Raw genomic sequence first — 115,343 nt, forward strand, 5'->3', positions numbered from 1 at the left:
GCATAACATGACCTGTAGTAAGCGTTAGGTAAGAACGTTGGTCAAGCACTATATTAGAAGATTAAAGTAATATCTGAAGCCTTTAAGTAATCTCTATTTGATAGCAAAACGTCTCTGCAGAACCATGTGAAATTCGATATTCCAAGGGCGTTTTATCATAGCCATAAGCCACTCGTTCAATCACGGCAACAGGGCTGTTTTCTGCAGTTTTTAAGGCTCCAGCAATATGTGCATTCGCGGATTTGATGGTTAAGGTTTCTTTCGCAGACGCAACAAGCTGCCCACATTGTTGTTCATAAAACGGGTACAGCAAATTACCGAATTCAGATAATTCTAAATCGATAAGGCTGCTAAAAAGTGATGCTGGCAGCCAAATTTCTTCCGTTAATACCACACGCTCTTCTAATAGTCGCAAACGCTCAAGACAAATGGCCTTGTCATTCACATCGATTTCTAACGCATCAGCGGCTTGCTGTGGTGGTTTTTTAAACGTTCTGGATAGCAATTGGCTTTCGGGCATAACAAAACGCCCATCGGAAGACATTTGACGGAAAAAGCGAAATAAAGAGGCATTAAAATCGGGACGACGCACAAAGGTTCCACGACCTTGACTACGGTAAAGCAAACCATCGTTGACTAAGGTGTCAACCGCTTTACGAATAGTGCCTATCGCCACCTTATAATTTTTTGTTAGTTCACTTTCTGTCGGAATCGGCACATCAGGCACCCAAACACCCGAACTAATATTGTCCAGCAATTCATCACGTACCTGTTGATAAAGCGGTAAACGATGATCCCGCCCCTGCTTAAACAGCGTCATTTCGATCCCTCATTGGTAAATATCCTCATTCTAATACTCAGGTAGATAGGCGTCTATGATTGTTGACTTTTTAATCATACAAACATATATTCATATGTATGAATTACAAAAGTATACACTTCCCTTACAGTAAATTGATTTAAACGCATGGACATAAAGGTCTTTTGATGATTTCTGACACTGATATGCCAATAAAAGGCATAGACACGCATGCGCATATTTTTCGTACTGATTTGCCAATGGCTGCAGAACGTCGCTACGCCCCAGACTATAATGCACTAGCGGAAGACTTTTTGACCCAGTTAGCCAACCACAACATATCTTACGGTGTTTTGGTGCAACCCAGTTTTTTAGGTACTGACAACGGCTTTATGGTGCAAGCCTTACGTCAACATCCTGAGAAACTTAAAGGCATTGCAGTCGTCGATCCTAGTATTAGTGATAGTGAATTAGATGAGTTAGATGCATCTGGCGTGGTGGGTATTCGCCTAAACTTGATAAATAAACCACTCGAAAATTACACGTCTCCTGTATGGCAAACATTTTTAAGTAAATTGGCAAAACGCAAATGGGTTGTTGAAATCCAGCGCGAATTAGATGATCTAGCGAGCTTTTTACCTGCTATTTTAGAATCTGGTGTTGAGGTCATTGTCGATCATTTCGGTCGCACATTGATGGGTATCCAACCAACTAATCCTGCACACCAAGATTTTTTAGATTTATTAAGCAGTGGCGCGCCAGTGTGGACAAAAATTTCAGCCGCTTATCGCTGTAATGCCAATATCGAGCAAGCACAAGAAATGCTAGCAATACTGCGCCAAGCCTATGGACACTCAGAGCTTTTCCTATGGGGAAGTGATTGGCCAAACACGCAATTTGAAACACAGACGGATTACACAGAACAATACAATTTTATGGAAGCCCTACTACCCAGCACGGATGAGCGGAATAAAGTACTGATTACTAACCCAAGCAAATTGTTTAGGTTTTAACCGCCAACCAAATAAGAAATGTAAAAGAGAACCATAAAATGAGTCTACTTGTTGTTGGAGCAATCCTGCTATCTATCGTCCTTGGTTATAAAACCCGTATTAATATCGGGTTTTTTGCCATCGCCTTTGCCTATTTAATTGGTAGTTTTGCGCTTGGACTAAGTCCTAACGACATTATTAAAATGTGGCCACTGAAGATCTTCTTCATCATCTTTTCGGTGTCGTTATTTTACAGTTTTGCCATTATCAATGGGACGTTAGAAAAACTTGCCGAACATCTTATGTATCGTTGCCGTCGCTTTCCTCACTTGTTGCCATACGCGATTTACATCACTACGACCATCATTTCAGCATTAGGCGCAGGTTATTACACCGTTCTGGCCTTTATGGCACCGATTACTTTATTGCTTTGCCAACGCACTGGCATGAGCATGGTGATTGGCTCTATGTCGGTAGGTTACGGCGCATTAACTGGCGCGAACTTCATGTCTAGTCAAAGCGGCATTATTTTCCGCAGCATCATGACAAACGCTGGCGTGACGGAAAACCAAGCCTTTATCAACTCCATCGGCATTTTCCTAAGCACTGCCATTATTCCTTTCCTAGTAATTACTGGATTGGTTTTCTTTACTAAGCACCGTGCTAATGTGGCAAAAAATGATTTTAAAATAGAACGCCCAACGCCATTCAACAAAGAGCAATCTCAAACGTTAGCCTTAACGCTAATCATGATGGGATTAGTACTGCTTGCTCCGATTTCTCATCTTATTTTCCCAGACAATGAGACCATTACCTTTATTAATTCCAAAATGAACATAGGTCTAATCGCCAGCGTGTTCTCTGTTATCGCATTATTATTGAAACTTGGAGACGAGCGTAAAGCCATTGCGTCTGTGCCTTGGTCAACACTTATTATGATCTGTGGTGTGGGTATGTTGATTTCTGTGGCAATTAAAGCCGGCACAATCAACGACCTTGCCTCTTGGATCGGCACCTCAATTCCCGCTGTGTTAGTACCTGTTGCGTTCGGTATTGTCGCTGCCTTTATGTCCCTTTTTGCCAGTACATTGGGCGTGGTTACACCAGCGCTTTTCCCAATCGTACCGTCAATTGCTCAAAGCTTGTCACTGGATCCGATGATGTTATTCATCTGTATCGTTGTCGGTGCGCAGGCCACGGCTATCTCACCTTTCTCCTCTGGAGGAAGTTTGATTCTTGGCGCCTGCCCAACAGAAGAAAGTCGGACAAAACTGTTCCCTCAGCTTCTGTTTCGTGCGGCACCACTGGGCTTTGCCGCCGCCCTATTATTTAATTTGCTAATCACTTTCGTGCTTTAGTACTCAAAAACCTCTTTGGGCGTATGCACCGTTTGGTGCTACGCCCTTTTTTTATTGGAGATACCAATGGCTCTTTCACTGCGCGCTCGCCTTCTGAGTGTTAGCATTCTCGCTGTCGTGATCACGACAACGTACTTAGTCACAGAAACAACGCTTTCCCTAACTCAGCAAATGCGCGATTCACTATTAAAAGATGTTCGCCATTTTGCAAAAGCCTATGGCGACAACACAAGCGAATGGCTAAATAGCCGTAAAGTGATTGCTGCATCGCTTGCTAACACCTTAGAGCGAGCACCAGAACAATCGCCTTACATAGCGATCAAACAAGCCTACGACAGTGGTAAATTTGCCTTAACCTATTACGGCAACAACGACGGAAAAATGTATCGCCAAGATCCAGCACTAGATGCAAAACGTCCGGGCTACGACCCGCGTCAAAAAAGCTGGTATCAAGAAGCCATGAACATGGGTAAAGCCGGTATGCTCGGTCCAAATCTAAGCTCTACCACAAAAGAGTTGGTTATTATCCTGACCAGTCCGGTGACAAAAAATGGTCGCAGTTTCGGCACCGTGGGCGCTAACCTAAGCCTTGACCAACTCTCCGAGCAAGTATCTGAGCTTGATATTCCAGGTTCCGGCTCTGCCATGATGGTTGCCTCTAACAACGATATTATTGCCCACGCCGACAAGAATATGGTAATGAAAAAGGCCGAATCTATCGCCTCTATTTTCGCGCCTAAATTACTGTCGAAACTAGCGAAAGAAGATAAATTGATAGAAGAAACCCTCAACGGAAAAGAAGTATTTGCCTACGCGCAAGAAATTCCTAATACGGACTGGACCTTGGTGTTCACCATGGACAAAAGTGAACTGATGGCACCAGTTTATAAAGTCTTAGTTCGCCAGATCATCACGGCACTGCTTATGCTGGCAGCCTTTAGTGGCTTCTTATATTGGTTATTTAAAGTGCTCTTTAGTGACTTAAATCGCGTATCTAAAGCCTTACAAGATATCTCCAAAGGCAAAGGCGATTTGCGCGCCCGCATTGAAGTAAAACGTGATGACGAAATTGGCGTATTAGCACAAGGCTTTAACGACTTTGTGAGTCACATGCACGGCGTTGTTGAACGTCTAAAAGTCCTGTCTAAAGACGTTGCTGAAGAAGCACATCAAGTATCAAATTCTTCTACACAGAGCGCTTCTCGTGTTGCCACGCAGCAACAAGAAATCGACATGGTTGCCTCTGCGGTTACCGAAATGGCAGCCGCAACTCATGAAATTGCCGGCAATGCAGAGCAAACCGCGAAAGCCGCGAGTCACTCCGTTGAACTCGGTCATAAAGGCAGCGAACAAGTGCAGAAGAGCCGCAACTCAACCTATGAACTTGCTAATGAGGTCAGCTCGGCTACTCAACAAATCGCCGATTTAGACAAACATGCCCAGCAAATCAGTGGCATTCTATCGACCATTACAGGCATCGCAGAACAAACTAATTTGCTAGCGCTTAACGCCGCTATCGAAGCGGCTCGTGCCGGTGAACATGGTCGTGGCTTTGCCGTGGTTGCCGATGAAGTGCGCACTTTGTCACAACGTACTCACTCTTCTACCGAAGAAATTCAAAAGATGATTGAGTTACTACAAGAGCAGACATCAAAAGCCGTTACCTCGATGCAAAGCAGCAGTGCCAAAGCGCAAACCAGCGTGGTCGATGCTGATGCTGCGACGGAAAGCCTAGAAGAAATCGCCAATGCCATCATCAGCATTTCAGACATGGCAACACAAATCGCAACGGCCGCAGAAGAACAAACCGCGGTCACTAATGAAATCAGCCAAAACAGCGAAATCATTCGCCAAGTGGCGGCCGATTTAGCCGCTGAAAGCAAAACCGGTGTGGAACAATCAAAACGACTCAGCCAACTTGCTAAGCAAGTGGACACAGAAGTCGATCAATTCCAGATCTAAATCTGCCAATCATACAAAAAGGGTCACTGTGAAGTGGCCCTTTTTGTATTTACGTTAAGTCATCAACATTCGTCAAAACCCACGCACTATTGTGTTGGGTAAAGCCAATTTTAGGGTAACAATCGACCGCTTGCGGCGCAGACAACAGAATCAAAGAACACTTGGGATGCAAGGCTTCTTTGGTCATTCGTACCAAGGTTTTACCGATCCCCGAAGCTTGCACTGCTTCATCCACCGCCAAGTCTGATAAATAGCAGCAGAAGGCAAAATCCGTCACCGAACGAGACACGCCCACCAAAGCTTCACCTTGCCATGCGGTAATCAACAAATTGGCGTTTTCCAGCATCGCGTTTACTGTCTCTAGATTATCAATAGGACGACGCGCACCGAGTGTGGTTTTCGACAGCAGCTCAATAAACTGAGCGGCTGTAATTGCCTGATTCACTTTATACTGAATAGGCAGTTCTGTGGATTGTTCAACGGACATAATTCGGACTCCTTTAAAGTTAGCTAGGGCTAAGACAAACGTATTATTTAGCATTTTTTCGTATAAACAATCCATTTTAAATTGGTTTTGTTCATGCAAGTGTTTACTTAACCTTTCCTTGTCTTTAACGCCTCAGGCAAAAAACCATTTCACCAAGGAAACAGAAAATGACCTTTAAAAAACGACTCAGTTTATTACCCTTAATTATTAGTGCCGCCGTGGCTAGCCAACAGCTTATTGCAAAAGACATTACCTTGCTCAATGTCTCTTATGACCCCACTCGCGAACTTTATCAAGCGTTTAACCCGCTGTTTATCGACTATTGGAAGCAGCGTACTGGTGACGACGTAACGATCAAACAATCCCACGGTGGTGCAGGCAAACAAGCACGCGCTGTGATTGATGGTTTGCAAGCCGATGTAGTGACGTTAGCCTTGGCCTACGACATCGACGCGATTGCCGAAAAAACTGGCAACATAGATTCAAATTGGGAGAAAAAACTCCCCAACAACAGCTCGCCTTATACATCGACCATTGTTTTCTTGGTTCGAAAAGGCAATCCTAAAAACATCAAAGACTGGGACGATCTAGTCAAACCTGACATCCAAGTCATCACACCGAATCCAAAATCCTCTGGTGGTGCCCGTTGGAATTATTTGGCGGCTTGGGGTTACGCAGAAGAAAAGTACGGTAGTGAGGAAAAAGCCAAAGACTATATTAAACAGCTGTTTAAAAATGTCCCTGTGTTGGACAGCGGTGCTCGTGGTGCAACCAATACCTTTGTTCAACGTGGCATAGGCGATGTATTACTTGCATGGGAAAATGAAGCCTTTCTTGCCATTAATGAACTAGGCCCAGACCAATTTGAAATTGTCGTACCCTCTGTGTCTATTTTGGCGGAGCCGCCCGTTACCGTGGTGGATAAAATTGCTGAAAAACACGGCACAAAAGAAGTGGCAGAAGCCTACTTAGCCTATTTATATTCACCTGAGGCACAGCGTTTAGCGGCAAAACATTACTACCGTCCAGTCTTACCAGCATTGGCAGATCCTAAGGACATCGCGCGTTTTCCAAACGTTAGAACGTTTACTATCAAAGAAAAATTCGGCAACTGGCAGCAAGCACAGAAAACTCATTTTAGTGATGGTGGGCAGTTTGACCAGATCTATACCGTTAAATAAAAGCCAATCGCCTTCTAACCTCTTAATCTCGTAACCATAAACGCAAAACGGACGCTCCATCAGCGTCCGTTTTGCATTTAACGTTTTACTTTTACGAGACCGTTGAACAAGAAAAGCCAAATCACTTTTCTTCATAAGCTTCCCATTTATTCTTAGTTCTGCTGCATAAGCCATCTCCATAAACTACAGACTTTAGACATTCTGGAGTCAGTAATGAACACGCTTCGTCAATTTTCGGTGTTACCCGGATTTGGTTTATCTCTGGGTTACACCTTGGTGTATTTATCCCTCATTGTACTGGTTCCCATCAGCGCGATTTTTATCTTCACTAGTCAGTTAAGCCTGTCTGAATATTGGCAAGTAGTCACCTCACCTCGTGTTATGGCGTCTTATCAATTGTCATTTGGCACATCATTTTTAGCAGCTGCTATTAATGCCGTCTTCGGCGTGTTGCTGGCTTGGTGTTTAGTACGTTATTCCTTTCCCGGTAAACGCATCGTCGACGCCTTAATCGACTTGCCTTTTGCTTTGCCTACAGCGGTTGCTGGTATCGCCTTAACCGCTTTATACGCACAAAACGGTTGGCTTGGACAAATCATTGAAGGCTATTTTGGCATTAAAGTGGCTTTTACGCCTATTGGTATTTTGATTGCGTTGGTGTTTATCGGCCTGCCTTTTGTGGTGAGAACGGTACAACCTGTATTGGAAGAAATTGATACCGAATTGGAAGAAGCCGCGTCAAGCCTAGGCGCGAATCGTTGGCAAGCTTGTCGCTATGTGGTTTTACCAGTCTTGCTACCCGCCATCATGACGGGCTTTGCCCTAGCATTTGCCCGTGCGGTGGGCGAATACGGCTCGGTTATTTTCATTGCCGGTAACATTCCTATGGTGTCCGAAATCACGCCCTTAATGATCATCAGCAAGCTAGAACAATACGACTACACAGGCGCGACAGCTATCGCTTCCGTCATGTTAATTGTGTCATTCATCTTATTGCTACTGATTAACCTATTGCAGTCATGGACAGCCAAACAAACAGGAAGGAACGCTTAAATGAGCACACTTGCTATACAAACGCACGCTTCACAAACAACACGTTTTGAAAAGAACGCCGCAACACGAGAGCCCAACTGGGTAAAATATTTACTGCTAGGAATCTCATTAAGTTTCTTTGCGCTGTTTTTGTTATTGCCATTAATCGCTGTCTTCACCGAAGCCTTACGCAAAGGATTAGAAACCTATTGGCTAGCATTTACGGATGCCGATGCCCTGTCTGCCATTGCTCTTACACTAACCGCCGCACTGATATCTGTGCCGCTAAACCTGTTTTTTGGGGTGGCAGCCGCGTGGGCCATCACAAAATTTGAATTTAGAGGTAAACAGATTTTAATCACCTTTATCGATCTGCCTTTTTCCATCTCGCCGGTCATAGTTGGCTTAAGTTTGGTACTGGTATTTGGTGTTCATGGCTGGTTTGGCGAATGGTTAGTCGCCAATGACGTCAAGGTTATTTTCGCCTTACCCGGCATTGTGCTGGCCACCATATTTGTGACCTTTCCATTTGTCGCGCGCGAACTGATTCCACTCATGCAAGCACAAGGCAAAGAGGAAGAAGAAGCTGCCATTGTGCTGGGTGCGAAAGGCTGGCAAACCTTTTGGTACGTGACCTTACCGAATATCAAATGGGGTCTGTTGTATGGCGTGATTCTCTGTAACGCCAGAGCAATGGGGGAGTTTGGTGCTGTATCCGTTGTGTCCGGTCATATTCGTGGCGAAACCAACACCCTGCCCTTGCATGTGGAAATTCTTTACAACGAATACAACTTCTCGGCAGCCTTTGCAGTGGCGTCTTTATTGGCTTTATTAGCTCTGCTGACCTTGGTCATCAAAAGCTATGTCGAGCATAAAATCAGCAAAAGAACGAATGGATAATAGGTGATATATGAGCATCAACGTAAAAAACATACACAAGCAATTTGGCGAGTTTACTGCCCTCAACGATATATCACTGGACTTTCCTTCTGGCGAACTAGTGGCGCTACTTGGCCCATCTGGCTGCGGCAAAACCACTTTATTACGAATAATTGCCGGATTAGAACAGGCCGATCATGGTGACATTATTTTAGATGGCGAAAACGCCTCAAACACGCACGTTAGGGATCGTCAGGTCGGCTTTGTTTTCCAGCATTATGCTTTATTCAAGCACATGACGATTTTCGATAATGTTGCTTTTGGTTTGAGAATGAAAACCAAAGCACAACGTCCGTCTGAGTCAAAAATCAGAGAAAAAGTATTCAGCTTATTGCAGCTTGTGCAATTGGATTGGTTGGCAGATCGCTTTCCTGCACAACTCTCTGGCGGCCAGCGTCAGCGTATCGCCTTGGCGAGAGCCTTAGCGGTCGAACCACGCGTTTTGTTACTGGATGAACCCTTTGGCGCCTTAGATGCAAAAGTACGAAAAGAGCTACGTCGTTGGTTGCGAAAACTCCATGACGAGCTGCATATCACCTCTATTTTTGTCACCCATGACCAAGAAGAAGCACTAGAAGTCGCCGACCGAGTGGTCTTAATGGATCACGGCAAAGTAGAACAAGTCGGCACACCAGAAGCGGTTTACAATCACCCTCAAACGCCGTTCGTGTACAGTTTCTTAGGTTCGGTTAACGTGTTTCATGGCCGCGTGGAACAAGAGCATTTACAGGTTGGTAATGAACAATTGCGTCACCATAATGATTCTTATGGCCATGCCCAAGACGTGTTTGCCTTTGCCAGACCCCATGAATTAAAAATCGTCGATAATAATCATCACGAAGGCGTGTCCGCACGAATAAGCCGTGTATTATCCTTTGGTATCGAAACCAAGGTGGAACTGGACGGTCTTAACGGCACACATTACGAAGTACACTTGTCCCAACAACAGCGACAAGCTCAGTCATTGCACATTGGGCAAGAGGTCAAATTAGTCCCCTCAGCTTTAGCGCTCTTCCCTAAAAAAATAGAAACACTACGACTTAGCGAACAACAAGGATAACGACCAGTGAATTTTCAGCAATTACGTATTTTGCGAGAAACCGTCAGACAAGATTTCAATCTGACGGAGGCCGCCAACCATCTTTTCACGTCGCAATCGGGTGTTTCTAAACACATCAAAGATTTAGAAGACGAACTAGGTGTCGAACTGTTTGTTAGAAAAGGCAAACGACTGCTCGGACTCACCGAGCCGGGCAAAGAATTAATCAAAATTGCCGAACGGATTCTGTTGGATGCCAACAACATCAAAAACTTAGCAGATCACTATCGCGACAACGACAGTGGCGAACTCACCATCGCCACCACTCACACGCAGGCAAGATATATCCTGCCGGTGGTGATTACCTTATTTAAGCAAAAGTACCCAAAAGTTCATTTGAAGTTACATCAAGGTAGTCCAAGCGAAATTGCTAAACTGTTACTCGCCGGCGAAGCCGACATTGGTATTGCCACAGAGACACTGGGCGACATCGCCGAATTGGCGAGCTTCCCTTACTATCAATGGACGCACACCGTCGTCGTGCCCAAAGATCACCCATTGAATCAGCATCCTCAACCACTGACATTAAAAGCCATCAACGCTTATCCGATAGTGACCTATCACGATGGATTTACTGGCCGAGCCAATATCGAAAAAGCCTTTCGGCATGCGGGAGAAAAACCGAATATCGACATGTCAGCGTTAGATGCGGACGTCATCAAATCGTATGTGGAGTTGGGCATGGGCGTGGGGATTATTGCGTCCGTCGCCTATGATGAAAAACGTGATACAGATCTGGTTATCTTACCGTCACAACATTTATTCGAACCCAGCTGGAGTAAAATTGGCTTACGCCGAGGGCATTATTTACGCCAATACGCCTATGACTTCATTCATTTATGCGCTGACAATTTAACCGCCGATGTTATAAATGCAGAGATAAAGCCCGAATAGCTGACGCCCCTTTTAATTAACGCTCTGCCGACAAAACCCGCAGAGCCACACCAGCGGCCGAAGTGCGATTTTCGACACCAAGCTTAGGGAAGATTTGCTCTAGGTGTTTGTTGACTGTGCGCGGGCTCATTTCGAGAATTTCAGCGATTTCTCGGTTGGTTTTACCGTTGGCAATCCAGTGCAACACTTCTGACTCTCGATCGGTTAGATCCAGTTCTTTCTTCAATAAGGCTGGACCTGCTGGTTTGTCACCGTCTTCCAGTCATCGGTATCGCTTAAACCTGTAAGCCTAACAAGCCATAACGAGTTTTTAAGTATGCCGATTTTCTACTCTTTTGTTTGCCCCTAAGCTTCCTCGAAGCGGTTCCCACAATCCAGCTAATGATATGAAAGTAATACCAAGTATTTCGCGTAATCCGAATGGTTCATTTGCCCACATTGCTGCGCTGATTGAACCAGTACTGATTTCTGTCATGAATAAGATCCCTAGAATTCCGGGACTTAGTACGCTGGCGCCCCACAATATCGCGATAGCCGGTGGAATGATTAAAATTACCACAACAGGAATAAGCCAACCCAATACGTCATGTAGTTGCGCCAATGTAGGTGGTTGCTGAGCCTCTTCCATCGGAAGTTGAGTCAAGATCAGAGCAGAAATACTTCCCCACAAGAAATAACACAGGGTAACGTCCATGGTGTTCTGCTTGCCGCTCTTTTTCATGTACACCGCAGCAAACGCCCAAACTATACCTGAGGCAAATCCCATCCAATCACCGATATTTTTAGGTAATGGAATGCCCGTATCTATTTTGAAAATGATCAATATGCCAGCGAACGCGAGAATCATACTGATCCAGCGATCAAGAAAGATTCTCTCTCCTAATAGGTATCTAGCAAGCAAAGTGCTCCACAGAGGCGTTAAGTAGTACAACAGCATGGCGTTAATCACTTGTGTATAGAGCAAGGCCTCTGCGTAGAGCACTAACCCTAAACCAGCCAGCAAACTAGGCAGATGCAGAGAAAGACCGCCTTGAATAAGGTGTCTCCATCGAAAAACATATAAAGGCGCAAGAAGAGCGGCGGGGAAAGCGTAAAAAACCACAGTCGTCCACAAACCATCGATACCAGCCGCATTTAATGCACGCAATGGTATCCAAAGAATCCCCCAGATGAGTCCCGACATAGCAACAGCCATCGTTGCCATATTTTGTTGCTTAAAGTGAGACATTCAGCTTCCTTCCATTTCATTTGCGCTAAATGCTAAGGGGTTTCAATGCGCTTTACTGGCGGAATTCGGACGTCAAAATATGGCAAGTGTAGACGTGACAATAGTCATTCTGTACTTTTACCTAATGCTAGATTTTAATATTTGTGACAAAGCCAGACTCGACAGAGACGCCCGATACGATGGTGTCTTTTTTGTGGGTGTCAAAACATCAAAAATATACTGCCGAACCATTTGCCCTGTTCGCCAGCCCTTGCCTAAAAATGTCACCTATTTTCAGACTGCCTCGGCGGCTGAAGCCGATGGATACAGACCTTGTTTAAGATGTAGACCAGAAGCCGCGCCTTTTTCTCCGGCGTGGAATGGAACGCTCACCACGGTAAATCGAGCAATACAACTAATAGAAGATGGCGCACTGGATAATGGAAGTGTCGAAGCATTAGCTGAACGACTCGGGGTGGGAAGTCGACATTTATCCCGTTTATTTAAAAAACACCTTGGCGCCAGTCCTATACAAGTAGCAAGAACAAAGCGACTGCAAAAAGCCAAACGCTTGCTTGATAACAGCGAACTTAAAATTTCCAGTATTGCCTTCAAATCAGGTTACGGCAGCATCAGACAATTCAACGACTGCTTTCTAGAAAAGTATCGTCAATCACCTTCTCAATACCGCAAAAAATACTGCAAATCTTGCGCATCATGATTTTGGCATTTTCGCCGCAGCTCTCGCTCGCTTGTAGGATCACAACACCAAGACGTGGTAGCTTTTTAAACATGGGCATAAAAACATGAGCTATTGATTCTGGACAAAGGAACAGTATGATATTGTCATACTTTTTAAAGTTAGGGGTTCTAGCTATGGGCATGCATCGAAAAACAATCACGCTGACTGAACAACAAGACAATTGGGTAAAGAGCCAAATCGAAAGTGGTCATTTTGGCAATGACAGTGAGTATATACGTGATCTCATTAGAAAGGATCAACAAGCCAAAGAGCGTCTTGCCATTCTTAGGCAGGCTCTCGTTGAAGGCGAATCGAGCGGGGAATCTAAACCACTTGATATATCAGCCATCAAGGCGGCGGGTCGAAAAAGAGTGGATGCGGCCAAGTAATGCTCAGACTTAGCATTACACCGAAGGCAGAATCAGACCTAATCGGAATTTGGGTTTATACCTGTGAAGCATGGGGCGTTGATCAAGCAGATACTTACATTGATCAGTTGGAAACAGAAATGAATCACCCATCTCTCGGTACCAATTATGCCCATGTTTTCCCAGGGTATCGTCGATTACTGGTTGAACATTATGCTATTTTTTATCAAGTACTTGAAACTGAAATACTTGTTGTTCGTGTATTACACGAGGAAATGGACGCACCGGAAAGGCTTCTTGATTAGCGACAGTTGTAGTTACAGTTAGTGTCTGTAATCAAGCTCCGAGCTCACTTTGTGGAACCAGATGAGGTATCGAGTAGATGCTTGACCATTTGAGAGCCCACTCCTCTTCCCGCTGCGCGTTTTACTTTGCAGTACTTCTAAGCTTTCAGGTTCACCGCCTTAATACCCGACTCAATCGCTTTTATCATAATATGCTGTGGGCCTGCAGCTCCGCCATGGTAGAGGGTGTTGGTGTCTTCAAAACCACCTTTTAAATAAAGATCTTTGGCGATAGGGTTTTGACAGTTTACGGTTAGGAAGATATTTGAATGGTGAGGATAGGCTTCGCTCAGGTAGTTTGGTAACGCCAAGATGGCTTGTTTTGCATAGCCTTTGCCTTGGTGCTCTTTGCTGATGAAGAAGCTACGCAGGCCGATTGAATGAGACTGACTTGCAAAATCGTAGGTTTTCGAATAGGCAGTATCAATAAGAAAGAAGCCGACGATGTTGTCATCTTCAAGGATCACATGGGGACGAATTTGTGCATTGGCGTTTGCTAGAATGTCTTCGATGCTGCCAACAAATTTTTTCTGTTCTTCCACCACGCTTAATGTAATCACTTCGGCTAGATGCTGAGTTGTCATCTTTTCAATAATAACCATACCCTTTCCTTCTAATTCTTTTCTTTTTTACCTTGTTGTATTTATCCCATTAGCCCAAATTATAAGCTGCTATCCAATTTAAAAGTGATTTTTCTATGTTTGTGATCAAACTCTTTGTTGCCTTGATTCTCTTGTTTGCTCTGGCGATTTATCTCGTTAATTTAAACATTAAATCCAAGGTAAACCCTATCGAGGAAGTCACGTCTGCGCCTTATAAAGACACTAAGTTTCATAATACCGCACCGCGTAAGCCTATGTCCTTTACTGATACGGCCAGTTTGTGGGTACGCTTTTTTACTGAGAAAAAAGTCGATACGACGCCAGATATTAATATTCCGGTACGAGCTGTTAGCCGTGCGGATTTAGATGTGCTAAGTAGCGACACGGTGCATCTGGTTAAGCTTGGGCATTCTTCTATTTTGCTAAAGGTGTATGGCGAATATTGGCTGATTGATCCGGTCTTTTCGGATCGTGCGTCGCCCTTTCAGTTTGCTGGCCCAAAACGATTCCACCAGCCTCCAATTAGTTTAGAAGATTTACCGCCTATCGATAAAGTCTTGATTTCCCATAACCATTACGACCATTTGGATAAGGCGAGCATCAAGGTTTTGTTGAAAAAAACGCAGCAGTTTTTGGTGCCAAAAGGCGTCGATGGTGACTTAGTTGATTGGGGCGTGGAGGCCAATAAAATCACCACGTTCGATTGGTGGCAAGAACTTCAAACTAGCCAAGGTTTGGTAGCCTTTACGCCGACTCAGCATTTTTCGGGACGTGGTATGGGTGATGGCAATGCGACTTTATGGGGAGCTTGGGTAATCAAAACACCACAGGAAAGCATCTTCTTTAGTGGTGATTCTGGCTATTTTTCGGGTTTTAAAGAAACGGGCGATAAATACGGGCCATTTGATCTCGCTATGATAGAAACCGGCGCTTACGATAAAGACTGGGCCGATATTCACATGAAGCCAGAAGAAAGCGTTCAGGCAAATATCGATTTACAAGGGAAAGTGATGATGCCGATTCACAATGGCACGTTCGATCTGGCGTTTCATACTTGGCACGACCCATTTGATCGTGTGGTTAGCGAAGCAGAACGTCGCAATGTAACGCTCAGCACACCGGAGTTTGGGCGTATTTTTTCGATTAACAATTTACCGCCATTAACGCCTTGGTGGCAAGCTACGAGTCAATAAACTTCATGTTGTCATGCAATAATCAATAAAAACCTTTCGCTTTCTCTTTCAAGCACCGAATTAATGCCTGCATTTTTTTTGGCAAATGCCCAAATGGATATTGTAAATACACTGGAAGCGGCTTTCCCTTCCAGTCTTTAAAACAAGGCTCAAATACACCTGGATGGCGTTCTAAGTGAGCTGTTGCGAAGTAGTGAGGCAATAAGCCAACGCCTTTGCCGCGAATAATGGCTTCGGCATGCAATATATATTGGTCCACGATAAGACGAGATTTAGGCAAATCAAAAGATACGCAACCTCGAGTTTCATGTTCTAAAACAATGTTGTTCTGTTCGATTTTCAGTGTGTCGACCCACGAATATTGGTTCAATTCACTGGGATCATTTAATGTTCCTACTTTTTCTATATATTTGGAGCTGGCATACAAACCTTGGCTTAATTCGCCAATTTGTTCAGATCGTAATTGTTCATTCGTTGGCTCACCCACCCAGACACAAATATCATTACTTTTTATTTCATTAAAAAGCTGATTGCCTGTACACACTTCTATATTCACCTGAGGAAATTCTTCTAAAAACTGGAACATGAGCCCCGAAAACCAACCGCGAACTAAGCTGGTGTGTACATAAACCACTAACGAACCACTGACTTCTTCTTTTAACTCTTCGACAGCTTTATGACCTTCATCCGCGATATTGAGCATTTTTTGCGCAAAAGGCAGAAACTTAATACCCGCTTCATTGGCAAACAATCGATTCGCTTGGCGACGCAAAAGAGGTTGATTTAATGCTTGCTCCAGATGGCTAATTCTTCGACTCAAGGTAGATTTTGATACGCCAAGTTGTTGAGCGCTTTCTTTTAAACTTCCTGTTTCCATGACAGAAACGAACGTCCTTACTTCATTTAGATCGTACATTCACCTTCTCCAGAGCTGTCTTCTAATACTCATCATTTGCTAGCCATTATCTTGCGTCTCTAAATAGAAGAGACACGCTTTTTTATTACTTCAATGTGATCTTTTCATTTGTTGCAAAAAGAGGAACAAACCGTATCAACACAAAAGGCGACAATTGCTAGATAATACAAATGATAAGTATTCTCACTAATATTTAGAACCCCATATAATACTTGATATGTTCCACTTTAACCATGGAGAAAATGCTCACAATGTCCCCTTCACCTCGTCATTATAAACTTACTGTTTTAGCCGCCTTGATCAGTACCGCTACCTATTCAGCAACAACACTTGCAGAAGAAAACACCGTCGACCTAGACAAATTGGTTATATCCGCGTCTGGCCATGAGCAACAAATCACTGATGCGCCAGCCTCGATTACGGTTATTACTCAGCAAGAAATTGAAAAGAAAGCGTATCGAGATATTACAGATGCTTTAAAGGATGTTCCCGGAGTCACAGTGACTGGCGGTGGATCAAATGAAGAAATATCCATGCGTGGTATGAGCGGAAAGTACACTCTAATACTGGTTGATGGAAAGCGCCAAAGCTCCCGTGAAACTCGCCCAAACAGTGACGGTCCTGGAATTGAGCAAGGTTGGATTCCTCCGCTTTCTGTGATTAATCGTATAGAAGTTATCCGTGGGCCAATGTCTTCTCTTTATGGCTCGGATGCTTTAGGCGGTGTGGTCAATATCATTACTAAAAAGGTCCAAAATGAATGGGGCGGCGAACTCTCATTGGCAACAACAGTCCCAGAAGATTCTAAATCGGGCGACAGTAAACAAGTCGATTTAATGGTCAATGGTCCGCTCGTGAAGGATAAACTTGGCTTACAAATTTATGGACAAGTTTCACAACGTGATGAAGACAATATTGTCGATGGTTATGCCGATCAAGACATCAAAAACCTAACCGCTAAACTGTCTTGGGCAATGACAGAAAATCAAAACATTGTCTTTGAAGCGGGTAAAGAAACTCAAAGTAGAGCGAGAAACAAAGGCAAATCAGTGCCTTTAACCGGAAGAAACGCCTCAGACAGTGATCTATCTTATGATCGTAAACATTATGCTCTAACTCACACTGCAAAAGTGAATGATAATGCCATCGAAACATATCTCACTAATGAAAAAATAGACAATCCCAGCCGAGATATGACTTACGAAAATACCATACTAAATAACCAAACAGTTCTGCCATTTACCGATCATGTACTGACCATTGGTGGGCAATACGATTACCAAAAATTGGAAGATGAAGGCAATCAGGTCTCAACAGGTCTTCGAGAATTAACACGATGGAATGTTTCTGCTTTTGCCGAAGACGAATACTTTGTCAATGATAGTCTTTCTGTAACTGGAGGCCTTCGTTACAACAAAGACGAAAATTACGGTTCTAATGTCTCCCCACGAATTTACGGTAATTGGTCATTCTCGCCAGATTGGACCTTAAAAGGAGGCATTAGTAGTGGTTATCGCTCGCCAGATTTACGTCAAGGTACTGAGGGCTGGGGACAAATAACCGGCGGAAGAAACAGTAAAGTGCCAGCAGTTATTTTAGGTAATGCGGATTTAAAACCAGAAGAAAGCTTGAGCCGTGAAATTGGCTTGTATTGGGACAACCAACGCACCACACAATTAAGCGCCACTGTTTTCGTAACGGATTACAAAGATAAAATTACCGAAGAACGTGTTTGCGAAAACAACTGCACTTACTCAGGAACTGAGTATCGATTTATTAGTAAGCGTAAGAATGTTGATCGAGTTGAAATGCGCGGTGTTGAACTCACTGCGAATCATAGCTTTACAAACACCTTCTCCGTATCAGGTAACTATACCTACACTCAATCAGAGCAGGAAACAGGCGAGTTCGCGGGTGAACCATTAAACAGCCTGCCAAAACACATGGCAAATGCGACCATAAACTGGGATACCACGCCTAAGTTAACGTCTTGGGCTCGTGTTAATTACCGCGGTAAATCCAGCGAAGGCTTGAGCAGAACATCGATGGTAGAAGGCGTCCCTGCTTATACCTTTGTCGATGCAGGATTGAGCTACACGATCACAAAAGACGTGTCTGTTTTTGCCGGAATATATAACCTGTTAGATAAAGAAGTGAATACAGAAACATACGAAAAGGTACTTGATGGCCGCCGTTACAACGCAAAAATCAAAATGAACTTCTAAGCAAAACACTCTCGATTTTCCCTTTGTGCAATTTGCACACAAAAGACCGCAACCTAGCTTGCGGTCTTTTTTTGTCTTCACATTTTATCAATAGAGCAAATCGCTGGCATAAAAAAACCACGACGCTCAAACGAGAGCCGTGGTTTTTATGTCATCAACAAAAATTAGTTTTGGTTGATGAAGTAGTTAATCACGTAAGCTGGAAGCTCCGCTGCTGGTACAACGATTTGTTCCATTGTATCGCGATCACGAACCGTAACTGGTGTGCCTTCTTGCTCGATAGAATCGAAATCAACCGTTACACAGATTGGCGTCCCTACTTCGTCATGACGACGGTAGCCTTTACCAACGTTACCGGTATTTTCATAAAGAATACGACCAAGGCCAAGCTTCTGAAGCTTGTTTTTCAATTCTTTAGCAAGGGCAACGATTTCTGGCTTGTTCTTCTTAAGCGGCATGATAGCGACTTTGATCGGCGCTAGGTGCGGTTTAAACTTAAGTACCGTACGAGACGTGCCGTTTGGTAGCTCTTCTTCTGTATAGGCTTCTGTCATTACAGCCAATAGACCACGGTCTAGACCTGCAGAAGGTTCGATACAGAAAGGCACTTCCCATTTGTTTTCTTCAAGATCACGAATCGCCAACTTAGCCGTTGAATGCTCGTTCTTTTTCACTTTCGCAGAAAGACCAAACTCTTCTTGTGCTTTGGTGTGAGAACCTAGATCGTAGTCTGTACGGTTCGCCACGCCTTCTAATTCTTCAAAACCATGTGGAAACTTGTACAAGATATCCACAGTTGATTTTGAATAATGCGCTAAGTCATCACCCGTCACATATTCAAACTGGATATTTTCTTCTGCTAGACCTTGATCTAACCACCATTGCTTACGCGCACCAACCCAGAATTCGTGCCATTTTTCATCTTCACCTGGCTTACAGAAGAATTCCAATTCCATTTGTTCGAATTCACGAACACGGAAGATGAAGTTACGCGGTGTGATTTCGTTACGGAACGATTTACCAATCTGCGCGATACCAAATGGCAAAGTACGAGAAGTCGAATCAACCACGTTTTTGAAGTTAGTGAAGATACCTTGTGCGGTTTCTGGACGAAGGTAAGTATAAGACTCTTCGTTCACCATTGGGCCAACGTTGGTTTTGAACATCAAGTTAAAATCACGAGGCGGTGTAACGTTAGTAGATCCGCAGTTGTCACAGACTTTGATGTCTTTCATGTGATCGGCGCGCATACGAGATTTACATTCGTGGCAATCGACCATTGGATCGGTAAAGGTATCTTCGTGACCAGAGTATTTGTAGACATGTTTGTTTTGGATAATTGCTGCATCCAAACCTTCTACATCGTCACGCTCATAAACCATTGAGCGCCACCAAGCGGCTTTTAGGTTGTTTTTTAATTCAATACCTAGCGGACCGTAATCGTAAGCACCTTGCATACCACCGTAGATTTCACTGCCTTGGAAAATAAATCCGCGACGTTTACATAGGGAGACGAGTTCATCCATTGTTTTAGCTGGCATTTCTAAACACACCTTAAGCAAAATTCGTTAATGAGGACACAAAAGCATCATGTTCAAGTAATAATAGCCGACCATTGTACTCGTTGACCCTATTTCGCTCAATGGCGATTCCACGCAAGCAATGAATAAGTATTTCCCCTTACTTGTTTACGCGCTAAGACAAGAAAACCGCCCCACATCTAGACCAAATAGACCTAACAAAAAACTTTACACTTTTATGCATAAAAATAGGACAAAATAAGGAACTATAATGCTGTTTTAAAGTCCATTTTGTTAGATAATTCGTATTGTTTACATATTTGTATTTTTCATCTTTTTTCATGGGTAATTTCATGCGTTCTTATAAGCCTGTTGTGGCTACATTATCAATACTCGCTCTTCTTCCTTTTATTTTTACAACCTATTTAAGCCTAACAAATAGCAGTTTTATGGGGCGATCAGGAATAACACTGTTTGCCACTTACGGCGCGATTATTATCAGTTTTATCGCAGGGTCGATTTGGGGTCGAGTTTTAGAGCAAGTTGAACATTCAAATGGTACGAAACTTTTGGTTTTCGGCCTTATCACCTTATTCGCCTCTTGGGTTTCCTTACTACTGAAAATACCTGAATTGTCGGTGGTGATGTTACTTCTTAGCTTGATTACTATTTTCTGGGTGGAAGCTCGCTGGTTAAAACAACCAAACGATGAAAAGAAACATTACGCCACGTTAAATTTCAGTTTAACGTCGATGATTTCTATAATGCATTTGCTGGTTTTGTATCCGCACTATTAAGCCTGTAACAATGAGTCAGCAATAACAAAAACTGCAATAACAAACTGATCTAACTCTCCTCTCGCTGCGTATCATTAATCTACAAACACACTAAAAGAGTAATGATACATGCTAACAATCTTCTACGATGGCCATTGCCCTCTTTGCGCCGCTGAAATGCAAACCTTGCTGTCATTAGACACAAAAAAAAAGCTGCAGTTAGAAGACATTCACGCCGATAATTTTAGTGAGAAATTCCCTTATATTGATCCTATCGAAGCTGATAGATTACTCCATGGCCAACTCGCCAATGGGAAAATAATCAAAGGATTAGATGTCACTTGCCTTGCTTGGAAACTGGTCGGTAAACACAAATGGATGCAAATGCTCCGCTGGCCAGTCATTCGTTTTTTCGCGGATATGAGCTACAAGGTTTTTGCGCGCTACCGCCACCAAATATCGTCTTTTGTGACGGGGAAACCGCGCTGCGCCTCCTGCCTTAAAGATCGCTGCGATCTTTAATAGACTCGGTTCGTTTTGCCTATTGTCGGAGCTTTAATATGCCATCTTTCTATGCCTTAGTTATCGGCGCGAGCAGCGCGATTGCTCAAGCCGCTATAAAACAGTTTGAAGCCGATCAAGATTGTCTTGGTGTGTTCGCTGTGAGTCGATCCTTGCCAAGCGTGGCAGAATCCTCAAAAACACAATGGCTAGAGTCAGATTACAGCGAAACAAGTATTCAGCAGATATGTAAAAACCTTTCGCCATATTCTGGAAAGATAAGCAAGGTATTAATTTGCAATGGAATATTGCACGACGAGAGCATAATGCCAGAAAGAAAATTAGAAGAAATCCGCGCCTCTCAGCTAGAAGCCGTGTTTCATACTAATACCATTATTCCTATGTTGTGGCTAAGCCAGTTGCTGCCTATTCTACACAGCAATCAAGCCACTCAAGTGGCACTATTTAGCGCTCGCATTGGCAGTATTTCAGATAACAAAACCGGCGGCTGGTATAGCTATCGAGCCTCAAAAGCTGCACTAAACATGCTGATTCAAACCAGCTCGGTGGAATATGCCAGAAGAGCGAAAAACGTGAAGCTCATCGCTTTTCACCCTGGCACTACAGATACGCCACTTTCCAAACCTTTCCAACGATCGGTACCGAAAGACAAGCTTTTCACCGCAGATTTTGTAGCGACGCAACTTTTATCCATTATGAACAATGTCCCCATGGATAACAAAGCAGCGTATTTGGATTGGAATAACCAAGCAATTGAGTGGTGAATTTTTCCTACCACTCAACAATGAAGTAGATGTGTTAAATCATGTCCAAGCTTAAAAATAATCGCTTACTTTAAAGGCTTGCTGAAGGCGAACGGTGAACCACACCGCGGCCCAATGATGTTGGCCATTCATCACCTTTCATTAACGCCACATCTCCCGCTCTTAATTGATTAATACGGCCTTTTTCATGCAAGCCACTATTGTGATCAGACACATGACCTCCAAGCCCCAAGCGGTCTCTTATTACATGGGCCTCATGTAACCATTCACTGCCACTTCCGGCATAAGTGGATACCAATCGGCAAGGGATTTTATCCACATGAAAACGCGGGCACATGGCACTGGAGAGTACATTTAGGCGTAAACCAACTTCTTCAAGATCAAATAAGCAGGCAAACATGTCGACCAATAACGTCACATCTTCCACAAACAAGGCTTTATTTTCAGCGTCAGGCAGCAGCTTTGTTAACTTGGCGTTCAATTGATCTGCATTTCCTTGAGATTTAAAAACAAAATTCGGGTCAGACACCAATAAAGACTCGGTATATTTTGACAACAGACCAAGCGGCCTTTGCCAAACGGCCATACTAATGTTGTTTTGATAAATATCAGCAAGAACGTCTTGATGAGACGATTTCACCACCCCCATTAACCGCGGTATTTTATCTACACTGTCTTGATCCATGCCTTCTGTATCGATGAAGTTAAGATTAATGTTCGTTAAATCAACCGATTGCGGCATTTTTTGTAAACTAAGATTCACCTTCAAGACAACTTCCTCTAAAAATACAGACAGAAAAATAACATCAAACACAGATATGTTACGTTATAACATTTTATAAATAAAATATTGAAATAAAGCCATTGAATCTATTACTTTAATCCTGACTTTTAAGAGATGAACACCATGGAACAACTAGACGCAACAGATCGTAAGATCCTTAATTTGCTGCAACACGATGGCAGCCTGAGCGCAACTCAAGTAGCCGATAAGATTGGTTTGTCTCAATCGCCCTGCTGGCGACGCATTAATCGCCTAGAACAAGATGGTTATATTCGTTCGACGCAAGCGATTTTAGACAGAAATAAATTAGGATTGGGCATCGTCGTCTTGGTGAATATTAAACTCTCTTCCCATGGCCGAAAAATGTTGGATGAGTTCGAGCAAGCCATTGTCGACTATCCCGAAGTGGTAGAATGTTGGACGATTTCTGGTGCGATGGATTACAGTTTAAGAGTGGTTTCCAATAGCATTGAAAGCTATGAGCACTTCTTGCGCAGCGAATTATTGCAACTGCCACACATACAAGAAGCGCAAAGTCACTTCACTATGCGTGAAGTGAAAAATATCACCACTCTTCCGCTGGGCTTTTAACTATCAATCCAGCAACCGATTATTTAAGCAATGGATCATCTTTCGGTAATAGCTTCTGAATCCACAGCGCGAGCTTGTGCTTCATACTTGGCAAGTCTTCTTTGTCTGCAGGCAATCCAACGACTAACTTATCCAGTACCAACAACCGATAAATTGCTTCGGTTTTTTCATTGGCAGACATGGTTGAAGAAAAACCTGCATAGCCACGTTTCAGCGCATAATTCTCGCCAACTTGAATGGCTTTTTTACTTAGGGCCGCTTCATTTTTAATTTTTTTCATAGTTTCCCTTATTTTTTGGGTAATCAAACGATTCCCCGACTCTATCAGCTTTTTATATTCAACCAAGCGTATCTAGCGAATAAAAGCAAAAAACCACTTAATAAACACAATGTTAGTGTGTTCACTCTCCTCTAGAATACTGCATGTACGACTAAAGGATAGGGTCTAAAACTTCAAATTGTCGACAATCTAACTTGATAAACCAACAAAACACGACTATAACTAGCAACATTGTCAACAATAAAGCAAATCATGGCGCTCGTTTTATCTATTTAAGAGTAAAGTTAAGAGAAAAGTATGAACAACCTTATCTCGATCAAATCCGCGACACTGTCAGAAGACATCGCCCAGCAGCTTACCAACGCTATTGTGCAGGGGAATATTCCACAGGGCAGTAAGATATCTGAGCCAGAACTTGCCAAGCAATATGGCGTTTCTCGCGGGCCATTAAGAGAAGCCATCGTTAAATTAGAAGGGCTTGGTCTGGTTACGCGCACCGCCAATGTGGGCGCACGTGTTATCCAACTAAACACACAAGACATGCTCGACACCTTCACCATGCGTGAAGCCTTAGAAGGTATGGCGGCTCGATTAGCTGCCACTGCCATGCCATCAGATGAAATTAATAGCTTGTATGCGCTACTCGACAAACACCAAGCGCACCTAGATGCTAATCAAGACGAACATTACGTGCAGCAAGGCGGCAATGACGATTTTCACTTACGCATCATCCACGCCAGCGGCAACGCCAAGCTTATTCGTTTACTAACAGAAGAATTGTATGCGGTGATTCGCATGTATCGACATCACACGGCGGATCAAAGACGCGACCCTCGACAAGCATTACGTGAACACCGAGCTATTTTGGATGCCATCGCCAATCACGAAGGCGACCTTGCCGAACTACTTATGCGTCGTCATATCAGCCGGGCGAGTCAGCTATTAAAGCAAGCAATGGAGCATTCTTCTGTCGCTTCCCGTACTTAATTAAAATCGTTCTAAAGAGAGGAAAATAATAATGACAACACTTTCAGCAGGCGCCCGTTTTAGACAAGCCGTCGCCACCCAATCGCCACTGCAGGTTGTTGGCGCAGTGAACGCTTATTGCGCCATGATGGCAGAACAAACTGGTCATCATGCCATTTACTTATCTGGCGGCGGCGTTGCTAATGCTTCCTATGGTTTGCCAGACCTTGGCATGACGGATTTACACGATGTTTTAGAAGACGTGCGTCGGATTACTTCCGCGTCTAACTTGCCATTATTAGTCGATATCGATACTGGCTTTGGTGGCGCATTTAATATCACTCGAACCATTCAGCAAATGGAAAAAGCGGGTGCGGCGGCTGTTCACATTGAAGACCAAGTTCAACAAAAGCGTTGCGGCCATCGCCCGAATAAAGCCATTGTCAGCCAAGATGAAATGGTCGATCGCGTGAAAGCCTGTGTAGATGCTCGTGTCGATAACAACTTTGTCATCATGGCGCGTACCGATGCGTTGGCGGTTGAGGGCATGGAGTCGGCTATCGAACGGGCGATTGCTTGTGTTGAAGCCGGTGCCGATATGATCTTCCCAGAAGCCATGATCACCTTGGAGCAATACCAAGAATTTGTCGCTGCTGTGAAGGTTCCCGTATTGGCAAACATTACCGAATTTGGTGCGACACCACTTTTCAGCAAAGAAGAGTTGGCCGGTGCTGGTGTGGATTTAGTGCTCTATCCACTCAGTGCGTTTCGCGCCATGAATAAAGCCGCGCTAAACGTTTATCAACATTTATTGAACGATGGCCACCAGCGCAATGTAGTCGACAGCATGCAAACTCGTAACGAGCTTTATGAATTTCTCAACTACCATGAATACGAAGATAAATTAGACGCGCTCTTCTCTAAAAAATAAGCACAAGCTTCTCTAAACAATAACAAAATGGAGTAGGAAAATGGCTAAAGTACTTTCTGGCGCTGGCCTACGCGGCCAAAGCGCAGGCGAAACCGCCCTCTGTACCGTTGGTAAAGCGGCCTCCGGATTAACTTATCGCGGCTACGATATTGATGTCTTAGCCGACAAAGCGAGCTTTGAAGAAGTCGCTTACCTCTTACTGTACGGTCACTTACCTAACCGTACACAGTTGCATGACTACGAACAAAGACTGATGAGTTTGCGTAGTTTGCCTGAAGAACTCAGAGCCGTTTTAGAACTTATTCCAGACACAGCTCACCCAATGGATGTGATGCGCACCGGCTGTTCTTTTTTAGGCAATCTTGAACCCGAGCTCGCTTTTGAAAAACAACCAGCGCTAGCCTTACACACCGCTGATCGTCTGGTCGCGACGCTGCCAGCCATGGTCGTTTATTGGTATCGTTTCACCCACGATGGCGTTCGCGTTAATACACACAATGCCAATGTGCCTTCTTTGGCGGGTCATTTCCTCACCATGCTGCATGACAAAGAGCCAAGCGCCCTCCACACGCAAGTGATGAACGCGTCTTTGATCTTGTACGCCGAGCATGAATTCAACGCCTCTACCTTTACTGCTCGTGTGTGTGCTTCCACCTTGTCAGATATGTTTTCCTGCGTCACTGGCGGCATTGGCAGCTTACGCGGGCCACTTCATGGTGGCGCAAATGAAGCCGCGATGGACATGATAGAACCATGGAAAACCCCAGACGAAGCCGAAGCGGCCTTGATGCAAAAACTCGCCAATAAAGAAAAAGTCATGGGCTTTGGTCACGCTATTTACAGTGAGCGCGATCCCCGTAACGACATCATCAAAAAGTGGGCAAAAACACTCAGTGAAGACGTCGGCGACGATCATTTGTATGCGGTCTCAGAACGTTGCGAAGCTGTGATGTGGCGCGAGAAAAAACTCTTCTGCAATGCTGATTTTTTCCACGCCAGTGCTTATCGCTTTATGGGCATTCCAACCAAGTTATTTACGCCGATTTTCGTTTGCTCTCGTGTCACTGGCTGGGCCGCTCACGTGATGGAACAACGAGCGAACAACCGCATTATTCGACCAAGCGCAGATTATATTGGACCAGATCATGCTGAGTGGGTTGATATTGACGACCGTCATTGAGCCAACATCAGCATTAAAATTTAACGATTAAGGAAAAGAAATGAGTGCTAACGTAGATTTAAACAACCGCCCAGATTACGACCAAGTCATTCAAGACATCGCGGATTATGTACTGAATTTTAAAGTAGAAAGCCAAGAAGCATTGAACACAGCGCGCAACTGTTTAATGGATACGCTCGGCTGTGGGTTGCTTGCTCTACGCTTCCCAGAATGTACCAAGCACCTTGGCCCTATTGTACAAGGTACTGTCGTGCCAAATGGTGCTCGTGTTCCGGGCACATCTTTGTCTCTCGACCCAGTTAAAGCCGCGTGGGACATTGGTTGTATCATTCGCTGGTTGGATTACAACGACACTTGGCTGGCGGCAGAATGGGGACACCCTTCTGATAACTTGGGTGGCATTTTGGCCGTCGCCGATCATCTTTCACAAGTTCGACTATCGAAGGGCGAAAGCCCGATGACCATGCGTGAAGTATTAGAAGCCATGGTAATGGCGCACGAGATCCAAGGCGTGATTGCCCTAGAAAACTCGTTTAATCGTGTAGGCTTGTGTCACGTGTTATTAGTTCGTGTTGCCTCTGTTGCTGTGGTGACCAAAATGATGGGCGGCGACAGAGAACAAATCATGGCGGCGATTTCGCAGGCTTGGGTCGATGGCTCGGCTTTGCGTACTTATCGTCATGCGCCAAACGCTGGCTCACGTAAATCTTGGGCGGCGGGCGATGCGACCTCTCGTGCAGTTCGTTTAGCGGACATGTCGATGCGAGGCGAAATGGGCATTCCTAGTGTGCTAACGGCGAATCAATGGGGCTTTTATGATGTGTCTTTCTCGAAAACCAATAAAGACCAAGCCATCAAGCCCGAAGACAAACGTCAGTTTTCGTTCTCGCAAGACTTTCCACAATGTTATGGCACTTACGTGATGGAAAACGTCTTGTTCAAGATCTCTTTCCCTGCAGAGTTTCATGCTCAAACCGCTGCAGAAGCCGCGGTGACCTTGCACCCTTTGGTGAAAGACCGTTTGTCAGAGATCGACAAGATCGTGATTCGTACTCATGAATCCGCGATTCGTATTATTTCCAAATCTGGCCCGTTGGCGAATGCCGCCGACCGCGACCATTGCTTGCAATACATGACCGCTGTGCCATTGGCGTTTGGTAACTTGATCGCCGAACATTATGAAGATGATTTCCATGCGGCCAACCCAATCATCGATGAGCTGCGCAACAAGATGGAAATCGTCGAAGACAAACGCTTCACCGCTGAATATTTAGAAGCGGATAAGCGCTCTATCGCCAATGCGATTCAAGTGTTCTTTAAAGATGGTAGCAGCACCGAAGAAGTGGCGGTGGAATATCCTGTCGGACACCGTCGTCGTCGCGAAGAAGGCATTCCTTTATTAGAGCAGAAGTTTAAAAACAACTTGGCAACACGTTTTCCAAACCGCCAGAGCCAAGCTATTTTCTCACTCTGTAAAGATCAAGCTGCGCTTGAAAACACTGCTGTAAATCGCTTTATGGACTTGTTCGTCATCGCCTAATAAACCCTACAAAAGCAAATCAGCGTCGAGCAATTCGACGCTGATTTTTCTATATAAAGCAGTATTTTCTTAGCTTTTTTTATTTTTTTCATTCGATATCTTTCTTTTTTCTTGACATATCTTAACTAATCTTTTCATATTGTTACGCAAACAATACTATCCCTTCCCCTTGGTTAGCATTTTTGAAACCCTCATTTCATTACGGACAATGATAAATGAGCATGTTTCCAACTTAAGTCCCCTCGACTCTCATTGCGTTATTGTAAGGAATGTCCGTTTTATGTTGTCCAAATTCAAAAAGCTTCCTCTGCCACAGCAGCTTGGCTTAGGTTCATTTGTCTCCATTTTGTTCATTTTCATTGTTCTAATTGTCATAATCAGCCAATTATTTAATATCAAAATCAATGAAATCATTACCGTACACCAGCAAAAAGAAGCGGAAATTGTCTCTTCTCAATTGGTTGAAAAATATGAAGTTTTGACAAAAACACTGATTCGACAAAGCAGTGTCTTTGATAATCAACTACAAGAATCAATAGTCGATACCAGCGATACAGTTGATCTAAATGGTGTAGAGCTCCCATCAGTGAAACTCAATTATGAAGCTATCAATGGCAATAGTGACTACATGATCAACTATGCCTCTGTGATAGAAATTAATGCCAGCCTTCTCTATCAACAAGATGAAAAATTTTACCGCACGGCAAGCTCAAACGAAGCGCTTCCTTTCGTTGTTGATAATAACAACCCGGCGTTACCCAATCTGAGAGACATGAAGACCAATATCGACTTCATTGGTAAAGTAACAATTGGCAACGCAGACTACTTTTCTTTGTACAAAAAAGTGACCAATCGAGATCACTTGTATATGGAATTACTCATTCCCTATACCAATATTATCGAACCATTAAGAGCAACATTAGGGAAAATGACGTTTGGTAAAGAGGGTTATCTCTACGTTACCGACACCGGAGCGAACAAAGGTAAGTTTATTATTCACCCGACAATGAATGGCAAAAATCAGATCGATTTCTCTGGTACGGCGGGTCATATATTAAAAGAAATGTACGAAAAACCTCAGGGCTCACTTTATTACACCTTAAAAGTTGAAGGCAAAGACGATAAAGCCCGTGAAGCAAAACTCATCTATCAAGAAGTACCTGGTTGGAATTGGGTGCTAGCGCTAAAATCTTACTCAGATGAATACCAAGAAGAAATTAACGGTGTGGTCATTATTGTAGCGACTATCTGTGCTTTATCCACGCTTCTGCTGACAGGAATTTTATGGATTTTCATCCGCCGAGCGTTAGGACCATTAAAGCAAATATCAAAAGGCCTAAGCCAATTAGGCGCTGGAGATTTAACCTTCCAGTTTAGCAACGCAGAAAAACACGACAGCAGAAACGAAATGGATTTGTTACAAGCAGATACAGTTCGCATGCGCGATAGTCTAATTAGGTTAATCAATAATATATTTAAATCCAGCCAACAGCTGTTGGTATCAACTCAATCTATTTCCAAGTCCAACGCCGATTTGCGTCACAGTGCTAACGACAGCCAAGACACCAGTGTACAAGTAAGTTCGGCGATTACTCAGATTTCAGCGTCTATTGAAGAAATGGCACAAAGCGCTAACGATGTGTCTAAAGAATCTATTTCTGTTCGTCAGGCCACTCAAGAAGGTAATGACGCCGTAAGACAAGTAGAGCAAACCATTAGTCATTTATCCACGGCATTTGCCGAAGCTTCCGCCACGATTGAAACCGTAGAAAGCAGTTCGAAAGACATAGGCGAAGTGATTAATGTAATCAATAGTATTGCGGAGCAAACCAACTTACTCGCGCTGAATGCTGCGATTGAAGCGGCTCGCGCGGGTGAACAAGGGCGCGGCTTTGCTGTCGTGGCTGATGAAGTTCGTGTTTTGGCGCAACGCACTCAGCAATCTACAGAACAAATAAAGAAAGTCGTAACGGATTTACAAAGCAATAGTCGTTCGGCAGTGAACAAAATGTCCGAAGGTCGAGATCAGGTTGATAGCAGTGTGAAACAAGCCATCACAGCGGGCGCTCTATTAGACAAAATTTTCCAGTCTATCCAAACAGTCGAGATGAGCATCAACGGCGTTGCTACCATGACAGAAGAGCAAAGCGTGGCGGCCTCTCAAATTCGTCAGAATACTGAGACCCTGAAAGATGCTGCGACAGATACCTTGCATCAAGCCGATATATCGCAAGAGCACAGCGATCAAATTCGCGCCCTCGCCAACAGCTTACAAACGGATCTATCCGCGTTTAAGCTAAAATAGTCGTATGTAAATAGTTACAAAGAACCTTGTGGTCACAGTATGATAGAGGCCTTTGCTTGAAGTCACTAGCAAAGCTAAGATGAGGCGAAAGTCTCTGGTAATGTGATCACAAGGAAATTTTATTTTTATGTCTGACAACCACCGCCACTGCTTTGTTTTAAAAGGCTCACCCTGCGAGGTTTTGTCAGACTTTCTTCGTCTCTGCGAAAATTTCTCCACACCTCTCATTGCCGCTCATGATGTGAGCCAATATGACGAATTACTCGTTCCATCGTTAAAAACAAAACAATTTAAGACTTGTTCTTTTAAACAAACCCGACAAGAACTCGGCAGCAACCATGACGCTATATTGGTGGACTTAACTCATGGTGTATCCGCTAGTGCTTTAGCTATTTTGGCTGGTACCGTTCGTGGCAGCGGGCTCTTTGCTATTGCCTTGCCTGATGGGGATTGGCTGCCAATGGCTGACCAAGATTTATCGAGATACTTGCCTTGGCCTTATGAGCCAGAGCAGGTGACCTCTCACTTTAAGCATTACCTGTTCAATAGATTACAAGCCGATCACTCTCCTTTTCACACGGTAAGATCAAGTGACATACGAGCTTTACCTAAGCTAAAACCTATAGAACCCAATGCGCCACTGACCCAAGAGCAAGCTAATGCTCAGTCGTGTTTGTTCCAACAACTAGCGAAATTCTATGTCCTAATTGCCCCAAGAGGCCGTGGAAAGTCCACTTTATTGGGCGATACTCTGGCAAAGCTGCTCAAAGCGGGAAAACGTGTGGCGATCACCGCACCCAATCAGGATGCGATTGTGAGTCTCAAAGCGCGCTTTGAACAGGTACTTGATCAAGACAAAACGACTCTGCCTTTTTTCGCACCAGATGCATTAATAAGCGACCCGACTCATTGGGATTTTCTCTTTGTTGATGAAGCGTCAATGATTCCGCTACCTTTGCTCATGGCGTTAAATAAAAAAGCTGAGCATTGTCTTTTTAGCACCACAGACTATGGCTACGAAGGTGCAGGCAAGGGTTTTGGTATTCGCTTTTGTCGCCACTTAGAATCACAAAAAACCAATAAAGCATTGGCACTACAACCACTGACTTTAAGCCAGCCCATTCGATGGGGGGGAAATGACCCACTGGAGAACTGGATCAATGATTGCTTCTTTTTAGCCACTTCCGAACCTAACGCTGAAATATCAGATAGTGTTGATAGAGGCATCATTAAACCGACAGAATTTAAACAGCTTACTGGCGCAGATTGGTTAGAAAACACAAACTTGCTCGCCGATACATTTCAATTATTAGTCAGTGCTCATTATCAAACTTCACCCGATAACTTGCGTTGGGTGTTAGACGATCCTTCCGTATCGACACATCTTTCTCTATCAGACGGAAAGGCTCAAAGCGTTGCGATTATTACCGAAGAAGGCAACCTACCAGGCTCACTTAGCCAAGACGTCATGCAAGGTAAGCGTCGCCCGAGAGGGCATTTGGTTGCGCAATCTCTGCTTGCTCACGAGGGTGTCGAAAACGCTGGGCAGTACCGTTATTGGCGCATTAGTCGTATTGCTACCGAGCCAAACCAACAAAATAAAGGTCTGGCAAGTCAATTGCTTACGCATATCGAAACCGCAGCCAATGATCATTGTGATTTTCTCTGCACAAGTTTTGCTGCGGCTTTCGATGTGGTGTCTTTTTGGTTAAAGAATGATTATTTACCGGTGAGATTGGGAACGAGTAAAGACCAAGCCAGCGGCAGCTACTCTTTGATGATGGTAAAACCCATGACTGAGCGCGCAGCCTTATTAGCTAACGAATGGCAAAACCGTTTTGTTGAACAGTTTCTGCTTAACTTGCTGCTGCAATATTCCGATTTACCAACGGATTTAGTCATGCTTATTTTGGGTCAGAAACATTATCAGCAGGAAGAACTTCCAGCACTTGCTAAACTGTCACACAAAGATCAGCAAGATATTGAGCTATTTGTCGAACATCATCGTCAGTTTGACAGTATTCGTGCTGTTTTCCTCAAGGCGACACTGTCTCTTGCTTTAACAGGCCAGTTAAGGTCTAACGATCCAACTCACCAACTCTTAATAGAAGCCGCTTTAGGCCGTGATACTGAGCAGGCTCGCCAAAAAGCGCAATTATCTGGCAAAAAAGCCATGCACCAAACCTTCAAAAGACTTTTAGCACCACTTCTCAAGTAAAAATGGGTGATTAACCACCCATCAAAGATTTGCTTATGTGCGTAATTCCCCCTATTAAATTATTTTTAAAAAGCAAAAATATTGAAGAATATAAATTTTATATAACAAAATCAAAAACTTAAATAAAACCTAAAGACTTGGCACATATTGTGTAAACAGTATGGCTAGCAACACCTGCTTTGCTTTGTCTGTTTCTGAATCTGTCTTTGACGAAGAATCAGACTAAAAATCAGGTAAACAATAATAATTCAGTTTTTGGAGTTTTATAAAAATGAGAAAAATCAGCCTTGCTCTTACATCCTTAGCACTTGCTCTTTCTGCCGGCACAGCTATTGCGAATTGTGATCCAGGTGAGCGTGTTGTCAAATTCAGCCATGTAACGGGCGGTACAACTCACCCTAAAGTGGTTGCAGCCAATAACTTCGCAGACCGCGTTAACAAAGAAATGAACGGCAAATTGTGTGTTGAAGTTTTTCCTAACTCCACTCTATTTGGTGATTCTAAAGAACTTGAAGCGCTACTTTTAGGTGATGTTCAATTGCTTGCTCCATCACTTTCTAAGTTCGGCTCTTACACTGACAAATACGGTGTATTCGATCTACCTTTCATCTTTAAAGACATGGACCATGCAATTCGCTTTACGAAAACCAAAGAAGGTAAAGCACTATTAACCGAGATGGATGACTATGCTGGTTTTGTTGGTTTAGGTTACTGGATGTCTGGTATGAAATACTTCTCTGCCAACAAACCTCTTTTGGTTCCTAGCGATGCCAAAGGCTTGAAATTCCGCGTACAAACCTCTGACGTTGCAAAACAAATGATCGCGGCGATGGGCGCATCTCCTCAAGCAATGGCGTTCTCTGAAGTATACGGTGCCTTGCAAACTGGCGTTGTAGATGGTCAAGAAAACACTTGGTCAAACATCTACACGAAGAAATTCTACGAAGTTCAAGACAGCACAACCGATACTAACCATCAGTTGTTGGCTTACTTGTTCATGACGTCTTCTGAATTCTTGAAGAGCCTTTCTCCAGAAGACCGCGCTCAATTCACTCAAATTGCGGATGAAGTCACACAAGAAGCAAACTTAAGTGTAAAAGCGGCGGAAGAAGAAAACCGTCAAAACATTCTTAAAGCTGGCGGTAAGATCAATACGCTTACTCCAGAGCAACGCAAAGAATGGGTCGACACAATGAAGCCTGTTTGGAAGCAATTTGAAAGCTACATCGGTAAAGATTTGATAAACGCTGCTGCTGGCGCGTAATCCATTTTTATCCCGCAGTGAGCTGATCTTAACGGGTCAGCTCTTGTGGTTTTATCCTGTGCTTTCTTGATCCGCAATCTCTCTTCTGCGATTGACCCTAGAACCTACAAGACTCGCCACAAAGCTGCACTTTAACTTGTTTTGGTCCACTTAGTTAAGGAGACCCCCATGGCACATTGGCCGCATCTTTACTTACTTATTTTTATTATTGTTCTTTGGCTATTAGAGAAACGCTTCCCCAAAGTCATGGAACGAGCTGAAGAAAACCTACTGATCATCGTTATTTCCTCCATCATGGCGGTATCGTTTGGACAGGTTATTGCTCGTTATGGGTTTAACACTGGTTGGGACGCTGCGCTTGAATTCAATACAGTCGCCTTCTCTTGGTTGATTCTATTAGGCATGAGTTACGGTATCAAAACGGGCCTTCACCTGGGTGTCGACATTGTTCTCAACGCCGTACCAAAACGCATCACCAAAGCCTTGTCTTTATTCGGTGCGGCGGCGGCCATGCTTTACGGACTTATCCTTCTCGACTCTACTTGGTTGGCGATGCTTGGAGTAGACGTTAGCGGTGGTGCAATCGAATACTGGCTAAAAATGTTCAAAATTGGCATAGGTTCAGAAGAACTTCGTTACCCTGAATTTGTACAAGAAATGTTTGGTTTACGCCCACGCGTTCATCGCTGGATTGTTCTTGTTATCCTGCCAATCAGCTTGGCTCTACTTTCTTATCGTTCTTTGCAAGCATTCATCGATATTGCCCGCGGTAAACGCGACATGTTGATCAGTGGCCATGAGGCACAAGATCTTGTTAAAGAAAACCAAAACGTCTTGAAAGACTAGCGCAGGAGCGTCATTGTGGAATCACTTATTCTATTTTCATTGGTAATCGTCCTGCTGTTTGTCGGTTTACCCGTTGGTATTTGTTTGGGCTTGTCGTCCATACTATTTATTACCTTTTTCTCACACGACTCTTTGTCGTCTGTGGCTATTTCTCTGTTTGGGGCTGGTCAGCATTATACTTTGTTGGCTATCCCATTTTTCATCATTGCATCGTCCTACATGTCGACTGGCGGCGTAGCGAAGCGTTTGATTAACTTTGCGATTGCCAGTGTTGGTCACTTCCGTGGTGGCTTGGCAATGGCATCAGTATTGGCTTGTATGATGTTCGCCGCCTTATCTGGATCTTCTCCAGCAACGGTTGTGGCTATCGGTACTATTGCCATTGCTGGTATGACTCAAGTGGGTTACTCAAAAGAATTTGCAGCAGGTATCATTGCCAACGCAGGTACTTTGGGGATTTTGATTCCACCTTCTATCGTAATGGTGGTGTATGCCGCATCCGTTGACGTGTCTGTTGGTCGTATGTTCTTGGCGGGTGTTATCCCTGGCTTGATGGCGGGCGGAATGTTGATGTTAGCAATCTATGTTGTGGCTCGAATCAAAAAGCTACCGGCTGAAGAGTGGAAGGGTTTTGGTAACCTAATTCGCGGTGGTAAAGAAGCAGGCTGGGGCTTGTTCCTAGTCGTAATAATCATGGGTGGTATTTATGGCGGTGTGTTCACGCCAACCGAAGCCGCGGTTGTTGCAGCGGTTTACTCTATGTTTATCGCTTTGTTTGTTTACCGCGACATGGGGCCATTAAAAGGCAAAACATGGACGAACGACAACGATGCTCCGCACGCTCGTGTTGGTTTTAACGGTACGGTTTATGGCGTGTCTTTCTTCCTAGTATGGGAAATCATGTCATTCTTTATCTTCGCAGACAGCGAAACGGTGACTGGTGGTGATCGCGCACTTTGGGGTGCGATTATGTCCGTTGCCTTAGCTATTTTCTATGTTTATAAGCGCTCTAGCAAAATAGAAGAATCTGTCGGTGTTTGTTTGGCTGCTGGCGTACCTATTTGGGGCCGCAATTTGTCCATGATGCTACGTGGCTTTTTCCCTTCTTTGTTTGGTGAAGAATCTCGTAAGGTAATGCTAGAAGGTACAAAAACCACCATCATGCTGATGTTTATCATCGCCAACGCATTGTTGTTTGCTCACACCTTGTCTGCAGAACGCATTCCACAAATGATCACTGAGTGGATGCTTGGTGTTGGTTTTAACTGGTTCACTTTCCTCATCGCCGTAAATATCTTGTTGTTGATCGGCGGTCAGTTCATGGAACCATCTGGTCTATTGGTTATTGTAGCGCCAGTGGTCTTCCCGATTGCCATGGAGCTGGGTGTGGATCCAATTCACCTAGGTATCATCATGGTGGTAAACATGGAAATCGGTATGATCACCCCACCGATTGGTTTGAACCTGTTTGTTACGTCCGGCATAACAGGCATGAGCTTGGCTCGTGTCGTGAAAGCTGCGATGCCGTTCGTATTAGTATTGATGGTGTTCTTGGTGCTGGTAACTTACATCCCTGCACTGTCTACGGCATTGCCTTACAGCATCATGGGACCAGAAATCGTTCAATAACGATTGCTGTCACCCAAAGTGTTCTTAGCAGCACATGCAAAAAGTTTATAGAGTTTAGCGCCCTTCGGGGCGTTTTTTTTGCTTAGAATTTATGGCTAACATAGAATTCATGGCCAACATAGAATTTCAGGCCAATTTAGATTTTCAGAAAAAAAACGAGATATTTCTATCTCGTTTTTTGTCTTCTTTTTTTATCTTCGTTTTAGTCTTTCTTCAAAAGTATAACCAGAACACACTTAGATGATCACACCATCTACCAATTGCGGAATCTTCAATGGGTTACTATCTTGAATGGCGTCTGGAATCAATGAACTAGGAAAATCTTGGTAACACACTGGACGTAAGAAACGGTCAATAGCAGCACTGCCAACCGATGTAGAACGACTATCAGATGTTGCAGGGAATGGGCCACCATGAACCATGGAATGACACACTTCCACTCCAGTTGGATAGCCATTACATAGAATTCGACCGACCTTGCGCTCCAATGTGGGCAATAATGCACGAACCGCTTCTACGTCGCTGTCTAGCATTTGAATTGTGGCGGTTAACTGCCCTTCGAGATGTTCAGCAACAAATTTGTATTCAGCCAAGGTCTCACATTCGATGATTAAAGATGTCGAACCAAATACTTCCTCTTCCATTGACGAATCGACCAAGAAAGTCTGCGCACTGGTTACAAAGACATGAGGACAACATTGATTAGGCTGATCACTGTCATTGGCTTTTGCCAGCAAACTAGTGCCGCTATTAGAACTCAGCTTCGCCACGCCATCGCAATACGCTCGATAAATCCCAGAAGTCAGCATGGTTTGAGTCCCCAAGGCTTGTACTTCACTCGCCACCGTATCCTTGAATTTCTCAGCCCCCTCACCTTTGCAAAGCACTACCAAACCAGGATTGGTACAAAATTGCCCAGCCCCCATCGTTAACGACGCAACGAAACCTTTCGCGACTGTTGGTGCATCTGCTGCCAACTTACTTGGCATCACAAATACTGGGTTGATACTGCTCATTTCAGCATAAACTGGAATCGGCTCTGGACGATTCGCAGCAATATTCATCAAGGCCAAACCACCACTGCGAGAGCCTGTGAACCCAACGGCTTTGATCTGCGGATGCGCCACCAAAGTACCACCGACATCCGCTCCAGCACCAAATAAAAGGGAAAACACACCTTCAGGCAAGCCGGATTTCTTCACCGCAGATTGAATCGCTCGTCCCACTAGCTCCGAGGTTCCTGGGTGAGCAGAATGCGCTTTGACCACTACCGGACAACCCGCAGCCAAAGCCGACGCCGTATCGCCACCTGCTACCGAAAATGCCAAAGGAAAATTACTCGCACCAAATACAGCCACAGGGCCAAGTGGAATTTTCTGGAAACGTAAATCCGAGCGAGGCAATGGCGTACGATCAGGCATGGCAAGATCAATACGTGCATCCGTAGCCTTTCCCAAACGAACCACACTGGCGAATAGGCGTAGTTGCCCCATAGTACGACCACGTTCACCTTCGATACGCGCTTTTGGCAACCCAGATTCGGCAACGGCTCGTTCTATCAAAGCATCACCCAAGGCAAGAATTTCATCGGCTATGGTTTCTAAAAAAGTCGCTCGGACTTCAACTGGTGAAGCTCGATATTCATCAAACGCTTGCCAAGCCAAAGCAACGGCTTGATCCACATGTTGTTTATCACCGCCTAGGAATTCAGGTTTAAGAGCTTCGTTAGTCGCTGGATTCATCGCTCGAATGGCTTTTTTATGCCCTTTAACGGCTTGCGAGCCGATCAGCATTTGTCCTGTAATTTGCATACTTTTCTCCATGATTTCAGTGTGTATGACGTTATAAAAAAATAAAGCACCTTTATCGGTGCTTCGGGACTCTATTTATTAATCATGCAGACTACTTATTTGCTTCTATCAATGCTTTCAAGCGCGCACTTTGCTCGTCATTAGGCATAACGAGTGGTGCACGAACATCGCCAGCAGATCGATCAATGACTTTCGACCCAGCTTTAATCAAGCTGACAGCGTAGCCTTTTTTCTCGTCACGTAATCGGCAGAATGGAATGAAGAAGTTTTGAATAATTTGAGTAACGGTCTCTTTATCACCTGCTCGTAACGCTTTATAAAAACGATTCGCCATGTCTGGCATAAAGTTGAAAACAGCAGAAGAATAAGTGTTAACACCAATAGATAAATACGCTTCAGCAAAAATCTCTGCCGTAGGAACGCCACCAATATAAACCAAACGATCTCCCACTGTTTTTACTATGTCATTCAGTGCGGCAATTTGGCCAACACCATCTTTTAGGGCAATCATATTGGGATTTTGTGCAGCGAGCTGTTTCACACTTTCCGCGCCTAAAATAGCATTACCACGGTTATAGTAGATAAATTGAAGTGGACTGCTTTGCATGATTTGCGAAGCGTATTCTACGATGCCATCTTCAGGGCATTCAGTCAGAAATGGAGGCATCAATAAAATGCCATCACAACCAGCTTCTTCTGCGGCTTTTACGAAGGCTTTCGACTCCACCACACTTCGACCAGCACTGGCAATCACAGGCACTCGACCTGCCACGGTTTCTACCGCGATTTGACAGATTTCTTTATATTCATCCAATCCAAGAGAGAAAAACTCCCCTGTTCCACCCGCCACAAACACAGCGGAAACATCGTGTTCAACAAACCATTCAATGCGTTTTTTATAAGTATCCGCCTTAAATTTGCCATTTTCATCAAAATCCGTAATCGGAAAAGACAACAAACCATCACCTAAAGATGAACGAATTTGATCAATAGAAAGTGCCATAATGAGTCCTCAATGTGTCAATATTCCCAAATTTGGGCAAAGTAAAACCCTACCCAAATGCTGGGAAAAATTTCATTTTTTATAAGTAATAACCGTTAATAAAAAGTCGATGTCGACTGGTGTTTCAGTAAATCATCCGTCTTTAAGATCAAACGTCTTCAAAATGTCCTGTTGTCGCAAAAGCACCGCCCTGATAAAGCAACACAGGATCATCCGGCGACAACAATGGATCATTGCGAAACACTTCTTCTTCAAACACAGCGGAGGAATCTTTTGGATACCAGCCGATAAAACTGGCGTGACTGTTGTCCCACCAAGAACATGGATTATTCGAAGCGCCGTAGATCACCGTGCAACCTAAGCGATTGATAATAAACACTCTTTTCACTAAATCCGCCAAATCTCTTTCACTGATCCATGTAGATAAAAGACGGCGATTCGTGGGTTTAGGCAAGCAGCTACCGATTCGAATTAAGGCCGATTCAATCGCAAATTTGTCGAAGTAATATTGTGCAACAAGTTCACCAAAACCTTTTGATACGCCATATAAACTATCGGGGCGCATTGGGCTTTTGTCATTCAAACGCTCTTCTCGTGAATGAAATCCGGTTAAGTGATTCGAGCTAGCAAAGACGATTCGCTTAACACCTACCTGACGAGCCGCTTCATAAATATGATACGTTCCCTTCAGGTTGCCATTCATGATGTTTTCGAAAGTGCCTTCGATAGATTGCCCACCAAGATGAATAATGGCATCACACCCACGAACCAAATCCACCACGGCGTTTAAATCGGCTAAATCACAGGCGATAAAGGATTCGCCCGCATTGAGTGTCTCGATGGTCACAATATCCGACAAGACAAGTTCTTCAGCCCAGCCAGCCAACGCTTTTCGCATGGCCGTGCCTAATGTTCCCGCTGCGCCGGTTAATAAAACACGTTTCATTGATCACTCCTCAACTCTATTTCAACAAAGGCTAACCATTGATCCAATTCGGCAATGTCATCGATACAGCCGGTACGAACGTCACCAACATTAGGGCCGCTAAAATAGCCAAATAAAATGGCCAGATGGTTTTAACCGCTTTTTGAATCGATACACCACCAATGGCACAACCAACAAACAAACACCCACCAACAGGCGGCGTGCACAGACCTAACCCTAAATTCATCATCAGCATGACGCCAAAATGAATCGGATCCATACCAAGCCCTAACGCAACCGGAAGAAAAATAGGCGTACAAATAAGAATCAGTGCTGCCATGTCCATGATCATGCCCAAAACCAACAAGATCACATTCATCATCAGCAAGATCACAATCGGATTGTCCGAAATAGATGTCAGCGTCTCTGCTAGCACTTTTGGCACTTCGTACAAGGCCAACATGTAACCAAAGGCAGACGCACAGCCAACTAAAATCATCACCAAACCAGTCGTTCTAACAGAACGCACCACAGCAATCCAAAAATCTTTTAAACTTAAAGAACGATAAACAAAGCCTGTGATAATAATCGCGTAGATCGCCCCAATTGCACCGGATTCGGTCACAGTGAACACACCAGACAAGGCACCGCCAACCACGATAATCGCAGTAATCAATCCAGGAAAAGACGCCAAAAAAGCAAAGAAAATTACTTTAAAACCGGCAAACTCTTCCGTTGGAAAGTTCTTACGAATCGCAATCCAACGTGCAACCAAGCCCAAGAAAAAGCACATCAAAATCCCAGGAATCACCCCAGCCATAAACAAACTTGCCACCGACATGCCGCCGCCAGCCGCCACCACGTACAAGATCATATTGTGACTTGGTGGAATCATGATGCCCGCGATAGACGACGTAACGGTTACGTTAACCGCGTAATCATCATCGTAGCCTTTCTCTTTCATTACCGGGATTAACAAAGACCCTAATGCAGAAACATCGGCCACAGCAGAACCGGAAATACCACCGAATAACATGCTGGAAAAAACATTCACCTGACCTAAACCACCGCGCATCCAGCCGACCGCAGAAGATGCCAATCGAATTAACCGTGCAGCAATGCCACCATGAAGCATCAGTTCGCCAGCAAAAATAAAGAACGGAATTGCTAACAATGAAAAGGTAGACGTACCCGCAACAATTCGCTGGAAGCCAATCATCAACGGCAAGCCTTCATACCAAAAAGCCGAAATAGCAGCCATGCCCAAAGCAAACGCCACAGGAACGCCAATAAAAGTCAGTAGTGCAAATAACCCCAGTAAAATAGCCAAACCCATGTTACTGATCTCCTTTCATGTCAGAAGAATTAGAATCAGTAGACTCAGGCTTCCATATAATCTGCGCCACAATGCCGATTACCACACGGTAACCAGAAAACAGCGACATCAACACACCACAAGCTACAACTGGAAAATAACGAATACCATCTGATATGCCTAACAACGGAACCTTTCTGAACCAAGCAAAATCCACCAGCTCTTTGCCGTAAATCGCCATCGATATTCCGAAAACTAAAATCGTCATATCAATCAAAATATTGATCAATTGATTGACTCTTTTAGGCACGCACAAGGCCAACATGTCCACGCTCAAATGAGTGCGCTCATGAATCCCCACCGCAGCGGCTAAAAAGGTAATATTGGTCACTAATAACAGCGCCATTTGCTCAACCCAGGTTGGCGTATCGTTCAATACGTAACGACCAAATACTAGCCAACCAAAAGAGGCAACAAGCACCACCATAAAAACACCAGAAAGCATGGTGGCCAAATACGCCAACACATCCAGAAAGGTTTTTACGGGTGTCTGTTTAGAATAGAAAGAATCCATAGACTTACTCATTCTCTAAAAGTCATCAAACTGGGCTTATCGACTCATTACAGCCAATAAGCCCTCCCAAAAACTAAGACACCGACAAAGCAACCGCCTTTACAGTGCACTTAGAAATCATTATTGAGTATTTTGAATTTGCTCGATGAAGCTTTTTAGAGATGGATTGTCTTTAACCGCTTTGGCATAAACTGGTTTCATCGCATTTTGAAAAGCAGACTTGTCTTTGATTTCGTTAAATTTAACGCCAGACGCCAAGACTTTTTTACGGCTTTCTGTATCACGCTCCGCCCACAACTTACGCTGCAACGTAGAACTTTCACGAGCGGCTGCTTTCACGGCTTTTTGATCGTCTGCCGACAAGCCATTCCATGCTTTAACACTAACACATAGACATTCAGGCAGAATCAAATGCTCAGTCAAAGAATAGTACTGCGCCACTTCGTAGTGATTACTTGAATCATAAGATGGCCAATTGTTTTCAGCGCCATCTACCACGCCTGTTTTCAAAGATTGATACACTTCCGAATACGCCATTGGCGTTGCATTACCACCTAGCGCTTCCACCATGCCAACATAAAGTTCGTTGTTCATAACACGGAATTTTTCGCCTTTCATATCAGCTGGCGTATTGATAGGCTTCGCTGTGTTATAAAACGAGCGAGCGCCGCCGTCATACCAAGCTAATGAAATGATACCTTGCTTCGCCATCGCATCACTTAATTGATCGCCAACAGGGCCATCCATTACACGATGCATGTGATCAAGGTTTTTAAATATAAAAGGCAAAGAAACCACGTTCACTTCTGGAACAGCTTCCCCCATTGGCCCCAAGTTAAAGCCTGCGAACTGAATCGCGCCAACTTGCAGCATTTGAATTGAATCGGACTGACTTCCTAATACCCCCCCGTTATACACACGACCACTCACTCGACCATCGGTTACTTTGTTGGCTTCTTTGATAAAAGATTCCATGGCGACGGTAACAGGATAATCTGCGTTATGAATGTTCCACCCTTTCCATTCTGCTTGCGCAATTGAAGAGAAAGAAACAGCCGATGCAACGGCAGCAAATGCCAAAGCGGTATTGAGAGTTTTTCTGTGAAGCTTTTTTATCATTGTTATATCTCCAGTTTTTTTTTATTTTTTCTTGCTTTCAGCTTTCGGGATGTCAAAGACTGACCTTTTTTACAAAGCCATAATCATCCAACTGCATTTAGTTTTAGCACATGATAAGATGATTTGAAATAGTCATAGTATGATTATTGCAAAATATTTGTATACTGTTTAACCTGTCGCACTTATTGAAAAAGTCATTGACGGATGTGATATATTTGCGATCACAACACCAGCCCAGCGATTAGCAACGCATAGACACAGGCCAGCAAAAATGCCACTAACAAAAAAAGTAAAAAAAAGCTTACCGCAACAAACAGCCGAAAAGCTTAGAAAAAAAATCCAAAAAAGCGGTATGAAAGTCGGCGACAAACTGCCCACTGAGCCTAACCTCATGATAGAGCTTTCTGTCAGTCGCACTGTATTGCGTGAAGCTATCGCTACCCTAAAAGCAGAAGGTCTAGTAGAAGCCAAACAAGGTGTTGGTGTCTTCATTGCTGCACAAAAAAAAGCGCTACCGTCCCTACTAAGAGCTAGCACCCAAACTCTCACAGACACCATAGAATCACTGGAGTTAAGGACAGCTGTCGAAGTAGAAGCCGTTGCTTTAGCCGTCGCTCGTTGCTCGCTAGCTCAAGAGGCCGACATCTACCGTTGCTTCGATGCTTATGAGAAAAAAGTACAAAATGGCGACAGCGCAGAACAAGAAGATTTTGAGTTTCATTTAGCCATAGCAAGAGCCACTAACAACCAGCATTTTGTTGATTTCCTCGAAGTCTTAGGACGCCGTACTATTCCACGCGCCAGACTAAGAGAAGAAGCCGGTTTACCCAAAGATCCTGACATTGAAAAATCGCTTAATAGTGAACACAAAGCCATTTTAGATGCCATTGAAGCTCGCGATGCACAAGCTGCTCAAAAAGCCGTGCGCGATCATCTTCAGAATGGTTGCGAACGGTATCGGACACTTATGCGTGAAATCGAACGCAGCAAGTCATAGTATGAATATGTGGTTTTTATAAGATGAATTGTGATACTGTCTGATGGTTTAAGTCTACAAATACAATAAAAACCAAACAGAAGGCTGTCTGATGAAAATTACGCAAGTTATTACTCACCATCTCACTCACACGCTGGAAAAACAATTCGAATCCGCCTCCATGCGGTTCACCTCTCGCGAGCATTTATTAGTTGAAATACATTGCGACAATGGCTTAATCGGGTGGGGAGAATGCCTTGGTAACCGCATTGTTAATGATGCCTTTGTCAAAGCCATGACACCGCTATTGATTGGTAAAAATGCCCTAGATATCGAGCCTATCTGGCTTATGCTTTACAACACCTTTCGCGACCAAGGCCAACGCGGCGCTACCATCAATGCTATTAGCGGCCTAGATATCGCCCTTTGGGACCTTGCTGGTAAATTTCATCAATGCCCGACCTATCAATTAATGGGCGGCGCTTTTCGCACTCGCATTCCCGTTTATGCGACTGGTGGTTTTAAAGTCATTGGCGAAGATCGTATTGAAAGCCTACTCAAAGAAGTTTCTGGCTACAAAACACAAGGCTTTGAAGCGGTAAAAATTAAAATTGGCTTTGGTGTCGACTTAGACGTTGCCTCAATCAAAGCCGTGCGCCAATGCCTCGGCTATGACATAGAGCTGATGATCGACGCGAATCACGGTTATGACCATATCGACGCGGCTCGCGTTGCTAACCAAGTAGCCGATTGCGATATTCTTTGGTTTGAAGAACCCGTCGTACCCGAAGCACTCTCCAGTTATAACAAACTAAGAAGTACGCAACCAATTCCCCTTGCTGGTGGCGAAACATGGCATTCGCGCTGGGGAATCAACGAAGCGCTAAAACAAAATACGGTCGACATTCTCCAACCGGATGTTTGTGGTGTGGGCGGTCTCAGTGAAGCGAGAAAAATACTTACTTTATGCGATATTTATGGCGTTCGCTGTGTCCCTCACGTTTGGGGGACCAGCATCGCCCTTGCCGCTGGCCTACACTTTCATGCGGTTATCCCACCTAATCCACCGTCTCCTGGCAGTCATTCACCGCGTTTTGAATACGACCAAACCCACAACCCTTTCCGCTCAAGCATTATTACCACACCGTTTAAATTGGAAAACGGCCATCTAGCCGTACCTAGTGGTCACGGCTTGGGGATAGAAATTGTCCGTGAAGAACTTGCGAAATACGCACCCAAACAGTAATTGATTTTTTAAACCATCAAGGAGATGTTGATGACTCGATTATTGACAGGCGACAAACCAAAAATCGCCTTACCCAAAGGCAGCGTAGACTCTCATATTCACGTGTACAGTGCCGAGCATGATTCATTACCGGGTGGTCCGGCTATTCCAAGCGATGCCGCAAATTTGGCAGACTATCGCCGAGTACAGCAATGGCTAGGGTTAGAAAAAGTAGTCTTAACCCAACCCAATGCGTATCAAGAAGACAACTCTTGTCTACTCGAAGCACTAGGCCAATTGGGAGATAACGGACGCGGTGTGGTTGTGGTCACACCAACTACTAGCGAAGCAACTATCCAACAATGGCACGAACAAGGCGCCCGTGGCGCACGAATCATGCAACTTACTCAAGGTGCCGTTCGCCTAAAGGATTTGCTTGCAGTGCACGCTAAGATCCGGCCTTTTGATTGGACTTGCATGGTGCAGTTTAATGGTCGAGAAATTCTCGATCACGCTGCCCTGCTTAATCAAATTCAGGGCGACTACATCATTGATCATCACGCAAAGTTTTTACCGCCAGTTTCACCAGATTCCGCCGAGTTTAAACAGCTATTGAAACTAATAGACAAAGGCAACTGCTATTACAAAATGGCAGCCTGTTATGAAAGTTCAGCCACTGGTGGACCAGACTATAAAGACATCGCCGAGCTATCAAAACGTATTATTGCGCATGCTCCCGAGCGCGTTATCTTGGGAAGTAATTGGCCACATGTTTCCGGTGCGCCAGAAGATGCACCGAATGATGTTCAGCTACTAGATACTGTCATGAGCTGGATACCAGATGAAAAAACACGTCAAGCAATATTCGTAGACAACCCAAATCGACTTTATTGGCGTCACTGATAATTAAAAATAAACAGAGAGCTCAGGGTTTAACACAGTCCTGAATTCTCTGCTTATTGCCTCTTTTAAGCCCCAAAACACTTACAGTTTCTTTTCTCTAAAATCACACCATTCTTTATTTTATGACTTCACTCTGCTGAGTATTTTTGTTTTGATGGCAACAAGACACTTCATTCATCAACAAGGATTTTCATGATGCTAAAAAAGCGCTGGTTACAAGCCTTAACGCTCCTACCTTTATTTTCAATCAGTCAGTTCACGTTCGCCGCTGGGCAAGCGGCTGATGGTGTTGCACCAGAAGCCGCTAGTGGACTAGAAAAAAAGAGTCTAACTCATGCGCAAAAATTCATGGTCGCCACTGCCAACCCAGAAGCAACTAAAGCGGGTTACGATGTGCTAAAAGCCGGTGGCTCTGCTATCGATGCACTGGTTGCCGTACAAATGGTATTAGGATTGGTTGAGCCTCAATCGTCTGGTTTAGGCGGCGGCGCTTTCGCTGTTTATTACGATGCAACCAATCAAAAACTCACGACGTTTGATGGTCGAGAAACAGCGCCCCAACAAGCCACACCAGAACTTTTTCAAGATGAAAACGGTGAGCCGCTTGCCTTCTATGATGCCGTGGTTGGTGGTCGTTCTGTTGGCACTCCCGGCACAGTCAAACTAATGGGCGAACTGCACGACCGCTATGGCACCATGCCATGGGAAGATCTATTAGCACCTGCGACAGAGCTTGCTCAAGAAGGTTTTATCGTGTCACCTCGCTTGGCCGATGCCATCAAAGGCAGCGTAGAACGATTATCTCGTTATCCAGAAACCAAAGGTTATTTCTTTAATTTAGATGGCACGCCTGTTGAAGCTGGCAGCCGATTAAAAAACACTCAGTATTATGAAACGTTGCGTTTTCTTGCCACCTACGGAGCGGATGAGTTTTACACAGGACAAATAGCCAAAAGCATTGTGTCTAAAGTTCAAGGAGCACTGGATAATCCGGGCGTTTTGTCTGAACAAGACTTCCTCAGTTATCGAGTAAAAGAACGCGCTCCAGTCTGCTTACCTTACAAAGAATACGATATTTGCGGCATGGGACCACCAAGTTCTGGGGCCTTAACCGTTGGACAAATCCTTGGCATTACCGAACAATTTGATCTCGCCGCTTTAGGGCCAAATTCTCCAGAAGCATGGCAGATTATCGGCGACGCCTCCCGTCTTGCCTTTGCTGATCGCGGCCGTTACATGGCAGACACAGACTATGTTCCTATGCCACAAGGCTTGCTAGACAAACCTTATTTGGCCGAACGGGCCAAACTCATCACTCAAGGCAAAGCACTAGAAAACGTTGAGGCAGGCGAACCCGAATGGCGTCACCCGATAAAACAAGCCGATGACATTGCCATTGAGCTACCTTCCACCAGCCATATCTCTATTGTTGATAAAGATGGTAACGCAGTGTCTGTTACCACCACCATCGAAAATGGCTTTGGCTCAAACATGATGAGTAATGGTTTTTTGCTAAACAATGAACTGACGGATTTCTCTTTTAAATCTCATCAAGATGGCTTCCCAATTGCCAACCGCTTAGAACCCGGCAAACGTCCTCGCTCTTCTATGTCTCCGACTATCGTAATGAAAGACAACAAACCGTATTTAGTGGTTGGTTCACCGGGCGGGTCTCGTATTATTGGCTACGTGGCAAAAACGCTTATCGCGCATCTTGAATGGGACATGGATATTCAGCAAGCCATCAACTTGCCCAATATGCTCAATCGCTTCGGCACGTTCGATTTAGAAAAAGGCACACAAGCGGCCTCTTACGAAAAAACGCTCAAAGAAATGGGCTACAAGGTATCGATTCGGGATTTAAACTCCGGCGTGCAAGGTATTGTTATTGAGCCGAATGGCTTACTCGGTGGTGCTGACCCAAGAAGAGAAGGCTTAGTACTAGGAGATTAAAAGCAGGAGATTAAAATCTCGTTCTAAGGAAGGTAAACACGGTAACAGTCTCGCCCTGACTCTTTTGCGTCATACAGGGCGAGGTCTGCGTATTTAAAGGCGTTTTCAATAGTGCTTTTTTGACGATTAATATTAATAGAAACCCCGATACTGACGGAACAAGATACTTTTTCACCGTCATAATCGATCTCTGAATCTCTTATTGTCTGGCAAATGCTAGCAGCCAACATTTCTGCCTTCTCTTGACTCACATTCGGGAGAAATACAGCAAACTCCTCACCGCCAAGACGACCAACAATATTCGGGCTGGGAGACAATTTTCGTAAAATATCACTAAATTCCACTAATACTTTATCGCCACAAAGGTGACCATAGCGATCATTGATACCTTTAAACAAATCCATGTCTAGCACAAAAAAAGCGTATACGGCGTTTCGATTTGACTCAGTGCCAAGCCAATCCTCTATTTGTATATAAAAGAATCGACGATTGCACACAGACGTCAAATCATCCATTTTCGCCAAACGGCTCATATTTTTTTCCAAAACGTCCAGTTTATAAAAGATACCCACCAGATGCCAAGATAGAAGCGGAGCAACAAAAATAGCACTCAAAGACGAACGAAGAACATCCTCAAAAAACGTTGTTTGGAAATTAAAAAGCTCAGAAATAAAAAGATTACTAGAGGATGCTAAAATGACGGCAAAAATAGTGATGATACAAACCAGTTTAACTCGTCCCAATCTTTGGAGTCGTGCTCTCATACTTATGGTCCTCTAAAAAGCGCATTGAAATTACGCAGTAAGCAAAATTATCGACTGCCAAATTAACCTTAATGCCATTAGTGTTAACACTATATTAAAAAAGCGATGAAAGTAACGATCTGAAATACGCTTTAATACTCGAAGACCAATCCACGTGCCTATCGCGCCGCTAATAATCATACAAACCAATAAAGGCAACCACGTTGTGAGCGGGAAACCTGCCGCTTCAAACACGGCAATTTTCAATACATGCTGTAACGACATGGCCGTGGCGAAGGTTGCCACAGTTCGAAAACGATCAGCATGAATCTGCTTGATAAACGCAGCTACCAAAGGCCCAGTTGCGCCAGCAAACAGAGTAATAAACGTGGTAATACCACCAGCAAGCAGAGTTCCCCACGATCCCAATACCATTTTAGGTAACTTTGGCCCCCAGCATAAATACAAGATAAACAAAGCAATCGTTAAATACATGATAGCAGGCGGCAGAGAAACCAAGACAAAACTTCCAATAAAAGCCCCTAGCAATGCTCCGGGTAAAAACGTACCAATTAACTTCCAATCAATATGACGCCAACTCATCCCTGCGCGTCCCGCATTTGAACCAAGCTGCACCACACCATGAAGCGGGATAATCAACTGTGGCGGCAACACTTGCGCCATGACACCCAGTAACATGACACCGCCGCCTGCTCCAAAACTCGCAGTAAAAAAAGAAGTCAGCCCTGCGACAGCAACCAAAAGGATAAAGATATGCGCAGAGACCCGCTCAAACAACAAGGAAGATAAAGTCATAGAATCAATAACATTAAAAGAATAGGAGCGGCAGAATAACAAAACGGGCTGCCGAAATCTCAGCACCCGCATTTTTGTTGGTGATACAGATAATTACTGTTTGTAGATATCTTTATCTAAATCATACTTACGCATCTTGTCATAGAGGGTTTTACGCGGCAAACCAAGGGCATCCATCGTGTCTTTTATGGAACTTTTCTGACGCAGCAATTCTTGCTCTAATAAAGTTTTTTCAAAGCGCTCTAACTGCTCAGGCAGCGTCATCACTCCGGGATTGTTTTCGTTGATAATGATCTGGTCAAACTCAAATGAACCCGCCTCACCCATCAGTACATATCGCTCAGCAAGGTTACGCAACTCACGCACATTACCCGGCCAATCATAGCTTAACAAGCTGTGCATTCGCGCTGCTGAAAGTGGCTCAGATTCACGCTTATACTGGGCAATCGCTACTAAACAAAAATGCTGCCACAGTAGAGAAATATCGTCTTTTCGCTCCCGTAATGGCGGAATGTCTACTCGCACGACGTTGAGCCGATAATACAAATCTTCGCGGAATGTGCCGCCTTCACTCAGTTGCTTCAGGTCGACCTTGGTTGCGGCCAAAATACGCAAATCCAAATCAATCGCTGTATTGGAGCCTAAGCGCTCTAAACGGCGCTCTTCCAACACCCGCAATAAGCGAATCTGCATCGACATCGGCATGCTTTCAATTTCATCAAGGAACAAGGTTCCACCATTGGCGTGCTCAAGCTTACCAATACGTTGTGTCTTAGCATCGGTAAACGCGCCTTTTTCATGACCAAATAGTTCGGATTCCATAATAGAATCCGGCACAGCGCCACAGTTAATCGCCACAAAAGCATGACCTCGGCGAGAACTATGCTCATGAATGTATCGCGCCACCAATTCTTTGCCTGTGCCCGTTTCCCCTTGGATAAGAATATCCGCGCCGGTATCTGCTACATGCAACAACGCCTGACGCAAACGATGAATTCCCGGCGTATTACCGATAATCCGCGGTCCCGGTGCGTTTTGCGCCGCCAATTCCAGACGTAAATTACGGTTTTCCAAGGTTAGCTGGCGCTTTTCCGAAGCACGACGCACCACTTCAAGAAAGTCTTCATTGGAAAACGGCTTTTCAATAAAATCATAAGCGCCATCACGAATGGCGCTCACCGCCATACTGATATCGCCGTGGCCAGTAATGAGAATAAAAGGGATTTCCGCATCAATTTTTTTAACTTCTTCGAATAACTCTAAACCACTTTTACCGGGCAAATTAATATCACTGACAATCACGCCAGACCAATCTAACGACAATTTTTCAATCACGCCTTGCGCCGATGCGAACTCTACAACATCAAAGTCTTCAAGCTGCAATGTCTGAGAAATTGCCATACGAACGGCTTGTTCGTCGTCAATTAATATTACTTGCTTGCTGTCCGGCATTAGATTTCCTCTTTGGGATCGGTAGACTCTTTAGCAAGAGACTGGAGTTTATTTGTCTGGTGGCTGAAACGAGGTAGCCTAACACAAAATTCAACACCGCCGGAGTCTCGGTTCTGTGCACTAATTTGTCCGCCCATTGCTTCGACGATGCGCTGACTTATCGACAAACCTAATCCCAACCCTAACCCCGACGATTTGGAAGTGAAAAACGGTTCAAACAGATGTCGAATTGCGTCATCACTCAAACCATTACCCGAATCTTGAACGCAAATAATGACTTGGTTTTCTGTCGAAATTTGCTCGATACAAACACGTCGTGGATTATCTGGCGCTTCTAAAATCGCATCGGCGGCGTTGGCTAATAAGTTCACTAGCACTTGCTCTAAAAAGACCATATCGCCGTTCACAATAAAGCCTTGGTCTTCCTTCACCACCAGCTCTATATCCACTTCTTTGTAACGCGGATTCATAATTTTCAAAGCGCCCATAATGGCGGCCTGAACCGCAATGGGACCTTGTTGCACATCGCCTTTACGAGCGAACACTTTAAAGCGGGCGATAATATCGCCCATGTGATGGCCCAATTGGCTAATATGCTGCAAATTAGTATGAGCTTGTTCATATTGGCCACGATCTAAAAACTTCAAACCGTTTCCGGCAAAGGCGCGAATTGCAGTCAAAGGCTGATTTAATTCATGGTTCAAGCCCGCGGTTAACTGTCCTAATACGGCCAATTTTGCTGTTTGTATCAGCTCTCGTTGCGTGCCTTTATGCTCTTCAATTTCATGGCGAAGACGAGTATTGGCACCTTGTAGTTCAAAGGTTCGTTCTTTCACTCGCTCTTCAAGCTCAATACGCGCCTGTGTGATATCTTGCTCATAACGTTTGCGCTCGGTCATGTCATGGAAGGTCACCAAATAACTCAAGCGATTCGGCAATTGCATCTTACATAAAGTCATTTCCACCGGAACCGTTTGATCGGAATAACATAAACGCCCTTCTCGCGTCAGCACCTTAATGCCTAAATCATTGACCGTTTCCAGAAAGTCGTTATGAGAAGGCAAGGTCGATGTATCTTGTTCATCGGGTTGAAACAAAACACCAAGTGGCTGACCTACCAAGGGCGATAATGGCTGGCCAAGCAGCTTTTCCACTGCTGGATTAAAAGATTCTATTTTGTGGTTCTCATCCAATGTCACCAAACCCGCTTGCGTGTTTTGAATCACTTCACGAATGTAGGCTTGGTTATGGCGTGTCATTTCATTGGCATCAGACCGTTCTCTTAGCATACGTCTGCGCAACATAGCCAAACCAAATAACAAGGCCGTAATGGTCACACCGCCAGCAAAAATAGTGCGCCATAGAGAGATTTCTTCATTGATGGTTTTTAAAGGCGCAAGGATAGAAATTTGAAAGCCTAAAAGGCGGATCGGCCGACTCATTTTCAAAAACGACAGTCGCTCTAATTCTTCTGTGCCATCTATGACGGTATTTTCTAACACATCGACAATTTGCGATTTTTCATCAAAAGGCTTTTGATAAACAATGGCCAGCTTTTCGATGGCTTTACCGAAATAACGCTGCGAATCAGCAATACGCTGCAACTCGGCATGAGACAATTCGCCCAACACACGATACAACCAGTTAGAACGCGAGCTGCTAAATACAATGCCATCGGGGTCGAGTAATAAAAATTCATAATGCTGGTTAGCAAAACGTTTTTCGAATTGCGTCAAATCCACTTTTACAACCGCAATACCAATAATCGAGTCGCCTTCATAGACAGGATACGAAAAGTAATAACCACGGCGATTCGATGTCGTACCGAGTGCATAATAACGCCCCGGTTTGCCTTGAATAGCGTCTTTGAAATACGGGCGAAAGGCAAAGTTGCGGCCAACAAAACTGGCGGTTTCGCGATAGTTAGACGCGGCTATGGTTAATCCGTCGGTATTTAAAATATAACTGTCCGAGGCTTCGGTGATGCGGTTGATTTGCTCAAGTTCGCGGTTAAGCTGATTAATGTCCGATTCAAAGCCATCTCGCAGGGCTTTTTTAACTCGGTCATTCGATGCCAATAACGTCGGCATATGTTGATACTTGGCAATCGCACTTTCAAGAACGCTAGCAAGCTGGTTTAGCTGCTCAAAAGAATCAATACGCAACGCTTTGATTTGTTGATTTCTTAAGGCTTCACCACCTTTCCAAATCAGCAACACCACCACAATAAAAACGCCAAGATACAGCCAAATTAATTGCTTGGATGAAAAAAGCCATCTCATGCTAAAACTGTGCTTTTCTTTCAATACGCTCACCTAAAATACTTTGTTATTATTGCGACGTTATCTCGGTACAAAATACGACTTGGCTAAAAGTTATCACGCCCTAGAATGAGCAAACGGCAACACTTCAGCAATATGCGATTTATGACAGATTAACATCAACAAGCGATCCGCTCCTAACGCAACGCCGGCACAATCTGGCAAGCCATTTTCTAATGCGGTGATTAAGCGCTCATCAAACTGGCGGTTCGCCAAACGCATTTCCTTGCGAGTCTGTTTATCTTCAGCAAATCGTCTTGCTTGTTCCTTGGCATCTGTCAGTTCATGGTAGCCGTTAGCCAGCTCCATCCCTTGCCAATAAAGCTCAAATCGCGCAGCGACTAACTGGCCTTTTTCATCAAGATGCGTTTTGGCAAGTGCCGCCTGAGACGCCGGATAACTATGAATAAAACAAGGCACGTATTTACCAATAGCAGGTTCGACTAAGCTAGAAAATAACAGCTCAAGCAAGGTATCGCGATCCTCTTCCTGCAAACCGTATTCTGTGTATTCATGAGCGTGTTCTTGTAGCTGGAAAAGTGTTGCTGTGAAAGGATCCAATCCCGTGTGACGTAAAAACGCCATTTGATAACTAAGTCGCTCGCAAGTCAGCGCCTCATCACTCAATAACGCCGACAGCAAGTGTTGAATCTCATCCATCAATTGCCAATGGTCAAAACCAACTCGATACCATTCCAACATAGTAAATTCGATACTATGGCGGCGACCTATTTCCTCGGCTCGAAACACTTTCCCCAACTGATATATAGAGCCAGAACCCGCGCATAATAAACGCTTCATAGCGAATTCAGGGGACGTTTGCAGATAGTAAGTGAGGTCTTTACCTTGAGAACGTGTCTGACTGCTTAGTACTTCAATATGCGGATCGGTAATACTGCCCAGAGACAGACACTGAGTATCCACCTCCATCACCTGACGCGCATCGAAAAAAGCGCGAATGGCTTTCAGTAACTGGGCACGTTTTTGCAAAATCGAGAGATCAGCACTGGGTTGCCATAAAGAAGCGTCGTACATAGAAAAACACTCTGAAAAATAAACGACATCATAACAAATACAGCGTTAAATATTAGAGCATTCTCTTTTCTATTTACTCTTCAACAACTTACTCATCACTTTTACGACGGTTCGATATTTCTCCGCTAGATATGAAGCTAATCGCCCCTGATCACAGCTGTTAGCTTCATAAAAAGCTTGTTCCTCACGCTGCTTAAGTGACTGTGAAGCGTTAGGAAACGGCACATTACCAAGGCCTTGATACTTAGTCTCTTGCTGATTTTTATAAACTTCATCACCCATTTTCGTTCCCCTAATCAGACATAAAACTTAATGACTATTGACGACTTCATAGCGTACGAGATATTTTCTTTTCATCAATAAAACAAAAAGAAAAGGACTTTTCATGAATGAAAAGAAAATAGATTGGAATGATCTTAAACTCTTCCTTGCCGTAGCACGAGAAGGTGGCCTTTCGGCGGCGGCAAAATCGACTCAGCGGAGCCCGGCAACATTGGGCAGAAGAATGTATGAGCTAGAACGAAGCATGGAACGCGAGTTGTTCATTAGGCATGATCGAGGCTACGAATTGACGCCGGAAGGTAAAAGTTTATTAGACGAGCTAACTTTGGTTGAACATCAGATTCACCGCCAAACAACGCCAGCCAATCAAAGCGCTCGCCCCTTAGTTAAAATTTCTGCGGGTACTTGGACGACACTTTCGTTAATTAAGAATCTAGACATGCTCGTGGGGTCACCGCCAGACATCCTGCTACGTTTTGTTTCTGCAGAAAAAGTACTCGACATATCGCACCGAGAGATCGTTATAGGAATCCGCAATCAACGACCAAAAGAAGAGTCGCTGGTATGCCGTAAATTAGCTCGTGTTGAGTTCGCGCCTTATGCAACAAAAAGTGTCCCAGACTCTTATATAAAGGTAATGGCTGATACACCGTCAGCGCGTTGGATTCACAACAATATCAATAACAAAGATATTGCTTGCGAAGTAAACCATCCAAGAAACAGTCTTGATTTGGCTATTGAGAATAAAGGAATCGCGCTGCTCCCGACGTTTATTGGTGACGCCCAGCCACAATTACAGCGCGTAGGAAATATTATTGAGGAATTAGGCCACGACCAATGGTTGGTGACCCATCATGAAGACCGCTACCTGCCAGAGGTAAGAAGATTGATCCAACGCATCGGAACGGCATTAGACCAATTGTAAAACGAGCTAGGGAGCCAATTTACTCAACAGTATTTTAATACCCGCCGCGCCAAACATCAGCGCAAAGGCAGCATCAAAGCCACGTTTCATTTTGAAATAGCCTTGGCGAATTCTTGGGTTGGAAAACAGCATAGCGTAGCCAAAATTTATGCAGGCACTTTGAATCGTTAATAAGATAATTACGGACAACAAACCCTGCGTAGAAACTGAACTCGGCATCCCCATAGCAAACAACGATCCTAGAAACAAAATCGCTTTAGGATTGGTTAAGTGAATGGCCAAACCACGAAAATAAGCCGCGCGTAAAGAGGTTTGTTTAACCTCTAGCGTGGCCAACATTTTGCTCGAATCAGATTTATTCACCATTGCTGAACGACAAGATTTGTACGCTAAAAATAATAAATAGACTGCGCCAACATAACGTAAGCTTTCGAATAGCCAGACATTTGCATATAGCACAGCGCCTAAACCAAAGGCGGCCGAACAAGACCAAAATAGTGAACCTGTTAATATCCCAGATGCCAACGCCAAACCTTGTACTCGCCTTTGATTCATTGACGTCGATGCAATCGCCAAAGTCGCAGGTCCAGGACTCGCCATAGCAACAAACGCACCGATTAATATCAGGACATAGTGGATTTCTTGCATGAATCACCTCTCAATCTTTTCAAGAAACTCAATTTCGGCATTGCCATTTGCCCGACAAACAAACCTAATAAAATCAGTCCAGCAGCAATGACCTGACTCGTTTCTATTGATTCATCGTAAAACCAATAGCCACCTAAAATACCGAACACAGGCACCAGCAAGGTCATCGGTGCGACCGTCGAAACGGAATATTTCATGATCATCTTATTCCAAAACCAGTAACCCAACAATGTCGTCGGGTAAGCTTGAAACAAAACCGAAAATAACGTCCATTGAGTAAATTGATTCCGCAACTCAGTGATAACTTGCGTCCCTTCAAAAGTAACCGCAAGCAACAACAAAGGCAAAGGTGCAAACAACATTCCCCAGATATTAAAAGCAAAAATAGCTTTGGTATTCGCCCGCTTTACAATCAAGCCATTAACGCTCCAAAACATCGACGCCATTAATACAAGCACTAAGCCTTTGCCCGTCACCGAACCACCTTCGGAGTACATGATCAAAGCAAGCCCAAGTAACGCCAATCCAGCGCCAAGCAACTTATTGCGAGTAATGGTTTCGTTTAAACATAACCAACCCACCAGCAAGCTACTAACAACACTCATATCCAATAACAAAGACGCCATGCCCGCCGAGACACCTGCACCAATCGATAACGTCGTTAGCCCCCAAACGCCGACCCCAAAAGACAAGCCATAAGCAATCAGATAACGCCACGGCACGTCTGGCTTTTTAATAAAAAATATCAACGGAAACACCGCAAAACTGAATCGTAACGCAGTGAGCACTAAAGGATGAACACTATTCACGCCAAGCTTGATCACACTGAAGTTCAGTCCCCATAACGCCATCAAAGCAAACAGCAACCCAAAGTCTCGTAGTTTCATTATTCGTTCCTAGTAAATAAAATCTGTTGTAAACAATAACGAAGGCGCTCAATTACACGCGGTGTTTCTATTCGAAACTACCGCCTACCTCACAGAAACACCGCGTGTAACTGAACATAGCTAAGCATTTCCTTCAGATAGAAGTATCACTAGAAAACAAAAAAGAACACAGATTCAATTTTTAACAAAAATAAGAGTACAATTCAGGGAAGAGAAATATTTCTGGAGAGGTTATGGCGCTTTACGAAACACTTGCTCAGCATTTTATTGACGACATACAAGCGCAAAGACTCCCAGCCGGAAGTCGCTTGCCAGCGTTACGAACCATGGCGAAGCAACATCAAGTCAGCATGACTACGGCGACTAAAGCCTACGATTACCTGCAACAAACGGGTTGAATTTATGCACAGCCACAATCTGGGTACTTCGTTGCCAACCAATTAGAAAGCACCACTTTTCCAAGTCTAAACATCAAAAGTATTGAACAACGGGACCCGAAACGCTTTGCGCCGTTAAATGGCTACAATCCCGCCTCGGCGCTTTTTAGCCCGCTTGGCACCTCGATGATCTCACCAGAATTACAACCGAGCGTCGCACTGCAACGCAGCATTAAACGTGTCACCCAAAGAGCGGGAAAGCACCTATTTCAATACCCAGAAACACAAGGCGACAAAGGCCTAAGAAGCGCCCTTGCGGAACATTTCCGCCATGACAATCTCGCCTTTTCAGCAGCCGACTTTGTGATTACCAATGGCTGTATCGATGCAGTAAAACTGGCGATAGAAAGCGTGACGAAAGAAGGCGACACTATTGCCATTAGCTCCCCCTGTTTTAGTGGCTTACTCGATTTACTCAGCGCTCTATCTCGTAAAGTGATTGAAATTCCTATTAGTGACAAAGGCTTGGATTTAGATCACCTAGAAACCTTGATGCAACAAGGTTTGATAAAAGCCTCTCTGTTTAGCACATCGAATATGAATCCAAGCGGAATGACGCTGCCCGTTGAGCAAAAACAAGCTCTCGCGACACTTGCCGCGCAATACAAAACACCGATGATAGAAGACGACGTCTATTTCGAATTAAGCCACCAGAAACAACAAACGCTACCAGCAAAATATTGGGATAAAGCCGGTTACGTGATTTGGTGTGGTTCTTTTTCAAAAACCTTAGCCGCAGGACTGCGACTTGGTTGGTGTGTTCCGGGTCGATATTTAACGCCTTATCTCAATCAACATGCCTTAACCAGCTTTGGCGTCAACGGACTTATACAGTCTTGCATGGCGGAATTTATCAACACCGGTGAATATCGCTCTCATGTGAATAAAATACGTACGGTATTGAACCAACACATCTACCATTACCAGCAATTTTTGATCGAGCACTTGCCCGCAACAGCGAAAATCAGTGCGCCACAAGGCGGGATTGTGCTTTGGGTGCAAATCCCCAGCCTAAATGCGGTACAGCTTGAAAAAGAAGCCAATAAACAGGGCATCGACATCCGCAGCGGCGCGTGCTTCAGCACCCATGACTTCTACCATGATTGCTTCCGAATAAACTGCGGTTGGCCGCTGCAAAACACTGGGGATAAACACAGTACTTATCAACAATTGATCAGCTTATGCGACATGATTGAGCAATTGCTTAACTCAAAGATGGAAATAACAGCATCAAGATAATGTACTAACAACTAAATTTATACGTTCCTCGTTCCCACACTTCAGAGTGGGAACGAGGTAAGGGAAAAGCTAAGGCAAAAGCGGTAACCCAAGCTCTTCGAGAAACTTGTTGTGCTCAGCCTTTGCTTTGTTAATGGATTTTTCAATATCCATTAACCGCTCGTTGGTTTCATATAAATTGATACTTTTCTCTTTCTTAGCGGTACTCACATACCTTGAAATATTTAGGTTGAAATCATTCTTCTCGATTTCGTCCATTGAAACTCGACGCGAATAACGATCCTCTTCCTTACGATATTGATAAGTGCTGACTATCTTATCAATATCGTTTGGCTCACCATCCACCCCTTCGCGCAATTTATTTTGACGTTTGCCTTTTTCAAAATACTCACTGGCATTAATAAACAACACATCATCAGGTTTTTTACATTTCTTTAGAACAAGAATACAAACAGGTATGCCGGTAGAGAAAAACAAATTAGCCGGTAATCCGATAACGGTATCGATATGGCCATCTTTTAACAATTTGGTGCGAATACGCGCTTCGGCGCCACCACGAAATAAGACACCATGGGGCAGGATAATCGCCATCGTGCCTTCGTCACTTAAAAAGTGAAAACCATGCAATAAGAAGGCAAAGTCAGCGGCGGACTTCGGTGCTAGACCATAACCTTTAAAGCGGAAATTCTCCCCAAGGGCTTCATTTGGCTCCCAGCGGTAACTAAAGGGAGGGTTGGCGACCACGGCATCACATAGCAGCTTTTTAGCGGGATTCATTTCATTGAGTAAATCCCAATCATTCAGCAGTGAATCACCATGATGAATCTCGAATTCGGAGTCTTTCATTCCATGCAACAGCATATTCATGCGCGCAAGGTTATAGGTGGTAATGTTGGTTTCCTGCCCATAGATTCGACCAATACTGCCACCCGCCTCTTTCAGCTTATTACGCACATTTAACAACAACGAACCAGAACCGCAGGCGAAGTCTAATACCTTATTCAGCTTGTTCTTCTTGCCCATCGCCGGTTCCTGACTATCCAGCGTGACAATCTCAGACAATATGGTTGAAATTTGCTGCGGCGTATAAAATTCGCCCGCTTTTTTACCCGAACCGGCGGCGAATTGCCCGATCAAATATTCATAGGCGTCACCAAGCACATCGCTATTGGTTGAAAATCCCGCAATGCCTTCGGCAATTTTAGTAATAATGGTACAAAGCTTTGCATTTCTAAGGCTGTAGTTTTTGCCCAGCTTTTCCGAATCCAGATTAATCTCCGAGAACAAACCCTGAAAACTGTTTTCAAAGGATTTGTTTTCGATGTATTTGAAGCCCTGCTGCAAGGTGAGCAAAAGATCATCATGCTGTGTTCTGGCCAGCTCGGCGATATTGCTCCACAAATGCGCGGGTTCAATCACATAATGCACTTTACGACGCATTTGCTTTTCAAACTCTGGAATATCCTCTTCGTTTTGTTCATACCACACACTTAACGGCGCACGTTTATCTTCGTCCTCAAGCTGCGGATAATCCGGTCCCAATTCCCTTTTTGCGGCGGTTTCGTAATTGTCAGACAGATAACGTAAGAACAGAAAGGACAACATATAATCGCGAAAATCATCCGCGTTCATCGCGCCGCGTAAATCGTCAGCAATACCCCAAAGGGTACTGCCTAGTTTGTTTAAATCGTGTTCGGTCATGTTGGTTTCCTTGCTGAAGGCTCAGCAAATATTTTCGGCAGGTCAAACTGAAAGCTGGCAATAAAATCTTTAAGAATCTGTCGAAACAGGTTCTGGTTATCTTCACCCATTGGAGTAGGTTCAAAAATGGCATAACTGCCGTGACTAAGTAGGTTAAGAACACGGTTAAACAGTGCTCTATTATCATCATTGTCGATCTTCTTGAGGCAAAAAGAGATGTCTGAATGCCCAAAAAAAGCAGCGGTCTTTTCCATAATGCTACGCAGAGCATTGAAGTGAAATGTGTATAGCTTACCCGTTTCTGGATCGGCTGCTTTTTGCAATTCGGCAAGACTGGCGACATGATGAAAAAAAGGCGTGTCTTCGGTAGGCTGAAGAGTATAGATGCCCTCGCTATTAGGACGATGGAGAAAGTAGCGTCTGTGTTTTACCTTAGGTTCGTTTTCCTTCGCTCTACCAATCTCATTGCACATCACATTAAAAAATAATGAATGATGAGAAGAAACTACGATTTTAAGTGGGTTCGATATACTACTCTCGTTTTTACGGTTTGTCGCACGGCGAAGAAGTTTGGCTAAATCACAGGTAATCGCGACGGCATTGTTATCATCAAGAGAAGAAATCGGATCATCAACATAAATATATTTGACCCATTGATAAGATTCGTGGCTATCAAGAATCCGCTCGCAGATCGCCATAAATATGCACCATATAAAAATGCTTTCTTCACCTCGCGAAATTTTGATGTTTTCCTGTTTGTCTTTGCTGAATTTCACAAAATAAGGTTTGGAGAATGTTTCATCCCCTTGTCGAATTTCTTTGTAATCAAAATCGAAACCAAAATCAGCATACCGACTAAGGTATTCATCGATAGTCGGTTCAAGCCCTAAGCTTGAAAAACCATCAAAGAATCTGGAGTCATAGTTCACTTTTAATCCGCGTGCAGAATCATTTTCAAGATCGTTTTCCCAGGTAAATAAGTCTTCAGTGAAGGCGTTAAAATATAACGTGTCTGATTTCCCGTTATTTTTACGTTTTCCTTGATCTTTAAAATCCATCGACAACCGAGTCTTGCCTGTACGGTTGTAGGCGTACAAAAGAACCAACTCCTTATCGTTTAGGTCATCGCGCAATCGGGTTACCAGACTATTCAGATTTTGATAGGTGCGAACCCCACTCATGCTCTCACCTCATTAACAGAAGGAAAAAGCTGCTGCATCAATCCTTTTTTATGGGCTTTTAACTCTTCAATCTTCTGAGCTTGCGCGGTGATTAGGTCATCAATAGATGAGAGGCAATCAGCGATTTTTTGTTGTTCCTCGATATCTTTTGGTAGCAAAAGCGGACAATTTAAAACATCATCTTTTTTTAAATTAGTTTGTTTCACGCCATCATCAAAAGCTAGGAAATACGGGTTTCTATTTAGTGAATAGAAAAGCATGATACTGACTGCCTTTTTAGGGGTTAATTTGCAAATCCTCTGATTAACGGTGTAGTGATTATCAGCATCCACAAAGAAACACTTAGCTATGGCTCTTCCATTCGGAACATCACTAAGAACCATTAATATGTCCCCTTTTCTAGCAAGACAAAACACTTCGTTGGTATACTTTTTCACTTCTCCATTCGTTGAAATGAATTTTGAATTTACGACAACAAAATCACCAGATTCAGTAATACCTTGCTCGTGGGCTTTTCCATTTTCATATTTGGCAACTTTCTCCAGCGGCTCTTCCACCCACTCCCCCGCATCCTCAAACTCAGGAAAACGAAGTTTCGGAACGGTTTCACCCTCGTAGGGAAAGAGGTTTTGCATTAAGCCTTTTTTATAGGATTGTAGTGCTTCGTATTTTTGGGTGTTCGCTGTGATCAGTTCATCGAGAGAAGACAGGCAATCTGCGATTTTTTGTTGTTCTTCTAGACTTGGTACTGCAATTGAATATTCCTTCATAAGAGCAATATCGCCTCTTGGCATTTTTACGCCTTTAGCTCCCTGCATGACATAGTTTATAAATACTTCATTCTTTAAAATACAGGATAAAAAGGCGTTACCATTCTTAGGCCGAACAACAACCACATCATTTGAAGCACCGCCGCTTCTGTTCGCTACCCAAACCTTTTTTAAGTAAGGGCGAATATTCGCGAGTAAAATGTCACCACGTTTATAGGCTGTAAACGAACCGGAAGGCGGCAATTTTGAAGCTACTGCAATTCCACTAAAATCTGCCAAGATATTCTCAGTACTAACATACGTTTCTATAGAGAGCTCGCCCAAGGAAAGTCTCTTTTTTACAAAGTCAGATACCTCTTTATCGCCAAGCTTTTTAGGTTCCCATTCCCCCGCATCCTCAAACTCAGGAAAACGCAGCTCTGGTACTAATTCTTGTTCCATATTATTACCCATACGCTGCCAATCTCGAAATATCAGGCCCTTGGTCGAGCTTATTTAACAATGGTATTAATATTTTGTTATAACTCATTCGCTCTCCAACCCATTGGGATTTTTTAGCGCTTTCTTTTCCGCCGATGCCAAACGCCGTTCGACCTTTTTCACATCTTCGGCGGGAGCTAGGCTTTCTGGGCGAATGCCTCGGCTTAGCAGGGTTTGGCGCACGGCTTCGTTGTTGGTGACATGCTCTTGGGAGATATGTTGTTCACGATTCATCGCCTGTTCGCGGGCATTGTGTATGGTGATTTCAGTGGCAAAGTCTTTGGCCTTGAGGATGATAGTGGGAGCAAAATCCGCCAATGGGCGATTGTCCGGTACCTGCCATTGAGCTTTCATAGCTTTGGTATTTTTGCCAAACAGGGCAGTATCACCTTTGCTGCGAATAAGCGCAAAGTTCTGGTTGTCGCCAGTTTGCTCAAAAATCACATCCGACAATTCTTTTTCGGTAGCAGACAGCTTTTTGCGCGCCGTTACCCGTTCCGCTTCCAATAGACGCAGCTCAATCAACTCTGCCTTGCGGGTCTGCATGGCGAAGTAGGTTTGAGCAAAGGCAATCGCTTGTTTGGCTGGGTCACCATTTTGGGCAATGAGATAACAGGCGTAGCGCGTCAGCATAATATCGCTAATCTCCCTCTGGCTACCAGAGCCAAGTTCGACCATTTTCCCGACGTCAGCAAAATGGTCGGCGATGTCATGATCCGACACTTCGCAGGCCGTCTTCGCTTTGGATATGGCGTTGAGGAAGTTATCCCACTTGCTATAGCCGAGCAGGTGTTGTAAATCCCTGGCCAGCCAATATTCTATGCCGTTTTCTGTCTGTTGAGCGTGACCTTCAAAGCTCTCTGTCAGGGTATGGATCATGTCATTTTTCATTGTGTGCTCCTTGCGGGTTATTCATAGGCCGCTAGCCCTGCGATTTCACGCCCTTGGGCGAGTTTGTTGAGTAATGGTAACAATTCTTCCATCAATGCCAGCTCGGCTTGTGTACGTGCTTTCCATCCCAGATTTAACGGCTCCAGTAATTCGCTGAGTTGCTCGCCGTCAAAGATCATACGATCCATAATGCTGTCAACAAAGCCTTGTAAGGCTTGACGTTCTATACCGTGTTGTTCTGCGATAGCGGCGAGTTCGTTGGCGGATTTTTCAGCCTTGAATTGTTGGTAACCTTCACGAATGATTTTTTCCGTCAGGCTTTTATCGGTTGGCAGGCTGTTGATATAAGCCACAATATCGTCGCGTTCATCCATCAAATTTGCGCTGGAGCTGATTAAATCAATCAGTTGTTGACGACTCATTTTGTGTTTACTGGGTTTATCATCATCGGTAGATTTGGCGATTAGCCCCATAATGTAGTCGTAATCGATGACGGCAGAGGCAAACAACACCAATTCAAATTCGAGCTGTTGTATCGGATCGTTAGGGTCATCACTACCTTTGGCTTGCTGGGCTTTCAGACGCTGAGCGGTTTCCAGATAGGAGCCTCTTAAAGCTCGCAGGTCATCTTCGGGCAATAGGGTATTGATAGTCTCTTTTTGCGTGTCGTCAAGGTCAGTGTATTGATCGAGCTGGGGTTTTAGACGCTGTACTTCTTTGAAACGATTGATAAATTCAATACGTGCGGCGTCACCTTTAAGGTTGTAAACGGCTTCTGGCTCACATACTTTGCCGGTGTTCCCATTTATTTTGGCCTCCCCTTGAGCACCACTTTGGGCTATAAACTGGCTCATTGCCGCGACAGCCTGTTGATATTTTTCAATGACTTTGGGTGCAGGATCGACCAACCAGATTTCTTTGGCGCGGTCTTTATCCTGCCCTGAGAATCGAGCAATTGCAGTATTAACGGCTTCTTCCTGATAACGAAAGTCAAGAATATTGCCATAAGGCTTAGTATCGTTGAGCACACGGTTGGTACGTGAAAAGGCTTGAATCAAGCCGTGGTACTTTAGGTTCTTATCCACATACAGAGTGTTGAGGTATTTGGAATCAAAGCCTGTGAGCAACATATCTACCACGATAACAATGTCGATTTTGTTTTTATGTGGGTAATCGGCATTGCTGTATTTCTGGTCTTTGATACGTTGCTGCACGTCCTGATAATACAGATCAAACTCATTGATGGTGTGGTTGGTGCCGTATTGCTTGTTGTAGTCGGCAATAATGGTTTTTAGTGCAGCTTTCTTTTCTTCTGGTGCTTGCTTGTTGTCTTCCTTTTCAGTCACTAAATCTTCTTGTAACTGTTGTACATCTTTGTTGCCTTCGGCAGGTGGTGAAAACACACAAGCGATATTGAGTGGCATGTAGTTCTCATCTTCGGCCAGTTTTTGTTGCTGGGCCTGTTTAAATAACTGGTAATACTCAATGGCGTTGTTGATTGAGGCAGTGGCCAATATCGCGTTAAAGCGGCGGTGATTGGTAGCAGCATCGTGTTTTTTTAGTATTTCAGCGACAACAGATTCAGGCGATGGCAGCTTAGGTTTCGTTTTATTCTGCCCTTTTAAGTTTTGGCCTTTAGCCTTTTCGCCAAAATAATCAATATGAAAACGCAGCACATTGCGGTCATCAATGGCATTGGTAATGGTGTAGGGATGTAATTGTTGTTGGAAAATATCTTCGGTGGTTTTGTACGACCCTATGGTGCCATCAAACTGTTTATAGGTGGAGTTTTCTGGAAATATCGGTGTACCCGTGAAACCAAACAATTGTGCCTTTGGGAAGAAGGCTTTGATTGCTTGATGGTTATCACCAAATTGAGAGCGATGGCATTCATCGAAGATAAAGACGATTCTTTTGTCGCGTAGTGGCTCAAGGCGCTCTTTGTAGGTTTGTTTGTCATTTTGTTTGTGTTGTTGGTTGCGCTTGCTGTTTTCATCCAGCGCAAGGCCAAGCTTTTGAATGGTGGTGACGATGACTTTATCGGCATAGTCTTCCGATAACATGCGTCTTACTAAGGCTTCGGTGTTGGTATTTTCTTCGACACAACCTTCTTGAAACTTGTTGAATTCCTCACGGGTCTGGCGGTCAAGATCTTTACGGTCGACCACAAAAAGGCATTTATCAATGTCTGGATTGTCTTTCAGTAACGTGGAAGTCTTAAATGATGTCAGGGTTTTACCGCTGCCAGTGGTGTGCCAGATGTAACCATTGCCACGATTTTGGTGAATGCAATCGACAATCGCTTTCACTGCATAGATTTGGTACGGACGCATGATCATCAACTTTTGTTCGCTAGCCACCAACACCATATAACGGCTTATCATCTGGCCTAGGGTACATTTTTTTAAGAAATGATCAGCAAAATCATCCAGATGCGTGATCTTGGAGTTGTCTTCACGGGCAAGTTGATAGATAGGCAGAAAACGTTCATCGGCATTAAAACTGAAATGCTGATTATGATTGTTGGCAAAATAGAGCGTGTTACTTTGATTGCTGACAATGAAAAGCTGCATAAAACACAACAGTGTGTTGGTATAACCATTTCCAATGTCGTTTTTGTATTCGACAATTTGCTCCATAGCGCGGCGCGGTGACAGCTCTAAGGTTTTCAGCTCAATTTGCACCACAGGAACACCGTTGATTAACAAAATAACGTCGTAACGATGATGACTATTATCGGTATTGATGCGTAATTGATTGATGACTTCAAAGTCGTTTTTGCACCAATCTTTGATATTAACCAAGGTGTATTGCAGGGGCGTGCCGTCATCACGCTGAAACGTATTGCGTTCCCGCAGGGTTTTGGCAGCTGAAAAGACATCGGCATTGACGATTTCATCGCGTAGGCGGGCGAACTCGGAATCTGTCAGCTTGACGTAGTTAAGGGCTTCAAATTTTTCACGAAAATTTTGTTCGAGTGTGACTTTATCGCAGATATCTGGGCGATAGCTGTATTTGAGTCCCTGCAGCTTGGCAATAAGGTTATTTTCTATACTATGCTCTTTAATCATGAGTTCGCCCTACACTATCCATTTTTTAAACTCGATAATTTTAGCATTGATAAGTAATTTATCTTCATCAACTTTCAAAAAAATATGATGTTGTTGTTTACACACAGCCGTTTGCACATTTACTCCTTTAATCCTAACCTTTAGATCAATAAAAGCGCCCCCAACTATCTAGGCAAACATTAAGAGGAATATTTGATATGTCTTACCGCTCCGTAAAGCTAATAAAACGTCCTGAGTTAGAAATCACCGCAGATGTCTTCAACATTGTTACTCAAGATATCCCAACGCCCGCTGAAGGCGAAGTCTTAGTGAAACTCTCTCACCTTTCTTTAGACCCTGCTATGCGTGGCTGGATGAGCCCTGATGAAAATAGCTACATTCCGCCAGTAAAACTAGGCGACACCATGCGCGCCAGTGGCATAGGTGAAGTGGTTGAATCGAACAATGAACGATTCCCTGTTGGCGCACGCGTCATGGGACTTATGGGTTTGACTGAGTATGCAATCAGTGATGGCAATGGCTTGAACGTCATTCCAAAAGAATTACCTGCCGAAGCGATTTTATCGGTTATAGCTCTACCCGGCATTACTGCGTATCACGGTGTGTTTGAAGTGCTAAAACCTGAAGCAGGTCAGACGATTATTGTTACCGCAGCAGCAGGCTCAGTTGGCTCTCTTGTGGGTCAAATGGCGAAAAACCTTGGTTTAACCGTTGTTGGTGTGGCTGGTTCGGATGAGAAATGCCAATGGTTGACCAAAGAACTTGGTTTTAATCATGCGGTTAATTACAAAGACGCCGACTTTGTCGAGCAATTGACACAAGCCACACCAAATGGCATCGATCTTTTCTTTGAGAATACCGGCGGCGTGGCACAAGGCCCGATCTTCGAACGTATGAACCCTCATGGTCGCATTGCCGTGTGTGGTTTAATTGCTGACTATCAAAAAGCCGAGCCAGCGCCCGGACCAAGTTGGGTTGGTATCATCAAACGCCGTCTGACTATCCAAGGCTTCACCATGCCAGATCATTTCCATCGCATCCCTGAATACGGCCAAGCACTAGGCGCCATGCTAGGAAAAGGCGAATTAAAATATCGCGCCCACATTATTGAAGGAATCGAAAGCGCCACCACTGGCATTAACTTATTATTTGAAGGTAAAAATACCGGCAAGCTGATTGTTAAGCTGTAAAGCGTCAACAGAATAACGTAGAGAAACCATTACACGAAGCTGTGAGCGCAGCATGTGTGTAATGGTTTCTAGTTATAAATCAAATTGTGATGGAAGCATCACCACATCCCGAATTGTCACATGACGCGGACGTGTAAGCATAAAGATAAGAGCTTCAGCCACATCGCTGGCTTCCATCAAGCTACCTTTTGCCTTGGCTTCTGCGAGTTTCTCCGCTGGCCAATCGGATAACAAAGAGGTAATAACTGGGCCAGGAGACACCGAGCCGACACGAATACCATGCTTGCTGACTTGCCTGCGCACAGTTTGCACAAAACAATTCATCGCCCATTTTGACGATGCATAAACAGGTTCCCAAGGCGTCGGGAAATGACCCGCTAACGAACTGGTTATTAAAATATCGCCCACACCTCGTTCAATCATGTGTGGTAAAACATCACGTACGTTCTTGATAACCACATTAATATTCAGGTTCAACATTCGATCTATGGCGTCGTTATCAGCATCAACTAAATCACCGCCCACATACAAACCCGCATTGGCGTGGAAAATATCGATCACCTTGGTTTTTTCTAAAATCCGCGGGACCATCGCCGAGCAAGCAGCGGGATCCAACAAATCCACAGCAAGAGTCATTACCGCGTCGCCATGTTTGTCTTGCAAGGCTTGTAGCGCTGCCTCATCACGGTCAACGATAACAACTTGGGCTCCTTCAGCTAACATACCTTCAACGCTAGCAAGACCTATTCCTGACGCGCCACCAGTGACGACGGCGACTTTTCCTATTAATGCTTTTGACATGTTTTATCCTGCTTATTGTTATTGATTGATAAAAATTGATATAACAACAAGCTAACACCGCAACACACACCAACTCTGCTACTTTTTTGCGCATAACTAAGCCAAATTGGTATCTTTTGACAAAATTCGTCGAATAAATAACCTTTTCAAGGATGTTCAATTTTTTTGATGATTAGGCTCAAAATACTCCGTTACCTTATTCTATTTTTTTTATATATAGTGCTTACATATTAAGTTCCCCACAAAACACAAAGGTAAATAAAAATGAAATCATCTTTAATTCAAACAATCACTAACACGACTTCCGGTATTGCGAGCACGATTTTGCGCATTCCAGTGGGTCTAATTCTAATGGCGCATGGTGCACAAAAACTGTTCGGTTCTTTTGGCGGTGGTGGTCTAGAAGGCACTGGTCAGTGGATGGCATCTATTGGTCTAGAGCCTGGTTATCTAATGGCGCTTTTAGCAGGCAGCGCAGAATTTTTCGGTGGACTGGCCTTAGTTATTGGCTTATTGGTTCGTCCAGCGTCTGCGGTTATCGCTTTCACTATGCTAATGGCTATTTTCTCTGTACATATTTCCAACGGTTTGTTTATGTCAAACGGCGGCTACGAATACGCACTAACACTTTTAGTTGTGACTGTTTCTTTGGTATTCAGCGGTGCTGGCTCTTTCTCCGTTGATAAAGCAATTTCTACTAAATAGTCATTTTCTTGGCTGAACGGTAATGCTTGGAAAGGTGCGAACAAGTTCTCTTGCCTCAGCATGTGGATAAAAGCCTGTTATTCGAGGCGAGTACCGAATGTGAATAGTGGTTCTATTTTCGAGGAGATCAACAAAGAATACAGGCTTTTAGACCATGCCCTTGCTAAAAGCGATCTAAAAGCCTCGGTACTAAAAATATCGGGGCTTTTTCGTAGAAAGGTTATCGACATAGCAAAATTGATTCAGGAACAATGTCTTACCTTTACGATAAAAAAAACATCAATGTCATAAAGAATAATAATCACAAATATAAATAGTTTATTTTGTAAACAATACTTCTCTTTAATAATTCTATAGGGTATCTTCTAAAGAGATCGCACCCAAAAAATAATAAACAAAGTGCCTAAAACCGATCTACGCTTAAGGAAATACAGCCGCTATCTTGCTGACAGCGAACTGATCACTCCTTAAGGAAAATACTGGCACCTACCTGTGTAAAAACACGGAGGCCATCATGATTGAAAGTTTTTTAAATCAACTTTTGCCTAAGATCTACAGTTGCGTACAACACCCGCAACGGTGGACCAGCATTCTTGATGAGCTACGTGAAAAATTAGAAGTCGAAAGCATTGCAGCACAGATTTATGAAGTGTCGGACGATTATAATCTTGCCGAAGTGTGGCTAATGCGTGACTCTCAGTCGATCATCAATGCCGATCTGCACGATAAATGGGTCAATAATTGTGACAACCCTCGTCTCGATTATGATTTCACCGATCATCTAAGCATTATTCGGGATGAAGAACGTTTTTCCAGTAATTGCCCAAGATTCCAAAATTTCCAGAAGCGACTTGCTCAAGCAGGATTAGGGTTAGCCATTTCATTAGAAATGAAAATATCACCAACTCGCTATCTCAATCTAATTGCTCACCGAAAACATGGCGATTCTCGCCCATTCGATGCAAACAGCGAGCAACTACTCCAATTACTTGCACCGCATATACAACAAACCATTCTGTTGCATGATCAATTTCAGGCTTTATCAACCAACAATACGATCATTAAGCAAACCGCCGATAAGCTCACCACTGGCATCATGCTGATTAATCAATATGGCAAAGTAAGCTGGCATAATAACAGCGCAGTAGCCATTATTGCGGAGGCAGATTATCTTGATTTAATCGATAACGAATTACGTTTTCATCACAAAGCTGACCGAGATATTTTTTTCCATCTGCTCCAACAGACACTTTCTCCGACAGAGTGCACCTCTTACCCTCTTTCTAGAATTGGCGAGTATCAGTCTTGCCCCATACAACTTTTGCTCACACCGATTGCATCAACCCAATCAGTAGAGTTATTACAATCAAAGCAACCTCTGACTTTCGCTTTATTTTTGTCGAACAGTCACAGTGAAGTTGCGCTTTCAGATCACAATATCGGCCGTTTGTTTGGTCTGACGCCTGCAGAAGTCAAACTGGCCAGCGCCTTAGCCAATGGTTTTTCTTTAACGGAGTATTCCAATGATAAAGGTATTTCTGTCGGTACTGCCCGTATACAGTTAAAAAGCATTTTCTCTAAAATGGGCGTTACACGTCAGCCAGAGCTGGTTAAAACCTTGTGGTCTTCGATACTTCCTCACGTGAACCAATTACAGAATGAGTTGCTATCGCACAAAATCAATCGTTTATAGATCTGTTTGTATCCTATTTGGGATATGACAACTTATGGTGAAGTGATCATTATTTGTTTTGAAGGCAAACAATTGCCAAACAAAACGTTAATCAAAATGAGAGAGACGAACATGCAAAAAAAAATAAAAACCGTGCAATGTTTTATGAACGCTAGCTTACTTTCCTCCATCGCTATGTTGCCAATGGCGGCTCAAGCCGTTTCAGAGGTTGATCCATTGGTCGCTGCAGTTGGTCCTGTATCGGAAGTACCTGTTGCAATACAGAACCTACGCTGGGCAATGCTGGATGGCGATGTTAACGCGCTAACATTTCGTTCAATGGATACGTTATTCACTACTCGCCAAGTCGGTCATTCTGGAAACGTCACCCCATTTGTTCGCAATGATAAAAAGTTAGACTTTACCTACGAATACGAAGGTAAAAGTTACACGCCAGAACAATTCTTAGACCGAACTTACACCAATGCAATGATCATCCTCAAAGATGACAAGATCGTCTATGAAAATTATCGTAACAACAGCAACCAGAATACGCACTTCATGGCTTGGTCAATGACCAAATCCGTGATTTCTATCTTGGTTGGTGTCGCCCTTGAAGAAGGCCGTATTAAATCATTAGACGACGATATCACGACTTATTTACCGGAATTGTCAGGAGGCGCTTATAAAGGCGTGTCTATTCGCCAAATATTGGCCATGAAATCCGGTGTAGATTACGAAGAGCGTTATGACTTTGCCAATCCTGGCGTAGCAGCAAAAAACCATATTTTGGCCTTGGTTAAAAACGTTGCACGCTTTGTTGAACCAGCAAAAACCATTAAACGCCTTCATGAGCCAGGCACTTTCTTCGCTTATAAAACCATTGATACAGCGGTTTTAGGACTTTTACTAGAACGCGTTAGTGGTGGTAGCAATGTAGCCTCTTACATGCAACAACACTTATGGGAACCACTAGGCGCTGAATCGAACGGTTTCTTCATTATGGATGGACAACCAGGTGTTGGTCGTGAATTTACTGGTGCTGGTTTCAATGCGACAGCTCGCGACTTTGCTCGTGTGGGTCAATTAATGCTGCATAATGGCAAAATTAACGGCAAGCAAATTGTGTCGCCTGAGTGGGTTAAATTATCCACGTCTCCAGTCGACAAAGAAGATCCAAAACTAGGTGGTTACGGCTACCAATGGTGGACACTACCAAATACTGACGCTTACTCCGCAATGGGCTTGCAGGGTCAGTTCATTTACGTGAATCAAAAAGAAAACACGGTAATCGTAAAAATGAGCTACTTCCCTCAAGACCAAATGGATGTTGCAGAAGTTGAAACACTTAACTTCTTCGATAAAGCAGCTAAATGGAAACCAGCTAAATAGATTTCAGTCCTTGTAAACCTCCCTTTTATTAAGAAGTTATGATGCACACCCAGTTCATCATAACTTCTTATTTTTTTAAATTAACTTTTCCTACCAGGCACTCATAACTATGCCTAAATTGCTCAGACTACTCAAAAGCCTAGACCTAACCTAATTCCGAAACCAAAAAAGCCCCCGATAGTTTCCTATCGAGGGCTTTAATATTCATTTCGCTAGTTCAGGAATTATTTGCCTGTAGCGCGAGAAACGTATTCACCGGTACGAGTATCAACACGAAGTACTTCACCGATGTTGATAAACAGTGGAACTCGAACCATAGCACCAGTCACCAAGAAAGCAGGTTTAGAACCGCCATTCGCTGTATCGCCTTTCACACCTGGGTCAGTTTCTTTTACTTCAAGCTCGATGAAGTTAGGAGCAGCAACCGCCAATGGCGCACCGTTGTATAAAGTTACAACGTATTTTTCTTGCTCTTTAAGCCACTTAATCGTGTCACCTACCGCGGTTTCATCTGCTGCGTGTTGTTCGAAAGAACCATCCACCGCCATGAAGTGCCAGAACTCACCGTCGGTGTACAAGTACTCCATATCGGTGTCCATAACATCCGCAGTTTCTAGGGTATCGCCCGATTTAAAGGTACGTTCCCAAACACGGCCGGTTTTTAGGTTACGCAGCTTGATGCGGTTAAAGGCTTGACCTTTACCTGGTTTAACGTGTTCGTTGTCAATAATCGCACATGGATCACCGTCGACCATTACTTTAGAACCGCTGCGCATTTCGCTGGTAGAAATATTAGCCATACATCCTCACAGTATATTTTTAGAGAAAAGGCTCTGACTGGCGTATCATGTCAGTCCCAAGATCTCTGCAAACTTCTTTTTATGTCATTTAGAACCGCTAAATAGACAAGTAAAAAGAGCGTTTGCAAAGATCTCTGAGAGCCACTGGCCGAGTAGGCCAAAATAAGTTGGCGCAATCATAACCTAAAACAACACAATTTTGCAGATATTTGACGTGATCCCTATTCAAACAAAGAACAATTTAAGCTGGTCCCAACACCTGTCACAGGCACTCACCTCCTTGCCTGAATTAATTGAGCATTTAGGACTACCAAAAGACCTTGCTCAACAAGGCATAGAGGCGCATCAGAACTTCAAATTATTGGTACCTCGCCCTTATTTGTCGCGCATTGAATACGGTAATGCTCATGACCCGCTCCTGTTGCAGGTATTGCCCAGTCTTGCTGAAATGCAAAAAGTGGCGGGGTATACAAAAGACCCTTTGGAAGAAGCCGACCACAATCCGCAAAAAGCCATCGTACATAAATACAAACGCCGTTTATTGGTGATCACGACGGGTACTTGTGCGGTAAATTGCCGTTACTGCTTCCGTCGTCATTTTCCTTATGGCGACAATCAATTGGCACAAGCGGAATGGGACTCGGTAATCGACTATCTAACAGCACATCCAGAAGTCAATGAAGTGATCTTAAGTGGTGGCGACCCCTTGATGATGAAAGACAGCTTGCTCGCTGATAAAGTCCGTAAGCTTGATGCTTTACCGCAAATAAAGCGCCTGCGCATTCATTCACGTTTGCCTGTGGTAATTCCAGACCGTGTTTGCGACGACATGTTGGCGTGGATCAAGTCGAGTCGCCTCGACATCGTCATGGTGTGGCACATTAATCATGCCAATGAAATGGACGAAGAACTGGCTCAGGCAGCTTATAAACTGAAAAGAGCGGGCGTTACCTTGCTCAACCAAGGTGTTCTATTAAAAGGCGTTAACGATTCGGTAGACGCTCAAGTCAATTTGAGCGAAGCCGTGTTTGATGCAGGAATTTTGCCTTACTACATGTTCACGCTAGATCCGGTAGAGGGCGCGGCACACTTTGATATTTCCATCGAAGATGCGCAACGCTTGATGGGAAAAGTCGCCGCTGAATTGCCAGGTTATTTAGTGCCAAGGCTCGCCAAAGAAATCCCCGGCAAGCCTGCAAAAAGCGTGTTTGCTCCACTACTTGGGGACTGATTCGCTTTATCTAAGCAGCGCAATACGACCGACTTTTACTTGCTGACGTCGAATACTTACGTTTGGCGCTAGCTGGTATAAGTCGCCATTTCGACCGATTAACTGATCTGGTACGTGACTGAGTTTCGCCACGTCCGCGTTAGCATCCAAATGTTTCGGCTCACCATGAACTGGAATCGCCAATTGCGGTTGCACCCAAGTATAAAGCTGCTTAAGCTCTTCTCGGCAAGGATGACCACTAACATGAATGGTTAAGTCCGTTTCATGAGCTTGCAAGGTACGGATTTTCCGACCTTTAAATTGTTCGGCTAATCTGTCTATGGCTAGCTCATTACCCGGAATTCGCATGGAACTGAAAATCACCAAATCATCGGCTTCAAGACTCAAATCAAAGCAGTTATCGGCGGCGAGTCGGTTCAAGGTTGCCCTTGGCTCCCCTTGGCTTCCTGTGACCACCGCCAATACTTCTTCTCTTGGCAAATAACCAAGATGTGCCGCGTCGATAATAGGTAAATCATCCGGCCAATGACCTGTCACTCGGGCAGCGCTAACCATGTTTGTCAGCGATCTTCCGATCAAGGCAAGATAACGACCAGTTTCTTTTGCGACTTTTCCTAATGCTACTAAACGCGCGACATTACTGCTGAAACAACCCACAACGACACGGTTCTTTTCTGCTTCAATGGTTTTTAATAAGCCCTGATAACAATCACTTTCAGATGGCGAGAAACCATCTTTTAGCGCGTTCGTTGAATCACACACCATAGCGAGAATGTTTTCTTTGGCTAATGCTTGAAAGGCTGCGGGAGAAAACGCATCACCCAAAATCGGCTTTTTATCGATTTTCCAATCACCCGTATGAAAGATACGACCAGCTGGTGTGTCTATGGTCATCGCATAAGGTTCTGGCACCGAATGCGTCAGTCCCAACCATTTAACATTAAACACGCCAATTTTTTTGGTTTCGTTTTCTTTCACTTCAATAATCGGCACTTGATCGGTCAAACCCACTTGAACCAACTTACGGCGCAAAACCTCTGCGGTAAAAGCCGTGGTATAAACAGGGCATTTGAAACGCCGCCACAAAAAAGGCAAAGCGCCCACATGATCTTCATGAGCGTGAGTGATCACAATGCCAGCTAAACGTTCTTTTTGCTCGGTGATAAAACGTGGGTCGGCGCAAACAATCTCAGAAGTCCGCAAATCATCAGGCGCTAACGGTTCATTGAAGGAAACACCACAATCCACCATCAACCATTGGCCGTCATGACCATAAAGGTTCATGTTCATGCCAATTTCGCCGGTGCCACCTAAAGGCAAAAACCATAAATCCTCTTGCGAGGGAATCAAAGATGAAATAACGCACTCCTTGTGAATCGAAACAGAAAAATTGACCGTTGTGTGTCTATGGTACGCACTTTCCGATAATATCTCAGCTTAGAAATCGGACGAAACGCTTTTGTCCTTCTTTAATAAACACTGTTATTTATCAATGGATTTAAAATTGAACATCTCTCCGAAGCTTCAAAATACTCTTGGCAAAGCCATCACCTACTTTATTTTGCTATCCTGTGCGGCTATTTTTGTCATCTACCTGGTTCAGCGCTTTGGCGCACAATACGCCGAAGACAAAATTCAAGAACAACTCGACCTTTCTGGTTTAGCTCCATTTGTTCACTATGAAAGCGTTCATCTTAATCCATTCACTTTGACGCCTTCTCTCGAAAATGTCAGCTTTGGTAATGAAAATGCGCCTTGGGTACGCTTCGCTAGAATTTCGTTTAATAGCTACCCAATCAAATATCCTGATTTAGATGTGGATTTTTGGATTCAAGAAAGCCCAATAGACAGCTTGTCTCGTGATACAAGACACCTAATGCGCGGTATTGGCATCGATACATTGCTAGGAAAGGGCTCTTTCACTTCCAAAGTTGAAGGTGAAAAAGTCTCGTCTCGATTCAAACTGGACATAAAGGATATTGGCAAGCTCGATCTGTCTTCTAACATCAACGTACTGGATCGCAGCATCGTCATGTCTGATCTGCGTTCTGATATCATCGCGTCTTTTGCATTAGGTCAACCTGAGGCGCTGCCCATTATCTATGGTAAAGCCATTGAGCTACATTCTTTGGAGGTAAAATTTGAAGAGTCGGGATTGATCGCTCATTTGTTTCCTAAATCGGCTATTTTGCGAGATTCAAGAGCCTCCCAGTTAAACGGGCTAAAATACGTGAGCCAAGCATTGAGGTTTGCACCAGCCGACTCTAACGAAGCAGAACACATTGCCGAGACGATACTAGCGTTTTTTATGAAACCTGAAAAACTGAGCCTAGTTGTACAACCTGCTTCGGCTATCAGTCTAAAAGAGCTCGCATTAATGATGAACGAAGGCACGCTTTATAAAGACAGTAACATGACGTTATCAAACAACTAACCATTCACTGCAGCCCAAGTGCCTCTACGCTGGGCTGTAAAAGCCATTAGGAATCTAAAAAGGATTAAACATTTCTCGATAAGACTGATTAGACGTTGCTCTAGCAATGCCTTTTACCATTCTGAAAATCGACCAAATCCAAACGCAAAACAACAAAATATAACCAATAAAAAAGAACGCCAGTATCACACCAATTACGCTCCAAAAAATCCCCCACCAAAACGTACCAATAATATTGGCGTAGTGATCTTCAAAAAATGTTCCACGAGCTTCGTCAGCTTTTACCATGGCCCAAATGGCACCGATAAACCAAAAGACGCCCGTGAAAATTCCCAGTAGCATAAAAATATAAGCTATCACAACATTGCTTTTTGCGTTTTCTTCTCGTGGTGTTAGCGGTCTAAGTCGATTATCTGGTTCAAACCCGGACATATATAAGCACTCCGTTATTCAATAAATTTTTGTCTAATAAGCATAATGGGGATGCTTTTAAAATTATCGCCCTCGTCTTATTCAGTTTTATGATTTCTTTTCAATGCGAATACTTGTAACGTGTTCATTTACCACACTGTTTTTTCAATCATAGCGCCTAGGAATACCATGACAAATGTGACGATTTTAGTCGATGTTCAAAATGTCTATTACACCACGAAACAAGCATTTGGACGGTCTTTCGACTACAACACGTTTTGGCAACAAGCGACAGAAGGTCGACATGTCGTAAAGGCCATCGCTTACGCCATAGACAGAGGCGATGAAAAACAGCGTCAGTTTCAAAATATATTACGGGCGATTGGCTTTGAAGTGAAATTAAAGCCTTTTATTCAGCGCTCCGATGGATCTGCAAAAGGCGACTGGGATGTGGGTATAGCCATCGATGGCATAGAGCACGGCAAAGACAGTGATGTACTTGTTTTGCTTTCTGGTGACGGCGATTTCGATATTCTCGCAAAGACTCTCAGAGAAAAATATCAAACCAGAGTAGAGGTTTATGGTGTTGAACCCTTAACGGCTCAGTCATTAATCAATGCCGCAGATTCCTTTACTACCATCGGTAACAAATTGTTACTTAAATAGATAAAACTCGTCTATATTTTTAAGAGAGAATATGTGCCCTTAAGAATCCTTACTGATTATTTTATATACAGAAAGTGACGAAATGACAACTCAAACAAACTTCTTATTATTAGAAACAAGAGACACCTTACATAAATGGCTAAGCCTAGCCACAGCTGTCATCATGCTCTTTTTTTGCTTTCTTAATATCGTTATCTTAAACCAAACTACAATCGGTGCTATAGACGCTATTTTGGGCTTATTGAACCTATATATGTTTAGAGCCGCTCAGCAAGGAAAAATACACCAATGGCATAATTACATGTTGATTTTCTCAGTAACTGCATCTGTCATTTATGCCTTTTACTTTGCGGATTTAAGAGCGGGTTCTATCTACTGGTTTCTTATTTTACCTCCGCTATATTGCCTTTTAGCAGGCCCAAAACTTGGGCTTGTCTACACCATTGTTTTATCCATACCTGTTCTTACTATTTTATTTATTAAATCAGATACCGATAATCTCATTCCCTACCGATCCGTTCTTAACTTCGTTTTAGCCTACTTTTTGTCCTACGCTATTTGTTATTTATATGAAACACAATACGCCAAAAGTAACCAATTATTAGAGAAAATGGCCTTTAAAGATCCACTTACTGGCGCGCAAAATCGCCATGCATTAAAACTATTTTTTAACGATTTCAATAAAGCGCCTATAGATCCTTTTCAGGAAGAAGAACAAGAGGAAACCTGTTTATTAGTCATAGATATTGACCACTTCAAAAAAGTCAATGATGAGTTTGGGCATGATGTTGGCGACTCAGTACTCATTGAAATGACAGAGTTACTGCACTTTTTTATGAATAGTGATCACGTTTATCGCATTGGCGGAGAAGAGTTTCTTGTTACCTTAAAAAATTACACTCAAACCCAAGCCTTTGATTTTGCTGAAATGGTCCGCAAAGAAGTTGAAAATGCTGTTTTTAGAACTCATCAACAAAGCATTAAAATTACAGTCAGCATTGGCATCGCACAACTCAAAAAGGGACAATCCTTCCGGGAGTTTTTACGCAATGCAGACAAAAACCTTTACTCCGCCAAGAATAAAGGGCGCAATTTAGTCCATTATGGATCGATAAGTGTTACAGAGGCTGTTTAGTGTCTCGATTTACGATCCGCGATTCTTTTACACCTATTGCTTTTAAGCGAATTTTTCAATGAATACTCGACGTTATCCTCATTCCTCTGTGTCGCCAGAGGAATTCCATAAATGGTTAAGCGCCTTAATTTGTGTATTGAACAGCGTCTATTTTTTACTAAACATGACTATTCTGCAAAAATTTGGCATCGGTGTCATTCAGCTAACAGTCGCCGTATTTGGTGGCTATTGCTTTTATAAGTCATCAAACAACCTTTACCGACCTTGGCATAAATATGCTCTGATGACGATGTTAACTACCAACATTTTACTCTCTATCGCCATCATGGAACTGGTGGCAGGAGCAACCTATTGGGGTCTCGCCTTACCTTTTTGGTACTACAGTTTATTTGGCTTAAGAAAAGGTTTTATTTTTAGTGCGATTATTGTACTGCTGTCTGCGGTAGTGATATTTTTTCGTACTGATACGACTATATTCATGCCTTATAGAACGGTGTTCAACTTTACCTTGGTCTATTGTTCTATTTGGCTTGTATGTCATATCTACGAAGTACAACGTCAAAAAACCAGTGTTCTCCTACATTCTCTTGCGTTGCAAGACGATTTAACTGACCTACAAAACCGTCATGCTCTAAAAGCCGATTTTCGAGCTTTTCACAAAAATTTTGAAAGCATACACATGCTTATCATTGATATTGATCACTTCAAAAATATCAATGATAAGCATGGTCATGATATTGGCGACACTGTACTTACTAAAGTTGCAGATCTGCTTATGCAATCCATTCAAGTAAAGGAAATATATCGTTTAGGTGGCGAAGAGTTTGTAATTCTATTGAAAGACATCAGTGATGAAACAGCCCACGAACAGGCTGAAAAAGTCAGAAAGGCAATAGAGCTAGGAATATTTTTCAGCCACAACGAACCCATCAAACTCACTGTGAGCATTGGTATTAGCTCATTACGGCCGGAGCATGAATTTACCGATTTCCTTCGCGCTGCGGATCAAAAACTTTACCAAGCTAAACACGAAGGACGAAATAAAGTCTGTCGTTAGCTACTAAAGGTTTCCAAAAATAGCGCCTCAACCTTGTCTCTCGCCCAAGGTGTTTTGCGCAGAAATTTCAAGCTCGACTTCACCGATGGGTCACTTTTGAAACAATTAATATTGATACGAATGGCCAACTCTTCCCAACCGTAATGTTCAACTAGATCCGTGACTACTTTTTCCAGCTTAACTCCATGCAAAGGGTTATTCGCCTGTGTTCCGACCATATCTATTTATTCCTATGACTCAATTAGCAATTTAGCCAAGAGTATACAGCAAGCCGAAAAAAGCCGCTTAAACATAATGCGGCTTGATCCGGTTTTATACTTAAAATCACTTTTAGCTAACCATCAACCGGAACCCAAAGGTTATTATTTTGGCTCGAATAAACACTTGCGGTAATAAACCGCATTCCATGTAAACCCGTTGCCAATGTCGGCAAATCAGAATTAGGAGTTGATGCAAGTAGCTGCTCTGCAAACTCTCGATACAAATTCGCAAACGCTTCTAAATATCCTTCTGGATGACCGGATGGAATACGCGATGCACTGGCCGCCGCTTTGCTCAAATAGGCATTACCTCGGCGCAGGCTTTGACAAGGCAAACCCACCGGTGAAAAAACCAGTTCATTCGGCGATTCCTGAGACCATTCTAACCCCGCTTTATCGCCATATATCCTCAAGCGCAGACCGTTTTCATTGCCCGGAGCCACTTGGCTCGCCCACAAATGCCCTTTGGCACCATTGTTAAAACGAATCAAAATGTTCGCCTCATCGTCGAGCTGACGCCCTTTTCCCCAACTAGACAAATCTGCCAAAACTTCTTTTGCCTGAGTGTCAGCCACAAAACACGCCAACTGATAAGCATGACTGCCAATATCACCGACACAGCCAGCAATGCCTGACTGACTGGGATCAGAGCGCCAAGCCGCTTGTTTGTTGCCTTCTCGCTCTAACGGTTCTGTTAACCAGTCTTGAGCGTATTCCACTTGGATAGAGCGAATGTCACCCAACATACCCGATTTCACCATGGCTCTCGCCTCACGAACCATGGGATAGGCAGAATAATTATGAGTCAGTAAAAATTGGGCTTGGTAATGTTTGGCTTTCGCTAATAACTCTTCGGCTTGATCCAAGGTTGCCGTCAAAGGTTTATCACAAATAACGTGAATGCCTTTGGCTAAGAAAGCCTCTGCAATGGAAGCGTGAAGGTGATTCGGCGTGACGATGGACACCACCTCAATGCCATCTTCTCGCTCACTTTCCTGACGTGCCATCTCTTCAAAATCCACATAAGATCGAGCAATACCAAGGGCTTTTGCGGAACGATCAGATTTCTCTTGCTGGCTCGATAACGCCCCAGCCACCAACTCATAATGGTCATCAAGACGAGCCGCAAAACGATGCACTTCGCCTATAAACGCGCCTTCACCGCCACCGACCATACCAAGGCGCAACCGGCGCTTTGACGTGTTTTCTTGTTCTATAGCCATTTTTTACTCTCTAAATTAGTTCAATCCCAACATACGACGATTTGCCTGTGCATCTACACCGCTGTCAGCAAAATCATCAAAGGCTTTATCCGTCACGCGGATAATAAAATCTTGAATATATTGTGCGCCTTCGCGAGCGCCATCTTCAGGATGTTTCAAACAACATTCCCATTCCAATACCGCCCAACCCGCAAAGTCATACGCCGTCAGTTTGGAAAAAATGCCTTTGAAGTCTACTTGCCCATCACCAATAGAACGAAAACGCCCAGGGCGATCCACCCAATTTTGGAAACCACCATAAACGCCGCATTTGCCATTTAAATTCAGCTCTGCGTCTTTCACATGGAACATTTTGATGCGCTCGTGGTAATGATCAATAAAGGCTAAATAATCCAAATGCTGTAGTACAAAATGGCTCGGATCATAAAGAATATTCGCCCGTGGATGATGATCAACTTCCTCAAGAAAACGCTCAAAGGTCACACCATCGTGAAGGTCTTCACCGGGATGAATTTCGTAACAAAGATCGACGCCAGCCTCATCAAAGGCATCAAGAATCGGCTTCCAGCGTCGCCCTAATTCTGCAAACGCTTCTTCCACTAATCCCGCTGGACGCTGTGGCCAAGGGTAAAAATATGGCCATGCTAAGGCGCCGGAGAAAGTCGCATGTGCAGCCAAGCCAAGGCGCTTTGACGCTTTGGCGGCCATTTTAAGCTGCTCCACCGCCCACGCTTGGCGTGCCTTTGGGTTGCCTCTAACACTTGGGTCAGCAAAGCCATCAAAGGCCTCGTCGTAGGCTGGATGCACCGCCACCAGCTGACCTTGTAAATGCGTGGATAATTCCGAAATCTCCACGCCGTGTTTCGCTGCCGTAGCAATCAGCTCGTCACAATAATCTTGGCTATTTGCCGCCCGTTCAAGGTCAATCAAACGCTTGTCCCACGTGGGCACTTGCACGCCTTTATAACCTAATGAGGCGACCCAGCCACAAATTGCATCGAAACTATTGAAAGGGGCTTCATCGCCCACGAACTGTGCCAAAAAAATGGCAGGTCCTTTTATTGTCTTCATAATGTCCTCCTAAAAACAGGCTGCAAGCAAGGCTTTAGCAGCCTCAGGGTCGAGCGCTCGTGGGCGATCACAATGAGTGGTCATCTTAATGGATTGCCCACTCTCTCCTGACGCCAAAATGGCCGTCATCACTTCCACACCATGCAAGGCTCTATCTAGCGAACACATATGATCACGCCCCATATGTATCGCCATCACCATTTCTGCCAAACCAGCAGTACGATAATTTGCCTTTGCTATCTCGCCATGGATTTGATTTGGCACACCAAACGGATGATCCCAAACTTTCAATGGCGTTTCACGACCATCTTGAATCAGCGTAACCTTTCCGCCAAAAAAGTTAGGATCGGGCAAGTACATAGAACCTTTACTGCCGTATAGTTCCATATGGAAGTGTTGATGCGCTTGCACATCCCAACTTGCTCCCAAAGTAATAACCGCACCATTTTTAAAGGTCAAAATAGCATGAATCGTCGTCGGCGTTTCTACCTCTATCATATCACCAGACCTTGGTTGGCTGGTGATCTTACGTTGCTTACGTGGAATCGATGTTTTCGCCATCACGGATTCAACAGGCCCTAATAATTGAATCAAGTTTGCAATGTAATAAGGCCCTAAATCAAGAATGGGACCGCCACCTTTTTTAAAAAAGAAGTCTGGATTAGGATGCCAACTTTCCATTCCAGCGCTCATCACATGACACGTACCAGAATACACCTCGCCAATTTCCCCCTTATCTAATAAATGCCGGGCAAACTGATGAGAGCCGCCCATAAAAGTATCTGGCGCACTGCCTACTTTACGTTCTTTTTTTAATGAAAGCGCTTTCATTTTTTGGCCGTCTTCAAGGCTCAAAACCAAAGGCTTTTCTGAGTAAACATGCTTACCAGCTTCAAGCGCCTGCATACTCACCGTATAATGTGCCGCGGGAATGGTTAAATTAACAACAATATCAATGTCTTCAGACGCTAATAAATCATCAACGCTACGAGACTCAATGCCATACTTTTGCGCTTTCATTGCCGCAAGTTCAGTATTTAAATCCGCACAGGCCACAATCTTAAAACCACAAAATTGTGGTGCTAAAGAAAAATAACTGTCCGAAATATTACCGCAACCAATCAATCCAACATTCAAAATAGTTTTCATGCTGTTGCTCCTTTTAGTAAGGCTTTTGCTCCCGTTAACGCGCGATTGGCAAAACGTGATAAATCATTAGGGTTATCATGCTCCATTACAAACGCATTCGCTGGTGTTGCACGTACCACAGGCCACCATTCGCGCCAAGGCAATGTTCCATAGGTAAAGTCAGCCCAACCATCTTCGTCTTGGCATTCTCCTTCAGGCGCGATGTCTTTTAAATGCACCGCACAAATACGATCACGATACTTGATTAACCATTCAGCCGGATCTTGCCCACCCTTAACCACCCACGACACATCCATTTCCCACTTAACATTTGGCCCACCTGCTAAAATCTGCGTCATGGGCAAAGAACCATCCGCTAAAGGTTCAAATTCAAAATTATGATTATGCCAGCCAAATTCAAAACCAGCATTGATGGTTCTTTCTCTAATCGCTTCTAACCGCTGCCCTAGTTCAAACCAGCCTTGTGCGCTATCTGGACGTTGGTCAGGCATAATAAAAGGACAAATAATCGTGTGCATATTCAGCGTCTTCGCAATATACAAAGCCTGCTGAATATTGTTTTCCAGCATCGCCAGATCAAAATGTCCGGTTGGCATGGTTAACTGGTGTTTTGCTAATAAGCTTTTCAGCTCATCCAATTGGCCGTATAAACCGCCGTATCCTTCCACTTGCTGATAACCTACTTGGTGTAAAAGGCCAAATACTTCATCAAGAGAAGTCGTATTGCGGGCACTGTAGAGTTGAAATGAAAATTCGTTCATGTCACTTCCTTTTTGTTTTTATTAGTAAAATGTCGTTTAAATTTTCGGCTAGAGCCGCAATTCATTTTGTTTCGAAAAGAGGTGGGCTTTTTTCGGATCAAGATATATTTCGACTTCCCCATCCCATGTAAGCTGATGATCTCCATGTACTTTTACTGACCACTTACGATCCATAAAATCAAACCAAACAATAGTTTCGTCGCCCATTGGCTCTAAGATATCAATCTTGGCAGAGGCTAAATGCACATAGCCATCACGAGGTTCAAGCGCCAAATGCTCAGGACGAATACCCAAATAAGCCGACTCGTCATGATCACCTTGATCGACAAATTCGTACCCCATCAAATTGACGCGGTAATCTTGATAAACAAAATTTTCTCCAACGATACGGCCTTCCAACAGGTTCATACTTGGCGAGCCGATGAATTGCGCGACAAACAGATTACAAGGTTTATGATAAATATCGGCTGGTGTGCTGAGCTGCTGGATTTCGCCGTCTTTCATGATGGCAATTCGATCCGCCAAGGTAAGCGCTTCCACTTGATCGTGAGTCACATACACCATGGTATTTTTAAGCTTTTGATGCAGACGTTTTATTTCTACCCGTAAATCTGCGCGTAACTTGGCATCCAAATTTGACAAAGGCTCATCGAATAAGAAAACCTCCACATCTCGCACTAGCGCTCGACCTATTGCCACCCGTTGGCGCTGTCCACCAGACAACTCCGATGGTTTACGATCTAATAATGGCTCGATCTGTAGAATCTTCGCCGCACGATCCACGCGTTCACGAATCTCATCTTTTGCCATGCCTTTTACTTTCAGACCAAAGGACAAATTCTTTTCTACCGTCATTTGCGGATACAAGGCATAAGACTGGAAAACCATGCCAATACCGCGATCTTTGGGCTCTTCCCACGTCACATTGCGCTCGTTGATCCAAATCTGCCCAGCCGTAATATCCAACAAGCCAGCGATGCAATTCAGCAAAGTAGATTTTCCACAACCTGAAGAGCCAAGCAAAACCAAAAACTCGCCTTTTTTAATATCAAGGTTAAGATGTTTTAAAACGTGTGCTTCTTGGTATTTAAGATCCAACTCTTTAATAGATACACTGTTCATCGTTTACCCCTTTACCGCGCCAGCCGCAATGCCACGCACAAAATATTTGCCAGACAACAGGTAAATTGCCAACGGCACCAGAGCCGTTAGAATCGTCGCTGCCATGTTTACGTTGTATTCACGCACCCCAAATGTGGTGGCCACAATGTTGTTTAGCTGCACCGTCATCGGCAGATTATCTCGACCCGCAAAGATCAGCCCCAATAAGTAGTCATTCCAAATCCCAGTAGTCTGTAAAATTACCGCCACTACCGTCACAGGAATGGATAACGGCATCATAATTTGAAAGAAGATCTGCCAAAAATTTGCGCCATCTACTCGCGCAGCTTTAAATAATTCATCCGGTAACGATGAAAAATAATTGCGGAATAATAAGGTCATGATCGGCATACCAAAGATGGTGTGAATCAAAATAATCCCCGTTAAAGAACCATAAAGACCAACCTCGCGAAGAAAAATGATCAGCGGAAAGATCACTACTTGAAAAGGCACAAAGGCGCCAAACAGTAAAAGACCAAACAATAAATTTGAGCCTTTAAAACGCCAAAAAGACAAAGCGTAGCCATTGATAGAGCCTAGGATAATAGAAATCGCCACACTCGGAATAGTGATCATCACTGAGTTCCAAAAGCCCGCTTGAATACCGTTACACTCAACACCGGTACAAGCTTCCCCCCACGCTTTCACCCATGCGGCAAAGTTTGGATCAGCTGGCAAAGAGAAAAGCTCTCCAAGACGAATCTCCGGCATTCCCTTCATGGAAGTAATCAACATCACATACAAAGGAATACAAAAGAAAATCGCCGCACTGAATAAAAAGGCATAAACACCAAGCCGCGAGACAGTTGTCTTTTTCGGCTTCGGCCCTTGTGGGCCAGTTAATTGAATCTGTTCCATGATCGACTCCTAATGCTTCGCTGGGCGAACATATTCGCGATAAATCCAAGGACCAATAACCAAGAGAACAGGGAGCAACATCATGGTCGCCGCCGCCATCCCTAAACCCACGTTGCCACGGGCCGTAATATGATCAATAACGAACTTCGCAGGCATTTCAGTCGACATACCTGGGCCGCCACCGGTTTGCGCGACAATCAGGTCATACACTCGCACAACACCAACGGCGAGTAATACGACGGAGGTAATCATCACTGGTCGCATCATTGGCAGAACGATAAAGAGGTAGGTCCTCCATGTTGGAATGCCATCCACGCGAGCCGCTTTCCAGATTTCGCCATCAATACCACGTAAACCCGCCAACATCAGAGCCATAACTAGCCCAGACGACTGCCAAACGGCGGCAATTAATACCCCATAAATGGCGTATTCCGAGCTCACTAAAGGAGCGAACTCAAAAGACTCCCAGCCCATGCGCTGAACAACATTTTGAATACCAAGAGAAGGTTCCATCATCCATTGCCACACCAAACCCGTTACTACCAAGGACATGGCATAGGGATAAAGAAATAGAGTACGAAAACCACTTTCAAAACGGACTTTTTGATCTAAAAAGACCGCCATAAAAAAGCCCGAGATTAAACACAGGGCAATAAATAGCACTCCGTACAGAAATAAGTTTTCGACAGACACGACCCATCGGGAGGTTCCCCATAGGCGTTCATATTGATCCAATCCAACCCAGTTGAAATTAGGAAACAAGCGCGATTTCGTGAACGAAAGCACCACTGAATAACCGACACAAACAACGAACACACCAATGGCAACAATCGCCATAGGCGTGCTTGCTAACAACGAAGAAAGTTGAACGCGTTTTGCTCGTCTCGGTGTAGACACTTTTGCTGAAGTAGCCATAGTCTCTTCCATCTTAAACTCCTTTTGAAACGCAAGAATTGACCGCCAGCCCCAGCCATTCACCTACACATTTACATCTAAGTGTTTTTAACTAGGTACAACTGACTGGCGGTCATTCATTCACCAAGATTATTCAGCGTCTTCGATAATGCCTTTGAAATTTTTCAGCGCATTGTCGACAGACATACTTGGCTCATTCCAAAAAGTAGAGACGAGATCTTGTATTTGCCCGTTTGTGTCTTCGGTTATATAGGCATTAGCAGGCGTAATAGTGGCTTTGGGATCATCCAACAGGGCTAGGCCTTTTTTCATGCAAGCATCCGCCACACTTAAGTCGACATCAGCCCGTACCGGCAAAGAACCTTTGGTATTGTTGAATTTTGCTTGAATATAAGGACTCAGCATCATAGAAGCCAATTTCATTTGTGCCGCTTCAAGATCTTTATCCGAGGATTTAGGGAAGATAAACGCATCACCGCCCAGCGTCAGAGAAGGACGTTTGGCAGGACCGGGAATACAGCCGTAATCTACTTCGGCGACTTTTCCTGCCGCAGCAAACTCGCCACGAGCCCAGTCACCCATCACTTGTGCAGCGGCTTTACCCGTGATGACCATGTTAGTGGCATCATTCCAATTCCGGCCCGGCGAACCAGTATCGGTAAATTGTCTTAACGCACCAAATGTCTCAAATACTTTGCGCATTTGATCACTGCCTGCTGCCTCCACGCTTTTATCTTTCCATAAACGGTTCCAAAATTTTTCATCTGTCACGCCAATAAGAACCACATCGAACACATGACGTTCCTGCCAACCTTGTCCACCAAATGCCAAAGGAATATAACCTGCCGCTTGGATTTTAGGGGCAACCGTTAAAAACTCTTCCCACGTACTCGGTTCTTTTACACCAACATCGGCAAACACTTTTTTATTGGTCCAGAGCCATTGGTTGGAATGTATATTAACTGGCACACAGTAAATACCACCGTCTTTCAGACATGGATTTAAAATGCTGGAAGGCCGAATAAAGCTTTTCCAACCTTCTTTTTCAGCAACAGGAGTTAGATCAAGGAGAAGACCTTCTTCAATCAATTCTTCAAACTGACGAGAAGTATTGAATTGTGCTGCGCCCGGTGCATCGCCACCAAGAATACGCTGCATGGTAAGTGCTCGTGCATTTTCGCCTAGTGCGACAGCAGTATCGACCCACTTATCTTTGCCAAGTTTATTAAATTCTTCGGCTAACACGGTGACGGCTTTTTGTTCGCCGCCAGATGTCCACCAATGAATCACTTCAACATCAGCCGCTTGGACTGACACACTCATAAATCCTGCCCCAATTGTGGCAGCGAACAGTTTTTTACCCATCATATTATTTTTATCCTCTATTGGGTTTTTGTCCTCAAAACCTCCTTACGAAAGATTTGAGATGAAAACGGTAAAACTTGGAATGAAACCGCTTTCATGAACAAATATTAGACAATAATGTTCCCCCGTCAATATTTTTTAATTAATTTTTGAACAATAGAAGGATTGGTGTTAAGCCGACTGACGAATAACCAATTGAGGGGAAAAGGTATGTTTAATTGGATGTTTTGTGCCATATATCGTATTCAAAAGCAGATAAGCCGCGGCTTCCGCCATGTCATACAAAGGCAGTTTTATGGTGGTAATACTCGGGGAATAATACTTCGACATATCAAGGTCATCAAAACCTATAATGGCAATATCTTCTGGTACTCTAATACCTTGTTGAGCACAGACATGCAGTGCTCCCATCGCCATAATGTCATTGGCAAAGAAGATTCCTGTTGGCCGATCTTCAAGTGCCAGAATAGACTCCATCTGAGCCATCCCTGAATTCGCACTGAAATTTCCTTCAAGCTGGCAATGCAGAGATAAATCCGCTTTTTGCAGCGCTTTTTGGCAACCTAAATAACGTTGATAAGCATCGTGTTTCCATAATGGCCCGGTGACTGTCGCGATTTTCCGATGACCTTTATCAATAAGATACTGAGTCGCCATCTCACCACCAGCGAAATTGTCAAAAGAAATATGATGATCTTCACCACCCGGAAAGGTTTGGTTTAAAACAAAAACAGGGCAACGAAGATGAATCTGAAAAATTTCCTCTTCCGGCAAAAAGTTCGTAATTAACACCAGAGCATCGACCTGACGTTTAATCAAAAAATCGACAGCCTCACGTTCACCTTCCAAAGTCCCGTTACCACTGGCAATAATGACGTGCCTATCGCCACCACGTAAGGCTTTTTCAACCCCACTTGCCGCTGGTCCGTAATAAGCCGTATCAATACGAGATGCCACCAAACCAATCGTGTAGGTTTTTTTACTAGCAAGCGAACGAGCCGCCTGATTAGGGCTGTAAGAAAGCTTATCGACCGCAGCCATCACTCTGTTTTTCGTTTCATCTTTCACTGGTGTGGTGCCGCTTAATACACGAGAAACCGTCGCCTTAGAAACCCCAGCAAGTGATGCAACTTGATTAATAGTGCTTATCGTTTTTTTCAAACTGATATCCTAGGAAAAGAAAACGTCAAAGATTTATTATACTTCGACAGGACGATTATCCTGTGGTAATTCTGTAACTGATTAAAATAAATAATACGACGGCATTTGACTATTACAACAAATCCCCGAAAAATAGCGAAAACTACAGGAGGACAATTGCATGGGTATCTTATCTAGCCTTAAAGGGCTATTTGCAGGTGGCGAAAGCGCACCAGAAAAAACTGAAGACGTCGTAGAGCACAAAGGTTTTTCAATAATTCCAGCGCCGATGAAAGATGGCGGTCAATACAGAGTGGCTGCCACCATCACCAAGGGTGAAGGTGAGGCACAAAAAACTCACAATTTTATTCGCTCTGACCTAATGCCAAGCCGCGATGAATGTATCGAAATAACATTACGCAAAGCCAAGCTTACGATTGATCAACTGGGTGATAATATTTTCGGCTAATACGAAGGAAGAAATATAATGAGCACACCAATAGGGCAACACTGGCAACAAGTTGACGAATGTGAAGACCTATTGGGTGCCGACTTTCGTGCCCGCACTTTTTCCTTTGCGGGCCCGAAAAGCCAAGTCCACACCACGCTAATTCACCATGTCGGTAACTCAGATGCGACAAAAGCCATTTTGTACGTGCATGGTTATACTGACTATTTCTTTCAGATCGGTTTAGCCGAGCACTTTGTTGCTCTTGGCTATCGCTTCTATGCCTTGGATTTACAAGGTTACGGTCGCTCTATCCGACCGTCAACGCCGCCAAACTGGTGCGAATCCATTGAACAATATGGGCAAGATTTAGACATTGCCTTGGCAACCATAAAACAAGATGGCGTGGATAAAGTCGTCATACTCGGGCATTCCACTGGCGGCTTAGTCACATCAACTTATTTGGCACAACCTTACGCTTTGCCTGAACGAGAAAGTCATTATAACAAAGCGTTTCCTGAAGTGATCGGATTGATGCTCAACAGTCCATTTCTCGCCCTGCCTTTCCCACCAGCTGTCTTAAATTACGTCAGTTGGCCAGTTCGGGTTTTGGTGTCTTTACTGCCGTTTTCGTATTTACGAGCAAGAAAAATCAATATTTATTCAAAATCGCTGCATACCGTCTTTGGTGGTGAATGGGATTACCGATTAGATTGGAAACCCTCGAAAGGCTTTGATTTATCTTTCCATTGGTTAAGAGAAGTGATTGTTGCGCAGCGTAATCTTGCCAATCAACACCTCGATATTCCAACGCTGATGTGCCATTCTGAAATCAGCACCATCGGAAAACGCACAGTTGAAGAAATACAACAAGGCGATGGCGTGTTAGACGTTAATAGCATGCAACAAGCCGCCCAAAAAACCTTCTCGAACCTCACACAAGCGAGCATTCCACAAGGTTTCCATGACTTGTATTTGTCTCACCAACCCGCTCGCACGACTTATTTATCGGCGATGACTCAATGGCTAGAACAGTTAGATCAGAAGCCATAAACTGGCGTCTAAAAAATCTAAGCGCCTTGACGTCGCATAATCCAATCTAATAAACAAGTTGGTAACACTCGTTTCATCACCACAGCTGCGTATGTCGGCACAGTCACATAATACCGCGCCTTGGGACGAGTTGATTCTAAAGCATGAATCAATTTATGAACCACCGCCGCAGGTTGTAGTGTTTGCGCCGATGTCACGCCCTCTTTACTCAATCGAGCAATCGCCTCTGCATAACCTTCTTGGTGACGGCTGTTTTCCATATCAATATTGTCTTGCAGAGCAAGCAAGGCATTTGCTCTAAAACGACTTTCAATCGGACCGGGTTCTATCAAACTCACTTTGATCGGCGTATCAGACAACTCCAAACGTAAGGTATCCGTTAAGCCTTCTAAGGCAAATTTACTGGCGTTGTAAGCACCACGAAACGGCGCAGCAACTAATCCCAGCACCGAACTGTTATTGATAATGCGTCCGTAACCTTGCGCCAACATGATTTTAAGGACTTTTGTCGTCAATTCATGAGTGCCGAAAAAATTGCATTCAAACTGAGCTCTTAACGCATCAATAGGTAAATCTTCAACGGCCCCGGGCTGGCCATAAGCACCATTGTTAAACAGAGCAAAAAGCTGGCCGTTGGTAATCGCTAACGTTTCTTGCAAGCCTTTTTCTATTGAAGCCGAATCCGCCAAATCCAGCTGAACGACATGCTTGATGCCTTGAGCTTGCAATGCCGCTACGTCCTCTTGCTTGCGACAACTCGCCACTACCAGAAAATCACGTTCTTGGAGCATTCTGGCAGCTTCTAAGCCAATACCCGTCGAACAACCTGTGATAAGAATAGAATATTGCATAGCCGCTCCTTATGAAAAAATCATCAATGTCTGGATGTTAGCAAAATGTTGAGTAAAGTGCCGTTTTCTTGATTTTGATCATAATATTAACCACCGCTCAGGCCCATAATATTTGCTTATAAAACAATCATTAATAGGGACGTCGCATGAAGCTCAGCTCAATCAAGGTAAGCTACAAACTCTGGGGGCTTATCTGCACCTTAGTCACATTGCTCATCGTTTTTAGCGCCATGGCCTATAGCGAACTGCACAGTGAATTACTCAACGCACGACAACTTCAGGTTAAAGAACAAGTAGATAGCGCTTATTCCCTCGTAAAATATTATGGCGAACAAGCCCCTGTCATTGGCGAAGAAAAAGCAAAACAATCGGCTTTGGCTGCCTTATCAGCGCTGCGCTTTGGTGACGATGGCTACTTCTGGGTCAACGATATGCAAACCACGCTATTGATGCATCCTTTTAAACCCCAAAACGCCGGAAAGAGCATGAAAGAGACCACTGATGCCAATGGCTTCCATCATTGGCAGGAAATGGTTTCCGTCGTAAAAAGCCAAGGCGAAGGCTATGTGCATTACGCCTACAAAGGCCCACAAGTTTCACAGCCTGAAGACAAAGTATCATACGTGAAAGGCTACAAACCTTGGGGTTGGGTAATCGGCAGCGGCGTGCTATACAGCAATGTCACTGATATTTTTTGGGATGCTGTTAAAAAATCTGCGGTTATCGAACTGATTCTAGTACTTATTGCCCTGATCGGAAGTGTCACTATTGTGCGTAATATCACGCGCCCACTTAAAACAGTGACAGAACACTTACAACATATCTCAGATGGTGATCTTACTAAGCAATTAGATATGCAACGTGGAGACGAAATCGGTATTTTAGCCAACGCGGCAAACCACGTATCCGTTTCATTAAACGACACCTTACTAGAAGTCGACCACGCCATCACCGAATTACAAGCCGTTTGCGTACAAATGCAAGGTAATAGCTTGCACACTAAACAAGGCATGGATCACCAATTCCAAGAAGTCGAAATGCTCGCTACCGCCATGAATGAAATGTCTTACTCCATTCGAGATGTAGCGCAACATGCAAAAGACACCGCTGATGCGACTCAAATGGTGCAAACCATTACTCGCCAAAGTAGCCAAGATTTAGATGCGACTAACGAAGACATCCAAAGCCTAACCAAAAACATCGAAGGCGCTAACGACGTCATCATTAAACTATTGGAGCAAACAGGCGACATTGATTCCGTTCTTGGTGTGATTGGCGATATTTCCGAGCAAACCAACCTTCTTGCCTTGAACGCCGCCATTGAAGCCGCACGAGCTGGCGAACTCGGCCGAGGTTTTGCCGTCGTGGCCGATGAAGTACGCTCACTGGCTAGCCGAACTCAAGGTTCAACTGTCGAAATCCGCACCATTATTGAAAAATTACAGCATCAATCCAAAGAAGCATCCACGTCTATGGCCTCCAGCACCCAACAAGCAGAGCGCGGCGCAGACAGAATGCATTTCGCGGCTGAGAACTTGAAAAACATGCTAATACAAGTAGACGACGTATCGGCTCGCAGCCATCAAATTGCCTCTGCTGCGGAACAGCAAGGCACGGTGGCCGAAGAGATTAATCACAACATAATGGGCATTCGAGAAGTGTCTGAAAAAGTACTAGAAGACTCTCAACAAGTGTCTGAAGGCAGCACTATTATTGCCAAAATGACCGATGAACTAAGCAAAAAAATCAAACAATTTCAGTTCGCTTAATTCCTAAAACCCACTTACAAAGAAGATAACAAGCAGACAAAAAACGGCTTGTTATCTTCTTATCACTTTTTACATTAATAGCTGCTTTTTCCTCAGTACTTATGCACCATCTAAAAGCATAATAAAAAACTATTAGAGCCATCCAAATAACTGACTGTCTCTCCTTTCCCGACTCCATGATAATCACTCTCATTGATAAATTATTTCATAAAGGGCAGAAAAAATGTTATCGAAATTATCTATTTCCAGAGCCATGCAATTAGGCTTTGGAATTACCATTACCTTGGTATTCGCGCTGGGTATTTACCTCATATTGGTGATTAGCAATATCCGCCAACAATTTGGCAGCTTGGTCTCTGAACACTTATTGGTACAATCGAGCATATCCGACCTGCGTTACTACACGATTTCTTATCGTCGTTTTGCGCTGGATTACGGCTTAACAGATGACCTCGTCGAACATCAAAACATTCAACAAACTATCGACGAGAATGATAGAAAGGTAAAAACATCCTTAGATCAAATGAAATCCGTCGCTTACATCGACTCGGTTAATGAATTCATTCCTGTTTTTGAAAAGCGCCTTAACGCTTACCGAGAGATGCAAAATCACTACATTGACCTGATTGACCAAGGTGAACTAGAACAAGCACGCGCCGAAATGCTGGGCCCGATGCTGGCTCCTTTCAATACCATTGTCGGTTCATTAACCCAATTACAAACAGACTTAATGACACAAGGCGTTAAGGTAAAAGATGAAGAAGCCGACTCTATGAGTAAAGCTATCTACATCGAAGGCGCTGTTAGCCTAATCGTATTGTTCTTCTTAACCGTTTTTGGACTTTTACTTTCTCGCAAAGTAAACCAGCCACTTAAAAAGCTAATCGCTCAAATGCATCGAGTTGAAACAGGAGACTTACGCACTCGTCTCAACTTAAGCGAATTTGCCGACGATGAGCTAGGCAAAGCGGCGTTGTCATTCGACAAAATGCAGCAAGGCATTTTTGCCTTAGCGCAAGATGTACAGAAAAATACCGAACTACTGGACCAAACCAGCATCCATTTACTGGAACGAGTTGGTCATACAACACAACGTTTAGAGCAACAACGCACAGAAATCAGCACCGTTGCCTCCGCAATGACACAGATGCAAACAGGCTTTGCCGAAGTGGCTCAGCACACAGTATCAGCGGCTCAAGGCGCGAAAGATGCCAGAAGCCACGCAGCCAACAGTCGTCATGTCATCCAAGAATCTCTTGAGCAAACCGAAGCGCTGTCTAATGCCATTACAGAAGCATCAGAAGTCATTGAAAATTTAAAAAATGACAGTGCCAACATTGGATTGATTTCTCAAGTGATTCGCAACATCACAGATCAAACCAACTTATTGGCTCTCAACGCGGCCATTGAATCTGCCAGAGCTGGCGAAGCCGGTCGAGGTTTTGCCGTGGTGGCCAATGAAATTCGCACCTTAGCCCAGAAAACCCAAGAGTCTATTGATGAAATCAACCAAACCATTGAAGTACTTCAGGCGAATGCTGGACAAGCGGTGAAAGTCATGAGCATCAGCCAAGAACGAATGAATGTTGGTCTAGAGCAAGCGCGCTCCAGCCACACCAGCATTGGCAATGTCCTAAGTTCCACCACAACCATTGATGATATGAGCCAAATGATTGCTGCAGCTACAGAGCAACAATCACACGCAGCAAAAGAACTAACCACCAGCATTAATGAAATAAACCAAGTCTCGCAAGAAGTTCATCAGGGTAATAATCAAACCAAACAACTCAGCGAGAACCTAAAAGCTGCCAGCGAAAATCTACGAGACGTGTCTAACCGTTTTCAACTGGCTTAAAAGCACCAAACCCTAAAACCAATAAACTCTAAAAACCAATAAACTCTAAAAATTAATAAACCCTAAAAATTAATAAACCCTAAGAAAATAAACACCTTGCAACAAAATTCCTCACTCTAGCAAAGGGTGAGGAATTATCTTAGTAACTCATTGCCGCTAAATGGCCTATATTCATCACTAGATGAATTAATAAACCGGAGCCAACAATGACTACTCGCATGGGTCGCCCTAAACAGTCTGACAGCAACCAAGACTCCGCTCGCAGTAGTTTAATTGCAGCCGCCAAGCGTTGTTTCTCTGAACAAGGTTTTGACAAGGTATCAACGCGAAAAATTGCTCTCTCGGCAGGAGTTGATGCCGCTATGATTCGTTACTACTTTGGTTCAAAAGCAGGCTTATTTGAAGCCACAATACAAGAAACCTTGGCTCCTGTTATCGAACAATTTCAAGCTGATTTGAATCCTAATACACCGCCGAATCCATTGTTACTGATGCAAACCTACTATCGCATGATCGCCAATAATCCCATGCTGCCAAAATTGATTCTGCAGGTGATCAGCCAGCAAGATAACCCCGAAGCCTTTGGTATTTTGACAGGCATTATCGACAACATCTTGAAGCGTTCCGAAAAATGGATCGAGGCATTTGCAAAGCAAAAACAAATTAACCCAAATCTTAACCCGGCATGGATTCGCCTTAGCTTTGTCAGCTTAATGATTTTCCCTGTGTTGGCGCCAAAATACCTTCAGCAGCAACTTGGTGTCGAACTCAAAGAAGACTGGTTATTAAATTTAGCGGATCACAACCAAACACTGTTAGAACAAGGGCTTTTCACCTTTCCAGCACAACAGCCATCATCCAACGACGCCAAAAGTGAGCAAGCATGAACACACGTCATATTCTACTATCCGCTCTTGTGCTGACTTTGCTTACCGCTTGCCAGTCAGAAGAGTCGACTTACGCCATGGGGAATATTGAGCGCGATAGAATCACCTTGTCGGCGCCAACCTCAGAACAAATTGTGTTGGTAAATATCAACGAAGGACAAACCGTTTACCAAGGTGACACCTTGTTACGCTTAGACACTCGCAGTGCCGATGCGCTTATTGCCCAGCGAGAAGCCGAGCTTGCCCAAGCAAACGCCGCTCTTAGCGTATTAACGGCTGGCACACGACCAGAGCAATTAAGCGCTTCACTCGCGGCGCTAGAAGCCACCCAAGCCGCCAGCAAAGAAGCAGAGCTAAAATACCAACGCATCGAAAAACTCTATAAAAGCAAAGTCGTTGGCAAAGCCGATTTCGATGCGGCTAAAGCCGCGAGAGACAGCAGTAAAGCCAAAGCACAGCAAGCCCATGACCAATGGCTAGAGTTAAAAAATGGTGCGCGCGAAGAAGACATCGCCCAGTCCAATGCCAAGGTGCAAGCCGCACAAGCCGCTCTTGAATGGCAAACTAAAGCCCGCGAAGACCTCACCATAAAAGCACCAATTGACGGCACGATTGATGCGCTCCCCTGGCACGAAGGCGATAGAGTTACTGCCAGCACTCAGTTAATTAGTCTGCTGTCTTCTGGTCATCCTTATGCCAGAGTCTATTTGCCAGCCAGCGCGTTAACCAAGATCAAAGCTGGCGATGCTATTGAAGTGTTTGCTGACGGCATCGAATCGCCTATTCAAGGTCGTGTGCGAAATATCCGCTCGCAGCCGGCTTATACGCCCTTCTATGCACTCAATGAACGAGACAGAGCGCGTTTGATGTATCTGACTGACATCGATCTAATTGATGCGGACAAACTACCGACAGGACTCGCGGTTGAGGTGCGCCTACCATGATCTCTAACGAGTCAGAACAAGTAGAATACGCCATTGAAGCCAAGGGATTGAGCAAACGTTTTGGCAACAACATTGCGGTAAATAAACTGGATTTAAAAATCCCCAAAGGCAGTATTTATGGCTTTCTTGGCCCCAATGGTTGCGGAAAATCCACCAGCATTCGTCTGCTCACTGGGTTATTAGAAGCCACCGAAGGCGAGGTCACCATTTTAGGTAAACCACTGCTAGGTCATGAAGAATCGCTAAAAAAACGCATTGGCTATATGACACAGAAATTTTCTTTATACGACGACCTTACTGTACAAGAGAACCTAAATTTTGTCGGTGCCATTTATGGCTTTGCTGGAAAGCGCAAAAAAGCCCGCCTCGAAGAATTACTCGCGTTATACGATTTAGAAAAGCAAACAAAACAGTTTGCTGGCTCCATGAGTGGCGGACAAAAACAGCGCCTTGCTCTTGCCTGCGCCACATTACATTCTCCAGAATTGTTATTTCTCGATGAACCAACCTCTGCGGTTGATCCAGAGAATCGTCGCGAATTTTGGGAAAGATTATTCGACCTCTGCGCCGCTGGCACCACTATTTTAGTGTCCACCCATTACATGGATGAAGCCGAACGCTGTCACGCCTTGGCGATTATGGAAGAAGGCAATAAACGCGCCGATGGCTCGCCTCAAGCCTTGATGGATGCCATGCCTGCCACCGTCGTGGAAGTCAGTGGCAATAAATTAAGACAACTCAAACAAACACTGACTCAGCACCCAGAAATTCTCTCTGCAGCGCAAATTGGCGCGCACCTAAGAGTGCTAGTGAAGAAAAAAGTACAAGATCCTCTCAGCCTTATTTCAAAACTCAGTGATGGCAGAGAAACAGTATTGGCTCGACCTAGCCTTGAAGACGTGTTTGTAACCTGCACCGGAGACCGTTATGTGGATTAGCATGTCGATTAGAGTGTATGCCATCTTCATCAAGGAGCTAAAGCAGCTCTCCCGAGACAGAATGACCTTTGGCATGATTGTTATGATTCCTCTGGTGCAACTTATGCTGTTTGGTTATGCGATTAACACCGACGCCAGACACATTCCCGTTGGCCTTGTCGACCTCAGCCAAACATCAGAAAGCCGAGCGGTCGAACAAGCACTGGTAGCGACGCAATCCGTCGACTTTATTGCTCGTTATCGCTCCATAAAAGAAGCTGAAGTTGCGATCACTAAAGGCGAGATCAGAGCGGTACTGTATTTGCCAGCAGACATGACTCGCCGTTTATTTAATCACCCGCTCTACGATCATAAACAAACAGACTCACCACTCACTCTGCCAATAGGGCAATGGATAGTCGACGGCTCGGATACCGTCATTGCGTCTACCATCAGAGCATTGCGCAATATGCCCTTAGACGAAGTAGCCAACCATACCGCGACACGTACCGCGCCGAGCTTCGAAGTGGTGCAATACTTCAATCCAGAACAAAGAACCGTGGTAAATATTGTTCCGGGGTTGGTCGCAGTGATTCTGACCATGACCATGATTTTATTTACGTCGTCCGCCATCGTTCGCGAGCACGAACACGGCAATATGGAGTTTCTCATCACCACACCAGTGAGACCAATGGAGCTAATGATAGGCAAAATCGCCCCTTACGTTTTAGTCGGACTATTACAAGTTGCCATTATTTTAAGTGTGGGTCATTGGGTGTTTTCTGTGCCGATTAAAGGCAGCATTCTGTCACTACTCGGCAGCTCCATTTTATTCATTTTTGCCAGCTTAACCCTTGGATTGGTGCTTTCCACCATAGCCAAAACGCAATTGCAATCGATGCAGATGACCATCTTTATTCTGTTGCCATCGATATTGCTATCTGGCTTCATGTTCCCTTACGATGCCATGCCGGTCGCTGCCCAATGGATTGCCGAGGCTCTGCCTGTCACCCACTTCATGCGCATGATCCGCGCCATCGCCTTGCGAGATGCCAGCCTGCTTTTATTGGGCAAAGATGCCTTATGGCTAGGATTGTTTACCATAGTCGGAATCATCATTGCATCGTTACGCTTCAAGAAGAAATTGGGGTAAACATTCCTTACAGCCTTACTCCAATTTCCGATACAAAGATCGCAGGCTGATTCCTGCGACCTTGGCGACTTGCTCTTTATCATCATGATGAAATGCCATGAGTTCTGACAAATAGCGTTTTTCGGCGGTTTTTAAGTCCAGCCATTCTTTGTCTTCGCCTGCATCATTGATACTTAACAATTGAGAAGCGGATGAAGTCTCCCCTAGCGGATCAAGTTCACGATCAATCTCCAAACATTCCTGAATAGTGCTTCGCTCAATCAAATTCGTATCCGTTAAGAGTGTTGCGCGATTGAGAATGTTACTGAGTTCACGAATATTACCGGGGAAATTGTATTGCTTTAATACTTGCATCGCCGAGTCGGTCAGGTGGTATTCCTTACGTTGATTGATGCGTTTTAACAAGGTATTTGTTAGCAAGACTAAGTCATCTTGTCGTTCACGCAAGGAAGGCACATGAATGGGAAACACGTTGATCCGATAGTACAAGTCTTGGCGGAACTCGCCTGCCTTGACCATTTCCGCGAGGTTTTTGTGAGTCGCACAAATCAACCGAAAATTGGTGTGCTTGATGATAGATGAACCAACTGGACGAAAAGCGCCGGTTTCAATTAAGCGCAATAACTTAACTTGCATTGACAGCGGCACATCGCCAATTTCGTCTAAAAACAGTGTGCCGCCATTGGCCAGCTCAACTAAACCAACTCGGTTACTGTGCGCACCAGTGAAAGAGCCCTTTACATGGCCAAATAGCTCGCTTTCAAACAAAGAATCCGTCAGCCCAGCGCACTCTAACGTCACCATGGAATTCTTTGCTCTGTGTCCGCCTTGGTGAACCGCGTGGGCAACTAGCTCTTTACCGCTACCGGATTCTCCCAACAATAGAACAGACGCATCGCTGTGACTGACGCGCGTGATTTTCTCCAGCATCCGGTTAAAAGATTTACTCGAACCCACCAATTTTTTACTGCCGTCTTGGGCACTCGCCACCGACACAGAACGCAGTAACTCAACAAAAAAAAGCAATTTTCCGTGGCTATCATGGATAGGTAGCATTTCCACATCGACGTGCTCTTTACCCCTTGGCGTTTGGTGGATGTGCAGCACTCGCTCTTTGCGGCCAGACTGCAAAGTTGCCGACAAAGGACAATCTTCACCCGCTTCATCACAAGGCACGCTATAGCCATGGGACACTTCAAAGCAGCGCTTGTTTTGCTGCAAAGGAACATCACCAAACTCTTCTCGATAATGCTGATTAATAGCAAGAATTCGATAATCCACCGAGACTAAAATAGCAGGACAATCATAGCCTTCTAACATGCTGGCGAGTTCATCAAAGGAAGAAGAATCGGATGCGATGATATTCATAATGCATTTGCCATTTTTGTCATAAATTAACGCCAAATATGACAACAGACCATACATTAGTCAATTCTAATTTATAAGATCTTTTCTAGTGACAATTTAATTTCTTATATTTCATACAGTTAATTGAAAACCTGAACCTTGGCACAGTTTCTGCCTTACTTACTCTATAAATCCATCAAATGAATAGACCATTTGAACCTACGGAAAACTAGATAACGAGGTGAAACATGATAAACACAATTGCAACCAAGCCTGATGTAGCGGCCTTTTTTGATAAAGATACCAATACCTTTTCATATGTGGTTAAAGACCCTGCGTCTTCTAGCTGCGCCATCGTCGACAGCGTATTGGATTTTGACTATGCCTCTGGCGGCACATCTCATGAAAGTGCCGACGAAATTATTGAGTATGTCACCACACACAAACTAAAAGTGGAATGGTTAATTGAAACTCACTTTCATGCCGACCATATTTCTGCCGCGCCTTATATTCAAAGCAAAGTCGGCGGCAAAATTGGCATTGGCGAGCAAATCACCACGGTGCAAGAAACCTTTGCCAAAGTATTCAACGAAGGCGCTGACTTCTTACACGACGGTTCTCAGTTCGATTTCCTCTTCGAAGATGGCGAACAGTTTTACATTGGCGAAATGCAATGCACAGCCCTTCACACACCTGGTCATACGCCAGCTTGCTTCACTCATGTTTTAGGTGATGCGATATTTGTTGGTGATACCTTGTTCATGCCAGATGCTGGCACAGCTCGAGCAGATTTCCCCGGTGGCGACGCTGGCGTGTTGTTCGACTCCGTACAAAGAATTTTGGCGTTACCAGAAGATCACCGTATTTTCATGTGCCATGACTACTGCCCAAATGACCGTGAACTGGAATATGAAACCACCGTAAAAGCCCAGCGCGAATTGAACATTCACGTCAAACAAGGCATCAGCAAAGAAACATTTGTGGAACTACGTGAGACTCGTGACAAAACACTGGCCATGCCTCGCCTGATTTTACCATCGTTGCAAATCAATATGAGAGCAGGACATATGCCAGAACCGGAAGACAATGGTTTGTCTTATTTGAAGATTCCGTTAAATGCATTCAAATAAACCGTAACGACAATAGCAACTAACTATAAATAATAAATAGAAGCCTTTTCACGACGTCACGAGCACAGTAGTCGTGAAAGCCTCTATTTTAAATAAGTAAAAAATCGAGAGAAGACTATGTTACGCAAACAAATCACAGACAACTATTCCGTATCTGAGCAGATCAGCTTAGACGATATAGACGCTTTAGCAGAATCTGGCGTCACACTTATCATTTGTAATCGACCGGATGGTGAAGAGGAAGGGCAACTGCCTTTTGCCGATGTTGCCACTTATGCAAAAGAAAAAAATATCAAAGCAGAGCACATTCCTTTTGCTGGCGGACAAATGACCGCTGCGGACATCTCGGCTTTTCAGGCAGCAATTCAAGACGCTGAAAATGTTCATGCTTATTGTCGAACCGGTAATCGCTCTGGCCAAATCTGGCAAGCGGCTCAGGAAACTTCACCTGCTAATCCTTCCACTCAAGACAATAAAGCCTCTTCCGCAACAGACGATAAAGCACAGCCTAAAAAAGACAACAAAACAACGGCTCAATATGATGTTGTGGTTGTCGGTGCAGGCTCGGCCGGTATTTCAACTGCCGCTAGTTTATTAAAACGCAAACCTGGCTTGAAAATTTGTTTGATTGATCCTGCTGAAAGTCATTTTTATCAACCCGGTTGGACGCTTGTTGGCGGCGGCGTGTTTAAAGCATCGAATACGCGCCGTAACATGTCCGACGTTATTCCAGCCCACACAAAATGGCTAAAAGAAGCGGTAAAAACTTTCTTGCCAGATGAGAACCAAGTTGTGCTCGAAAACGGCCAGCAAATCGCTTATCAATACTTAGTCGTAGCGGCGGGCATCAAGCTTAATTGGGATGCTATTGAAGGCTTATCTGAGACATTAGGTCGCAATGGCGTGACATCAAATTATCGTTACGACTTGGCGCCTTACACATGGGAATTGGTAAAAAACCTAAACAACGGCAAGGCAATATTCACCCAGCCGCCCATGCCGATCAAATGCGCCGGCGCACCACAAAAAGCCATGTATTTGTCTTGTGACCATTGGTTGAAGAACGACAAACAAAAAGACATTAACGTGTCTTTTTACAACGCTGGTGCAGTGTTGTTTGGCGTGCCTGAATACGTTCCTGCTTTGGAAAGTTATATTCAAAAATACCAAGTTAATACTCACTTCACTCACAACTTAGTCAAAGTAGACGGTCCGAACAAACATGCCTATTTTGCCACCACAAACAAAGACGGTGAGAAAACCATCGTTGAAACCGAATTCGACATGTTGCATGTTTGCCCGCCACAAACGGCACCAGACTTTATTCGCAACAGCCCATTAGTCGATGCGGCAGGCTGGGTTGATGTGGATAAAGAAACCTTGCAACACACCCTGTTCAAAAACATCTGGTCATTAGGTGATGTAAGCAATACGCCAAACGCAAAAACCATGGCAGCGGCTCGTAAACAAGCGCCGGTCGTGGCACAAAATATCGCGGATGCTATCGACGGAAATACAATAAGAGCCATTTACGACGGCTACGGCTCCTGCCCGCTTACCGTTGAACGGGGCAAGATTGTCTTGGCGGAATTTGGTTACGGCGGAAAGCTGCTCCCCACCTTCCCGAAATGGCTGAACGATGGCACTAAACCCACCTATCTCGCTTGGGTGCTGAAAGAAGACTTGCTGCCTCCCTTCTACTGGCACGGCATGCTGAAAGGCTATGAATGGTTTGTTAAACCAACAATGCGCAAGTAACGAGAGCTTGATGATGACCATTGCACGTTTCATTCCGGCCCTGTCTTGGCTAAAGACCTATAATCGTGGACAGTTTAGTCAAGACGCCACCGCGGCGTTTATCGTCACCATGTTGCTGATTCCTCAGTCACTGGCTTACGCCATGTTGGCTGGGGTACCACCAGAAGTCGGCTTATATTCCAGTATCTTACCTTTGGTTTTGTACGCCTTATTTGGCACCAGCACATCTTTGTCAGTTGGCCCGGTTGCCGTGGCGTCACTCATGACAGCGACGTCTCTTGCGGTCATTGCCGAACAAGGCACCGCCAGTTATCTTACTGGCGCGATTACTCTCGCTCTATTGTCTGGCGCCATGTTGGTAATCATGGGCGTGATGAAACTCGGCATGGTCACTAACTTGCTTTCTCACTCGGTGATTTCGGGGTTTATTTCTGCTTCGGGAATTATCATTGCGCTGAGCCAGTTAAAGCACATTCTGGGCATCCAAGCCCATGGCGATAATGTCGTCACACAATTGCTTTCTATGCTGGAAAACATCGATCAATTTAAACCCATAACCTTTGTGATTGGCGTTTCTGTGATTGCATTTTTGCTGCTGGCCCGTCGTCACGCGAAACGTTTTTTGATCACGTTAAAGGTGCCTGAAGCATCCGCTGCGTCGTTGGCGAAAACCGCTCCGATTCTTGGCGTGCTTTCCAGTCTTGCGGTTGTCTATCTCTATGACCTGCAATCTCATGGCGTAGCGATAACAGGACACATTCCAGCAGGATTACCAAACTTAGGTTTCTCCCTACCTTCCATGGAGCTGGTTAAAGAACTTGCTTTGCCTGCGCTAATGATTTCGATCATTGGCTACGTAGAATCTATCTCGGTTGGTAAAACTTTAGGCGCCAAAAGACGTGAAAAAGTGAAACCTAACCAAGAACTCATCGGTTTGGGTGCGGCAAACATTGCATCAGGTGTATCTGGTGGTTTTCCGGTGACTGGCGGATTCTCGCGTTCTGTAGTGAACTTTGATGCCGGCGCGGTGACTCAGCTTGCCAGCATCATGACGGCTCTCGGCATTATGATCGCATCTTTGCTGTTAACGCCTATGTTGTACTTTTTGCCTAAAGCCACGCTGGCGGCGACCATCATTGTGGCGGTCACAACCTTGATCGATTTTTCTATCTTGAAAAAAACCTGGCAGTTTTCCCGCAGCGATTTCTATGCTGTGCTCGCGACTATCGTGATTACTTTGTTGCTGGGTGTGGAAGTCGGCGTCGCTTCTGGTGTGGCGTTGTCCATTGCCTTGCATTTGTATCGTACGTCCAAACCACACGTGGCCGAAGTGGGCTTAATAAAGGGTTCAGAGCACTTTCGTAATGTGAAACGCTACGAAGTGGAAACCTCACCTCAGCTGCTTTGTTTACGTCCCGACGAAAGTCTGTTCTTTGCCAACGCAACGTTTTTGGAAGATCACATCATCGACACCATTAGCCAACGCAAAGAGATTAACCATGTGGTGATTCAATGCAGTGCGGTGAATGAAATTGATTTCAGCGCCTTAGAAATGCTCGAAGCCCTTAACCTGCAATTGAAAAGCTTGAACATTAAACTCTCGCTTTCAGAGGTGAAAGGCCCAGTGATGGATCACTTAGAATGCAGCGGATTCCTGCACCACCTCAATGGCAAAGTGTATTTATCGCAATTCCAAGCGTTTAAAGATATTACACAAGCCTCAGACAGCTAATAACGAATACCAAATACCTAAGCAAGCAGACAAAAAAATCCAATGACTTTGCAGTCACTGGATTTTTTATGTGTACAAGAAAGCTCTAAATTAGCACTTTATGTAGATTATTGTTGCGTGTAGCGATGAAGGGCTTTGTAATCACCATCGTCTTGTAAACAATAAAACTCGGTTTCCTTGGCGCCCAAAATTTGGCAACTAAAGTCGACACTCTCTTGCGCTTCCCTCTCACTATCACAGCTGTTGCGGAATCGGGTATTAGAGTCAGTTTCTATGATAGAGCCCAAAGCATGAGACCATTTGAAGTTACTTTCAAATACATTACAGCTGTTAGAATCGTCTCTGTCTACAAACGTACCGGTCCCATCTTCATTAAAGGTTTCACTGCCGATATCGATCCAGTTACACTCTTCGTCTAAGTATTCAACTTTAAATACATTCACCAAGTCTTGACGCTTAATATTTTTGATATCAGCTAGGTCTTTTAGATACAAAGACCAATTGCTTTCGTAGCCTTTATCATTGAATCCTTCACGAACATTTAAGGTAAATGGCACGCTATTAAGCGCTGCCGAAACTGTATATAAATCAGTACAATCATTGCCCAAGCTGGCACTGTATTGCCCCATATTCATAACTAAATCGCTTAACTTAGCACTGTCCATTGCGACAGCAAGCATACCGTTCTTGCTCACCTCTTCCGTAGTTAATTGCTCAGCAACTTGCTTACTTTTTTCTCCGGTGTAAGCAACTAAATGTTTCCCTTTAATCGCCACAAATGCATCCATAGGCAAACCACTATCCGCTAAATTTATTGCAGTGCCGTCGGTAGGAATCTGAATACCACGAAGCATCGGAGCATATTGCCCAGCAAGAGCGGCCAACACTTCAGGCTTTTCACTGGTAATCGTAGCAATAGCATCGTATTTCACGCCGATTTGGCTATTTTCATCTTTTTCTAGGTCGAAGATACCGAAGCTCACGCCCGACAAACCTTGTGCCATACTGGTAAATACAGAAAGTGCTGCAGGGTTCTGCTCACGCAACTTTGCTTGCGCTGTTAGTAATGGTTCACAGTTAAAATCGGCTTTTGTGAATTGATTCCACAAACTCGTTAGCACAGGCGAAACCGCATCGGATGCTAGACCAACACCTAGACCGACCGTCAAGTCTTTACTGGTATTCAAATAGTTAGGGATAAAGCCACGTAGCTTGTTCAGCTCACCCAAAATATTGGCATTTTTAATTTCTACCGCATAAGAAAAATCTAACGCCATGTCATCGCCTTGAACGTCATAGCGATTTACACCAAAGACAACGCGAGGTGCGCCAGACACAATGTTAACGATGTCCTCTTTACATAGCATTTGTGTCTTGCTCAATTCAGGTAAGTCATCACCGGCCAATGCTTTCAATTGTTGATGAGCGCGGGTATCTTTATCAAAAATCGCATTAGCGATATTCAGTAAACTGATATGACCGTGAGAAGCCTCCATAAAATTGTAAGTCTTACTGTCGTTTCTCCAACTTTCAGCTGACATGGATTGCTGTGGTTTTACCAATGCAAAGCGCCGCTCTTGCGCTCCTTTATCTTCTTTTTGCGATATAACAGCCGCTGTCAGCACCTTATCCTTGATCATAAAACCCAGTTTCAGCACAACATCATCTTTGTTTACCAACTCAACCGTCGTTAACGCCTGACCGCCAATCGTCTGTGAACCAAGGGTAACATCCGTTTCTAGCGCCGCCTGTTTTATCAACGTCAAAAACGCTTGTTCGTCTTGTAAAGCAATGCGCATGACAGGAAAAATCCCATCGAGATAAATCGCACTCGCACCTTCAACATCAAGACCGTAATGTTTATATATTGCTATGCCACCATTAGGCGCAACGTTGTAATAGTCTTTCACCAACCAATTGACAAAATCCAAACCCTCGCTGGGTGGCAAAGATTCAAGCAACTCAATAATGGCTTCGGCTTCGCCATTATCTTTGAATTTCACCATCATTTCATCGGAGCTGGTGACAAGCTCTTTATTCGAGACACCACCGATGAAAAGAGCTGTATCGGCAGGCACATACTCGATCATACTGTCGATAGAATTGTCTTTTTTGAACCAGCCAAAAACATCCAAGTTAAAGCCAAATACGGCCCCAGAGGATAAACAAGCCACGACAGCGGCAGCTTTAAAAAAATTTCCCTTCATTACGAATCCTTCAGAATGAGCACTTATAAAATGCGTTAGTAATATTAAAAATAAAACGACAAAAACGACCTACCAATCAGGCCGATACTTACCTTTTGCATCATAATGTAACGTCTTAAGGATATTTCCCTTGCCGTCCATTTTTTCTACTTTGTAGAATGCACCATCATCTCTATAGGTTGCCACTTCTTTATCAACAATCACGCCCTGTTCGTAATGGAGAGTATACGTCTTTCTTTGACCGTTACAATAAAATTCTTCGCTGACGCCGTGTAACACTCCCATTTGATAATGAGAGACTTCTTTCAAACGCCCATCTTCTTCGCAAAAGGTACGATACTCACCATCTGACTTGAGATAATGACCATCATAAACATAGTTTGAATCTCGTCTGCGCTGCCCGTTCCTCCAATAAGAAAGCTCGCGCACTGTATTATTTTTTTCATCAAAATAAAACTGCATCTCAACTTTGCCATTCGAATAATAGTCCGTTCTATCAAGTAGCTTAAGACTATTATCCTCACTAATTTTGACACTTTCTAATTGTCCATTAGAATAGTAAGTAGATTCTTCCAGCAACTTTCGATCCCCTTGATAAAAAGTTCGACGCCACTTCAACCCGAGGTTATAACGGGTATACTCAATTTCTTCACCATCCTTAAAACGATAATGACTTGTGATAATCCCATCATCATAATAGAAGGCTTCGATCTTTTGCCCATCTAAATATATAACTCGAGACACCAACTTACCGTCGTACGACTCGTATTGAGTACTTTCACCACTTCTCAGCCCATCTTTAAAACGATCCTGCGATGTTAATCGACCTTTTCTTGAAGAATAACTGACACCATCTTTCTTACCTTTTTGGTACATGGTCGCACTGAAATAGTCCGCTGGGTCACCTTTTACTGCTAATCCAGTAAAGGGTTTGCCCTTATATCCCATCAAACAATCTTCTAGATAACTAAACCCTTCACGCTGAGATGGCGTGCATTCGATCTCTTCTAACTGCTTTTCGTCCACTGTCGACTTGATAACCGGAGTCGGGCTACACGCATTTAGTAGCAACGCGCCAAGAATAAAAAAAACGCCTAACACGCCTTTTTTTAAAATGATTGAGAGAATATTCATCTAATCGTGTTCCCTATTAATTAGCTTTCAGCAAAAAACACTGTCAATACTAACATCAGACAACACCCATAATCACAAAATAAACACTGGGCTCTTGACCTCTACTCTATGCAGTATTCCAAAATAGACGTGTTTCTTGAGCCTACTGATCTCTTTTCTGGATCATAAAATGTTTCTACGACTTTGAATCCAGCCTTTCTCATCATGCCAGCAGAAGCTAAATTCTCTTCGTGTCGCTCAATTAATACGACACTAGCTCGCTTTTCCTTGGACTTCTCTATGCAACACTCAAGCAATTTCGTAGCAATTCCCTGACCAGAATACGCATTAGAAACAATCACATCACCGATATAACAAAGCTCGTTGAGGGCAGAATACTTAGTTAAATAATCAGGGCTAACTTTTCCATCCATCAAAATAGCAAAACCTATGATTTGATCTTTGTCGGAATCAACCGCCACCATTGCAGCCGCTGTGCCTTGCTCAATCAGAGAGAACTCAGCATCAACGCCCTCTTCGGTTAAATAATTCCATTCGTTTGGACCTTGATCCCAAAGCAACGCTTTCACATCGGCAAGTTCTTCTAAAGCAGCTGGTCGAAACACAATCATACTCAAACCTCCAAACCATTTAACTGACGAATAATATCCAAAAACAAATCTCGACCAACGGGAAGCAAACCATCAGGAAAATCGTAATCTGGATTATGTAATTGCGGGCTCGTTTGCCCAGCGCCCAAGGCAAACATGGCGCCTTCTTTTGCTGTGGCAGTGAACTGGCCGAAGTCTTCCGACCAACGCATTGGTTCATCTAATAATACAAAAGGCGTTTGCGTATTATCACAAGCACAAACCACCAAATCACAACCTTGTTGAGAGTTAACGCTGGCCTGAAACACATCATCATATTCAAACGAAATTCTTAGGTTTTCACTCTTTGCCACAGCATGAGAAAAGCGCTCGGCTTCCTCTATCAGGGTTTGCATACCTTCATTACTTTCACTGCGCAAAGTCACCATAACCACCGCATCGCCCGGTGCTGTACCAAAGGCAATTTCACCTAATTTGGCATGGATAACCGTTACCCAGTTTCGACCAACGCCTGCTTGATGCGGAATCTTTGCTGGCAGTGAGTTTAATTCTTGGATAATTTTGCACATGGCATTGGCAGGACTGACGCCATTTTCCGGATGCGCCGCGTGGGAAGTTTTACCTTTTAAATGAATAATCATGCCCCGAGATGCACAATTAAACGTCCCCGCTCGCACCGCAACCTTGCCTAACTCTAAGCCAGGGTAATTATGCAGAGCAAAAGCATAATCAGGAATGAGAGCCGCAAAGCGCGCATCCTTTACGACTTGAATCGCTCCCATACCGGTTTCTTCTGCCGGTTGAAAACACAGCACAACACGGCCCTTCTGCGGACGATGTTTCGCCAATTCCGCACCCAACGCCGTAACAATACTCATGTGTCCATCGTGACCGCATTTATGAGAGACGCCCTTCACTTGTGAGCGATGCGCAAAACTATTGGTTTCTTGGATTGGTAGTGCATCCAGCTCGCTACGAATCAAAGTCGTCGGTCCGCTTTCAGCGCCATTGAATACAAACGCCAGCCCCGTTCCGCCGAGATCGGTAATAACTTCATCTGGCGAGAAAGCTTGAAACTCATTGGAAATTCGAACCGCCGTGGCTTGCTCTTGATTAGACAGCTCAGGATTCTGATGAAGGGACTTACGTAACGCGATTAACTCATCAAAAGATTGCATGGTTGATCCTGTGGCTTGAATACGCTATTTCGCTGAGAAAAAGATTTAGGGACAGTTTCAGCTAAAAGAGATCACCAATCAAGCTTCTCAAAGCATTCGCTAACGGAAGTATCCATTCCCTCGCCGATATTAGGTGTCGATATTAAAAACAGTGTTTCCTGAGTCGCTGACCAGTCTTCTTCCGAGACTAAAACCGTATTATTACGTTTACCAGCAATGATTAAAGGCTGATGAGATTCAGCAACTTCATCAATGAGTTGATAGAGATTTCGAGTTGCTTTAGTTACCGTTATTGCTGCCATCCCAAACCTCAAGACTATTAAGCTTATTATGCTAGAAAGAACGAATATCAAGGCGTATGCAAAGTTTCAAGACCATCAAGTTTGGAGAGCAAATCAAGGAACCAACTTGAACTCAGAACAACCGAATTCTTGGCTAAAGATCAATAAAACTCACGTAGATGATTTTAACCTTATAGGCAGGAGTAAGACATAAAAAAAGCCCGCATCCAAAGATACGGGCTTTTTTTCAATTGTCTACAAGGGAGGCTTTCACCCACGATCCTAGTAGCTCACCTTGTAAGTATAGTTAGATTTATTCTCGATTTTTAGCACATCTTTGACGTGCTAGAAATTTTTGCTAATAAAATTTTATTCACACATAGTCCAATGATTGTTCGAACAACGTGAATAAATGTAAAGTAACCGAATAATAAGCATCGATAAGGATATCAAGTGCCTAATACCTCCATTCTAAAAACGCTCTCTCGTCCGAGAGTGGCTACATATCTGAGTATAACCAACCAAGATCAGACAAAAGCCCTAGAACTTTACATTTGGAACTGCCAAGTGTCTGCTGCATTGCTTGTACCTATGCATATTTGCGAGATTGTGATTAGGAATGCAATCGCTGAAATTTTCGAATCACAGTTTGGTAGTCAGTGGCCATGGCAACGAAGTTTGGAACTGACATTACCTCGGAAGTACAGAGACGAATTAACAAAAGCTCGTGACAAACGAAGTATCAACAACCGTACAAGCAAAGTTATACCAGAACTCACATTTAACTTCTGGCAACAAATGTTTGTAAGCAACTACGATCAACAGTTTTGGCAGCAGCATTTACATTCACTGTTTCCAAATGCTCCAGTCAACATGCCGTTCAATCAGTTACGAGGCAGTATTTTTAATGATTTGGAGAAAATCAGAAAGTTTCGAAACCGAATCGCACACCACGAGCCAATAATTAATCAAAACATTAATTCAATTATGGACAAAATTGAGCGATTAACACATTACCGATGTGCTGACACATCTAATTGGGCTCGCCAACACTACCAAGTTAGAACCCTTTTACTCACTAGACCCTAGGGGCTTTCAGCAGCATTTTCTGATATTTGAGGATGCGCTGGGTGATCATCAACGAATCAAGCTAACAAATCTTTTTTACTTACAAACAGTGGACACTAAAGTTATCAAGTAAATCAATCCCTTCTTGCCACCGTCCAAGATGACTATCTGATCCAATATGCCCATATTCGCCCAGCATCTTAAGCTCGCTTCCCCAAGCTTCTGCTAGTAACTTGGCTCGTGATAAAGAAAGATAAGGATCATTGCTTGACGCAATAATAAGAGAAGGTATCCCGAGTTTTTCTAGAGGAATGGAACGAAAGCTGGCATAAGGAGCAGGTGGAGCCGCCCACTCATCTTCAACATCTGCCGGAGCAACCAAAAAAACACCAATAACTTGGCTTGCCAACGCAGCCGTCCAATGTATCGCAGCAATACAACCAACAGAATGCGCCACCAATATCGTCGGTTTTTCGCTGCGCCGTATAACACCATCTAACGTCGCAACCCATTCAGACTTAACGGGTGTATCCCAATCATCTTGATCAACACGCTCCATGGTAGAACATTCTTTTTCCCAATGTGATTGCCAATGATTGGCTGGAGAATCGCCACCGCCGGGAATGGTTAAAAAACGCAGAGCATTTTCAGTTTTAAAGAGACGAGACATATTTCATACAGTCCTTTGCTTGAAAGATTCGTTTTTGATCTGACGCCAAACTCCAACTAGATACTCAAAAACAGACTTAATAAAAAGCTCAATGAATCACCAATCAAGCTTCTCATCACACTCTCTAATAGAGGCACTCATTCCCTCACGGATAGATTCACGCATATTAGGTATTGATAATAAAAACAGTGTTTCCTGAATTACAAACCAATCTTCTTCCGATATTAAAACCGCATTATTACGCTTACCAGTAATAACGATAGACTGATGAGAATCAGCAACTTCATCAATGAGCCGGTACAAATTACTACGTGCTTCTGTTGCCGTCATTCCAGCCATCACATACCTCGAATTTGTTTGAATTATGAGCAATTGATACTTATTAAAGTACGTACATCAAGACGGACGTTTTGCGACTATTGAAATATTAAAGCTTCTTTTCCATATTTATCAACTCAAAAAATTGGCCATTTGAAAGCGGCTCTTTCACTCGTCCAATCTCGGTAAATCCTCGCTTACTATAAAAAGGCTCACCCGACAAAGTAGAGGCTAAAAATAACGACTTAACACCTCTTTCAGAACAATACTTTTCACAATAATCAAACACACTTGAAGCGACACCTTTTCTGGCGTATTCAGGTGCAACAAAGAAGCCTCGAATCTCGGCACTCGTTTCTTCATCCAATGAAAGAGATACACCGCCACAGCCAGCAATACAGCCATCATTTTCAGCAACAAAATACTGTCCAGATTGAATGAGAACATCTAAACCACTAATCAACTCCAACGCCGCTTCAATCTCTGATTCCTCATAAAACTCACGCTGAAGCTCACGAGTTGAGCGATTGATTAATGCTTGAATCGGCTCTAATTCTTCGATTTTTGCTGTTCGGATGGTGAAGTTCATGGGGTTACTTTCCTTGTGAAATGCGAGTTAGCTAAAAAATGCCACACAATATTAGCGCTAAATTTAGATTGCGCGGAATAGCTCTAGCAAGTTGTTAAAAACTTTTCAACGCAGCGGGATGTTCAGCGCCACCGACCAATATACAATCGATCCCAGCACTCATCGCACCACCAAGGTCTCTTCGTGCTGAATCACCAACCACAATAGCATCTGATTTTTCCAATCCAAGTTGATTTAACACTAACTCGAAAGGATTTGACGATGGCTTCACAACGCCAAACCTACTGAATCGCAGACCAATCTTCTTCCGATACCAAAACCGCATCATTTCGCTTATCAGGGCTATTTATAAACAGTTAAGTTATTCGACTAGCCTCTTCAGATAACACTTCGCAACGAGATCTGTAGTCTCCCGGATATCCGGTATATCCAGACAAAACTGGTAAGCGAATACGGAATTTCGATTTTTTATCATACTGATAATTTTTAAAATTGGTTATTTCCACTAGCTTAGGACTTGGAGCCGCAGTTCCCATTGTTAGAACTAAAACTAAAGGATTAAATAATATTTCAGAAAAAACACTAGTTCCAGACTGGTTAATTAACTTGCATAAACCTGATTTCCTAATTATCTCGCTGGAAGTCCCTGCTATAAAAAAACGGAAATCATTTGGTAACATTGTACTGTCACGGTTTAGCACAAATTGACGGAGTCCTGTCCAGTTTCTTTGAGTACCAGGCTCATTTATACAAATAAAGTTACATGCTATTTGCTTTAATACGTGAAGAGGTCGAAGCTCGATAGAACTAGGAATAGAACCATTAACTATGTGATTAGCGACCCACTGAACCCAATCTTTATAGTCATTGCCATACCATGAGCCCATTTTGTTATTACATTTTTCACAGAGGCAATAATCACCCAAAC

The 115,343-nt window shown here is 43.9% G+C and carries 106 protein-coding genes and 1 pseudogene (1 of these 107 only partly in view); 53 read left to right on the forward strand and 54 right to left on the reverse strand.

Annotated elements, in window-relative coordinates:
• Positions 1-82: 82 nt before the first annotated feature.
• Positions 83-820: a GntR family transcriptional regulator gene (locus ACO05V_RS20105; RefSeq protein ID WP_421855823.1), complete on the reverse strand. Its 738-nt coding sequence runs from the start codon at positions 818-820 to the stop codon at positions 83-85.
• Between the two features lie 167 nt (positions 821-987).
• Between ACO05V_RS20105 and ACO05V_RS20110 the strand changes: the two genes are divergently transcribed.
• The 3 genes from ACO05V_RS20110 to ACO05V_RS20120 all read left to right on the forward strand — a co-directional run bounded on the left by ACO05V_RS20110 (position 988) and on the right by ACO05V_RS20120 (position 5,111).
• On the forward strand, positions 988-1,812 hold the full coding sequence (locus ACO05V_RS20110) for an amidohydrolase family protein (RefSeq protein ID WP_421855825.1): 825 nt from the start codon (positions 988-990) through the stop codon (positions 1,810-1,812).
• 38 nt (positions 1,813-1,850) lie between these two features.
• The gene (locus ACO05V_RS20115; protein WP_421855827.1) at positions 1,851-3,149 is read left to right on the forward strand and encodes an SLC13 family permease; all 1,299 of its coding nucleotides are present in this window, start codon (positions 1,851-1,853) and stop codon (positions 3,147-3,149) included.
• 66 nt (positions 3,150-3,215) lie between these two features.
• The gene (locus ACO05V_RS20120; RefSeq protein ID WP_421855829.1) at positions 3,216-5,111 is read left to right on the forward strand and encodes a methyl-accepting chemotaxis protein; all 1,896 of its coding nucleotides are present in this window, start codon (positions 3,216-3,218) and stop codon (positions 5,109-5,111) included.
• A gap of 49 nt (positions 5,112-5,160) precedes the next feature.
• Here the strand turns inward: ACO05V_RS20120 and ACO05V_RS20125 are convergent, their stop codons facing one another.
• Positions 5,161-5,598 (reverse strand): GNAT family N-acetyltransferase, encoded by a 438-nt coding sequence (locus ACO05V_RS20125; protein ID WP_421855831.1) that lies wholly within the window; start codon positions 5,596-5,598, stop codon positions 5,161-5,163.
• 167 nt (positions 5,599-5,765) lie between these two features.
• Here ACO05V_RS20125 and ACO05V_RS20130 point away from each other — a divergent pair, with 167 nt between their 5' ends.
• From ACO05V_RS20130 to ACO05V_RS20150, 5 genes are all read left to right on the forward strand, one after another.
• A complete protein-coding gene (locus tag ACO05V_RS20130; protein WP_421855833.1) occupies positions 5,766-6,779 on the forward strand; it encodes a sulfate ABC transporter substrate-binding protein in 1,014 nt (337 codons plus the stop codon).
• Between the two features lie 213 nt (positions 6,780-6,992).
• The gene (gene cysT, locus ACO05V_RS20135; protein WP_421855835.1) at positions 6,993-7,832 is read left to right on the forward strand and encodes a sulfate ABC transporter permease subunit CysT; all 840 of its coding nucleotides are present in this window, start codon (positions 6,993-6,995) and stop codon (positions 7,830-7,832) included.
• A complete protein-coding gene (gene cysW / locus ACO05V_RS20140) occupies positions 7,833-8,711 on the forward strand; it encodes a sulfate ABC transporter permease subunit CysW (protein WP_421855837.1) in 879 nt (292 codons plus the stop codon).
• Between the two features lie 10 nt (positions 8,712-8,721).
• Positions 8,722-9,810 carry a sulfate/molybdate ABC transporter ATP-binding protein gene (locus ACO05V_RS20145; protein ID WP_421855839.1) on the forward strand — a complete coding sequence of 363 codons (1,089 nt, stop codon included), beginning with the start codon at positions 8,722-8,724 and terminating at the stop codon, positions 9,808-9,810.
• A gap of 6 nt (positions 9,811-9,816) precedes the next feature.
• Entirely contained in the window at positions 9,817-10,743 is a 927-nt protein-coding gene (locus ACO05V_RS20150; protein ID WP_421855841.1) for a CysB family HTH-type transcriptional regulator, read from the forward strand.
• A 16-nt stretch (positions 10,744-10,759) separates the two neighbouring features.
• Here the strand turns inward: ACO05V_RS20150 and ACO05V_RS20155 are convergent.
• A pseudogene (locus ACO05V_RS20155) lies at positions 10,760-11,005 on the reverse strand (response regulator transcription factor); the annotation flags it as partial.
• A gap of 48 nt (positions 11,006-11,053) precedes the next feature.
• Positions 11,054-11,971 (reverse strand): DMT family transporter, encoded by a 918-nt coding sequence (locus tag ACO05V_RS20160; RefSeq protein ID WP_421855843.1) that lies wholly within the window; start codon positions 11,969-11,971, stop codon positions 11,054-11,056.
• Between the two features lie 79 nt (positions 11,972-12,050).
• Between ACO05V_RS20160 and ACO05V_RS20165 the strand changes: the two genes are divergently transcribed.
• The 3 genes from ACO05V_RS20165 (at position 12,051) to ACO05V_RS20175 (ending at position 13,365) form a co-directional block, all read left to right on the forward strand.
• Positions 12,051-12,671, forward strand: a complete 621-nt coding sequence (locus ACO05V_RS20165; protein WP_421855845.1) for a bifunctional transcriptional activator/DNA repair enzyme AdaA — start codon at positions 12,051-12,053, stop codon at positions 12,669-12,671.
• A 116-nt stretch (positions 12,672-12,787) separates the two neighbouring features.
• Entirely contained in the window at positions 12,788-13,081 is a 294-nt protein-coding gene (locus ACO05V_RS20170) for a type II toxin-antitoxin system ParD family antitoxin (protein ID WP_421855847.1), read from the forward strand.
• Positions 13,081-13,365 carry a type II toxin-antitoxin system RelE/ParE family toxin gene (locus ACO05V_RS20175; protein WP_421855849.1) on the forward strand — a complete coding sequence of 95 codons (285 nt, stop codon included), beginning with the start codon at positions 13,081-13,083 and terminating at the stop codon, positions 13,363-13,365. The genes ACO05V_RS20170 and ACO05V_RS20175 overlap by 1 nt, the downstream gene beginning before the upstream one ends.
• A gap of 137 nt (positions 13,366-13,502) precedes the next feature.
• On the opposite strand, the gene ACO05V_RS20180 is transcribed toward ACO05V_RS20175, so the two are convergent.
• Positions 13,503-14,006: a GNAT family N-acetyltransferase gene (locus tag ACO05V_RS20180; RefSeq protein WP_421855851.1), complete on the reverse strand. Its 504-nt coding sequence runs from the start codon at positions 14,004-14,006 to the stop codon at positions 13,503-13,505.
• A 95-nt stretch (positions 14,007-14,101) separates the two neighbouring features.
• Here ACO05V_RS20180 and ACO05V_RS20185 point away from each other — a divergent pair, with 95 nt between their 5' ends.
• Positions 14,102-15,199, forward strand: coding sequence for an MBL fold metallo-hydrolase (locus tag ACO05V_RS20185; protein ID WP_421855853.1), 1,098 nt, complete (start codon positions 14,102-14,104; stop codon positions 15,197-15,199).
• Between the two features lie 22 nt (positions 15,200-15,221).
• On the opposite strand, the gene ACO05V_RS20190 is transcribed toward ACO05V_RS20185, so the two are convergent.
• Positions 15,222-16,115 (reverse strand): LysR family transcriptional regulator, encoded by an 894-nt coding sequence (locus ACO05V_RS20190; RefSeq protein ID WP_421855855.1) that lies wholly within the window; start codon positions 16,113-16,115, stop codon positions 15,222-15,224.
• A 251-nt stretch (positions 16,116-16,366) separates the two neighbouring features.
• Here ACO05V_RS20190 and ACO05V_RS20195 point away from each other — a divergent pair, with 251 nt between their 5' ends.
• Positions 16,367-18,340, forward strand: a complete 1,974-nt coding sequence (locus ACO05V_RS20195; protein WP_421855857.1) for a ligand-gated channel protein — start codon at positions 16,367-16,369, stop codon at positions 18,338-18,340.
• Between the two features lie 164 nt (positions 18,341-18,504).
• Here ACO05V_RS20195 and ACO05V_RS20200 read toward each other — a convergent pair whose 3' ends face one another.
• On the reverse strand, positions 18,505-19,881 hold the full coding sequence (locus ACO05V_RS20200; protein ID WP_421855859.1) for a glycine--tRNA ligase: 1,377 nt from the start codon (positions 19,879-19,881) through the stop codon (positions 18,505-18,507).
• A gap of 332 nt (positions 19,882-20,213) precedes the next feature.
• On the opposite strand from ACO05V_RS20200, the gene ACO05V_RS20205 reads away from it, so the two are divergent.
• The 3 genes from ACO05V_RS20205 to ACO05V_RS20215 all read left to right on the forward strand — a co-directional run bounded on the left by ACO05V_RS20205 (position 20,214) and on the right by ACO05V_RS20215 (position 21,922).
• Positions 20,214-20,657: a DUF3429 domain-containing protein gene (locus ACO05V_RS20205; protein WP_421855861.1), complete on the forward strand. Its 444-nt coding sequence runs from the start codon at positions 20,214-20,216 to the stop codon at positions 20,655-20,657.
• Between the two features lie 108 nt (positions 20,658-20,765).
• Positions 20,766-21,158, forward strand: coding sequence for a thiol-disulfide oxidoreductase DCC family protein (locus ACO05V_RS20210; RefSeq protein ID WP_421855863.1), 393 nt, complete (start codon positions 20,766-20,768; stop codon positions 21,156-21,158).
• Between the two features lie 38 nt (positions 21,159-21,196).
• Complete coding sequence (locus ACO05V_RS20215; protein ID WP_421855865.1) at positions 21,197-21,922, forward strand: SDR family NAD(P)-dependent oxidoreductase; 726 nt, start codon at positions 21,197-21,199, stop codon at positions 21,920-21,922.
• Between the two features lie 70 nt (positions 21,923-21,992).
• On the opposite strand, the gene ACO05V_RS20220 is transcribed toward ACO05V_RS20215, so the two are convergent.
• Positions 21,993-22,685: a DUF1826 domain-containing protein gene (locus ACO05V_RS20220; protein ID WP_421857042.1), complete on the reverse strand. Its 693-nt coding sequence runs from the start codon at positions 22,683-22,685 to the stop codon at positions 21,993-21,995.
• 144 nt (positions 22,686-22,829) lie between these two features.
• Between ACO05V_RS20220 and ACO05V_RS20225 the strand changes: the two genes are divergently transcribed.
• The gene (locus tag ACO05V_RS20225; RefSeq protein WP_421855867.1) at positions 22,830-23,297 is read left to right on the forward strand and encodes an Lrp/AsnC family transcriptional regulator; all 468 of its coding nucleotides are present in this window, start codon (positions 22,830-22,832) and stop codon (positions 23,295-23,297) included.
• Between the two features lie 19 nt (positions 23,298-23,316).
• On the opposite strand, the gene ACO05V_RS20230 is transcribed toward ACO05V_RS20225, so the two are convergent.
• Positions 23,317-23,577, reverse strand: a complete 261-nt coding sequence (locus tag ACO05V_RS20230) for a DUF5062 family protein (protein WP_012068645.1) — start codon at positions 23,575-23,577, stop codon at positions 23,317-23,319.
• A gap of 297 nt (positions 23,578-23,874) precedes the next feature.
• Here ACO05V_RS20230 and ACO05V_RS20235 point away from each other — a divergent pair, with 297 nt between their 5' ends.
• From ACO05V_RS20235 to ACO05V_RS20275, 9 genes are all read left to right on the forward strand, one after another.
• Positions 23,875-24,564 carry a GntR family transcriptional regulator gene (locus ACO05V_RS20235; RefSeq protein ID WP_421855870.1) on the forward strand — a complete coding sequence of 230 codons (690 nt, stop codon included), beginning with the start codon at positions 23,875-23,877 and terminating at the stop codon, positions 24,562-24,564.
• A gap of 31 nt (positions 24,565-24,595) precedes the next feature.
• Positions 24,596-25,474, forward strand: a complete 879-nt coding sequence (gene prpB / locus ACO05V_RS20240) for a methylisocitrate lyase (RefSeq protein WP_421855872.1) — start codon at positions 24,596-24,598, stop codon at positions 25,472-25,474.
• A gap of 40 nt (positions 25,475-25,514) precedes the next feature.
• Positions 25,515-26,654, forward strand: coding sequence for a bifunctional 2-methylcitrate synthase/citrate synthase (gene prpC / locus ACO05V_RS20245; protein WP_421855874.1), 1,140 nt, complete (start codon positions 25,515-25,517; stop codon positions 26,652-26,654).
• Positions 26,655-26,694: 40 nt separating this feature from the next.
• A complete protein-coding gene (gene prpD, locus ACO05V_RS20250; protein ID WP_421855876.1) occupies positions 26,695-28,194 on the forward strand; it encodes a 2-methylcitrate dehydratase in 1,500 nt (499 codons plus the stop codon).
• Between the two features lie 280 nt (positions 28,195-28,474).
• The gene (locus ACO05V_RS20255; RefSeq protein WP_421855878.1) at positions 28,475-30,499 is read left to right on the forward strand and encodes a methyl-accepting chemotaxis protein; all 2,025 of its coding nucleotides are present in this window, start codon (positions 28,475-28,477) and stop codon (positions 30,497-30,499) included.
• Positions 30,500-30,626: 127 nt separating this feature from the next.
• Positions 30,627-32,717: a tRNA(Met) cytidine acetyltransferase TmcA gene (locus ACO05V_RS20260; protein ID WP_421855880.1), complete on the forward strand. Its 2,091-nt coding sequence runs from the start codon at positions 30,627-30,629 to the stop codon at positions 32,715-32,717.
• A 271-nt stretch (positions 32,718-32,988) separates the two neighbouring features.
• The gene (locus tag ACO05V_RS20265) at positions 32,989-33,981 is read left to right on the forward strand and encodes a TRAP transporter substrate-binding protein (RefSeq protein ID WP_421855882.1); all 993 of its coding nucleotides are present in this window, start codon (positions 32,989-32,991) and stop codon (positions 33,979-33,981) included.
• A 168-nt stretch (positions 33,982-34,149) separates the two neighbouring features.
• Positions 34,150-34,827, forward strand: coding sequence for a TRAP transporter small permease (locus ACO05V_RS20270; RefSeq protein WP_212917780.1), 678 nt, complete (start codon positions 34,150-34,152; stop codon positions 34,825-34,827).
• A 15-nt stretch (positions 34,828-34,842) separates the two neighbouring features.
• On the forward strand, positions 34,843-36,456 hold the full coding sequence (locus ACO05V_RS20275; RefSeq protein WP_421855884.1) for a TRAP transporter large permease: 1,614 nt from the start codon (positions 34,843-34,845) through the stop codon (positions 36,454-36,456).
• A gap of 236 nt (positions 36,457-36,692) precedes the next feature.
• On the opposite strand, the gene ACO05V_RS20280 is transcribed toward ACO05V_RS20275, so the two are convergent.
• The 6 genes from ACO05V_RS20280 to ACO05V_RS20305 all read right to left on the reverse strand — a co-directional run bounded on the left by ACO05V_RS20280 (position 36,693) and on the right by ACO05V_RS20305 (position 43,203).
• Complete coding sequence (locus ACO05V_RS20280) at positions 36,693-38,267, reverse strand: aldehyde dehydrogenase (NADP(+)) (protein ID WP_421855886.1); 1,575 nt, start codon at positions 38,265-38,267, stop codon at positions 36,693-36,695.
• Between the two features lie 91 nt (positions 38,268-38,358).
• On the reverse strand, positions 38,359-39,270 hold the full coding sequence (locus tag ACO05V_RS20285; RefSeq protein ID WP_421855888.1) for a 5-dehydro-4-deoxyglucarate dehydratase: 912 nt from the start codon (positions 39,268-39,270) through the stop codon (positions 38,359-38,361).
• Between the two features lie 148 nt (positions 39,271-39,418).
• Positions 39,419-40,216 (reverse strand): NAD-dependent epimerase/dehydratase family protein, encoded by a 798-nt coding sequence (locus ACO05V_RS20290; RefSeq protein WP_421855890.1) that lies wholly within the window; start codon positions 40,214-40,216, stop codon positions 39,419-39,421.
• Positions 40,217-40,247: 31 nt separating this feature from the next.
• A complete protein-coding gene (locus ACO05V_RS20295; RefSeq protein ID WP_421855892.1) occupies positions 40,248-41,531 on the reverse strand; it encodes a TRAP transporter large permease in 1,284 nt (427 codons plus the stop codon).
• A gap of 1 nt (position 41,532) precedes the next feature.
• Positions 41,533-42,084 carry a TRAP transporter small permease gene (locus tag ACO05V_RS20300; protein WP_421855894.1) on the reverse strand — a complete coding sequence of 184 codons (552 nt, stop codon included), beginning with the start codon at positions 42,082-42,084 and terminating at the stop codon, positions 41,533-41,535.
• Between the two features lie 120 nt (positions 42,085-42,204).
• Complete coding sequence (locus ACO05V_RS20305; RefSeq protein WP_421855896.1) at positions 42,205-43,203, reverse strand: TRAP transporter substrate-binding protein; 999 nt, start codon at positions 43,201-43,203, stop codon at positions 42,205-42,207.
• Positions 43,204-43,474: 271 nt separating this feature from the next.
• Between ACO05V_RS20305 and ACO05V_RS20310 the strand changes: the two genes are divergently transcribed.
• The 4 genes from ACO05V_RS20310 to ggt all read left to right on the forward strand — a co-directional run bounded on the left by ACO05V_RS20310 (position 43,475) and on the right by ggt (position 48,260).
• On the forward strand, positions 43,475-44,200 hold the full coding sequence (locus ACO05V_RS20310) for a FadR/GntR family transcriptional regulator (RefSeq protein WP_421855898.1): 726 nt from the start codon (positions 43,475-43,477) through the stop codon (positions 44,198-44,200).
• A gap of 91 nt (positions 44,201-44,291) precedes the next feature.
• The gene (locus ACO05V_RS20315) at positions 44,292-45,425 is read left to right on the forward strand and encodes a mandelate racemase/muconate lactonizing enzyme family protein (RefSeq protein WP_421855900.1); all 1,134 of its coding nucleotides are present in this window, start codon (positions 44,292-44,294) and stop codon (positions 45,423-45,425) included.
• Between the two features lie 30 nt (positions 45,426-45,455).
• A complete protein-coding gene (locus ACO05V_RS20320; protein WP_421855902.1) occupies positions 45,456-46,307 on the forward strand; it encodes an amidohydrolase family protein in 852 nt (283 codons plus the stop codon).
• A gap of 192 nt (positions 46,308-46,499) precedes the next feature.
• Positions 46,500-48,260 carry a gamma-glutamyltransferase gene (gene ggt, locus ACO05V_RS20325; protein ID WP_421855904.1) on the forward strand — a complete coding sequence of 587 codons (1,761 nt, stop codon included), beginning with the start codon at positions 46,500-46,502 and terminating at the stop codon, positions 48,258-48,260.
• Positions 48,261-48,283: 23 nt separating this feature from the next.
• Here the strand turns inward: ggt and ACO05V_RS20330 are convergent, their stop codons facing one another.
• From ACO05V_RS20330 to ACO05V_RS20355, 6 genes are all read right to left on the reverse strand, one after another.
• A complete protein-coding gene (locus ACO05V_RS20330) occupies positions 48,284-49,024 on the reverse strand; it encodes a GGDEF domain-containing protein (protein WP_421855906.1) in 741 nt (246 codons plus the stop codon).
• A 30-nt stretch (positions 49,025-49,054) separates the two neighbouring features.
• Entirely contained in the window at positions 49,055-49,819 is a 765-nt protein-coding gene (locus ACO05V_RS20335) for a sulfite exporter TauE/SafE family protein (protein WP_421855908.1), read from the reverse strand.
• 93 nt (positions 49,820-49,912) lie between these two features.
• Positions 49,913-51,271, reverse strand: coding sequence for a sigma-54-dependent transcriptional regulator (locus tag ACO05V_RS20340; RefSeq protein ID WP_421855910.1), 1,359 nt, complete (start codon positions 51,269-51,271; stop codon positions 49,913-49,915).
• Complete coding sequence (locus ACO05V_RS20345) at positions 51,271-53,586, reverse strand: ATP-binding protein (RefSeq protein WP_421855912.1); 2,316 nt, start codon at positions 53,584-53,586, stop codon at positions 51,271-51,273. The genes ACO05V_RS20340 and ACO05V_RS20345 overlap by 1 nt, the downstream gene beginning before the upstream one ends.
• A 63-nt stretch (positions 53,587-53,649) precedes the next feature.
• Entirely contained in the window at positions 53,650-54,627 is a 978-nt protein-coding gene (epmA, locus tag ACO05V_RS20350) for an EF-P lysine aminoacylase EpmA (RefSeq protein ID WP_421855914.1), read from the reverse strand.
• A 69-nt stretch (positions 54,628-54,696) separates the two neighbouring features.
• Positions 54,697-54,909, reverse strand: coding sequence for a hypothetical protein (locus ACO05V_RS20355; RefSeq protein ID WP_421855916.1), 213 nt, complete (start codon positions 54,907-54,909; stop codon positions 54,697-54,699).
• Between the two features lie 103 nt (positions 54,910-55,012).
• On the opposite strand from ACO05V_RS20355, the gene ACO05V_RS20360 reads away from it, so the two are divergent.
• Entirely contained in the window at positions 55,013-55,834 is an 822-nt protein-coding gene (locus ACO05V_RS20360; RefSeq protein WP_421855918.1) for a LysR family transcriptional regulator, read from the forward strand.
• A 6-nt stretch (positions 55,835-55,840) separates the two neighbouring features.
• Here ACO05V_RS20360 and ACO05V_RS20365 read toward each other — a convergent pair whose 3' ends face one another.
• Together ACO05V_RS20365 and ACO05V_RS20370 are read right to left on the reverse strand one after the other, a co-directional pair.
• Positions 55,841-56,482 carry a LysE family translocator gene (locus tag ACO05V_RS20365; protein ID WP_421855920.1) on the reverse strand — a complete coding sequence of 214 codons (642 nt, stop codon included), beginning with the start codon at positions 56,480-56,482 and terminating at the stop codon, positions 55,841-55,843.
• A complete protein-coding gene (locus tag ACO05V_RS20370) occupies positions 56,458-57,369 on the reverse strand; it encodes an EamA family transporter (protein ID WP_421855922.1) in 912 nt (303 codons plus the stop codon). The genes ACO05V_RS20365 and ACO05V_RS20370 overlap by 25 nt, the downstream gene beginning before the upstream one ends.
• 233 nt (positions 57,370-57,602) lie before the next feature.
• On the opposite strand from ACO05V_RS20370, the gene ACO05V_RS20375 reads away from it, so the two are divergent.
• Positions 57,603-57,767, forward strand: a complete 165-nt coding sequence (locus tag ACO05V_RS20375; protein ID WP_421855924.1) for a GntR family transcriptional regulator — start codon at positions 57,603-57,605, stop codon at positions 57,765-57,767.
• A gap of 165 nt (positions 57,768-57,932) precedes the next feature.
• On the forward strand, positions 57,933-59,045 hold the full coding sequence (locus ACO05V_RS20380; protein WP_421855926.1) for a PLP-dependent aminotransferase family protein: 1,113 nt from the start codon (positions 57,933-57,935) through the stop codon (positions 59,043-59,045).
• Between the two features lie 69 nt (positions 59,046-59,114).
• Here the strand turns inward: ACO05V_RS20380 and ACO05V_RS20385 are convergent, their stop codons facing one another.
• The 5 genes from ACO05V_RS20385 to ACO05V_RS20405 all read right to left on the reverse strand — a co-directional run bounded on the left by ACO05V_RS20385 (position 59,115) and on the right by ACO05V_RS20405 (position 67,139).
• On the reverse strand, positions 59,115-60,746 hold the full coding sequence (locus ACO05V_RS20385; RefSeq protein ID WP_421855928.1) for a type I restriction-modification system subunit M: 1,632 nt from the start codon (positions 60,744-60,746) through the stop codon (positions 59,115-59,117).
• Complete coding sequence (locus tag ACO05V_RS20390; protein WP_421855930.1) at positions 60,743-61,927, reverse strand: AAA family ATPase; 1,185 nt, start codon at positions 61,925-61,927, stop codon at positions 60,743-60,745. The genes ACO05V_RS20385 and ACO05V_RS20390 overlap by 4 nt, the downstream gene beginning before the upstream one ends.
• Positions 61,924-63,138: a restriction endonuclease subunit S gene (locus ACO05V_RS20395; protein ID WP_421855932.1), complete on the reverse strand. Its 1,215-nt coding sequence runs from the start codon at positions 63,136-63,138 to the stop codon at positions 61,924-61,926. Before ACO05V_RS20395 ends, ACO05V_RS20390 begins: the two co-directional genes overlap by 4 nt.
• Positions 63,139-63,222: 84 nt before the next feature.
• Positions 63,223-64,068: a DNA damage-inducible protein D gene (gene dinD, locus ACO05V_RS20400; RefSeq protein WP_421855934.1), complete on the reverse strand. Its 846-nt coding sequence runs from the start codon at positions 64,066-64,068 to the stop codon at positions 63,223-63,225.
• Positions 64,069-64,085: 17 nt separating this feature from the next.
• Entirely contained in the window at positions 64,086-67,139 is a 3,054-nt protein-coding gene (locus tag ACO05V_RS20405) for a type I restriction endonuclease subunit R (RefSeq protein ID WP_421855936.1), read from the reverse strand.
• A 197-nt stretch (positions 67,140-67,336) separates the two neighbouring features.
• Here ACO05V_RS20405 and ACO05V_RS20410 point away from each other — a divergent pair, with 197 nt between their 5' ends.
• On the forward strand, positions 67,337-68,329 hold the full coding sequence (locus ACO05V_RS20410; RefSeq protein WP_421855938.1) for an NADP-dependent oxidoreductase: 993 nt from the start codon (positions 67,337-67,339) through the stop codon (positions 68,327-68,329).
• Positions 68,330-68,401: 72 nt separating this feature from the next.
• Here ACO05V_RS20410 and ACO05V_RS20415 read toward each other — a convergent pair whose 3' ends face one another.
• Complete coding sequence (locus tag ACO05V_RS20415; protein ID WP_421855940.1) at positions 68,402-69,130, reverse strand: SDR family oxidoreductase; 729 nt, start codon at positions 69,128-69,130, stop codon at positions 68,402-68,404.
• 264 nt (positions 69,131-69,394) lie between these two features.
• On the opposite strand from ACO05V_RS20415, the gene ACO05V_RS20420 reads away from it, so the two are divergent.
• From ACO05V_RS20420 to ACO05V_RS20430, 3 genes are all read left to right on the forward strand, one after another.
• Entirely contained in the window at positions 69,395-69,835 is a 441-nt protein-coding gene (locus ACO05V_RS20420) for a DoxX family protein (RefSeq protein WP_421855942.1), read from the forward strand.
• A 514-nt stretch (positions 69,836-70,349) separates the two neighbouring features.
• A complete protein-coding gene (locus ACO05V_RS20425; RefSeq protein ID WP_421855944.1) occupies positions 70,350-71,528 on the forward strand; it encodes a helix-turn-helix transcriptional regulator in 1,179 nt (392 codons plus the stop codon).
• A gap of 111 nt (positions 71,529-71,639) precedes the next feature.
• Complete coding sequence (locus ACO05V_RS20430) at positions 71,640-72,899, forward strand: serine hydrolase domain-containing protein (protein ID WP_421855946.1); 1,260 nt, start codon at positions 71,640-71,642, stop codon at positions 72,897-72,899.
• 224 nt (positions 72,900-73,123) lie between these two features.
• Here ACO05V_RS20430 and efp read toward each other — a convergent pair whose 3' ends face one another.
• Complete coding sequence (efp, locus tag ACO05V_RS20435) at positions 73,124-73,699, reverse strand: elongation factor P (RefSeq protein ID WP_012068618.1); 576 nt, start codon at positions 73,697-73,699, stop codon at positions 73,124-73,126.
• A 214-nt stretch (positions 73,700-73,913) separates the two neighbouring features.
• Here efp and epmB point away from each other — a divergent pair, with 214 nt between their 5' ends.
• Positions 73,914-74,930 carry an EF-P beta-lysylation protein EpmB gene (epmB, locus tag ACO05V_RS20440; RefSeq protein WP_421855948.1) on the forward strand — a complete coding sequence of 339 codons (1,017 nt, stop codon included), beginning with the start codon at positions 73,914-73,916 and terminating at the stop codon, positions 74,928-74,930.
• Between the two features lie 6 nt (positions 74,931-74,936).
• Here epmB and ACO05V_RS20445 read toward each other — a convergent pair whose 3' ends face one another.
• The gene (locus ACO05V_RS20445) at positions 74,937-76,250 is read right to left on the reverse strand and encodes a ribonuclease J (protein WP_421855950.1); all 1,314 of its coding nucleotides are present in this window, start codon (positions 76,248-76,250) and stop codon (positions 74,937-74,939) included.
• A 184-nt stretch (positions 76,251-76,434) separates the two neighbouring features.
• On the opposite strand from ACO05V_RS20445, the gene ACO05V_RS20450 reads away from it, so the two are divergent.
• Positions 76,435-77,364: a hypothetical protein gene (locus ACO05V_RS20450; protein WP_421855952.1), complete on the forward strand. Its 930-nt coding sequence runs from the start codon at positions 76,435-76,437 to the stop codon at positions 77,362-77,364.
• 54 nt (positions 77,365-77,418) lie between these two features.
• Here ACO05V_RS20450 and ACO05V_RS20455 read toward each other — a convergent pair whose 3' ends face one another.
• On the reverse strand, positions 77,419-77,796 hold the full coding sequence (locus ACO05V_RS20455; protein WP_421855954.1) for a DUF4870 family protein: 378 nt from the start codon (positions 77,794-77,796) through the stop codon (positions 77,419-77,421).
• A gap of 168 nt (positions 77,797-77,964) precedes the next feature.
• Between ACO05V_RS20455 and ACO05V_RS20460 the strand changes: the two genes are divergently transcribed.
• From ACO05V_RS20460 to ACO05V_RS20470, 3 genes are all read left to right on the forward strand, one after another.
• The gene (locus ACO05V_RS20460; protein WP_421855956.1) at positions 77,965-78,441 is read left to right on the forward strand and encodes an NYN domain-containing protein; all 477 of its coding nucleotides are present in this window, start codon (positions 77,965-77,967) and stop codon (positions 78,439-78,441) included.
• An 82-nt stretch (positions 78,442-78,523) separates the two neighbouring features.
• A complete protein-coding gene (locus ACO05V_RS20465; RefSeq protein WP_421855958.1) occupies positions 78,524-79,576 on the forward strand; it encodes a GGDEF domain-containing protein in 1,053 nt (350 codons plus the stop codon).
• Positions 79,577-79,634: 58 nt separating this feature from the next.
• Positions 79,635-80,633, forward strand: coding sequence for a GGDEF domain-containing protein (locus tag ACO05V_RS20470; RefSeq protein WP_421855960.1), 999 nt, complete (start codon positions 79,635-79,637; stop codon positions 80,631-80,633).
• On the opposite strand, the gene ACO05V_RS20475 is transcribed toward ACO05V_RS20470, so the two are convergent.
• The 10 genes from ACO05V_RS20475 to ACO05V_RS20520 all read right to left on the reverse strand — a co-directional run bounded on the left by ACO05V_RS20475 (position 80,630) and on the right by ACO05V_RS20520 (position 90,557).
• Complete coding sequence (locus ACO05V_RS20475; RefSeq protein ID WP_421855962.1) at positions 80,630-80,851, reverse strand: VF530 family DNA-binding protein; 222 nt, start codon at positions 80,849-80,851, stop codon at positions 80,630-80,632. The genes ACO05V_RS20470 and ACO05V_RS20475 overlap by 4 nt on opposite strands.
• A gap of 116 nt (positions 80,852-80,967) precedes the next feature.
• Positions 80,968-82,116, reverse strand: coding sequence for a Gfo/Idh/MocA family protein (locus ACO05V_RS20480; protein WP_421855964.1), 1,149 nt, complete (start codon positions 82,114-82,116; stop codon positions 80,968-80,970).
• A gap of 15 nt (positions 82,117-82,131) precedes the next feature.
• Complete coding sequence (locus ACO05V_RS20485) at positions 82,132-83,187, reverse strand: sugar phosphate isomerase/epimerase family protein (protein WP_421855966.1); 1,056 nt, start codon at positions 83,185-83,187, stop codon at positions 82,132-82,134.
• Positions 83,188-83,196: 9 nt separating this feature from the next.
• Positions 83,197-84,336 (reverse strand): Gfo/Idh/MocA family protein, encoded by a 1,140-nt coding sequence (locus ACO05V_RS20490; RefSeq protein WP_421855968.1) that lies wholly within the window; start codon positions 84,334-84,336, stop codon positions 83,197-83,199.
• A complete protein-coding gene (locus tag ACO05V_RS20495; protein ID WP_421855970.1) occupies positions 84,333-85,097 on the reverse strand; it encodes a sugar phosphate isomerase/epimerase family protein in 765 nt (254 codons plus the stop codon). The genes ACO05V_RS20490 and ACO05V_RS20495 overlap by 4 nt, the downstream gene beginning before the upstream one ends.
• A 48-nt stretch (positions 85,098-85,145) precedes the next feature.
• A complete protein-coding gene (locus ACO05V_RS20500; protein ID WP_421855972.1) occupies positions 85,146-86,219 on the reverse strand; it encodes an ABC transporter ATP-binding protein in 1,074 nt (357 codons plus the stop codon).
• A gap of 3 nt (positions 86,220-86,222) precedes the next feature.
• Positions 86,223-87,116 carry a carbohydrate ABC transporter permease gene (locus ACO05V_RS20505; RefSeq protein WP_421855974.1) on the reverse strand — a complete coding sequence of 298 codons (894 nt, stop codon included), beginning with the start codon at positions 87,114-87,116 and terminating at the stop codon, positions 86,223-86,225.
• Positions 87,117-87,125: 9 nt separating this feature from the next.
• Positions 87,126-88,043: a carbohydrate ABC transporter permease gene (locus tag ACO05V_RS20510; protein ID WP_421855976.1), complete on the reverse strand. Its 918-nt coding sequence runs from the start codon at positions 88,041-88,043 to the stop codon at positions 87,126-87,128.
• Between the two features lie 117 nt (positions 88,044-88,160).
• Entirely contained in the window at positions 88,161-89,354 is a 1,194-nt protein-coding gene (locus ACO05V_RS20515; RefSeq protein WP_421855978.1) for an ABC transporter substrate-binding protein, read from the reverse strand.
• Positions 89,355-89,567: 213 nt separating this feature from the next.
• A complete protein-coding gene (locus ACO05V_RS20520) occupies positions 89,568-90,557 on the reverse strand; it encodes a LacI family DNA-binding transcriptional regulator (RefSeq protein WP_421855980.1) in 990 nt (329 codons plus the stop codon).
• Positions 90,558-90,717: 160 nt separating this feature from the next.
• On the opposite strand from ACO05V_RS20520, the gene ACO05V_RS20525 reads away from it, so the two are divergent.
• Together ACO05V_RS20525 and ACO05V_RS20530 are read left to right on the forward strand one after the other, a co-directional pair.
• Positions 90,718-91,005, forward strand: coding sequence for an HlyU family transcriptional regulator (locus ACO05V_RS20525; RefSeq protein ID WP_421855982.1), 288 nt, complete (start codon positions 90,718-90,720; stop codon positions 91,003-91,005).
• 18 nt (positions 91,006-91,023) lie between these two features.
• A complete protein-coding gene (locus tag ACO05V_RS20530) occupies positions 91,024-92,037 on the forward strand; it encodes an alpha/beta hydrolase (RefSeq protein ID WP_421855984.1) in 1,014 nt (337 codons plus the stop codon).
• A 17-nt stretch (positions 92,038-92,054) separates the two neighbouring features.
• Here the strand turns inward: ACO05V_RS20530 and ACO05V_RS20535 are convergent, their stop codons facing one another.
• Positions 92,055-92,888: an SDR family NAD(P)-dependent oxidoreductase gene (locus ACO05V_RS20535; protein WP_421855986.1), complete on the reverse strand. Its 834-nt coding sequence runs from the start codon at positions 92,886-92,888 to the stop codon at positions 92,055-92,057.
• 146 nt (positions 92,889-93,034) lie between these two features.
• On the opposite strand from ACO05V_RS20535, the gene ACO05V_RS20540 reads away from it, so the two are divergent.
• The 6 genes from ACO05V_RS20540 to ACO05V_RS20565 all read left to right on the forward strand — a co-directional run bounded on the left by ACO05V_RS20540 (position 93,035) and on the right by ACO05V_RS20565 (position 100,413).
• Positions 93,035-94,657: a methyl-accepting chemotaxis protein gene (locus ACO05V_RS20540; protein WP_421855988.1), complete on the forward strand. Its 1,623-nt coding sequence runs from the start codon at positions 93,035-93,037 to the stop codon at positions 94,655-94,657.
• A gap of 223 nt (positions 94,658-94,880) precedes the next feature.
• The gene (locus ACO05V_RS20545; RefSeq protein ID WP_421855990.1) at positions 94,881-96,512 is read left to right on the forward strand and encodes a methyl-accepting chemotaxis protein; all 1,632 of its coding nucleotides are present in this window, start codon (positions 94,881-94,883) and stop codon (positions 96,510-96,512) included.
• Positions 96,513-96,718: 206 nt separating this feature from the next.
• Positions 96,719-97,399: a TetR/AcrR family transcriptional regulator gene (locus ACO05V_RS20550; RefSeq protein WP_421855992.1), complete on the forward strand. Its 681-nt coding sequence runs from the start codon at positions 96,719-96,721 to the stop codon at positions 97,397-97,399.
• Positions 97,396-98,343 carry an HlyD family secretion protein gene (locus ACO05V_RS20555; RefSeq protein WP_421855994.1) on the forward strand — a complete coding sequence of 316 codons (948 nt, stop codon included), beginning with the start codon at positions 97,396-97,398 and terminating at the stop codon, positions 98,341-98,343. Before ACO05V_RS20550 ends, ACO05V_RS20555 begins: the two co-directional genes overlap by 4 nt.
• Positions 98,340-99,281 carry an ABC transporter ATP-binding protein gene (locus ACO05V_RS20560; protein WP_421855996.1) on the forward strand — a complete coding sequence of 314 codons (942 nt, stop codon included), beginning with the start codon at positions 98,340-98,342 and terminating at the stop codon, positions 99,279-99,281. Before ACO05V_RS20555 ends, ACO05V_RS20560 begins: the two co-directional genes overlap by 4 nt.
• Before the next feature lies 1 nt (position 99,282).
• Positions 99,283-100,413, forward strand: a complete 1,131-nt coding sequence (locus ACO05V_RS20565) for an ABC transporter permease (protein ID WP_421855998.1) — start codon at positions 99,283-99,285, stop codon at positions 100,411-100,413.
• A gap of 15 nt (positions 100,414-100,428) precedes the next feature.
• Here ACO05V_RS20565 and ACO05V_RS20570 read toward each other — a convergent pair whose 3' ends face one another.
• Positions 100,429-101,781: a sigma-54 interaction domain-containing protein gene (locus ACO05V_RS20570; protein ID WP_421856000.1), complete on the reverse strand. Its 1,353-nt coding sequence runs from the start codon at positions 101,779-101,781 to the stop codon at positions 100,429-100,431.
• Positions 101,782-102,008: 227 nt separating this feature from the next.
• Here ACO05V_RS20570 and ACO05V_RS20575 point away from each other — a divergent pair, with 227 nt between their 5' ends.
• From ACO05V_RS20575 to ACO05V_RS20585, 3 genes are all read left to right on the forward strand, one after another.
• Positions 102,009-102,890 carry an MBL fold metallo-hydrolase gene (locus ACO05V_RS20575; RefSeq protein WP_421856002.1) on the forward strand — a complete coding sequence of 294 codons (882 nt, stop codon included), beginning with the start codon at positions 102,009-102,011 and terminating at the stop codon, positions 102,888-102,890.
• A gap of 117 nt (positions 102,891-103,007) precedes the next feature.
• Positions 103,008-104,648 carry a TIGR01244 family sulfur transferase gene (locus ACO05V_RS20580; protein WP_421856004.1) on the forward strand — a complete coding sequence of 547 codons (1,641 nt, stop codon included), beginning with the start codon at positions 103,008-103,010 and terminating at the stop codon, positions 104,646-104,648.
• Between the two features lie 10 nt (positions 104,649-104,658).
• Entirely contained in the window at positions 104,659-106,380 is a 1,722-nt protein-coding gene (locus ACO05V_RS20585) for a SulP family inorganic anion transporter (protein WP_421856006.1), read from the forward strand.
• A 107-nt stretch (positions 106,381-106,487) separates the two neighbouring features.
• Here the strand turns inward: ACO05V_RS20585 and ACO05V_RS20590 are convergent, their stop codons facing one another.
• From ACO05V_RS20590 to ACO05V_RS20635, 10 genes are all read right to left on the reverse strand, one after another.
• On the reverse strand, positions 106,488-108,587 hold the full coding sequence (locus tag ACO05V_RS20590; RefSeq protein WP_421856008.1) for a hypothetical protein: 2,100 nt from the start codon (positions 108,585-108,587) through the stop codon (positions 106,488-106,490).
• Positions 108,588-108,656: 69 nt separating this feature from the next.
• Positions 108,657-109,721 (reverse strand): hypothetical protein, encoded by a 1,065-nt coding sequence (locus tag ACO05V_RS20595; protein ID WP_421856010.1) that lies wholly within the window; start codon positions 109,719-109,721, stop codon positions 108,657-108,659.
• A 101-nt stretch (positions 109,722-109,822) separates the two neighbouring features.
• Positions 109,823-110,332, reverse strand: coding sequence for a GNAT family N-acetyltransferase (locus tag ACO05V_RS20600; RefSeq protein WP_421856012.1), 510 nt, complete (start codon positions 110,330-110,332; stop codon positions 109,823-109,825).
• A 2-nt stretch (positions 110,333-110,334) separates the two neighbouring features.
• Entirely contained in the window at positions 110,335-111,489 is a 1,155-nt protein-coding gene (locus ACO05V_RS20605) for an amidohydrolase (protein WP_421856014.1), read from the reverse strand.
• Between the two features lie 71 nt (positions 111,490-111,560).
• Positions 111,561-111,791 (reverse strand): type II toxin-antitoxin system Phd/YefM family antitoxin, encoded by a 231-nt coding sequence (locus tag ACO05V_RS20610; RefSeq protein WP_421856016.1) that lies wholly within the window; start codon positions 111,789-111,791, stop codon positions 111,561-111,563.
• A 1,147-nt stretch (positions 111,792-112,938) separates the two neighbouring features.
• A complete protein-coding gene (locus ACO05V_RS20615; protein WP_421856018.1) occupies positions 112,939-113,508 on the reverse strand; it encodes an RBBP9/YdeN family alpha/beta hydrolase in 570 nt (189 codons plus the stop codon).
• 96 nt (positions 113,509-113,604) lie between these two features.
• Positions 113,605-113,847, reverse strand: coding sequence for a type II toxin-antitoxin system Phd/YefM family antitoxin (locus ACO05V_RS20620; protein WP_421856020.1), 243 nt, complete (start codon positions 113,845-113,847; stop codon positions 113,605-113,607).
• Positions 113,848-113,935: 88 nt separating this feature from the next.
• Positions 113,936-114,415 carry a GNAT family N-acetyltransferase gene (locus ACO05V_RS20625; protein ID WP_421856022.1) on the reverse strand — a complete coding sequence of 160 codons (480 nt, stop codon included), beginning with the start codon at positions 114,413-114,415 and terminating at the stop codon, positions 113,936-113,938.
• A gap of 94 nt (positions 114,416-114,509) precedes the next feature.
• Positions 114,510-114,686 (reverse strand): HAD family hydrolase, encoded by a 177-nt coding sequence (locus ACO05V_RS20630; RefSeq protein WP_421856024.1) that lies wholly within the window; start codon positions 114,684-114,686, stop codon positions 114,510-114,512.
• Positions 114,687-114,771: 85 nt separating this feature from the next.
• A protein-coding gene (locus ACO05V_RS20635; RefSeq protein ID WP_421856026.1) for a hypothetical protein crosses the window boundary here: on the reverse strand, positions 114,772-115,343 show its 3' portion. The gene runs 187 nt beyond the window's last position; 572 of the gene's 759 nt are visible here — the last part of the coding sequence; its start codon lies beyond the right edge, outside the window — the gene reads right to left on this strand; the stop codon is at positions 114,772-114,774.

This window comes from Marinomonas sp. (assembly GCF_965225885.1).
Lineage (GTDB): Bacteria > Pseudomonadota > Gammaproteobacteria > Pseudomonadales > Marinomonadaceae > Marinomonas.

Bases quoted from the DNA above. Each gene is read 5' to 3' on its own strand.
- ACO05V_RS20105 (WP_421855823.1), bottom strand. From the start codon at position 820: ATGACGCTGTTTAAGCAGGGGCGGGATCATCGTTTACCGCTTTATCAA.
- ACO05V_RS20110 (WP_421855825.1), top strand. From the start codon at position 988: ATGATTTCTGACACTGATATGCCAATAAAAGGCATAGACACGCATGCG.
- ACO05V_RS20115 (WP_421855827.1), top strand. From the start codon at position 1,851: ATGAGTCTACTTGTTGTTGGAGCAATCCTGCTATCTATCGTCCTTGGT.
- ACO05V_RS20120 (WP_421855829.1), top strand. From the start codon at position 3,216: ATGGCTCTTTCACTGCGCGCTCGCCTTCTGAGTGTTAGCATTCTCGCT.
- ACO05V_RS20125 (WP_421855831.1), bottom strand. From the start codon at position 5,598: ATGTCCGTTGAACAATCCACAGAACTGCCTATTCAGTATAAAGTGAAT.
- ACO05V_RS20130 (WP_421855833.1), top strand. From the start codon at position 5,766: ATGACCTTTAAAAAACGACTCAGTTTATTACCCTTAATTATTAGTGCC.
- cysT (WP_421855835.1), top strand. From the start codon at position 6,993: ATGAACACGCTTCGTCAATTTTCGGTGTTACCCGGATTTGGTTTATCT.
- cysW (WP_421855837.1), top strand. From the start codon at position 7,833: ATGAGCACACTTGCTATACAAACGCACGCTTCACAAACAACACGTTTT.
- ACO05V_RS20145 (WP_421855839.1), top strand. From the start codon at position 8,722: ATGAGCATCAACGTAAAAAACATACACAAGCAATTTGGCGAGTTTACT.
- ACO05V_RS20160 (WP_421855843.1), bottom strand. From the start codon at position 11,971: ATGTCTCACTTTAAGCAACAAAATATGGCAACGATGGCTGTTGCTATG.
- ACO05V_RS20165 (WP_421855845.1), top strand. From the start codon at position 12,051: ATGGCAAGTGTAGACGTGACAATAGTCATTCTGTACTTTTACCTAATG.
- ACO05V_RS20170 (WP_421855847.1), top strand. From the start codon at position 12,788: ATGATATTGTCATACTTTTTAAAGTTAGGGGTTCTAGCTATGGGCATG.
- ACO05V_RS20175 (WP_421855849.1), top strand. From the start codon at position 13,081: ATGCTCAGACTTAGCATTACACCGAAGGCAGAATCAGACCTAATCGGA.
- ACO05V_RS20180 (WP_421855851.1), bottom strand. From the start codon at position 14,006: ATGGTTATTATTGAAAAGATGACAACTCAGCATCTAGCCGAAGTGATT.
- ACO05V_RS20185 (WP_421855853.1), top strand. From the start codon at position 14,102: ATGTTTGTGATCAAACTCTTTGTTGCCTTGATTCTCTTGTTTGCTCTG.
- ACO05V_RS20190 (WP_421855855.1), bottom strand. From the start codon at position 16,115: ATGTACGATCTAAATGAAGTAAGGACGTTCGTTTCTGTCATGGAAACA.
- ACO05V_RS20195 (WP_421855857.1), top strand. From the start codon at position 16,367: ATGTCCCCTTCACCTCGTCATTATAAACTTACTGTTTTAGCCGCCTTG.
- ACO05V_RS20200 (WP_421855859.1), bottom strand. From the start codon at position 19,881: ATGCCAGCTAAAACAATGGATGAACTCGTCTCCCTATGTAAACGTCGC.
- ACO05V_RS20205 (WP_421855861.1), top strand. From the start codon at position 20,214: ATGCGTTCTTATAAGCCTGTTGTGGCTACATTATCAATACTCGCTCTT.
- ACO05V_RS20210 (WP_421855863.1), top strand. From the start codon at position 20,766: ATGCTAACAATCTTCTACGATGGCCATTGCCCTCTTTGCGCCGCTGAA.
- ACO05V_RS20215 (WP_421855865.1), top strand. From the start codon at position 21,197: ATGCCATCTTTCTATGCCTTAGTTATCGGCGCGAGCAGCGCGATTGCT.
- ACO05V_RS20225 (WP_421855867.1), top strand. From the start codon at position 22,830: ATGGAACAACTAGACGCAACAGATCGTAAGATCCTTAATTTGCTGCAA.
- ACO05V_RS20230 (WP_012068645.1), bottom strand. From the start codon at position 23,577: ATGAAAAAAATTAAAAATGAAGCGGCCCTAAGTAAAAAAGCCATTCAA.
- ACO05V_RS20235 (WP_421855870.1), top strand. From the start codon at position 23,875: ATGAACAACCTTATCTCGATCAAATCCGCGACACTGTCAGAAGACATC.
- prpB (WP_421855872.1), top strand. From the start codon at position 24,596: ATGACAACACTTTCAGCAGGCGCCCGTTTTAGACAAGCCGTCGCCACC.
- prpC (WP_421855874.1), top strand. From the start codon at position 25,515: ATGGCTAAAGTACTTTCTGGCGCTGGCCTACGCGGCCAAAGCGCAGGC.
- prpD (WP_421855876.1), top strand. From the start codon at position 26,695: ATGAGTGCTAACGTAGATTTAAACAACCGCCCAGATTACGACCAAGTC.
- ACO05V_RS20255 (WP_421855878.1), top strand. From the start codon at position 28,475: ATGTTGTCCAAATTCAAAAAGCTTCCTCTGCCACAGCAGCTTGGCTTA.
- ACO05V_RS20260 (WP_421855880.1), top strand. From the start codon at position 30,627: ATGTCTGACAACCACCGCCACTGCTTTGTTTTAAAAGGCTCACCCTGC.
- ACO05V_RS20265 (WP_421855882.1), top strand. From the start codon at position 32,989: ATGAGAAAAATCAGCCTTGCTCTTACATCCTTAGCACTTGCTCTTTCT.
- ACO05V_RS20270 (WP_212917780.1), top strand. From the start codon at position 34,150: ATGGCACATTGGCCGCATCTTTACTTACTTATTTTTATTATTGTTCTT.
- ACO05V_RS20280 (WP_421855886.1), bottom strand. From the start codon at position 38,267: ATGCAAATTACAGGACAAATGCTGATCGGCTCGCAAGCCGTTAAAGGG.
- ACO05V_RS20285 (WP_421855888.1), bottom strand. From the start codon at position 39,270: ATGGCACTTTCTATTGATCAAATTCGTTCATCTTTAGGTGATGGTTTG.
- ACO05V_RS20290 (WP_421855890.1), bottom strand. From the start codon at position 40,216: ATGAAACGTGTTTTATTAACCGGCGCAGCGGGAACATTAGGCACGGCC.
- ACO05V_RS20295 (WP_421855892.1), bottom strand. From the start codon at position 41,531: ATGGGTTTGGCTATTTTACTGGGGTTATTTGCACTACTGACTTTTATT.
- ACO05V_RS20300 (WP_421855894.1), bottom strand. From the start codon at position 42,084: ATGGATTCTTTCTATTCTAAACAGACACCCGTAAAAACCTTTCTGGAT.
- ACO05V_RS20305 (WP_421855896.1), bottom strand. From the start codon at position 43,203: ATGATAAAAAAGCTTCACAGAAAAACTCTCAATACCGCTTTGGCATTT.
- ACO05V_RS20310 (WP_421855898.1), top strand. From the start codon at position 43,475: ATGCCACTAACAAAAAAAGTAAAAAAAAGCTTACCGCAACAAACAGCC.
- ACO05V_RS20315 (WP_421855900.1), top strand. From the start codon at position 44,292: ATGAAAATTACGCAAGTTATTACTCACCATCTCACTCACACGCTGGAA.
- ACO05V_RS20320 (WP_421855902.1), top strand. From the start codon at position 45,456: ATGACTCGATTATTGACAGGCGACAAACCAAAAATCGCCTTACCCAAA.
- ggt (WP_421855904.1), top strand. From the start codon at position 46,500: ATGATGCTAAAAAAGCGCTGGTTACAAGCCTTAACGCTCCTACCTTTA.
- ACO05V_RS20330 (WP_421855906.1), bottom strand. From the start codon at position 49,024: ATGAGAGCACGACTCCAAAGATTGGGACGAGTTAAACTGGTTTGTATC.
- ACO05V_RS20335 (WP_421855908.1), bottom strand. From the start codon at position 49,819: ATGACTTTATCTTCCTTGTTGTTTGAGCGGGTCTCTGCGCATATCTTT.
- ACO05V_RS20340 (WP_421855910.1), bottom strand. From the start codon at position 51,271: ATGCCGGACAGCAAGCAAGTAATATTAATTGACGACGAACAAGCCGTT.
- epmA (WP_421855914.1), bottom strand. From the start codon at position 54,627: ATGTACGACGCTTCTTTATGGCAACCCAGTGCTGATCTCTCGATTTTG.
- ACO05V_RS20355 (WP_421855916.1), bottom strand. From the start codon at position 54,909: ATGGGTGATGAAGTTTATAAAAATCAGCAAGAGACTAAGTATCAAGGC.
- ACO05V_RS20360 (WP_421855918.1), top strand. From the start codon at position 55,013: ATGAATGAAAAGAAAATAGATTGGAATGATCTTAAACTCTTCCTTGCC.
- ACO05V_RS20365 (WP_421855920.1), bottom strand. From the start codon at position 56,482: ATGCAAGAAATCCACTATGTCCTGATATTAATCGGTGCGTTTGTTGCT.
- ACO05V_RS20370 (WP_421855922.1), bottom strand. From the start codon at position 57,369: ATGAAACTACGAGACTTTGGGTTGCTGTTTGCTTTGATGGCGTTATGG.
- ACO05V_RS20375 (WP_421855924.1), top strand. From the start codon at position 57,603: ATGGCGCTTTACGAAACACTTGCTCAGCATTTTATTGACGACATACAA.
- ACO05V_RS20380 (WP_421855926.1), top strand. From the start codon at position 57,933: ATGATCTCACCAGAATTACAACCGAGCGTCGCACTGCAACGCAGCATT.
- ACO05V_RS20385 (WP_421855928.1), bottom strand. From the start codon at position 60,746: ATGACCGAACACGATTTAAACAAACTAGGCAGTACCCTTTGGGGTATT.
- ACO05V_RS20390 (WP_421855930.1), bottom strand. From the start codon at position 61,927: ATGAGTGGGGTTCGCACCTATCAAAATCTGAATAGTCTGGTAACCCGA.
- ACO05V_RS20395 (WP_421855932.1), bottom strand. From the start codon at position 63,138: ATGGAACAAGAATTAGTACCAGAGCTGCGTTTTCCTGAGTTTGAGGAT.
- dinD (WP_421855934.1), bottom strand. From the start codon at position 64,068: ATGAAAAATGACATGATCCATACCCTGACAGAGAGCTTTGAAGGTCAC.
- ACO05V_RS20405 (WP_421855936.1), bottom strand. From the start codon at position 67,139: ATGATTAAAGAGCATAGTATAGAAAATAACCTTATTGCCAAGCTGCAG.
- ACO05V_RS20410 (WP_421855938.1), top strand. From the start codon at position 67,337: ATGTCTTACCGCTCCGTAAAGCTAATAAAACGTCCTGAGTTAGAAATC.
- ACO05V_RS20415 (WP_421855940.1), bottom strand. From the start codon at position 69,130: ATGTCAAAAGCATTAATAGGAAAAGTCGCCGTCGTCACTGGTGGCGCG.
- ACO05V_RS20420 (WP_421855942.1), top strand. From the start codon at position 69,395: ATGAAATCATCTTTAATTCAAACAATCACTAACACGACTTCCGGTATT.
- ACO05V_RS20425 (WP_421855944.1), top strand. From the start codon at position 70,350: ATGATTGAAAGTTTTTTAAATCAACTTTTGCCTAAGATCTACAGTTGC.
- ACO05V_RS20430 (WP_421855946.1), top strand. From the start codon at position 71,640: ATGCAAAAAAAAATAAAAACCGTGCAATGTTTTATGAACGCTAGCTTA.
- efp (WP_012068618.1), bottom strand. From the start codon at position 73,699: ATGGCTAATATTTCTACCAGCGAAATGCGCAGCGGTTCTAAAGTAATG.
- ACO05V_RS20455 (WP_421855954.1), bottom strand. From the start codon at position 77,796: ATGTCCGGGTTTGAACCAGATAATCGACTTAGACCGCTAACACCACGA.
- ACO05V_RS20460 (WP_421855956.1), top strand. From the start codon at position 77,965: ATGACAAATGTGACGATTTTAGTCGATGTTCAAAATGTCTATTACACC.
- ACO05V_RS20465 (WP_421855958.1), top strand. From the start codon at position 78,524: ATGACAACTCAAACAAACTTCTTATTATTAGAAACAAGAGACACCTTA.
- ACO05V_RS20470 (WP_421855960.1), top strand. From the start codon at position 79,635: ATGAATACTCGACGTTATCCTCATTCCTCTGTGTCGCCAGAGGAATTC.
- ACO05V_RS20475 (WP_421855962.1), bottom strand. From the start codon at position 80,851: ATGGTCGGAACACAGGCGAATAACCCTTTGCATGGAGTTAAGCTGGAA.
- ACO05V_RS20480 (WP_421855964.1), bottom strand. From the start codon at position 82,116: ATGGCTATAGAACAAGAAAACACGTCAAAGCGCCGGTTGCGCCTTGGT.
- ACO05V_RS20485 (WP_421855966.1), bottom strand. From the start codon at position 83,187: ATGAAGACAATAAAAGGACCTGCCATTTTTTTGGCACAGTTCGTGGGC.
- ACO05V_RS20490 (WP_421855968.1), bottom strand. From the start codon at position 84,336: ATGAAAACTATTTTGAATGTTGGATTGATTGGTTGCGGTAATATTTCG.
- ACO05V_RS20495 (WP_421855970.1), bottom strand. From the start codon at position 85,097: ATGAACGAATTTTCATTTCAACTCTACAGTGCCCGCAATACGACTTCT.
- ACO05V_RS20500 (WP_421855972.1), bottom strand. From the start codon at position 86,219: ATGAACAGTGTATCTATTAAAGAGTTGGATCTTAAATACCAAGAAGCA.
- ACO05V_RS20505 (WP_421855974.1), bottom strand. From the start codon at position 87,116: ATGGAACAGATTCAATTAACTGGCCCACAAGGGCCGAAGCCGAAAAAG.
- ACO05V_RS20510 (WP_421855976.1), bottom strand. From the start codon at position 88,043: ATGGAAGAGACTATGGCTACTTCAGCAAAAGTGTCTACACCGAGACGA.
- ACO05V_RS20515 (WP_421855978.1), bottom strand. From the start codon at position 89,354: ATGAGTGTGTCAGTCCAAGCGGCTGATGTTGAAGTGATTCATTGGTGG.
- ACO05V_RS20525 (WP_421855982.1), top strand. From the start codon at position 90,718: ATGGGTATCTTATCTAGCCTTAAAGGGCTATTTGCAGGTGGCGAAAGC.
- ACO05V_RS20530 (WP_421855984.1), top strand. From the start codon at position 91,024: ATGAGCACACCAATAGGGCAACACTGGCAACAAGTTGACGAATGTGAA.
- ACO05V_RS20535 (WP_421855986.1), bottom strand. From the start codon at position 92,888: ATGCAATATTCTATTCTTATCACAGGTTGTTCGACGGGTATTGGCTTA.
- ACO05V_RS20540 (WP_421855988.1), top strand. From the start codon at position 93,035: ATGAAGCTCAGCTCAATCAAGGTAAGCTACAAACTCTGGGGGCTTATC.
- ACO05V_RS20545 (WP_421855990.1), top strand. From the start codon at position 94,881: ATGTTATCGAAATTATCTATTTCCAGAGCCATGCAATTAGGCTTTGGA.
- ACO05V_RS20550 (WP_421855992.1), top strand. From the start codon at position 96,719: ATGACTACTCGCATGGGTCGCCCTAAACAGTCTGACAGCAACCAAGAC.
- ACO05V_RS20555 (WP_421855994.1), top strand. From the start codon at position 97,396: ATGAACACACGTCATATTCTACTATCCGCTCTTGTGCTGACTTTGCTT.
- ACO05V_RS20560 (WP_421855996.1), top strand. From the start codon at position 98,340: ATGATCTCTAACGAGTCAGAACAAGTAGAATACGCCATTGAAGCCAAG.
- ACO05V_RS20565 (WP_421855998.1), top strand. From the start codon at position 99,283: ATGTCGATTAGAGTGTATGCCATCTTCATCAAGGAGCTAAAGCAGCTC.
- ACO05V_RS20570 (WP_421856000.1), bottom strand. From the start codon at position 101,781: ATGAATATCATCGCATCCGATTCTTCTTCCTTTGATGAACTCGCCAGC.
- ACO05V_RS20575 (WP_421856002.1), top strand. From the start codon at position 102,009: ATGATAAACACAATTGCAACCAAGCCTGATGTAGCGGCCTTTTTTGAT.
- ACO05V_RS20580 (WP_421856004.1), top strand. From the start codon at position 103,008: ATGTTACGCAAACAAATCACAGACAACTATTCCGTATCTGAGCAGATC.
- ACO05V_RS20585 (WP_421856006.1), top strand. From the start codon at position 104,659: ATGATGACCATTGCACGTTTCATTCCGGCCCTGTCTTGGCTAAAGACC.
- ACO05V_RS20590 (WP_421856008.1), bottom strand. From the start codon at position 108,587: ATGAAGGGAAATTTTTTTAAAGCTGCCGCTGTCGTGGCTTGTTTATCC.
- ACO05V_RS20595 (WP_421856010.1), bottom strand. From the start codon at position 109,721: ATGAATATTCTCTCAATCATTTTAAAAAAAGGCGTGTTAGGCGTTTTT.
- ACO05V_RS20600 (WP_421856012.1), bottom strand. From the start codon at position 110,332: ATGATTGTGTTTCGACCAGCTGCTTTAGAAGAACTTGCCGATGTGAAA.
- ACO05V_RS20605 (WP_421856014.1), bottom strand. From the start codon at position 111,489: ATGCAATCTTTTGATGAGTTAATCGCGTTACGTAAGTCCCTTCATCAG.
- ACO05V_RS20610 (WP_421856016.1), bottom strand. From the start codon at position 111,791: ATGGCAGCAATAACGGTAACTAAAGCAACTCGAAATCTCTATCAACTC.
- ACO05V_RS20615 (WP_421856018.1), bottom strand. From the start codon at position 113,508: ATGTCTCGTCTCTTTAAAACTGAAAATGCTCTGCGTTTTTTAACCATT.
- ACO05V_RS20620 (WP_421856020.1), bottom strand. From the start codon at position 113,847: ATGGCTGGAATGACGGCAACAGAAGCACGTAGTAATTTGTACCGGCTC.
- ACO05V_RS20625 (WP_421856022.1), bottom strand. From the start codon at position 114,415: ATGAACTTCACCATCCGAACAGCAAAAATCGAAGAATTAGAGCCGATT.